General features: G+C 71.7%; 104 protein-coding genes, 8 tRNA genes, 1 other RNA gene and 2 pseudogenes (2 of these 115 only partly in view). 59 read left to right on the top strand and 56 right to left on the bottom strand.

The annotated features are described in order from the left end of the window. From IF09_RS0105775 to IF09_RS0105765, 3 genes are all read right to left on the bottom strand, one after another. Positions 1–365 carry the start of a membrane protein gene (locus tag IF09_RS0105775; RefSeq protein ID WP_030292552.1) on the bottom strand. Its footprint begins 457 nt before the window's first position, so the window shows 365 of its 822 coding nt (coding positions 1–365); its start codon is at positions 363–365; its stop codon lies off the left edge, out of view. 150 nt (positions 366–515) lie between these two features. Beyond that, positions 516–1,691 carry a metallophosphoesterase gene (locus IF09_RS0105770; protein ID WP_030292550.1) on the bottom strand — a complete coding sequence of 392 codons (1,176 nt, stop codon included), beginning with the start codon at positions 1,689–1,691 and terminating at the stop codon, positions 516–518. Between the two features lie 216 nt (positions 1,692–1,907). Next, entirely contained in the window at positions 1,908–3,023 is a 1,116-nt protein-coding gene (locus tag IF09_RS0105765; protein ID WP_030292548.1) for a LacI family DNA-binding transcriptional regulator, read from the bottom strand. A 361-nt stretch (positions 3,024–3,384) separates the two neighbouring features. On the opposite strand from IF09_RS0105765, the gene hisC reads away from it, so the two are divergent. Further along, positions 3,385–4,467 (top strand): histidinol-phosphate transaminase, encoded by a 1,083-nt coding sequence (gene hisC, locus IF09_RS0105760; RefSeq protein ID WP_030292545.1) that lies wholly within the window; start codon positions 3,385–3,387, stop codon positions 4,465–4,467. A 48-nt stretch (positions 4,468–4,515) separates the two neighbouring features. On the opposite strand, the gene IF09_RS0105755 is transcribed toward hisC, so the two are convergent. Beyond that, positions 4,516–4,884 (bottom strand): cyclophilin-like fold protein, encoded by a 369-nt coding sequence (locus IF09_RS0105755; RefSeq protein ID WP_037634071.1) that lies wholly within the window; start codon positions 4,882–4,884, stop codon positions 4,516–4,518. Positions 4,885–5,073: 189 nt separating this feature from the next. On the opposite strand from IF09_RS0105755, the gene IF09_RS0105750 reads away from it, so the two are divergent. Genes IF09_RS0105750 through IF09_RS0105735 form a run of 4 tightly spaced genes read left to right on the top strand, consistent with a single transcriptional unit; the run spans position 5,074 to position 12,958 of the window. Then, positions 5,074–6,579 (top strand): cytochrome ubiquinol oxidase subunit I, encoded by a 1,506-nt coding sequence (locus IF09_RS0105750; RefSeq protein WP_030292542.1) that lies wholly within the window; start codon positions 5,074–5,076, stop codon positions 6,577–6,579. Positions 6,580–6,597: 18 nt separating this feature from the next. Next, positions 6,598–7,599, top strand: a complete 1,002-nt coding sequence (gene cydB, locus IF09_RS0105745) for a cytochrome d ubiquinol oxidase subunit II (RefSeq protein ID WP_030292539.1) — start codon at positions 6,598–6,600, stop codon at positions 7,597–7,599. Positions 7,600–7,642: 43 nt separating this feature from the next. Further along, positions 7,643–11,197: a thiol reductant ABC exporter subunit CydD gene (cydD, locus tag IF09_RS0105740; protein ID WP_030292537.1), complete on the top strand. Its 3,555-nt coding sequence runs from the start codon at positions 7,643–7,645 to the stop codon at positions 11,195–11,197. Positions 11,198–11,221: 24 nt separating this feature from the next. Next, entirely contained in the window at positions 11,222–12,958 is a 1,737-nt protein-coding gene (locus IF09_RS0105735; protein WP_051832129.1) for a GAF domain-containing sensor histidine kinase, read from the top strand. A 51-nt stretch (positions 12,959–13,009) separates the two neighbouring features. Here the strand turns inward: IF09_RS0105735 and IF09_RS0105730 are convergent, their stop codons facing one another. Then, positions 13,010–13,894 carry a Cof-type HAD-IIB family hydrolase gene (locus tag IF09_RS0105730; RefSeq protein ID WP_030292533.1) on the bottom strand — a complete coding sequence of 295 codons (885 nt, stop codon included), beginning with the start codon at positions 13,892–13,894 and terminating at the stop codon, positions 13,010–13,012. 198 nt (positions 13,895–14,092) lie between these two features. Between IF09_RS0105730 and IF09_RS0105725 the strand changes: the two genes are divergently transcribed. Beyond that, positions 14,093–14,998, top strand: coding sequence for an LLM class flavin-dependent oxidoreductase (locus tag IF09_RS0105725; protein ID WP_030292531.1), 906 nt, complete (start codon positions 14,093–14,095; stop codon positions 14,996–14,998). Positions 14,999–15,044: 46 nt separating this feature from the next. Here IF09_RS0105725 and IF09_RS0105720 read toward each other — a convergent pair whose 3' ends face one another. The 3 genes from IF09_RS0105720 to IF09_RS0105710 all read right to left on the bottom strand — a co-directional run bounded on the left by IF09_RS0105720 (position 15,045) and on the right by IF09_RS0105710 (position 20,589). After that, positions 15,045–18,059 carry a hypothetical protein gene (locus IF09_RS0105720; RefSeq protein WP_051832128.1) on the bottom strand — a complete coding sequence of 1,005 codons (3,015 nt, stop codon included), beginning with the start codon at positions 18,057–18,059 and terminating at the stop codon, positions 15,045–15,047. Continuing rightward, positions 18,056–19,930, bottom strand: coding sequence for an HSP90 family protein (locus tag IF09_RS0105715; RefSeq protein WP_030292529.1), 1,875 nt, complete (start codon positions 19,928–19,930; stop codon positions 18,056–18,058). The genes IF09_RS0105720 and IF09_RS0105715 overlap by 4 nt, the downstream gene beginning before the upstream one ends. A gap of 119 nt (positions 19,931–20,049) precedes the next feature. Next, positions 20,050–20,589: an RNA 2'-phosphotransferase gene (locus IF09_RS0105710; protein ID WP_030292528.1), complete on the bottom strand. Its 540-nt coding sequence runs from the start codon at positions 20,587–20,589 to the stop codon at positions 20,050–20,052. Between the two features lie 132 nt (positions 20,590–20,721). Here IF09_RS0105710 and IF09_RS0105705 point away from each other — a divergent pair, with 132 nt between their 5' ends. Continuing rightward, the gene (locus IF09_RS0105705) at positions 20,722–21,552 is read left to right on the top strand and encodes an aquaporin (protein WP_078613066.1); all 831 of its coding nucleotides are present in this window, start codon (positions 20,722–20,724) and stop codon (positions 21,550–21,552) included. A gap of 180 nt (positions 21,553–21,732) precedes the next feature. On the opposite strand, the gene IF09_RS0105695 is transcribed toward IF09_RS0105705, so the two are convergent. The 4 genes and pseudogenes from IF09_RS0105695 to IF09_RS0105685 form a co-directional block, all read right to left on the bottom strand. Continuing rightward, positions 21,733–22,647 carry a MerR family transcriptional regulator gene (locus tag IF09_RS0105695; protein WP_030292525.1) on the bottom strand — a complete coding sequence of 305 codons (915 nt, stop codon included), beginning with the start codon at positions 22,645–22,647 and terminating at the stop codon, positions 21,733–21,735. A gap of 10 nt (positions 22,648–22,657) precedes the next feature. After that, positions 22,658–22,819 (bottom strand): annotated as a pseudogene (locus IF09_RS46760) (metal-dependent hydrolase); the annotation flags it as partial. Between the two features lie 29 nt (positions 22,820–22,848). Further along, complete coding sequence (locus IF09_RS0105690) at positions 22,849–24,687, bottom strand: SDR family oxidoreductase (protein WP_234320893.1); 1,839 nt, start codon at positions 24,685–24,687, stop codon at positions 22,849–22,851. Then, complete coding sequence (locus IF09_RS0105685) at positions 24,684–25,541, bottom strand: M24 family metallopeptidase (protein WP_030292522.1); 858 nt, start codon at positions 25,539–25,541, stop codon at positions 24,684–24,686. Before IF09_RS0105685 ends, IF09_RS0105690 begins: the two co-directional genes overlap by 4 nt. Before the next feature lie 214 nt (positions 25,542–25,755). Here IF09_RS0105685 and IF09_RS0105680 point away from each other — a divergent pair, with 214 nt between their 5' ends. From IF09_RS0105680 to IF09_RS0105660, 5 genes are all read left to right on the top strand, one after another. After that, complete coding sequence (locus tag IF09_RS0105680) at positions 25,756–26,739, top strand: ABC transporter ATP-binding protein (protein WP_078613064.1); 984 nt, start codon at positions 25,756–25,758, stop codon at positions 26,737–26,739. After that, positions 26,729–27,616: an ABC transporter permease subunit gene (locus IF09_RS0105675; RefSeq protein ID WP_030292519.1), complete on the top strand. Its 888-nt coding sequence runs from the start codon at positions 26,729–26,731 to the stop codon at positions 27,614–27,616. Before IF09_RS0105680 ends, IF09_RS0105675 begins: the two co-directional genes overlap by 11 nt. After that, positions 27,613–28,524: an ABC transporter ATP-binding protein gene (locus IF09_RS0105670; RefSeq protein ID WP_030292517.1), complete on the top strand. Its 912-nt coding sequence runs from the start codon at positions 27,613–27,615 to the stop codon at positions 28,522–28,524. Before IF09_RS0105675 ends, IF09_RS0105670 begins: the two co-directional genes overlap by 4 nt. 14 nt (positions 28,525–28,538) lie before the next feature. Continuing rightward, a complete protein-coding gene (locus IF09_RS0105665) occupies positions 28,539–29,258 on the top strand; it encodes an ABC transporter permease (RefSeq protein WP_030292515.1) in 720 nt (239 codons plus the stop codon). Positions 29,259–29,343: 85 nt separating this feature from the next. Next, positions 29,344–29,991, top strand: a complete 648-nt coding sequence (locus tag IF09_RS0105660; RefSeq protein WP_030292513.1) for a rhomboid-like protein — start codon at positions 29,344–29,346, stop codon at positions 29,989–29,991. Positions 29,992–30,154: 163 nt separating this feature from the next. On the opposite strand, the gene IF09_RS0105655 is transcribed toward IF09_RS0105660, so the two are convergent. The 9 genes from IF09_RS0105655 to IF09_RS0105615 form a co-directional block, all read right to left on the bottom strand. Continuing rightward, positions 30,155–30,967, bottom strand: a complete 813-nt coding sequence (locus IF09_RS0105655; RefSeq protein ID WP_030292511.1) for an HAD family hydrolase — start codon at positions 30,965–30,967, stop codon at positions 30,155–30,157. Further along, on the bottom strand, positions 30,964–32,241 hold the full coding sequence (gene serS / locus IF09_RS0105650) for a serine--tRNA ligase (RefSeq protein WP_030292509.1): 1,278 nt from the start codon (positions 32,239–32,241) through the stop codon (positions 30,964–30,966). Before serS ends, IF09_RS0105655 begins: the two co-directional genes overlap by 4 nt. A gap of 526 nt (positions 32,242–32,767) precedes the next feature. Next, the gene (pheA, locus tag IF09_RS0105645) at positions 32,768–33,703 is read right to left on the bottom strand and encodes a prephenate dehydratase (RefSeq protein ID WP_030292508.1); all 936 of its coding nucleotides are present in this window, start codon (positions 33,701–33,703) and stop codon (positions 32,768–32,770) included. Between the two features lie 42 nt (positions 33,704–33,745). Next, positions 33,746–35,101 (bottom strand): iron uptake transporter deferrochelatase/peroxidase subunit, encoded by a 1,356-nt coding sequence (gene efeB, locus IF09_RS0105640; RefSeq protein WP_078613089.1) that lies wholly within the window; start codon positions 35,099–35,101, stop codon positions 33,746–33,748. Continuing rightward, positions 35,026–36,996 carry a copper resistance CopC/CopD family protein gene (locus IF09_RS0105635; RefSeq protein WP_030292505.1) on the bottom strand — a complete coding sequence of 657 codons (1,971 nt, stop codon included), beginning with the start codon at positions 36,994–36,996 and terminating at the stop codon, positions 35,026–35,028. Before IF09_RS0105635 ends, efeB begins: the two co-directional genes overlap by 76 nt. Before the next feature lie 22 nt (positions 36,997–37,018). After that, positions 37,019–37,516 (bottom strand): copper chaperone PCu(A)C, encoded by a 498-nt coding sequence (locus tag IF09_RS0105630; protein ID WP_030292502.1) that lies wholly within the window; start codon positions 37,514–37,516, stop codon positions 37,019–37,021. After that, positions 37,513–38,163, bottom strand: coding sequence for an SCO family protein (locus IF09_RS0105625; RefSeq protein WP_030292500.1), 651 nt, complete (start codon positions 38,161–38,163; stop codon positions 37,513–37,515). The genes IF09_RS0105630 and IF09_RS0105625 overlap by 4 nt, the downstream gene beginning before the upstream one ends. A 117-nt stretch (positions 38,164–38,280) precedes the next feature. After that, positions 38,281–38,985: a YcnI family protein gene (locus tag IF09_RS0105620; protein ID WP_030292498.1), complete on the bottom strand. Its 705-nt coding sequence runs from the start codon at positions 38,983–38,985 to the stop codon at positions 38,281–38,283. Between the two features lie 109 nt (positions 38,986–39,094). Continuing rightward, positions 39,095–39,919 (bottom strand): hypothetical protein, encoded by an 825-nt coding sequence (locus tag IF09_RS0105615; protein ID WP_030292496.1) that lies wholly within the window; start codon positions 39,917–39,919, stop codon positions 39,095–39,097. Between the two features lie 218 nt (positions 39,920–40,137). Between IF09_RS0105615 and IF09_RS0105610 the strand changes: the two genes are divergently transcribed. After that, entirely contained in the window at positions 40,138–40,629 is a 492-nt protein-coding gene (locus IF09_RS0105610) for an ATP-binding protein (protein WP_030292494.1), read from the top strand. Positions 40,630–40,773: 144 nt separating this feature from the next. On the opposite strand, the gene IF09_RS0105605 is transcribed toward IF09_RS0105610, so the two are convergent. Then, complete coding sequence (locus IF09_RS0105605; RefSeq protein ID WP_030292492.1) at positions 40,774–42,240, bottom strand: aminopeptidase P family protein; 1,467 nt, start codon at positions 42,238–42,240, stop codon at positions 40,774–40,776. Between the two features lie 86 nt (positions 42,241–42,326). Further along, positions 42,327–43,931, bottom strand: coding sequence for a PP2C family protein-serine/threonine phosphatase (locus IF09_RS0105600; protein ID WP_078613063.1), 1,605 nt, complete (start codon positions 43,929–43,931; stop codon positions 42,327–42,329). A gap of 405 nt (positions 43,932–44,336) precedes the next feature. On the opposite strand from IF09_RS0105600, the gene IF09_RS0105595 reads away from it, so the two are divergent. Together IF09_RS0105595 and IF09_RS0105590 are read left to right on the top strand one after the other, a co-directional pair. Next, entirely contained in the window at positions 44,337–45,035 is a 699-nt protein-coding gene (locus IF09_RS0105595) for a bifunctional DNA primase/polymerase (protein ID WP_030292488.1), read from the top strand. A 90-nt stretch (positions 45,036–45,125) separates the two neighbouring features. Continuing rightward, positions 45,126–45,719: a hypothetical protein gene (locus IF09_RS0105590; protein ID WP_030292487.1), complete on the top strand. Its 594-nt coding sequence runs from the start codon at positions 45,126–45,128 to the stop codon at positions 45,717–45,719. A gap of 181 nt (positions 45,720–45,900) precedes the next feature. Here the strand turns inward: IF09_RS0105590 and IF09_RS0105585 are convergent, their stop codons facing one another. From IF09_RS0105585 to IF09_RS0105575, 3 genes are all read right to left on the bottom strand, one after another. Then, the gene (locus tag IF09_RS0105585) at positions 45,901–46,875 is read right to left on the bottom strand and encodes a DUF5926 family protein (RefSeq protein ID WP_030292485.1); all 975 of its coding nucleotides are present in this window, start codon (positions 46,873–46,875) and stop codon (positions 45,901–45,903) included. 190 nt (positions 46,876–47,065) lie between these two features. Next, positions 47,066–47,668, bottom strand: a complete 603-nt coding sequence (locus IF09_RS0105580) for an ATP-binding protein (protein WP_078613062.1) — start codon at positions 47,666–47,668, stop codon at positions 47,066–47,068. Positions 47,669–47,753: 85 nt separating this feature from the next. Continuing rightward, the gene (locus tag IF09_RS0105575) at positions 47,754–48,539 is read right to left on the bottom strand and encodes a glycerophosphodiester phosphodiesterase (RefSeq protein WP_199920407.1); all 786 of its coding nucleotides are present in this window, start codon (positions 48,537–48,539) and stop codon (positions 47,754–47,756) included. A gap of 236 nt (positions 48,540–48,775) precedes the next feature. On the opposite strand from IF09_RS0105575, the gene IF09_RS0105570 reads away from it, so the two are divergent. The 14 genes from IF09_RS0105570 to IF09_RS0105500 all read left to right on the top strand — a co-directional run bounded on the left by IF09_RS0105570 (position 48,776) and on the right by IF09_RS0105500 (position 62,881). Further along, positions 48,776–50,347 carry a S1C family serine protease gene (locus IF09_RS0105570; RefSeq protein ID WP_030292479.1) on the top strand — a complete coding sequence of 524 codons (1,572 nt, stop codon included), beginning with the start codon at positions 48,776–48,778 and terminating at the stop codon, positions 50,345–50,347. A gap of 120 nt (positions 50,348–50,467) precedes the next feature. Further along, entirely contained in the window at positions 50,468–51,373 is a 906-nt protein-coding gene (locus IF09_RS0105565) for a LysR family transcriptional regulator (RefSeq protein ID WP_030292477.1), read from the top strand. A 100-nt stretch (positions 51,374–51,473) separates the two neighbouring features. Continuing rightward, positions 51,474–52,028, top strand: a complete 555-nt coding sequence (locus IF09_RS0105560) for a cysteine dioxygenase family protein (protein ID WP_030292474.1) — start codon at positions 51,474–51,476, stop codon at positions 52,026–52,028. Beyond that, positions 52,028–53,086 carry a YeiH family protein gene (locus IF09_RS0105555; RefSeq protein WP_030292472.1) on the top strand — a complete coding sequence of 353 codons (1,059 nt, stop codon included), beginning with the start codon at positions 52,028–52,030 and terminating at the stop codon, positions 53,084–53,086. The genes IF09_RS0105560 and IF09_RS0105555 overlap by 1 nt, the downstream gene beginning before the upstream one ends. A gap of 181 nt (positions 53,087–53,267) precedes the next feature. Next, on the top strand, positions 53,268–54,239 hold the full coding sequence (locus tag IF09_RS0105550) for a trypsin-like serine peptidase (RefSeq protein ID WP_030292470.1): 972 nt from the start codon (positions 53,268–53,270) through the stop codon (positions 54,237–54,239). 39 nt (positions 54,240–54,278) lie between these two features. Continuing rightward, positions 54,279–54,365 (top strand) — tRNA-Ser (locus tag IF09_RS0105545). 265 nt (positions 54,366–54,630) lie between these two features. After that, the gene (locus tag IF09_RS0105540) at positions 54,631–54,993 is read left to right on the top strand and encodes a DUF6344 domain-containing protein (protein ID WP_199920404.1); all 363 of its coding nucleotides are present in this window, start codon (positions 54,631–54,633) and stop codon (positions 54,991–54,993) included. A 587-nt stretch (positions 54,994–55,580) separates the two neighbouring features. Next, complete coding sequence (locus tag IF09_RS0105530) at positions 55,581–56,732, top strand: acyl-CoA dehydrogenase family protein (RefSeq protein ID WP_030292465.1); 1,152 nt, start codon at positions 55,581–55,583, stop codon at positions 56,730–56,732. Next, a complete protein-coding gene (locus IF09_RS0105525) occupies positions 56,729–57,676 on the top strand; it encodes a bifunctional MaoC family dehydratase N-terminal/OB-fold nucleic acid binding domain-containing protein (protein ID WP_030292463.1) in 948 nt (315 codons plus the stop codon). Before IF09_RS0105530 ends, IF09_RS0105525 begins: the two co-directional genes overlap by 4 nt. Next, on the top strand, positions 57,676–58,725 hold the full coding sequence (locus IF09_RS0105520; protein WP_030292461.1) for an acyl-CoA dehydrogenase family protein: 1,050 nt from the start codon (positions 57,676–57,678) through the stop codon (positions 58,723–58,725). The genes IF09_RS0105525 and IF09_RS0105520 overlap by 1 nt, the downstream gene beginning before the upstream one ends. Further along, positions 58,722–59,105 (top strand): MaoC family dehydratase, encoded by a 384-nt coding sequence (locus tag IF09_RS0105515; protein ID WP_030292459.1) that lies wholly within the window; start codon positions 58,722–58,724, stop codon positions 59,103–59,105. The genes IF09_RS0105520 and IF09_RS0105515 overlap by 4 nt, the downstream gene beginning before the upstream one ends. Continuing rightward, positions 59,102–60,268, top strand: coding sequence for a lipid-transfer protein (locus IF09_RS0105510; protein ID WP_030292457.1), 1,167 nt, complete (start codon positions 59,102–59,104; stop codon positions 60,266–60,268). Before IF09_RS0105515 ends, IF09_RS0105510 begins: the two co-directional genes overlap by 4 nt. A gap of 170 nt (positions 60,269–60,438) precedes the next feature. Further along, a complete protein-coding gene (locus IF09_RS0105505) occupies positions 60,439–60,972 on the top strand; it encodes a SigE family RNA polymerase sigma factor (protein WP_030292456.1) in 534 nt (177 codons plus the stop codon). Positions 60,973–61,231: 259 nt separating this feature from the next. Next, entirely contained in the window at positions 61,232–62,881 is a 1,650-nt protein-coding gene (locus IF09_RS0105500; RefSeq protein ID WP_030292454.1) for a long-chain fatty acid--CoA ligase, read from the top strand. A 19-nt stretch (positions 62,882–62,900) separates the two neighbouring features. Here IF09_RS0105500 and IF09_RS0105495 read toward each other — a convergent pair whose 3' ends face one another. From IF09_RS0105495 to IF09_RS0105485, 3 genes are all read right to left on the bottom strand, one after another. Next, positions 62,901–63,485, bottom strand: a complete 585-nt coding sequence (locus IF09_RS0105495) for an antibiotic biosynthesis monooxygenase (protein WP_030292452.1) — start codon at positions 63,483–63,485, stop codon at positions 62,901–62,903. A gap of 13 nt (positions 63,486–63,498) precedes the next feature. Continuing rightward, positions 63,499–66,969, bottom strand: coding sequence for a PAS domain-containing protein (locus IF09_RS0105490; protein ID WP_030292450.1), 3,471 nt, complete (start codon positions 66,967–66,969; stop codon positions 63,499–63,501). Between the two features lie 119 nt (positions 66,970–67,088). Further along, positions 67,089–67,526 (bottom strand): SSI family serine proteinase inhibitor, encoded by a 438-nt coding sequence (locus IF09_RS0105485; RefSeq protein WP_030292449.1) that lies wholly within the window; start codon positions 67,524–67,526, stop codon positions 67,089–67,091. Positions 67,527–67,754: 228 nt separating this feature from the next. Between IF09_RS0105485 and IF09_RS0105480 the strand changes: the two genes are divergently transcribed. The 12 genes from IF09_RS0105480 (at position 67,755) to IF09_RS0105425 (ending at position 78,297) form a co-directional block, all read left to right on the top strand. Continuing rightward, positions 67,755–67,845, top strand: a tRNA-Ser gene (locus IF09_RS0105480). Between the two features lie 266 nt (positions 67,846–68,111). Beyond that, positions 68,112–68,184, top strand: a tRNA-Arg gene (locus IF09_RS0105475). 203 nt (positions 68,185–68,387) lie between these two features. Further along, positions 68,388–68,753 carry a PH domain-containing protein gene (locus IF09_RS0105470; RefSeq protein ID WP_030292447.1) on the top strand — a complete coding sequence of 122 codons (366 nt, stop codon included), beginning with the start codon at positions 68,388–68,390 and terminating at the stop codon, positions 68,751–68,753. A gap of 171 nt (positions 68,754–68,924) precedes the next feature. Beyond that, positions 68,925–69,359, top strand: coding sequence for an Lrp/AsnC family transcriptional regulator (locus IF09_RS0105465; protein WP_030292445.1), 435 nt, complete (start codon positions 68,925–68,927; stop codon positions 69,357–69,359). After that, positions 69,356–70,237 carry a DUF2797 domain-containing protein gene (locus tag IF09_RS0105460; protein WP_030292444.1) on the top strand — a complete coding sequence of 294 codons (882 nt, stop codon included), beginning with the start codon at positions 69,356–69,358 and terminating at the stop codon, positions 70,235–70,237. Before IF09_RS0105465 ends, IF09_RS0105460 begins: the two co-directional genes overlap by 4 nt. 117 nt (positions 70,238–70,354) lie before the next feature. Then, entirely contained in the window at positions 70,355–70,693 is a 339-nt protein-coding gene (locus IF09_RS0105455; RefSeq protein WP_030292442.1) for an antibiotic biosynthesis monooxygenase family protein, read from the top strand. Beyond that, positions 70,677–71,555 (top strand): amidohydrolase family protein, encoded by an 879-nt coding sequence (locus IF09_RS0105450; protein WP_030292440.1) that lies wholly within the window; start codon positions 70,677–70,679, stop codon positions 71,553–71,555. The genes IF09_RS0105455 and IF09_RS0105450 overlap by 17 nt, the downstream gene beginning before the upstream one ends. 110 nt (positions 71,556–71,665) lie before the next feature. Further along, positions 71,666–72,433: a response regulator transcription factor gene (locus IF09_RS0105445; protein ID WP_030292438.1), complete on the top strand. Its 768-nt coding sequence runs from the start codon at positions 71,666–71,668 to the stop codon at positions 72,431–72,433. A 143-nt stretch (positions 72,434–72,576) separates the two neighbouring features. Then, the gene (locus tag IF09_RS0105440) at positions 72,577–74,055 is read left to right on the top strand and encodes a sensor histidine kinase (RefSeq protein ID WP_418953021.1); all 1,479 of its coding nucleotides are present in this window, start codon (positions 72,577–72,579) and stop codon (positions 74,053–74,055) included. 25 nt (positions 74,056–74,080) lie between these two features. Then, on the top strand, positions 74,081–75,349 hold the full coding sequence (locus IF09_RS0105435; protein WP_030292435.1) for a bifunctional glycosyltransferase family 2/GtrA family protein: 1,269 nt from the start codon (positions 74,081–74,083) through the stop codon (positions 75,347–75,349). Beyond that, on the top strand, positions 75,346–77,571 hold the full coding sequence (locus IF09_RS0105430) for an ArnT family glycosyltransferase (protein WP_037634056.1): 2,226 nt from the start codon (positions 75,346–75,348) through the stop codon (positions 77,569–77,571). Before IF09_RS0105435 ends, IF09_RS0105430 begins: the two co-directional genes overlap by 4 nt. Positions 77,572–77,661: 90 nt before the next feature. Beyond that, positions 77,662–78,297: a TetR/AcrR family transcriptional regulator gene (locus tag IF09_RS0105425; RefSeq protein ID WP_030292428.1), complete on the top strand. Its 636-nt coding sequence runs from the start codon at positions 77,662–77,664 to the stop codon at positions 78,295–78,297. A gap of 83 nt (positions 78,298–78,380) precedes the next feature. Here IF09_RS0105425 and IF09_RS0105420 read toward each other — a convergent pair whose 3' ends face one another. Both IF09_RS0105420 and IF09_RS0105415 read right to left on the bottom strand, forming a co-directional pair. After that, positions 78,381–80,003 (bottom strand): MDR family MFS transporter, encoded by a 1,623-nt coding sequence (locus tag IF09_RS0105420; protein ID WP_234320892.1) that lies wholly within the window; start codon positions 80,001–80,003, stop codon positions 78,381–78,383. A gap of 13 nt (positions 80,004–80,016) precedes the next feature. Beyond that, on the bottom strand, positions 80,017–80,475 hold the full coding sequence (locus IF09_RS0105415) for a MarR family winged helix-turn-helix transcriptional regulator (RefSeq protein WP_051832126.1): 459 nt from the start codon (positions 80,473–80,475) through the stop codon (positions 80,017–80,019). Between the two features lie 121 nt (positions 80,476–80,596). Between IF09_RS0105415 and IF09_RS0105410 the strand changes: the two genes are divergently transcribed. Next, a complete protein-coding gene (locus IF09_RS0105410; RefSeq protein ID WP_030292421.1) occupies positions 80,597–80,842 on the top strand; it encodes a hypothetical protein in 246 nt (81 codons plus the stop codon). A gap of 285 nt (positions 80,843–81,127) precedes the next feature. Here IF09_RS0105410 and IF09_RS44445 read toward each other — a convergent pair whose 3' ends face one another. From IF09_RS44445 to IF09_RS0105355, 10 genes are all read right to left on the bottom strand, one after another. Continuing rightward, entirely contained in the window at positions 81,128–81,832 is a 705-nt protein-coding gene (locus tag IF09_RS44445) for a hypothetical protein (protein WP_234320891.1), read from the bottom strand. A 50-nt stretch (positions 81,833–81,882) separates the two neighbouring features. Beyond that, positions 81,883–82,749 carry an RNA polymerase sigma factor SigF gene (locus IF09_RS0105395; RefSeq protein ID WP_030292413.1) on the bottom strand — a complete coding sequence of 289 codons (867 nt, stop codon included), beginning with the start codon at positions 82,747–82,749 and terminating at the stop codon, positions 81,883–81,885. A gap of 218 nt (positions 82,750–82,967) precedes the next feature. Further along, positions 82,968–83,969: an RNA polymerase sigma factor SigF gene (locus IF09_RS0105390; protein WP_234320890.1), complete on the bottom strand. Its 1,002-nt coding sequence runs from the start codon at positions 83,967–83,969 to the stop codon at positions 82,968–82,970. A gap of 246 nt (positions 83,970–84,215) precedes the next feature. Next, a complete protein-coding gene (locus IF09_RS46240; RefSeq protein ID WP_166663145.1) occupies positions 84,216–84,377 on the bottom strand; it encodes a hypothetical protein in 162 nt (53 codons plus the stop codon). Positions 84,378–84,649: 272 nt separating this feature from the next. Then, positions 84,650–84,940 carry a hypothetical protein gene (locus IF09_RS0105380; RefSeq protein WP_030292410.1) on the bottom strand — a complete coding sequence of 97 codons (291 nt, stop codon included), beginning with the start codon at positions 84,938–84,940 and terminating at the stop codon, positions 84,650–84,652. 144 nt (positions 84,941–85,084) lie between these two features. Then, a tRNA-Ser gene (locus IF09_RS0105375) sits at positions 85,085–85,169 on the bottom strand. Positions 85,170–85,226: 57 nt separating this feature from the next. Beyond that, entirely contained in the window at positions 85,227–85,718 is a 492-nt protein-coding gene (gene tadA, locus IF09_RS0105370) for a tRNA adenosine(34) deaminase TadA (RefSeq protein WP_030292408.1), read from the bottom strand. After that, entirely contained in the window at positions 85,718–86,266 is a 549-nt protein-coding gene (locus IF09_RS0105365; RefSeq protein WP_030292407.1) for a hypothetical protein, read from the bottom strand. The genes tadA and IF09_RS0105365 overlap by 1 nt, the downstream gene beginning before the upstream one ends. A 350-nt stretch (positions 86,267–86,616) precedes the next feature. Next, a complete protein-coding gene (locus IF09_RS0105360; RefSeq protein ID WP_030292405.1) occupies positions 86,617–86,802 on the bottom strand; it encodes a hypothetical protein in 186 nt (61 codons plus the stop codon). A gap of 117 nt (positions 86,803–86,919) precedes the next feature. Then, positions 86,920–87,909, bottom strand: a complete 990-nt coding sequence (locus IF09_RS0105355) for a universal stress protein (RefSeq protein WP_030292404.1) — start codon at positions 87,907–87,909, stop codon at positions 86,920–86,922. A 194-nt stretch (positions 87,910–88,103) separates the two neighbouring features. Between IF09_RS0105355 and upp the strand changes: the two genes are divergently transcribed. After that, positions 88,104–88,739 (top strand): uracil phosphoribosyltransferase, encoded by a 636-nt coding sequence (upp, locus tag IF09_RS0105350; protein WP_030160225.1) that lies wholly within the window; start codon positions 88,104–88,106, stop codon positions 88,737–88,739. A 67-nt stretch (positions 88,740–88,806) separates the two neighbouring features. Here upp and IF09_RS0105345 read toward each other — a convergent pair whose 3' ends face one another. Both IF09_RS0105345 and IF09_RS0105340 read right to left on the bottom strand, forming a co-directional pair. Continuing rightward, positions 88,807–89,457, bottom strand: coding sequence for a LytR C-terminal domain-containing protein (locus tag IF09_RS0105345; RefSeq protein WP_078613060.1), 651 nt, complete (start codon positions 89,455–89,457; stop codon positions 88,807–88,809). 121 nt (positions 89,458–89,578) lie between these two features. Beyond that, positions 89,579–89,878, bottom strand: a complete 300-nt coding sequence (locus IF09_RS0105340) for a type II toxin-antitoxin system VapB family antitoxin (RefSeq protein WP_030160221.1) — start codon at positions 89,876–89,878, stop codon at positions 89,579–89,581. Between the two features lie 88 nt (positions 89,879–89,966). Between IF09_RS0105340 and IF09_RS0105335 the strand changes: the two genes are divergently transcribed. Further along, the gene (locus tag IF09_RS0105335) at positions 89,967–91,547 is read left to right on the top strand and encodes a helicase HerA-like domain-containing protein (RefSeq protein ID WP_030292400.1); all 1,581 of its coding nucleotides are present in this window, start codon (positions 89,967–89,969) and stop codon (positions 91,545–91,547) included. A gap of 127 nt (positions 91,548–91,674) precedes the next feature. Beyond that, entirely contained in the window at positions 91,675–92,607 is a 933-nt protein-coding gene (gene opcA / locus IF09_RS0105330) for a glucose-6-phosphate dehydrogenase assembly protein OpcA (protein WP_030292398.1), read from the top strand. Here opcA and IF09_RS0105325 read toward each other — a convergent pair. Continuing rightward, positions 92,556–93,047, bottom strand: a complete 492-nt coding sequence (locus IF09_RS0105325; RefSeq protein WP_037634043.1) for a cupin domain-containing protein — start codon at positions 93,045–93,047, stop codon at positions 92,556–92,558. The genes opcA and IF09_RS0105325 overlap by 52 nt on opposite strands. Before the next feature lie 71 nt (positions 93,048–93,118). Next, positions 93,119–93,718: an HhH-GPD-type base excision DNA repair protein gene (locus IF09_RS0105320; protein ID WP_030292395.1), complete on the bottom strand. Its 600-nt coding sequence runs from the start codon at positions 93,716–93,718 to the stop codon at positions 93,119–93,121. A gap of 143 nt (positions 93,719–93,861) precedes the next feature. Between IF09_RS0105320 and IF09_RS0105315 the strand changes: the two genes are divergently transcribed. Continuing rightward, positions 93,862–94,680 carry a VOC family protein gene (locus IF09_RS0105315; RefSeq protein WP_030292393.1) on the top strand — a complete coding sequence of 273 codons (819 nt, stop codon included), beginning with the start codon at positions 93,862–93,864 and terminating at the stop codon, positions 94,678–94,680. 55 nt (positions 94,681–94,735) lie between these two features. Here IF09_RS0105315 and IF09_RS0105310 read toward each other — a convergent pair whose 3' ends face one another. Then, on the bottom strand, positions 94,736–95,323 hold the full coding sequence (locus tag IF09_RS0105310) for a Uma2 family endonuclease (protein ID WP_030292392.1): 588 nt from the start codon (positions 95,321–95,323) through the stop codon (positions 94,736–94,738). A 55-nt stretch (positions 95,324–95,378) separates the two neighbouring features. After that, positions 95,379–96,401 (bottom strand): hypothetical protein, encoded by a 1,023-nt coding sequence (locus tag IF09_RS46235; RefSeq protein WP_030292390.1) that lies wholly within the window; start codon positions 96,399–96,401, stop codon positions 95,379–95,381. 357 nt (positions 96,402–96,758) lie between these two features. On the opposite strand from IF09_RS46235, the pseudogene IF09_RS0105300 reads away from it, so the two are divergent. Together IF09_RS0105300 and IF09_RS0105295 are read left to right on the top strand one after the other, a co-directional pair. Then, positions 96,759–97,091: pseudogene (locus tag IF09_RS0105300) on the top strand (DUF5753 domain-containing protein); the annotation flags it as partial. Continuing rightward, complete coding sequence (locus IF09_RS0105295; protein WP_030292388.1) at positions 97,088–97,339, top strand: DUF397 domain-containing protein; 252 nt, start codon at positions 97,088–97,090, stop codon at positions 97,337–97,339. The pseudogene IF09_RS0105300 and the gene IF09_RS0105295, both read left to right, overlap by 4 nt. On the opposite strand, the gene IF09_RS41585 is transcribed toward IF09_RS0105295, so the two are convergent. After that, positions 97,326–97,865 (bottom strand): hypothetical protein, encoded by a 540-nt coding sequence (locus IF09_RS41585; RefSeq protein ID WP_158709910.1) that lies wholly within the window; start codon positions 97,863–97,865, stop codon positions 97,326–97,328. The two genes, IF09_RS0105295 and IF09_RS41585, sit on opposite strands and share 14 nt — an antisense overlap. Before the next feature lie 137 nt (positions 97,866–98,002). Between IF09_RS41585 and IF09_RS0105285 the strand changes: the two genes are divergently transcribed. Further along, entirely contained in the window at positions 98,003–98,194 is a 192-nt protein-coding gene (locus tag IF09_RS0105285; protein WP_030292386.1) for a DUF1059 domain-containing protein, read from the top strand. A 159-nt stretch (positions 98,195–98,353) separates the two neighbouring features. Next, positions 98,354–98,773, top strand: a complete 420-nt coding sequence (locus tag IF09_RS0105280) for a TOBE domain-containing protein (protein WP_030292384.1) — start codon at positions 98,354–98,356, stop codon at positions 98,771–98,773. Positions 98,774–98,940: 167 nt separating this feature from the next. Here the strand turns inward: IF09_RS0105280 and IF09_RS0105275 are convergent, their stop codons facing one another. Next, positions 98,941–99,774 (bottom strand): DUF2182 domain-containing protein, encoded by an 834-nt coding sequence (locus tag IF09_RS0105275; RefSeq protein ID WP_037634038.1) that lies wholly within the window; start codon positions 99,772–99,774, stop codon positions 98,941–98,943. A gap of 185 nt (positions 99,775–99,959) precedes the next feature. Here IF09_RS0105275 and IF09_RS0105270 point away from each other — a divergent pair, with 185 nt between their 5' ends. Next, positions 99,960–100,613: a DUF1326 domain-containing protein gene (locus tag IF09_RS0105270; protein WP_030292381.1), complete on the top strand. Its 654-nt coding sequence runs from the start codon at positions 99,960–99,962 to the stop codon at positions 100,611–100,613. Between the two features lie 92 nt (positions 100,614–100,705). Here the strand turns inward: IF09_RS0105270 and IF09_RS0105265 are convergent. Then, positions 100,706–100,790, bottom strand: a tRNA-Ser gene (locus IF09_RS0105265). 131 nt (positions 100,791–100,921) lie between these two features. Between IF09_RS0105265 and ffs the strand changes: the two genes are divergently transcribed. From ffs to IF09_RS0105240, 6 genes are all read left to right on the top strand, one after another. Next, positions 100,922–101,020: signal recognition particle sRNA small type (ffs, locus tag IF09_RS42330), an RNA gene on the top strand. A 66-nt stretch (positions 101,021–101,086) separates the two neighbouring features. Next, positions 101,087–103,309 carry a DNA polymerase III subunit gamma and tau gene (locus tag IF09_RS0105260; protein WP_030292379.1) on the top strand — a complete coding sequence of 741 codons (2,223 nt, stop codon included), beginning with the start codon at positions 101,087–101,089 and terminating at the stop codon, positions 103,307–103,309. Positions 103,310–103,369: 60 nt separating this feature from the next. Continuing rightward, entirely contained in the window at positions 103,370–104,623 is a 1,254-nt protein-coding gene (gene purD / locus IF09_RS0105255; protein ID WP_030292377.1) for a phosphoribosylamine--glycine ligase, read from the top strand. A gap of 288 nt (positions 104,624–104,911) precedes the next feature. Beyond that, positions 104,912–106,513 (top strand): hypothetical protein, encoded by a 1,602-nt coding sequence (locus tag IF09_RS0105250; protein ID WP_030292376.1) that lies wholly within the window; start codon positions 104,912–104,914, stop codon positions 106,511–106,513. Between the two features lie 208 nt (positions 106,514–106,721). Then, a complete protein-coding gene (locus tag IF09_RS0105245; protein WP_030292375.1) occupies positions 106,722–108,200 on the top strand; it encodes a N,N-dimethylformamidase beta subunit family domain-containing protein in 1,479 nt (492 codons plus the stop codon). Positions 108,201–108,281: 81 nt separating this feature from the next. Next, the gene (locus IF09_RS0105240; protein WP_030292373.1) at positions 108,282–109,184 is read left to right on the top strand and encodes a phosphoribosylaminoimidazolesuccinocarboxamide synthase; all 903 of its coding nucleotides are present in this window, start codon (positions 108,282–108,284) and stop codon (positions 109,182–109,184) included. Positions 109,185–109,327: 143 nt separating this feature from the next. Here IF09_RS0105240 and IF09_RS0105235 read toward each other — a convergent pair. From IF09_RS0105235 to IF09_RS0105210, 6 genes are all read right to left on the bottom strand, one after another. Next, positions 109,328–109,403: transfer RNA gene (locus IF09_RS0105235), tRNA-Gly, on the bottom strand. A gap of 24 nt (positions 109,404–109,427) precedes the next feature. Next, positions 109,428–110,039: a response regulator transcription factor gene (locus IF09_RS0105230; protein ID WP_030292371.1), complete on the bottom strand. Its 612-nt coding sequence runs from the start codon at positions 110,037–110,039 to the stop codon at positions 109,428–109,430. Further along, entirely contained in the window at positions 110,036–111,265 is a 1,230-nt protein-coding gene (locus IF09_RS0105225; protein WP_037634030.1) for a sensor histidine kinase, read from the bottom strand. Before IF09_RS0105225 ends, IF09_RS0105230 begins: the two co-directional genes overlap by 4 nt. 182 nt (positions 111,266–111,447) lie before the next feature. After that, positions 111,448–111,520 (bottom strand) — tRNA-Gly (locus tag IF09_RS0105220). 79 nt (positions 111,521–111,599) lie between these two features. Beyond that, positions 111,600–111,671, bottom strand: a tRNA-Gly gene (locus IF09_RS0105215). Between the two features lie 151 nt (positions 111,672–111,822). Continuing rightward, positions 111,823–112,140, bottom strand: a complete 318-nt coding sequence (locus IF09_RS0105210) for a histone-like nucleoid-structuring protein Lsr2 (RefSeq protein ID WP_030292364.1) — start codon at positions 112,138–112,140, stop codon at positions 111,823–111,825. Between the two features lie 346 nt (positions 112,141–112,486). Here IF09_RS0105210 and purS point away from each other — a divergent pair, with 346 nt between their 5' ends. Next, a complete protein-coding gene (gene purS, locus IF09_RS0105205; protein WP_008740952.1) occupies positions 112,487–112,738 on the top strand; it encodes a phosphoribosylformylglycinamidine synthase subunit PurS in 252 nt (83 codons plus the stop codon). Between the two features lie 2 nt (positions 112,739–112,740). Beyond that, positions 112,741–113,023 carry the beginning of a phosphoribosylformylglycinamidine synthase subunit PurQ gene (gene purQ, locus IF09_RS0105200; protein ID WP_030292363.1) on the top strand. The gene runs 398 nt beyond the window's last position, so only the first 283 of its 681 coding nucleotides appear in the window; it begins with the start codon at positions 112,741–112,743; its stop codon lies off the right edge, out of view.

Genomic DNA, 113,023 nt, shown 5'->3' with positions numbered 1-113,023 from the left:
AAGATCAGCATCGCCGTGCCCGCCAGGACCGGCGCGAGCACCGCGACCACGGCGCTGACCCCGGCGCCGTCGTCGCCCTCGTCCTGCCCGGCGCTCCTGTCCGCACCCGCCGATCCGGGGGTGGACAGGGCCTCGTCGCGCCGTTCCCCGCGGAGTTTCACATAGTGGTCGTACTCGGCCGCGGCCGCGGCCGTCAGCAGCGCGCTGGCCCCGACGGCCATCGTGCGCAGTTGTTCGGCGTTCAGCCGTTCGCCGAGCGCGGCGAGCTCGGGCCGTTCGTGTGCGGTACGCAGCGCCTCGTCGAGGAGCCGATCGAACTCGGGCCGGTCTTCGGTCAGCAGGTGCGGAGCGCTGTTCATGTGCATCCCCCGATGCTCCGTGGGGACCGGTTTGCCCGCGTAGACCCGGGCGCCGGCACAAACGGAGGAGAGCCTGCTACGGATAGGGCGATGGTAGAGCGCCCATGCCGTGCCGTGACAGGGGCTTTCCTGAAATTACCCCCCTTCTGATAACCGTCAGTCGTTCAGAGGGAGTTGCACCACCAGCAGTTTGCCCGCCATCGTGACCCCGCCGTCCATGGCGATCGCGAGTCCGTCCGCGTACACGTGCGGTCCGGTCACGGCCTCCGGGCCGCGGGACTCGTCGCCGTCCTCGGTGCCCACCTCGCCCAGCAGGTACGGGATCGGGCTGTGCCCGTGCACGACCCGGCCGCCGCCATAGGTGTCGAGGAGTTCGCGTACGGCTTGGGGGCCGGTCTCCTCGTCGCGGAAGGCGAACCGCTTGGTGAACTTGCGGAAGAGATCCCAGGTGATGTCGGCGTCGTTGCGGTTGAGCAGCTCGTGGATGGTGTCGTTGACGTCCTCGATGGAGTCGCCGTAGTCGAGGTACGCGGTGGTGTCGGAGTGCAGCAGCAGGTGCCCGTCCTCCAGCACGGCCGCGTCCAGCCGTGACATCCACTGCAGGTGCACGTCCTCCAGGCGCTCCATGTCGGTGCGCTGGCCGCCGTTGAGGAGCCAGGCGGCCTGGAAGGTGGCGGTGCCGGCGCCCGAGGCGACGGGGGTGTCGCCGAACCGCTTGGCGCCGATGAGGAGCAGTTCGTGGTTGCCCATGAGCGCCTTGCAGTAGCCGCCGGATGCGGCGGCCTCCGCGGACAGGCGCATGACGAGGTCGATGACGCCGATCCCGTCGGGCCCGCGGTCGGTGAAGTCGCCGAGGAACCAGATGCGTGCGTTGCCGGCGGACCAGCGGCGCTCGGCGTCGATGAGGCCCTGCGCCTGGAGTTCGGTGACGAGCTCGTCCAGGTAGCCGTGGACGTCGCCGACGACGTACAGCGGGCCGGGGCCCGCGGCCGGGGACTCCTGGGGGACGTACACGACCTGGACGGTGTCACCCGGTCCGCCGCGGCCGATGATCGGCAGATCGCGGTGCGTGGGGGTGTAGCCCTCGTCGAGGTCGTCCTCGTCGGCCGGAACGCCCGTGGCGGGCGCCTGGCCCAAGGGCGGCGCCGGGGGCACGGGTGCGCCCTCCCCGTAGTACGCGGGGTACTCGCCGTACACGGGGGCTTCGTCGGGAAGCCCGCCGGGCACGCCGTACGGGGCGGGCTCGGTGACCGGAACTCGGAAGTCCCGCAGCGTCTCCGTCCGCATCGCGGGTCCCTGACCGGCCCCCTGAGTCATCGACCCCTCCACCACCGTCGCGCTGCCGTACACCTGCGGACCCTCCTGACCTCCGGGGCGGAGGGTCCGTGATGTCGTGCGCCCATCATAGGAATGCGGCTCGCGCTCTGTGACGCACCAGGGGTGGTGAATCCTGGGCGGAACCAATAGTTCCTGCCGCTTTCTCCCGAAATGGGTGTTGCGGAAATCCTCCGCGGGGCTGTCGGCCCCGCCGGTTTCGCGGTGTGGCAGTCAGTCCTTGGCCGGTGACCGGGGCGGACTGACGGTCGTACGGGGCTGCCTGCGCTGCGAGGAGGTACGGACGATCAGCTCGGTCGGGACGACCTGTTCGACCGGGCGTCCGGTGTCGACCCCCTCGATGGCGTCGATGAGCAGCTGCACGACGGCGGTGCCGATCCGGCGTGGTTTGAGGGAGAGGGTGGTGATGGGCGGTTCGGTGTTGGCGTACACCGTGGACTCGCTGCAGCACACGAGCAGCAGGTCCTCGGGGACGCGCAGTCCGTAGCGCCGGGCGGCGGCGAGCAGGTCGGTCCCGTTGGGGTCGAACAGCCCGTAGACGGCGTCGGGTCGGTCGGGCCGGGCGAGCAGCCGGTCCGCGGCGACGGCGCCTGCGCACGGATCGTGGGCGGGGTAGGACTCGTAGACGGGGTCCTGGCCGACGCGCTCGCACCACTTGAGGTAGGCGGTGGTGGAGAGCCGGGTGTAGGTGTCGGTGGTGGTGCCGGTCAGCAGCCCGATACGGCGGGCGCCGGCGGCGGCCAGGTGGTCGAGCAGGTTGAGTACGGCGGCTTCGTGGTCGTTGTCGACCCAGGCGGTGACGGGGAGGGAGCCGGCCGGGCGGCCGTCGGAGACGACGGGGAGACCTTGGCGGACCAGTTCGGTGACGACGGGGTCGTGGTCGGAGGGGTCGATGACGACGGTGCCGTCGAGAGCCACGTTGGACCACACGTCGTGTCGGGAGGTGGCGGGGAGGATGACGAGGGCGTAGCCGCGGGCGAGCGCGGCGGAAGTGGCGGCCCTGGCCATTTCGGCGAAGTAGGCGAATTCGGTGAAGGTGAAAGGTTCATCCCCGTACGTCGTCACGGTCAGACCGATGAGGCCCGACTTGCCGGTACGGAGGGTGCGGGCCGCGGCGGAGGGGCGGTACCCCAGCCGGTCGGCGACCTCGCGAACGTGGCGGCGGGTGGCGTCCGGCAGCCGCCCCTTGCCATTGAGCGCGTCGGAGACGGTTGTGATCGAGACGCCCGCTGCGGCGGCCACGTCCCTGATGCCGGCCCGGCCCTGTCGGCCGGCGGCCCGCCGGGTGGTCTCGGTCCGGCTCACCTGATGCTTCCCTGCTGCTGTCATGGCGAGCCGATAGTAGGGCTCGGCGGGGTGGGTGGTCCGGGTGCATATGCACGCGTTGACAGGCACGATTCTGCATGGTTCGCCACCCCCAATGACCTTGGAATTAAAGGGATTTGGGCGCATAGAGTGAGCGGGGCGTTTGTCGTCGGGTACGGGCATGCCAAAGCGGTGTGGTCTCGGGCCGGTCTCAACTCACCTGTACGAGGGATGCGCGCCACGGCGTGGGCCACCGGCGTGTGCATATATGCGTGCGCTCCCCCGCAATCCTGGCGCCGCCATTTTCGGAAGAGCGGAATCCTCATAAGGTGAGCAGTATTGAGTCGACGGCGACGTCGTACGGGACGGTCGAGGAGGACCTGCGGTGAGCGAGAAGAGCCCGAAGCTGCGCGCCGAGCTGGACGGCATTCCCACCTACAAGCCCGGGAAGCCCGCTGCCGCGGGCGGGCCCGTCGCGTACAAGCTGTCCTCGAACGAGAACCCGTACCCGCCGCTGTCCGGGGTGCTGGAGACCGCAGTCGCGGCGGCAGGACGGTTCAACCGCTACCCCGACCTGGCCTGCACGGCCCTGGTGAACGAGCTCGCCGAGCGGTTCGGGGTGCCGGTCGAGCACATCGCCACCGGCACGGGCTCGGTGGGCGTGGCCCAGCAGCTGGTCCAGTCGACGGCCGGCCCGGGCGACGAGGTCATCTACGCCTGGCGGTCCTTCGAGGCCTACCCGATCGTCACGCAGATCTCGGGTGCTACGGCCGTGCAGGTGCCGCTGACCGACGGGGACGTGCACGACCTCGAGGCGATGTTCGACGCGATCACCGAGCGGACCCGGCTGATCTTCGTCTGCAACCCCAACAACCCCACCGGCACCGCCGTGCGCCGTGACGAGCTGGTGCGGTTCCTGGACCGGGTGCCCTCGGACATCCTGGTGGTGCTGGACGAGGCGTACCACGAGTTCGTCCGCGACGTCGAGGTGCCGGACGGCATCGAGCTCTACCGGAGCCGCCCGAACGTCTGCGTGCTGCGTACGTTCTCCAAGGCGTACGGGCTCGCCGGCCTGCGCGTCGGCTTCGCGGTGGCGCACGAGCCGGTGGCGGCGGCGCTGCGCAAGACGGCGGTGCCCTTCGGCGTCAGCCAGCTCGCCCAGGACGCGGCGGTCGCCTCGCTGCGCGCCGAGGACGAGCTGATGGGCCGGGTCGGGGCGCTGGTGGGAGAGCGTGCGCGGGTCTACAAGACGCTGCTCGGCCAGGGCTGGACCGTGGTGCCGGAGACGCAGGCGAACTTCGTGTGGATGCGGCTGGGGGAGCGGACCGCCGAGTTCGCGACGGCCTGCGAGAAGGCCGGTGTGGTGGTCCGGCCCTTCGCGGGCGAGGGCCTGCGGGTCACGATCGGTGAGCCCGAGGCGAACGACATCTTCCTGCACACGGCGGAGGCGTTCTTCAAGGAGCTGTAGCCCTCAGGGGATACGCGGGTTCGCAGGCGCTACGCCGGTTCGCAGGGGCTACGCGAATTCCACGCGGATCGGGTCGCCGTCGCGGACGGTGGACAGCAGGCGGGGGTCGCCCTCGAACGAGCCGAGCACGTTGCACGGGCTCGCCAGGCGGCTCTCGCCTCCGCGCGAGATGGGCGTGGCGCCGTAGGGGAGGGCGAGGGCGTCGCCCTCGGTCCAGAACGCGACCGTGCCCGGGTCGACGACCTGCCGGGCGTCGTGCTCGAGCGCCACGGAGACGCCGGTGTCGAAGTAGACCTCCTCGCCCCAGGTGTGGGCGGACGCGGAGATCGGAAGGACCTCGGCCAGCGCCTTGCTGGTCGGGGTCTCGTCAAGGGTTGCCGTGAGCTGGCCTGCGGGCCAGGAGATACGAATCCTCATGAGCGGCATTCAACAATCTGTTGAAAGTGTTGGCTAGAGGGGACCCCCCTGAAAGGCGCCGGAAGCGGTACGACATAATGCTTGTGAATGTGAACGCGTTCACAAGCGTGCCCGGCTTCGTCCCGTATTGGGTAGGGCATGCCAGGCAAACTGCGGCAGTGACCACGGCGCACCGAAGGAGACGACGACGTGGACGTAGCTTTGGCGCCAGAGACGTTGGCGCGCTGGCAGTTCGGCATCACCACCGTCTACCACTTCCTCTTTGTCCCGCTGACGATCTCTCTCGCGGCGCTCACGGCAGGTCTCCAGACCGCCTGGGTGCGCTCGGGTAAAGAGAAGTACCTCAGAGCCACGAAGTTCTGGGGCAAGCTTTTCTTGATCAACATCGCCATGGGTGTCGTCACGGGCATCGTGCAGGAGTTCCAGTTCGGCATGAACTGGTCCGACTACTCGCGCTTCGTCGGTGACATCTTCGGGGCCCCGCTGGCCTTCGAGGCGCTCATCGCCTTCTTCTTCGAGTCGACCTTCATCGGTCTGTGGATCTTCGGTTGGGACAAACTCCCGAAGAAGATCCACCTGGCCTGCATCTGGATGGTCTCGATCGGCACCGTCCTCTCCGCGTACTTCATCCTCGCGGCCAATTCCTGGATGCAGCACCCGGTCGGCTACCGGATCAACGAAGAGCGGGGCCGGGCCGAACTCACCGACTTCTGGCTCGTCCTCACCCAGAACACCGCGCTGACCCAGTTCTTCCACACCATCACGGCGGCCTTCCTGGTCGGCGGCGCCTTCATGGTCGGCATCTCCGCCTTCCACCTGGCCCGCAAGAAGCACGTCTCCGTGATGCGGACCTCACTGCGGCTCGGCCTGGTCACCCTGATCATCGCCGGCATGGGCACCGCCATCAGCGGTGACCTGCTCGGCAAGGTGATGTTCAAGCAGCAGCCGATGAAGATGGCCGCCGCAGAGGCCCTCTGGGACGGCGAGGCGCCCGCGCCCTTCTCCGTCTTCGCCTACGGAGACGTCGAGAAAGGCCACAACAAGGTCGCCATAGAGATCCCGGGCCTGTTGTCCTTCCTGGCCAATGACGACTTCACCTCCTTCGTCCCCGGCATCAACGACGTCAACAAGGCCGAGCAGGAGAAGTTCGGGCCCGGCGACTACCGGCCCAACATCCCGGTCGCGTACTGGGGCTTCCGCTGGATGATCGGCTTCGGCATGGCCTCCCTCGGCATCGGAATGCTGGGGCTCTGGCTCACCCGGAAGAAGTTCATGCTGCCCCCGGGCCTGCGCACCGGCGAGGACGAGGTCCCGCACCTGGTCCTCTTCAAGAAGGCACTGAACCCCCGGTTCACCACCTGGTACTGGGTCGTCGCCCTCTGGACCATGGGCTTCCCGCTCATCGCGAACTCCTGGGGCTGGATCTTCACCGAGATGGGCCGCCAGCCGTGGGTGGTCTACGGAGTCCTGCGCACCCGCGATGCGGTCTCGCCCCACGTCTCCCAGGGCGAGGTGCTCACCTCGATGATCGGCTTCACGCTCCTGTACGCCGTGCTCGCGGTGATCGAGGTCAGGCTGCTGGTGAAGTACGTCAAGCTCGGGCCGCCCGAGCTCACGGAGGCCGACCTGAACCCGCCCACCAAGATCGGCGGGGACGACAAGAACCCCGACCGGCCGATGGCCTTCTCGTACTGAGGCTGAGGGGACCACACCATGCAACTCCATGACGTCTGGTTCGTGCTCATCGCCGTCCTGTGGACCGGCTACTTCTTCCTGGAGGGCTTCGACTTCGGGGTCGGCGTACTGACCAAGCTGCTCGCCCGCGACCGCAAGGAGAGGCGGGTCCTGATCAACACGATCGGGCCCGTGTGGGACGGCAACGAGGTCTGGCTGCTCACCGCCGGCGGGGCGACCTTCGCCGCCTTCCCCGAGTGGTACGCCACCCTCTTCTCGGGGTTCTACCTGCCGCTCCTGGTCATCCTGATCTGTCTGATCATCCGCGGGGTCGCATTCGAGTACCGGCACAAGCGGGACGAGGACCGGTGGCAGACCAACTGGGAACACGCGATCTTCTGGACCTCGCTGATCCCCGCGTTCCTGTGGGGCGTGGCCTTCGCCAACATCGTGCGCGGCGTGAAGATCGACGAGCACATGGAGTACGTCGGCAGTCTCTTCGACCTGCTCAACGTCTACTCCCTGCTCGGCGGCCTCGTCACCCTCACCCTCTTCACCTTCCACGGAACGGTCTTCACCTCGCTCAAGACGGTCGGGGACATACGGGAGCGCTCGCGTGCGCTGGCGACCCGGCTGGGTGCGGTCACCGCCGTGCTGGCACTCGTCTTCCTGATCTGGACCCAGGTCTCGCGCGGTGACGGCAAGAGCCTGATCGCCATGGCTGTCGCGGTCGTCGCACTGGTCGGGGCGCTCGCCTTCAACCTGGCGGGCCGTGAGGGCTGGTCGTTCGCCCTGTCCGGGATCACCATCGCGGCCGCGGTCGCGATGCTCTTCCTGACGCTCTTCCCGAACGTGATGCCCTCCTCGCTTAACGACGCTTGGAACCTCACGGTCACCAATGCCTCGTCCAGCCCCTACACCCTGAAGATCATGACCTGGTGTGCGGGAGTGGCCACTCCGCTCGTCCTGCTCTACCAGGGCTGGACCTACTGGGTGTTCCGCAAGCGGATCGGCACGCAGCACATCGTCGATGCGCACTGATCCCTGACCGTCCTGCCCGACCCTGCTCTGGGGGATGTTTCACGTGAAACCGATCGACCCGCGCCTGCTCCGGTACGCCCGCTCCACCCGCCTCTTCCTGGCGGCTGTGGTGGCCCTGGGACTTGCCGGGGCGGGGCTGGTCGTCGGTCAGGCGATGCTGATCGCCGAGATCGTGGTCGGCGCCTTCGAGCAGGGACTGGACGGCGAGGCGCTGCGAACGCCGCTGCTGCTGCTCGCGGCAGTGGCGCTGGGCCGCGGCCTGCTCGCCTGGCTCACGGAGCTCGCCGCCCACCGGGCCAGTGCGGCGGTCAAGTCGCAGCTGCGCGGCCGGCTGCTGGACCGGGCCGCGGATCTGGGGCCAGGCTGGCTGAGCGGACAGCAGACCGGGTCGCTGGTGGCGCTGGCCACCCGGGGCGTGGACGCCCTCGACGACTACTTCTCGCGCTACCTGCCCCAGCTGGGCCTCGCGGTGGTCGTCCCGGTGGCGGTCCTCGCCCGGATCGTGACCGAGGACTGGGTGTCGGCGGCCATCATCGTGGTCACCCTGCCGCTGATCCCGCTCTTCATGGTGCTGATCGGCATGGCCACCCAGTCCCGGATGGACCGCCAGTGGCGGCTGCTGTCCCGCCTGTCGGGGCATTTCCTGGACGTGGTGGCCGGGCTGCCGACGCTGAAGGTCTTCGGCCGGGCCAAGGCGCAGGCCGAGTCGATCCGCAAGATCACCGATGAGTACCGGCAGGCGACGGTACGGACCCTGCGCATCGCCTTCCTCTCCTCGTTCGCCCTGGAACTGCTGGCGACGCTCTCGGTGGCGCTGGTGGCCGTGACCATCGGCATGCGGCTGGTCCATGGGGACCTCGATCTGTACACCGGGCTGGTCATCCTGATCCTGGCGCCCGAGGCGTATCTGCCGCTGCGCCAGGTCGGGGCGCAGTACCACGCGGCCGCCGAGGGGCTGGCAGCCGCGGAAGAGATCTTCGAGGTGCTCCAGACGCCGGCCACTTCCCTGGGCGGCGCGGCCCCGGTGCCGACCGCAGGGCTGCGGATCGAGATGGACGGGGTCGCCGTCCGCTACGAGGGCCGGGGCGAGGACTCACCGGGGCCGGTCTCGATGGCGGTCGGACCCGGGGAGTGCGTCGCCCTGACCGGGCCCAGCGGGGCGGGCAAGTCCACGCTGCTCCAGGTGCTGCTGGGCTTCGTGAGGCCGACCGCGGGGCGGGTGCGGATCGCGGGCGTGGACCTTGCGTCGCTGTCGCTCGAGGAGTGGCGGGAGCGGATCGCGTGGGTGCCGCAGCGGCCGCACCTGTTCGCCGGGACCATCGCGCAGAACGTGCGGCTGGCGCGGCCGGGTGCGTCAGCGGACGCGGTGGCCGAGGCGCTGAAGGACGCCGGTGCGTGGGAGTTCGTGGCCGCGCTGCCGCGCGGTGCCGACACCGAGCTCGGGGAAGGCGGAGTCGGGCTGTCCGCCGGACAGCGTCAGCGGCTGGCGCTGGCGCGGGCGTTCCTCGCGGACCGGCCGGTGCTGCTGCTGGACGAGCCGACCGCGGCTCTCGACGGGGAGACCGAGGCGGCCGTGGTCGAGGCGGTACGACGCCTCGCGGTGGGGCGGACCGTGCTGCTGGTCGTGCACCGGCCGGCGCTGCTGGCCGTGGCCGACCGCGTGGTGCGAGTGGGTCCTGCGGAGCTCCTGTCCCCCGCCCCTCCGGCCCGACCCGCGGCCGCGCCAGGGACCTCCGGAGGGTCCGGCGGCGACCGCAACGGACCGTCCGGTCCCGGGGAGTGGATTCTCGGGGGCACCGCCCCCGAGCGGGCGGCCAAGGCCGGCGGCGCCGACTCGGGCGGGGGCGATCCGCTACGGCGGGTCCGCGCCGTGGCCAAGGCCTGGCAGGGGCGGTTCCGGCTCGGTCTGCTGCTCGGGGCGCTGGCCGTCGGGTGCAGTGTCGGGCTGATGGCCGTCTCCGGATGGCTGATCTCACGGGCCTCGGAACAACCACCGGTGCTCTACCTGATGGTGGCGGTCACAGCCACCCGTACCTTCGGGATCGGGCGGGCCGTCTTCCGGTACGCGGAGCGGCTCGTCTCCCACGACGCCGTGCTGCGGATGCTCGCCGACCTGCGGGTGTCAGTGTTCCGTCGGCTGGAACGCATTGCGCCCGCCGGGCTGCGGGAGCAGCGGCGCGGAGACTTGCTGGCCCGTCTGGTGGCCGACGCGGACGCCCTCCAGGACTACTGGCTGCGCTGGCTGCTGCCGGTCGGCACCGCGGTACTCGTCGGCACCGGCTCGGTCGCCTTCACCGCGTGGCTGTTGCCTGGGGCAGGGGCCGCGCTCTTCGTCGGGCTGCTGGCCGCCGGGGTCGGGGTGCCGCTGGTCAGCGGCGCCTGCGCCCGGCGGGCGGAGCGGCGGCTTGCACCGGCCCGGGGCGAACTTGCCACCCGGGTGGCCGATCTGCTGACGGGGACAGCCGAGCTGACCGTCGCCGGCGCGCTGGCCGGCCGCAAGGGCGCCGCGAAGGAGAGCGACCGGACGCTGACGTCCATTGCCGCACGGGGAGCCGTCGCCACCGGGCTGGGCAGCGGGCTCTCGGCCCTCGTGTGCGGCCTGACCGTGGTGGTCGCCGCTGCCGCGGCCGCGAACGCCGTCCACGACGGCCTGCTGTCCGGGGTGGCCATGGCGGTGGCCGTGCTGACCCCGCTCGCCGCCTTCGAGGCCGTCAACGGCCTTCCGCAGGCCGTCCAGTACCGCCAGCGGGTGCGCCGCAGCGCCGAGCGGATCCACGAGGTCATCGACGCTCCCGTCCCGGTCGCCGAGCCGGAGCTGCCGGCCGCGGTACCCGTTTCTCCGTTCCCGCTGCGACTGACCGGACTCGCCGTCCGGCATCCCGGGCAGGAGCAGGACGCGCTGCACGCGATGGACCTGACCCTGGAGGCCGGCCGGCGGATCGCGGTCGTCGGCTCCTCGGGTGCCGGCAAGACCTCGCTGGCCCAGGTCCTGCTGCGGTTCCTGGACCCGCACGAAGGCGCGTACACCCTGGGCGGGACCGATGCGCGCACGCTCGACAGCGACGAGGTCCGCCGGATCGTGGGCCTCTGCGCCCAGGACGCGCACCTCTTCGACAGCTCGGTACGGGAGAACCTGCGGCTGGCCAGGACCGGGGCGAGCGAGGAGGAGCTGCGACAGGCCCTGGCGGCGGCCCGGCTGCTGGAGTGGGCCGAAGGGCTTCCCGACGGGCTGGACACCCTGGTCGGCGAGCACGGCGAGCGGATCTCCGGCGGCCAGCGCCAGCGCCTGGCCCTGGCCAGGGCGCTGCTCGCCGACTTCCCCGTCCTCGTCCTCGACGAGCCGGCCGAGCACCTGGACCTGGCGACCGCGGATGCCCTGACGGCGGATCTGCTCGCCGCGACCGAGGGCCGCACCACCGTGCTGATCACGCACCGGCTGGCGGGCCTGGAGGCGGTTGACGAGGTGCTCGTACTGGACCGCGGATCGGTCGTGCAGCGCGGCACGTACGCGCAGCTGGCCGCAGCCGAGGGCCCGCTGCGGAACCTGCTGGAGCGGGAGCGGGCGGCGGACGGGATCCTCGCCGACTTTCCCCGGTAAAAGGGACTAACTAGGCTCAAGGGCATGTCAGTGCAGCAGTCGCAGGAACCGCCGGAGTCACCACCCGGAACGCCTGACCCGCTGGAGGTGGCCACCCGGGCGACCCGCAGTCTGCAGGGCCTCTCCACCGAGCTCACCGCCCGGGTGCCGCAACTGCTGGAGGCCATGCGCTCGGTCGGCACCGGCCTCGAACTGCACTCCACCCTCGACCGTATCTGCGAGACCGCGGCCGAGCTCGCCGACGCCCGGTACGCCGCGATCGGCGTCGTCGACACCGAGGGGCGCGGACTGTCGGACTTCGTCACCTTCGGCATCGACGCCGAGACGGCGAGGAGGATCGGGCACCGGCCCGACGGGAAGCGGGGTCTGCTCGGCGCGCTGATCTCGCACCCCGACACGGTGCAGCTCGCCGATCTGACGAAGGATCCGCGCTCGGCCGGATTCCCGCCGCACCACCCGCCCATGAAGACCTTCCTCGGCGTCCCGATCCGGGTGCAGGGAGAGATCTTCGGCAATCTGTACCTCGCCGAGAAGAACGGGGGCGGCCGGTTCAACGACTACGACGTCCACATGGTCCGGGTCCTGGCCACCGAGGCGGGGATCGCCATCGGCAACGCCAGGCTGTACGAGGCCGCCACCCAGCGGGAGCGGTGGATCGACGGTTCGGTGGCCGTCACGACCGCCCTGCTGTCGGGCGGGGACGCGGACGACGCCCTGGCGGTGGTGGCCGAACAGGCCCGCCATCTGGCCGACTCCGCCGCCGGAGTCGTGATGCTGCCGGCCGAGGAGGGCGGGATGGAGATCGTCGCCGTCTCCGCCGAGGATCCGGCCACCTCGCTCGGTCTGGTGATCCCGGCCGAGAGCCCGGTGGTGGCGAGGCTGCTCCAGGGCGAGCCGGTCTTCGTGGACGACGCCGCCTCCGATCCCCGCATGACCAGTCGGCTGACCAGTCAGTACGGGCCTTGCATGATGCTGCCGCTGCACAGTGGCGGACGGGTGCTGGGAGCGCTGGTGACCCCGCGGGCCCGCGGCAAGAGGCCTTTCAGCGAGTCCGAGCGGACCCTGGCCACCCAGTTCGCCTCCCAGGCGGCGCTCGCGCTGATGATGGCCGAGGCGCAGCGCGACCGGGAGCGGCTCGCGGTGTTCGAGGACCGCGACCGGATCGCCCGGGACCTGCACGATCTGGTCATCCAGCGGCTGTTCGCCACGGGGATGATGCTGGAGGGCGCTCAGCGGCGGTCCGTCGTCCCCGAGGTCGTCGACGGTGTCGGCAAGGCCGTGGACGAGCTGGACGTGACGATCCAGGAGATCCGCACCGCGATCTTCGCGCTCCAGCAGGGACCGGCCGAGGCTCCCTCGGGGCTGCGCACCCGGGTCCTGCGAGAGATCAACATGGCCGCGGTGCCGTTGGGTTTCAAGCCGGCGCACCGGTTCCTCGGCCCGATCGACGCGGTGGTCGGCGAGCTGGTGGGCAAAAACCTGATCGCGGCGCTGCGCGAGGCCCTGTCAAATGCCTTCAGGCACGCGGAGGCGTCCCGGATCGAGGTGGTCGTGGACTGCACCGGCGCGCTGGCCGACGGGAGGCCCGGGGTGCGGCTGGAGGTCGCCGACGACGGTGTGGGCATGCCCGAGGGCGGCCGGCGCAGTGGGCTGCGGAACCTGCGCAGGCGGGCCGAGTCGCTGGGCGGGTCGAGTTCGTACGGCCCCGGTATCGGAGAGGACGGCAGCGGGACCACCCTGGTGTGGGAGGCCCCGCTCTGAGGTGCCGGAGCCGGCTCGCGTCGGCTCCACGCCGGTGCCTACCGCTGGTGCCTACCGCTGGTACGCGGCGCGTTCCGCGAGGATGCGCTCGATGACGACGGCAACGCCGTCCTCGTTGTTGGCGACCGTACGGCCGGAGGCGGCCGCGATCACGGCCGGGTGGGCGTTGCCCATCGCATACGAGGTACCTGCCCAGCTGAGCATCTCCACGTCGTTCGGCATGTCCCCGAAGGCGACGACCTCAGTGTGGGAGATGCCGCGCTCGGCGCAGCACAGCTCCAGGGTGCTGGCCTTGGAGACTCCCAGCGCGCTGATCTCCAGCAGGGCGGTCGGGCTGGAGCGGGTGATCGACGCGTAGGTGCCGGCGGCCGAGCGGGCGAGCGCCAGGAACTCGTCCGGGGCGAGCTCGGAGTGGTGTGCGAGCAGCTTGAGGACGGGGGCGGAGGTGTCGTCCGCGTCCTCCTGCAGCAGCTTCTCGGCGGTGGCCACATGGGCGCCCGGGTCCTGGAAGAAGGGCGGGTACAGCGGCTCGTAGTTGATCCCGGTGGTCAACTCGACCGCGAAGGACGTGCCCGGGGCGGCGGCCCTCAGGGTCTCGACGACGGTCATCGCCGTGACCCGCGGCAATGCCCGGACCTGTACGAACTTCCGGCCCGCGTGGAGATCGACCACCGCGGCCCCGTTCGCGCAGATCGCCAGGCCATGGCCGTGGACATGGTCGCTGACCACGTCCATCCAGCGGGCCGGGCGGCCGGTGACGAAGAAGACCTCGATCCCGGCCTCCTCGGCGGCGGCGAGGGCGGCGACGGTGCGGAGCGAGACGGATTTGTCGTCGCGCAGCAGGGTGCCGTCGAGGTCGGTGGCGATGAGCCGGGGAGTGGGGATTGGCCCGTCCGGGCGCTGGGGAGCCGAGGTCACGCATCCATCTTCGCCCATGGCCCCGCGGTGACGGCCCGGGGCCGGCCCGGGGCGTGTACCGGATGGCGATGTTTCTCCCCCGGCTCCCTGCCCGCGGACTCCGTCCGGAGGGACCCCAGGTGCTCCCATGTGAAACAGGGACGGCTGATGTTTCACGTGAAACATGGACGGCCGGCGTTTCACGTGAAACATGGGCAGGGCCGTAGTCTCGAAGACATGAGTCTGCGTCTGAGCACTGTGATCCTTCCGGTACGCCCGTGGCGTGAGGGCGGTCGTGACCAGTGGGTGCGAGCCGAGAAGCTCGGGTTTCACACCGCATACACCTACGACCACCTGACCTGGCGGTCCTTCCGCGACCGGCCGTGGTTTGGCGCGATCCCGACGCTGACCGCGGCGGCGGCCGCCACTGAGCGGATGCGGCTGGGCACGCTCGTCACCTCGCCGAACTTCCGGCACCCGGTGACGCTGGCCAAGGAGCTCATGGCGCTGGACGACATCTCCGGCGGCCGTTTCACCCTCGGTATCGGCGCCGGCGGCAACGGCTTCGATGCGACCGCGCTGGGTCAGGACCCCTGGAGCCCGCGTGAGCGCGCGGACCGCTTCGCAGAGTTCGTGCCGCTGCTGGACCGGCTGCTCACCGAGGCCGCGGTGAGCGAGCGCGGCACCTTCTACTCCGCCGACGAGGCCCGCAACATCCCCGGCTGCGTGCAGCAGCCGCGCCTGCCCTTCGCCGTCGCCGCCAACGGCCCGCGGGGCCTCAAGCTGGCCGCTGCCCATGGCCAGGCCTGGGTGACCACCGGCGATCCGAAGCTCTTCGAGGAGGGCACGCCGGAGCAGTCGCTGGAGGCCATCCGCGGCCAGCTGGCCAAGCTCGACAAGGCCATGGCCGAGATCGGGCGCGCGCCGGAGCCGATGGAGAAGATCTTGCTCACCGGGTTCACCCCGGAGCGCAACACGATGCTGGACTCCGTCGATGCGTTCGTCGACTTCGCCGGCCGACACCAGGAGCTCGGCTTCACCGAGATCGTGATCCACGCACCGATCCCGGACTCCGAGTTCGCGGCGGACCAGAACGTCTTCGAGGAGATCGCCACCGAGGGTTTGGCCCAGTTGGACAGCTGACGGCTCGGGATGCCCCCGTCGCAGTCTGGCGACGGGGGCATCCCGGTCACGACCTCAGGCTGTCGAGGGAGGACTGGGCGCGCTCCAGCAGACCCTCCGGGACCTCCTCGGGCCGTGCCCGGAGTTCGTCGATCAGCGCCGAGAGCCGAGCGGCTCCCGCCTCCTCGCGACCTGTCTCCTGCTCGGTCCAGGCGGCGTACTGGACGCACTGGAGCCGGTCCCCCAGATGATCCGGACCCAGCTCCGCGTACAGGGCCGCGGCCCGCTCACTCAGCCCGATCTCCTCCAGCCTCAGCGCCTCGACCTCCGCGGCGCGGCCCACGACGGCGTGAGTGGACTCGTCGCCGTCTTCGTCGCCGTACTCCTCGTCGGCCTCCTCGAGTGAGTTGACGCGCCAGTCGAGGACCTGCGCCAGCTGCTGCCAGGTCTGGGCGAGCTCGGCCCGCAGCTGCGGGGCCGCGGGGGTCTCGCCGTGCTCGGCCAGTGCGGCCTCCACGACCCCGGCCGCTTCGTGCATCAGGTCCCGTGCCTGCGCCCATGCCGCCGCGGTGACGTTCTCCCGCGGTGCCAGCCAGGCCAGGGAGCGCAAGATCCGCACCTCGGCGATCGGGGCGTCCCCCGTCACCCGGTACAGCTCCAGGGAGCGCTCGTACGCGGCGACCGCCTCCTGGTGCAGGCGTGCGGCGGAGAGTTGTTCTGCGGCGGCCTGCGCGAGAGCCGCCTGCGGGCGGGTGTCCTCCCAGCCCTTGGCCACCTCTGCCGCCAGCAGGTACTGCTCGGCCGCCGCCCGTGAGTCGTTCAGCTGCCGCAGCAGATCGCCGAGGAACTCCCGTGCGGACACGGCCTGTCCCTCGCCGTGCTCCAGCAGATCGGGCAGCGTCGACTGCAGCACCTCCGCCGCGTCGGCGTTCCGGCCCTCCCGCGCATGCGCCCGGGCCAGCACGAGCCGGGCCTGAGCCCCTCCGTCGGCAGTCAGACCGGCCTGGTCGAACCAGTGCGCCGCAGTGAGGGCGTGCTCTGCCGCCTCCGCCGCAGCGTCGGCCCGGCGCAGCAGGATGTCCGCGAGGGTGAGCCGTACGACTCCGTGCGTCTCGGCCTCGGTCACCTCCGCCGAGTGATCCAGCGCGGCGCGCGCCGCCGCCTCCGCGTCCTCCCGCCGGTCCAGCGACATCAGCACACCGGCCTGCAGCACCAGCGGATCCACCGCCTGCCACGGCCGGTCCGCCGACACCGCGCGCGCCGCTGACGCGGCCAGCAGTGGCAGGGCCCGCTCGGGATCGCCCTGGGACAGGGCGACGCGGCCCAGCATCTCCTCGGCCTCCGCCGCCAGGTCGGGAAGATCCTCCCCATGGGCCGCGACGAAGGCGCCGAGTTCAGCCGCCAGCTCACCGTGCCCGTGGTCCTGCCCGGGGCCGTGGACGTGTTCGTGCTCCGGTCCGGCCTCCGCCGAGCGCAGGTACGACTCCACGCGGATCGAGGCCAGCTCCGCCAGTGCGATCCGGCGCCCGCGCAGCGGCTCGTCCGCATCCAGCGCCTCGGCGGCCCGCGCGGCCGTGTTCAGCAGTTCCCGGATCCGCTCCGGCTCGGCTCCGGACTGCGCGGCCGCGCTCGCCAGCCGCAGCTCCGCCAGTGCGGCGCGCTCCGCCTGCCCGAGGGCCCGGTAGCCGTCACGGACCGCCTCCAGCAGCTCCGCCGCGTTGGCGGCCCCGCCGCGGGCGGCCGTCAGGGCCCGGTGGTCCGCCACATCCGCGGCGACCAGCGGGTCCACCTGGCCTTCCAGGTGCGCGTCGGCCCGTGCGCCGACCTCGGCCCAGAGTCCGTCCGCGGCAGGGCGCCCCTGGGCACGGGCCTGCCGGGCCCGCTCCACCAGCTCGTCGAAGCCGGCTGCGGGCGGCACCGGCGCAGCCGCGGGGGCAGCTGCGGCCGCGGGCGCAGCGGTCTTCGGCAGGGCCGTGCTGCGCACCCCCAGCGGCAGAACGCCGACCAGCGGCTCCCGTCCGATCCGGGCGAGGAAGCGGTCCGAGACCCGGGTGGTGCCGTTGCGGGCGTCGAACCGCCGGGCGATCTCGAGCGAGCCCGTACGCAGTACCTCGTACAGCTCGGAGACCGTACGCGGGACGCCCTCGTAGGGGACGGCCGGACTCTGGCCGTGCCCCAGCTCCGTCAGCCGGCGCAGCAGGACCAGGATGCCGCCGTGGAAGGCCATCTGGTCATCGACATTGACGAGCGGGCCCACGTGGGCAGCATGCTCGGCGAGGATCTCCAAGCCGCGCGACTCGTTGCCGCTCAGGGCACAGAACTCGATGTGCTTGCCGACCGAGGGCAGCAGGCTCTCGTTGCCGCGGGCCATGCGGTAGCCGCGCAGGTGGTGCGAACGGGCCTCGTCGAAGCGGCCGAGGCGCAGTAGCGGCAGCAGCGAATGGGCGAGCAGCCGGTGGGGTTCCTCGGCGCAGGTCCGCTCGCCCGCCAGCACAGGCTGCCAGACCTCCATGGCCTGGGCGTCGTCCCCGCGGAGCACGGCGTACGAGCCCTGCCCGTTGAGCTCGCAGGCGTGGCAGTCGCTCATGCTGTCGCGGTCGGCCGCCAGCCAGGCGCGGTACGCCCGTTCGGCCCGGTCGTCCTCGCCGATCGCGTCGGCGAGCCACAGCTCGGCCTCGCGTACCGGCCGCTCGCTGTAGCCGGCGATCCGGTAGCGGCGCTCCATCTCGTCCAGCCACCCTGTGGCGGACTCCAGCGGGATCTCGGGGGAATCGCTGATGGCCGTGGCCACCCACTTGAACTGCCAGAACAGCGAGTGGGCGTCCCACCGGTCGAAGGCGCCGGGGTCCTTGTCGTACTCCTGGAGCAGCCGGGCGAACGGCACCAGCATCTTCGAGGACTCGGCGCTCCAGAGGTAGGCGTTGATCAGGTTGTCCAGGGCCTTGCGGAACAGCGCCGTGTCGCCGTTCGCCTCCGCCGCACCCACGAGCACCTCGGCGTGCGCGTTGCGCGCGGCTCCGTTCGGGGCCTCGCTGTTCTCCGCCAGGCCCCGCTCGATCTCCTCGCGCGTCAGCATGGTCACTTCTGTCCCTCCGGGGAGTCGGTGGAGTGGGTCGCCCATTCCAGAAGCCCGAGGAAGGCCCGGTTGAGCAGGGTGGAGTCGGCGGGGCGCAGCGGGCGCTGGGACATCAGCAGCGCCTGCCCGTACAGCGATTCGACGGCCGTGCCCGTCAGCGCCTCGTCGGGCAGCGCCGAGATCCGCCAGATCAGCGGGTTGTTGTGGTTGAGCACCAGACGGGCGCGCGGCGCGGAGCCGCGCAGGGCCCCGAGGATCCCGCTCCACAGCGAGTCGGCGCTGCTCAGGGCGGCCGTACGGTCGCGTTCCTGGCGGGCCTGGCGGTCGTCGAGGTAGAGCGCCGGGACGGACACGGGCTGGAAGGCGCGCAGCACCACGTCACAGCCCTGCGGTTCCAGCCGGGTGCGCGCCGTGGACAGGAAGGGTGCGAGGGCCAGTTCGGCGGAGGTCGGGACCGGGTCGAGCCGCTCGGTGACGGCTCCGGCGTCCAGCTCCCTGACCTTGAGATCCGGCCGTACGGACGGCAGCAGGGCGAGCAGGTCGGCGTCGTAGGTGTATCCGGCGTTGATGACGCCGAGGCCGTGGGCCGCCGCGATCGGGGCGATCTGGCGGAACTCCTCGACGGTGCGCGTGAAGTGGATCTCGGTGTGGGCGGCCGTGAACTCCTCCAGGCTCATCGAGCCGTCGCTGGTCTCGAACGGCAGCCAGGGCAGCATCAGGCCGAGCAGCTCGGCGTCGTGCCGGGCCAGGGACTTCACGCCGAGGTGGTGGACGCTCAGGAAGGCGGCCAGGCGCTCCGGTTCAGTCGCGGCGAGTTCCGCGAGCCAGGCCCGGACGCGGGCGCCGAGGGCCTCCCGTACGGCGGACAGGGTCTCGTCGTCGTACAGGTTCTCGCGGGAGGCGGTGGGCCGCAGCGTGTCGGTGTCGATGACCGCGCGGACGAAGAACGCCCAGTCCGGCAGCAGGTTCTCGGCGTGGTCGGTGAGCAGCATGCCCTTGAGGTGGACTCGGTGTCCGGCCCGGTGGGCGGGGCTGGTCGGCTCGGGGAGGACGTACGCCACTCCGCGCACCCCGGCGACGGGCAGGTCGAGGTCGATGCTGTCGAGCGGAGTGAAGCCGAAGAGCTGCGCACAGTGGCCGGCGAGCGCGACGCGCCGGGCGGCGGGGGTGGGGAAGGGACGGTCCCACACTGCGGGCCGGTCGGTGACGGCCCGCGGTTCGCCGCCTTCGCCGTCGTCGAAGGTGATGTCGTACGGGAGCAGCGAGCCGTAGTCGCGGGCCAGCTGCTCGACCTTGGACGGGACGGTCCACTCCTCGGCGCCCGGGCGGGCCTGGAGGATGACGGTGGTGCCGGGCTCCCTGCGTGCGTCGTCGGGCAGTTCGCGGACGGTGTACGAGCCGTCGTCCGTGGCCAGCCATTCGACGGGCGCGGCCTGGGGATCGCGGGCGGAACGCGTGATCACGCGGATCTGGCGGGCCACGACGAAGCAGGCGAGCAGGCCGATGCCGAACTGGCCGAGGAACTCCCGGCGGGTGGTTTCGAGGCCGTGGTCGCCGCCCCGCTTGGAGCTGCGGCCGATCGTGGCGAGGAGGGAGTGGGCCTCGGCGGCGGTCAGGCCGATGCCGCTGTCCTCGATGGTCACCCGGCCCGCGGACGCCGACAGGCGGATGCGGATCTCCGCCTCCGGGTCGAGTGCGTGGCGGGCGGTGACGGCGTCCACCGCGTTCTGCAGGAGCTCGCGGACGTAGACGCGCGGGCTGGAGTAGAGGTGGTGGGAGAGCAGGTCGACCAGACCGCGCAGATCGACTTGGAAGCTGTTGGCCGACGCGTCGGAGTGGTCTGCGGAGTGGGAAGGGGAAGGAGATGTGGACGTCACGGGGCGTCACCTCGCGTGCTCGCATGGATGGTTCGGCGATCGCGAGGTACCCCCCTCACAGATCGGAATGAGGAACAGAGTAGGGGGATGATCTGACAATCTCGTCCTGAATTCCTGCGCTACGAGAAGCGCAGGAACTGCGGCGGTACGGCGTCCACCAGCCAGACCCCGTTGGCGCTGATCCGGAAGACGTGCCCGGCCGCGCGCATCGACCCGGCGTCCACGCTGAGCACGACCGGCCGGCCGCGCCGCGCGCCGACACGGGTCGCGGTCTCCCGGTCGGGGGACAGGTGCACGTGGTGGCGGGCCATGGGGCGCAGGCCCTCGGAGCGGATCGCGTCCAGGGCGGCGGCGACGGTGCCGTGGTAGAGGTACGCGGGCGGTTCGGCCTCCGGCAGGTCCAGGTCCACGTGAACGGTGTGGCCCTGATTGGCCCGGATGCGGGTGCCGTCGACGGCGAACCGCTGTTTGTCGTTGGCCGCGACGACGTGGTCCAGCTCGGCGCGGCTGACGGGGAAGCCGTGGGCGGCGGCCGCGCGGAGAAGGTCGTCGATCTCCACCCAGCCCTGGGGATCGAGCACCAGTCCGATGCGTTCCGGCTGATGCCGCAGATGTTTCGAGACGTATTTGGACACCTTCACGGTGCGTCTGTCGTCCATGGCCCCAGCTTGCCGCGTCGGAGCGGGGTCGGGCAGGGATTTATCGCCCCTCCGCCGGACCCGGACACCTCTATCGCTCTTCCAAGATACGGAATACATTTTCCATTGAACTTCTGCTCAGGGGGAGAACCCATGACGATCCACGCTTCCCTGCCGCGCCGCGCGCTGGCCGAGCTCATCGGCACTGCCGGCCTTCTCATGGTGGTGATCGGTTCCGGTATCCAGGCCGCCGGCCTCAGCCGTGACACCGGTGTCGCCCTCGTCGCCAACTCGCTCGCCTCGGCCATCGGCCTCGGGCTGATCATCACCCTCTTCGGGCCGCTGTCCGGAGCCCACCTCAACCCGGTCGTCACCCTCACCTCCTGGTGGGCGAGGCGGACCGGTGGCGAGGGGCTCGGCGGCCGGGAGGCCCTGGTCTACACCGCGGCCCAGACCGCGGGGGCCATCGGCGGCGCCGTACTCGCCGAGTTGATGTTCGGCCACGCCCCCGGCACGTTCTCCACGCAGATCCGGGGCGGCGGCCACCTGCTCGTCGGCGAGATCGTCGCCACCGCGGGGCTCGTCCTCGTCATCCAGGGCCTGGAGCGCATCGGGCGCCCGAAGCTGATCCCGGCCGCGGTCGCCGCGTACGTCGCCGCCGCGATCTGGTTCACCTCGTCCGGCTCCTTCGCCAACCCGGCGGGCACCATCGGGCGTGCCTTCAGCGACTCCTTCACCGGCATCGCCCCGCAGTCGCTGCCCGGGTTCGTGGCGGCCCAGCTGATCGGCGGAGTCCTGGGCCTGGCCCTCGCCGCACTCCTCTACGGGGGCACCCCGCGCGGTACGCAGGGCGCACCGGCCGCCCCCGGGGCGGGTGCGGAGACCCTCGCGCCGGTGCCCGTCAGCGTGGCCGAGACGCCCGGAAGCGCCGGCGGCTTCGGCCCCGGCGGCCCCGTGAACGCCGCGTACGAGACCATCGGTTGAGTCGTCCGAGCAGCCGTCCACACCGCCGTCCACAGGGTTGCCCACAGGCGGCACCGACTTGTCCACAGCTGGTTGGGTCGGATTTGAGGGCAAACGAGTGATCCGCCCTGTGGACTACCGGCCGGACGTCACCGGTCCTCACCGGTCTTCAGCGGTCGCCGACGGACGCCGGCGGCACCGCTACCCGCCGCCCCGGCGCGCCAGCTCGTTCATCGTCCGGGCCTGCAGCTCCCGCTCCGTCGCGGCCCGGACGAACTCCCCGACGTGCTCGGCGCCGACCAGCTCCTGCACCGCCCGCACCGTCTCCGCCGGCAGCGGCACCGACGCGGGCCCCGACGGCTGCAGGGTCCCGGCCGCCCCCAGGTGGCGCTGCAGATGCCGGGTCGCGAACAGCCGCATCGCCCGCGCCAGCTCGGCGTCCACCGTCTGCTGGGCCAGGGGCCGCAGTCTCCGTACCATCGTCGCCGCCTCCGCCGCGTCCGCGTCCGTCGGCGGGACCTGCCCGAGGTAGCGGGCGAAGACGTGCTCCGTGGTGAACTCGAGGAACCGCGAGGCGATGTGCTCCACCTGCCCGCGCAGCTCCCGCAGATGCCCCGTGATCGCCGACAGCGGCACCCCGGCCGCATACAGCTCGGCAGCCACCGCCAGCTCCTGCGGGGACGGCACGAGGAAATCGTCCGGGCGCCCCGGGATCCGCTCCAGCACCCCCAGCTCGCACGCCTCGCCCACCGCGTCGTCGTCGGGCCGGCCGCCGAACCGCTCGTTCAGCTCGGCCCGGCTGATCCGGGCGGCCTCTTCGTCGGTCCAGGGGCCGTGCACCTCGGCGACGAGCCCCAGCACGCCGCCGAGCCCGCGCCCGGCGTCCCAGGCCTCCAGCAGCTCCTTGATGGAGGCCAGGGTGTAGCCGCGGTCCAGCAGGTCGGCGATCTGGCGCAGCCGCGCCAGATGCGTGTCCCGGTAGACGTTGGAGCGGCCCCGCCGCTCGGGCTTCGGCAGCAGCCCGCGGTCCTGGTACGCACGGATCGTGCGTACCGTCGCCCCGCTGTGGTGCGCGAGATCCTCGATCCGGTACTCGGCCACCGCCTGTTCTGACAATCCCGGCTCCCTACGACATGGCGGCTCGGCCGACCTTGGCCGCCGCCGCGGCCCGGGCGGCAGGCGAAGCCGCAAGGTACTCGACCGCCCTGCGCAGCGAGCCCTCCTGCGAGGGATGGTACGACCGCCGGAAGTAGCGGGATATGGCCGTGCCGGGCTCTCTCCACGCCGGCCGGGCCGGGGCCCGCCCCGGCCCGCAGTTCACAGCCGGGGTTCCAGTTTCGCGAGCCGCCGCAGGGCGCCCGGCGCGAACCGGGACATCCACAGGGCGCCCTTGGACTCGGGTGTCACCGGCACCACGGCCTCGTTGCGCACCACGGCCCGCAGGATCGCGTCGGCGACCTTCTCCGGCGGGAAGTTGCGCAGCCCGTACAGCCGCGAGGAGCGCTCCTGGCGGCGCTTCTCCTCCGCAGCGTCCACCCCGGCGAAGCGCGAGGTGGCGGTGATGTTGGTGTTGACGATCCCCGGGCATATCGCCGACACCCCGATCGACTGCGAGGCGAGCTCGGCGCGCAGGCACTCGCTCAGCATCAGCACCGCGGCCTTCGAGGTGCTGTACGCGGGCAGGGTCTTGGAGGGCAGGTACGCGGCGGCGGAGGCGGTGTTGACGATGTGTCCGCCCTGGCCGCGCTCGGCCATCTGGCGGCCGAAGATCCGGCAGCCGTGGATGACCCCCCACAGGTTGACGTCGAGGACCTTCTTCCAGTCCTCCGAGGTGGTCTCCAGGAAGGGCCCCGACAGGCCGATCCCCGCGTTGTTGACCAGGACGTCCACGATCCCGTACTCGGCGGCGGTCTTCGCCGCGAGCTTCTCCATCGCCTGCTCGTCGCTGACGTCGACGCACTCGCCCCAGGCCTCGGGGGCCCCGACGAGCCGCGCCATGTCCGCCGTGCGGGCCGCGCCCTCGGCATCCCGGTCCACGCACACCACCCGGGCCCCGGCCTCGGCGAACGCGAACGCGGTGGCCCGGCCGATGCCGCTGGCGGCGCCGGTGACGAGCACCAGCTGGCCGCCGAACCGGTCGGCGTACCGGCCCGGAGCCTTCTGTTCCGGCGCGCGGGCGGGCTCCTCCCGGGCGGTGACGAACTCGGTGATCCACGCGGCCAGCTGGTCGGGCCGGGTCCGCGGTACCCAGTGCTTGGCGGGCAGTGTGCGCCGCACCAGATCGGGGGCCCACAGTTCCAGGTCGTCGTACAGCCGCTCGGAGAGGAAGGCGTCCCCGGTCGGAGTGATCAGCTGGACCGGTACGTGTGCGTACGCGTCGGGGCGCGGCCGGCGCAGCCGGGGCCGGACGTTGTCCCGGTAGAGCCAGGCTCCGTGCGCGGCGTCCGAGGGCAGCGAGGCCGTCGGATAGGAGCCGGCCGGGACCTTCTCCACCCGCTCCAGCATCTTCGGCCACCGCTTGCCGAGCGGCCCGCGCCAGGCGAGCTCCGGCAGCACGGGGGTGTGCAGCATGTACACGTACCAGGACTTGGCGCCCTGGCCGAGGAGTTGCGCGGCCCGGCGCGGGGTGGGCCGGGCCAGCCGCTTCTTGATCCAGTGCCCGAAGTGGTCCAGGGAGGGACCCGACATCGAGGTGAAGGAGGCGATCCGGCCCTCGGTACGGGCGACCGTCGCGAACTCCCAGCCCTGTACGGAACCCCAGTCGTGGCCGACCAGGTGCACCGGGCGGTCCGGGCTGACCGCGTCCGCCACCGCCAGGAAGTCGTCGGTCAGCTTCTCCAGCGTGAAGCCGCCGCGCAGCGGCACAGGCGCCGTGGAGCGCCCGTGGCCGCGTACGTCGTAGAGGACCACATGAAAGCGGGCCGCCAGCCGCTCCGCGACCTCCGACCAGACTTCCTTGGTGTCCGGATAGCCGTGTACGAGCACCACGGTCGGCCGTTCGCTGTCGCCGAGCTCGACGACGCACAGCTCGATGCCGCCGGTGCTCACCCGGCGCTCGCGCGCCCCCGCGAGGCCCGTATCAGGAAGGCCCGCCCCCGCGGGGCCCGTCCCCTTGATGCCGCCCTTGCTGCCGTCCGCTCCGCTCATGCCGCTCATGCTGCCTTCTCCTCGGCCCAGCGCCGCACGTGCGGCAGATCGTCGTCCAGCCAGAACGCGCTCTCCTCGGGATCCCGCGCGTCGGTGACGACCAGGATCTCCTCGAACTTCGCACCGGTGCCCCGGAAGCCCAGGTGCGGTTCCACCGCCCACAGACCGGGCTGCGGCGGGTGGTCGGAGAAGTGGTACGGGCTCCACAGCGGGGACCAGCCCTCGCGGTGCCCGTGCAGGGCGTCGGAGGCCAGCCCCTTGAGGGACTGCGTCCCGAACCCGAACGCGGTCGGGGACCAGCGCCGCTCCTTGACCCGGTCTATTTTGTGGGCGATCACCCCGAAGGGGTAGGCGCGGTGCCGGTTGGCATACCCCTGGCGGATCATCAGCCGCTCGACGTTCTCGTAGATCTCGCGCAGCGGGCGGCGCTCGCGGACCTGCTCCAGGATCAGCTCGCGGTGCACCCGCAGATCGGACATCAGCCGGTCCTGTACGGGGTTCAGCCCGAGGCTGCCCGAGTATCCGATGTCGGCCGCGTACCCCTTGTACACGGGCGCCATGTCGAGGATGAACGGCATCCCCGGCTCCAGCTTCCGGTTGGTCGGGAAGAACTGCAGGGGGATCTTGAAATTCGCGAAGGCGGTGCGGTCCCCGAACCACGCGAACGGCAGGTGGAACCAGTCCCGCACGCCGCGCTCGCGCAGCCACTCGCGCTGCATCCGCGCCGCCTCGCGCTCGGTCACCCCCGGCCGCAGCTGCGCCGCCACCGTCTCCGCGCACTCGTACGAGAGGCGTTGCACTTCCCTGAACCCGCGCAGGTCCGCCGAGAGTTGCGCGGTGCGTTCCCTGGTGTCCCCAGCCATGACAGCCGTCCGTCCGTAGCCGTACCCGCCCGTACCTTGACACTGATGAATGTGACAATGACCGGAGATCACGTCAAGGCCCGTGCGCGGACCTGTGGACAAACTTGTCCGGTCCGCATCAGCCTTTCGTCAGGGTCCGTAGTCCTGAAGGCGGAGACGGAGTGACGCTCCAGGTCTGACGATCTGCACGGCCGGCGCCACTAACGTCGGAGCCGTGACTGTCATCGCGACCGAAAGCCTGAGCAAGCGGTACCCCCGAGTGACCGCAATCGACCGGCTCTCCCTGGACATCGGGCCGGGAGTGACCGGCCTCGTGGGTGCCAACGGAGCCGGCAAGTCCACGCTGATCAAGATCCTGCTTGGACTGTCCCCCGCCACCGAGGGCCGCGCCGCCGTGCTCGGACTCGATGTCGCCACCCATGGCAGCGCCATCCGTGAGCGCGTCGGCTACATGCCCGAGCACGACTGCCTGCCGCCCGACGTCTCGGCCACCGAGTTCGTCGTCCACATGGCGCGCATGTCCGGGCTCCCGCCGACCGCCGCCCGCGAGCGGACCGCCGACACCCTGCGCCACGTGGGCCTGTACGAGGAGCGCTACCGCCCCATCGGCGGGTACTCCACGGGCATGAAGCAGCGGGTCAAGCTGGCCCAGGCGCTCGTCCACGACCCCCAGCTGGTCCTCCTCGACGAGCCCACCAACGGCCTCGACCCCGTCGGCCGCGACGAGATGCTCGGCCTGATCCGCCGTGTCTACACCGACTTCGGCATCTCCGTCCTGGTCACCTCCCACCTCCTCGGCGAGCTGGAGCGGACCTGCGACCACGTCGTGGTCGTCGACGGCGGCAAGCTGCTGCGTTCCAGCTCCACCAGCGACTTCACGCAGATCACCACGACCCTCGCGGTCGAGGTCACCGACTCCGACGCCCACCCGGACGGCACCGCCGCCCTGCGCAAGGCGCTCGCCGAGGCGGGCATCACCCTGCACGCGGGTGAGGAGCAGGGGCTGCCCGGAGCCGGCCACATCCTGCTCGTCGAGGCCACGGGCGAGGACACCTACGACACCGTGCGCGACACCGTCGCCGACCTGGGCCTCGGCCTGGTCCGCATGGAACAGCGCCGCCACCACATCGCGGAGGTCTTCCGCGACAACGACCAGCAGCAGCTCGTCCGGAAGGGAGCCGGTTCCGATGGCGCCTGACACCTCGACCCAGATCCACAACATCGGCTACCGGTCCTACGAGGGAGCCCGGCTCGGCCGCGCCTACGCCCGCAAGTCGCTGTTCTCGCAGTCCCTGCGCGGCGCGTACGGGCTCGGCCGCTCGGCCAAGTCCAAGGCCCTCCCGATGCTCCTCTTCGCGGTGATGTGCGTGCCCGCGCTGATCATCGTCGCGATCGCCATTGCGGTGCCCGGCTCCACCAGTCTGCCGATCAAGTACACGACGTACGCCCTGACCACCCAGGTGATCATCGGCCTCTACCTCGCCTCGCAGGCACCCCAGTCGGTCTCCCGGGACCTGCGCTTCAAGACCGTGCCGCTCTACTTCTCGCGGCCCATCGAGCGCATCGACTACGTCCTCGCGAAGTTCGCGGCGATGGCCTCGGCGCTGTTCATCCTCACCGCCACACCGCTGCTGATCATGTGGATCGGCTCGCTGCTGGCCAAATTCGACTTCGCGGACCAGACCAAGGGGTTCGCCCAGGGACTGGTCTCCGTGCTGCTGCTCTCGGTGCTGTTCGCCGGCCTCGGCCTGATCATGGCCGCGCTCACCCCGCGCCGCGGCTTCGGCGTCGCCGCCATCATCGCCGTGCTCCTGATCCCCTACGGCGCGGTGACCGCCGTCCAGGGCATCGCGTACAGCACCGGCTCGAACGGTGCCATCGAGTGGATGGGCCTGTTCTCCCCCATCAGCCTGATCGACGGGGTCCAGGCAGCCTTCCTCGGCGGCACCTCCGCCTTCCCCGGCGGAGAAGGCCCCTCGGCCGGCGTCGGCTTCGTCTACCTGCTCGTCGTCCTCGCCCTCATCGCCGGCTCCTACGCCGCCCTGATGGCCCGCTACCGGAAGGCCGGGCTGTGACCACCATCGACATCGACCACACCTCCCGCTGGTTCGGGAACGTCGTCGCCGTCAACGACGTGACCATGCGCATCGGCCCCGGAGTCACCGGACTCCTGGGCCCCAACGGCGCCGGGAAGTCCACCCTCATCAACATGATGGGCGGCTTCCTCGCCCCCTCCACGGGCACCGTCACCCTCGACGACGCACCGATCTGGCAGAACGAGCAGGTCTACCAGCAGATCGGCGTCGTGCCCGAGCGCGAGGCCATGTACGACTTCCTCACCGGCCGGGAGTTCGTCGTCGCCAACGCCGAGCTGCACGGCCTCGACGACGCGGCTGCCCAGCGGGCGCTCGCCACCGTCGAGATGGAGTACGCCCAGGACCGCAAGATCTCCACGTACTCCAAGGGCATGCGGCAGCGCGTGAAGATGGCCTCGGCCCTTGTCCACGACCCGTCCGTGCTGCTCCTCGACGAGCCGTTCAACGGCATGGACCCGCGTCAGCGCATGCAGCTCATGGACCTGCTGCGGCGCATGGGCGACGACGGCCGCACCGTGCTGTTCTCCTCCCACATCCTGGAGGAGGTCGAACAGCTCGCCTCCCACATCGAGGTGGTCGTCGCCGGCCGGCACGCCGCCTCCGGCGACTTCCGCAAGATCCGCCGCCTGATGACGGACCGCCCGCACCGCTACGTCGTCCGCTCCTCCGACGACCGGGCCCTCGCCGCGGCCCTGATCGCCGACCCCTCCACCGCGGGCATCGAGATCGACCTCAAGGAAGGCGCGCTGCGCATCCAGGCCGTCGACTTCGGCCGCTTCACCGAGCTGCTGCCGCGGGTCGCCCGTGCGCACGGCATCCGGCTGCTGACGGTCTCGCCCTCCGACGAGTCCCTCGAGTCGGTCTTCTCCTACCTCGTCGCGGCCTGAAGGAGCTGGCACCCATGTACAACCCCACCGTCGCCCGGCTCACCTACCGCGCGCTGCTCGGCCGCCGCCGCGCGCTGATCCTCTTCGCGCTGCCCGCCCTGCTGATCGTCATCTCCCTCGCCGTCCGCGCCTTCACAGGCCTGGACGACAAGGTCGCGGCCGACCTGCTGGGCGGCTTCGCCCTCGCCACCATGGTTCCGCTGATCGGAGTCATCGCCGGCACCGGAGCCATCGGCCCCGAGATCGACGACGGCTCGATCGTCTACCTGCTCTCCAAGCCGGTGAAGCGCCCGACGATCATCATGACCAAGCTGATCGTCGCGATCGCCGTCACGATGGCCTTCTCCGCGATCCCGACCCTGATCGCCGGCCTCATCCTCAACGGCAACGGCCAGCAGATCGCCGTTGCCTACACCGTCGCCGCCCTCGTCGCCTCGATCGCCTACAGCGCCCTGTTCCTGCTGCTGGGCACCGTCAGTCGGCACGCGGTCGTCTTCGGTCTGGTCTACGCGCTGATCTGGGAGTCGCTCTTCGGCAGCCTGGTCTCCGGGGCGAAGACCCTGAGCGTCCAGCAGTGGGCCCTGGCCCTCGCCGAGAAGGTGGCCGGTGAAGGCTACGTCGACGCCACCGTCGGCCTGCCCACCGCGGTGACCCTGCTCGTGGCGGTCACCGTCGGCGCCACCGTCTACGCCGGCCAGAAGCTGCGCCGCCTCACCCTGGCGGGCGAGGAGTAGGCCCCCGCAACACCGGCTCCGCATCCAGTGCCCCGCCCGGCCCACCGGCCAGGCGGGGCACCGCCGTACGGGGCAAAATCAGTGCATGATCGAGCACGCCGAGCCCGAGCCGTCCAGGCCCGTCCGGTCCTGGATACGCTCCTCGCCCGGTACGCACATATGGCTGCTGATCATCGCCGTCACGAGCATCATCGTCGTGATCGCGCCCGACCACCTCGAGCACGTCCTGCTCCACCGCCACAGCAGCAATATTCACGAGCTCACCCGGCACCCCGTACGGGCCCTGATCTCCAGCGCCTTCTGGATAGCGAACCCGGCCTCGCTCGCCCTGTACGCCGTCCTCTTCGAGCTCTTCCACGCCCCCGTCGAACGCTGGCTCGGGACCCTGCGCTGGCTCGCCATCGTCGCGACGGCCCACATCACGGCCACCCTGATCAGCCAGAAGGTGGTCCTGATGGCCATTCAGGACCATCGCGCCCCGCAGAGCATGGTCCACGTCGTTGACGTCGGTGTCAGTTATGGACTCGCGGCCTCGATCGGGGTCCTCACCTACCGGCTTCCGAACCCCTTGCGCTGGATCTACCTCGCCTGTGTCGTCGCCTTCTTCGGGCTCCCTCTCCTCACGGGAGGCACTTTCACCGACCTCGGGCACGCCATCTCGCTCTCCGTCGGCCTGCTTGCCTGGCCGCTCACCCGCCACCCGCACCCCAGGAATGTTTCACGTGAAACATGAGCGTCGCCCTCGCCGGACCGATGCGCGGAAATTGACTGGTACGGGACCTGCGCCCCGGGCAGAGTGAGTCGTGCGGGGAGCAACAAAAAGGTCCGGAGCAGCCACTTCGAGCGCGCCTTGCGGCGCGGGCTGTTCCGGACCTTCCCGTTTGGCGGCCGAGCCGTCAGGCAGCGCCCAGCAGACGCTCCAGCACCACCGCGATGCCGTCCTCCTCGTTGGAGGCCGTCACCTCGTCGGCCACCGCCTTCAGCTCCGCATGGGCATTGGCCATCGCCACGCCGTGGGCCGCCCAGCCGAACATCGGGATGTCGTTGGGCATGTCGCCGAAGGCGATCGTCTCCGCCGCCTTCACACCCAGCCGGCGCGCGGCCAGCGAGAGGCCGGTGGCCTTCGTCAGCCCCAGCGGCAGGATCTCCACTATGCCCGGGCCGGCCATGACGATGTCCACCAAGGAGCCCACCGTCTCCCGGGCCACCTTCACCAGCGCGTCGTCGTCGAGCTCCGGGTGCTGGATGTACAGCTTGTTCAGCGGAGCCGTCCAGACCTGCGCCGTGTCCTCCAGGTAGAGCGCCGGCAGGCCCTCCTGCACCCGGTACCCGGGTCCGAACAGCACGTCGCCGTCCACCCCGTCCCGGCTGGCTGCGAGCGCCAGCGGACCCACCTCTGCCTCGAGCTTCGACAGCGCCAGACCGGCCAGCTGCCGGTCGAGGGTCACCGAGGTCAGCAGGCGGTGCGCCCCTGCGTCGTAGACCTGCGCGCCCTGCCCGCACACTGCGATCCCGTTGTAGCCGAGGTCGTCCAGCACGCTCCGGGTCCAGGGCACGGCCCGGCCGGTGACGATGATGTGTGCCGCGCCCGCCGCGGTGGCCGCGACGAGCGCTTCACGGGTGCGTTCCGAGACGGTGTCGTCGCCACGCAGCAGCGTGCCGTCGAGGTCGGTCGCGACGAGCTTGTACGGGAACGGGGCCGGGCTCACTTGGTGATCGGCTCCAGGAACTCGCGGCCGCCCAGGTAGGGACGGAGCGCTGCCGGCACCCGCACCGAACCGTCGGCCTGCTGGTGGTTCTCCAGGATGGCGACGATCGTGCGCGGTACGGCGCACAGCGTGCCGTTCAGCGTCGACAGCGGAGCGGTCTTCTTGCCGTCGCGGTAGCGGATCGACAGACGGCGGGCCTGGAAGCCGTTGCAGTTCGAGGCGGAGGTGAGCTCACGGTACTTGCCCTGAGTCGGGATCCACGCCTCGCAGTCGAACTTGCGCGAGGCGGAGGCGCCCAGGTCACCGGTGGCGACGTCGATCACCTGGAAGGGCAGTTCCAGGCTGGTCAGCCACTGCTTCTCCCATTCCAGGAGACGCTGGTGCTCGGCCTCGGCGTCCTCCGGCGCGACGTACGAGAACATCTCGACCTTGTCGAACTGGTGGACGCGGAAGATGCCGCGGGTGTCCTTGCCGTACGTACCGGCTTCGCGGCGGAAGCACGGCGAGAAGCCGGCGTACCGCAGTGGCAGCTTGTCGGCGTCGATGATCTCGTCCATGTGGTACGCGGCGAGCGGGACCTCGGAGGTGCCGACCAGGTAGTAGTCGTCCTTCTCGAGGTGGTACACGTTCTCCGCGGCCTGGCCGAGGAAGCCGGTGCCCTCCATGGCGCGCGGGCGGACCAGCGCCGGGGTCAGCATGGGGATGAAGCCGGCCTCGGTGGCCTGAGCGATCGCCGCGTTGACGAGGGCGAGCTCCAGCAGGGCGCCGACACCGGTCAGGTAGTAGAAGCGCGAGCCCGACACCTTGGCGCCGCGCTCGACGTCGATGGCCCCCAGCGACTCGCCGAGCTCGAGGTGGTCCTTGGGCTCGAAGCCCTCCGCGCCGAAGTCGCGGATCGTGCCGTGCGTCTCGAGGACGGTGAAGTCCTCCTCGCCGCCGACCGGGACGTCCTCGTGCACGATGTTGCCGAGCTGCAGCAGCAGACGCTTGGCGGCCTCGTCGGCCTCGTTCTGCTCGGCCTCGGCGGCCTTGACGTCCGTCTTGAGCTGTTCGGCCTTCTTGAGCAGCTCCGCCCGCTCCTCCGGGGAGGCCTTCGGGATGAGCTTGCCGAGCGACTTCTGCTCATTGCGCAGTTCGTCGAAACGCATGCCGGACGACCTGCGGCGCTCGTCGGCGGAGAGCAATGCGTCGACGAGTTCGACGTCCTCTCCACGGGCGCGCTGCGAGGCGCGGACACGGTCAGGGTCTTCACGGAGCAGCCGGAGGTCAATCACCCCTCCAGGCTACCGGGCTGGGCCTCCTGGGCTCGCACCGATATCACGCTGCGTGTCACTTTGTCCTAATTGCGGAGAATGAAAAACCCAGCCCGGCTGGCTGGAAGTGGCCCCCGCCGGGCGGTCAATAAATGCCCCCCATTCCCCGAAAAGGGGCACAACCAGGGTATCCGGGCACCCTCTGAGCAGGGCGGGAAGGCCTTCCTTGTCCACAGGAATTGTCCACCACGGAGACTTTTCCACAGGCTGTGCGCCGGATCTGTGGACACGGAATTAGATCAACCCCCACCGGCAGGCCGTCGGGACGAATCAAGGTTCAAACCGCCCTCACACACTCATTCGGGTGGGAATGGCTCGTCCCAAAGAGTTGATCGGCGATGCGGGGGTGACGCCGTTCACCTCCCGCTCCCCAGCGCGAAACCTGGGTCCGCCGACCGATTTGTCGACCTTGTCGCGCCGTGATGTCGACTAGTCCACAGGTCCCCATCTCGGCCTGTGGATAACTCTGTGGACAGTGGAGGAAGAGCTACGCCCGACCGTCGAGGCAGCGCGTCAGCCAGTCGGAAGCGGCCGTGAAGTCACCGTCCGACGTGCCGGGCCGCGGAGCGCGCACGTCACCCTGAGCGACACCGGCGCGCGGGTAGGAGCCGAGGAAGCGGACCTGGGGGCAGGTGCGCTTGAGCCCCATGAGCGCCTCGCTGACCCTGCGGTCGGAGATGTGGCCCTCCGCGTCGACGGCGAAGCAGTAGTTGCCGATGCCCGCGCCCGTCGGCCGCGACTGGATCAGCATCAGATTGACTCCGCGGACGGCGAACTCCTGGAGGAGCTCCAGCAGCGCACCGGGGTGGTCGTCGCCGAGCCACAGCACGACGGAGGTCTTGTCCGCGCCGGTCGGTGCGGCGGGCCGCGCGGGCCGCCCGACGAGCACGAACCGGGTCTCGGCGTTCTCCGCGTCGTGGATCTCGGTGACCAGCGGGACGAGCCCGTACGTGGCGGCCGCGAACTCGCCCGCGAAAGCGGCGTCGAAGCGGCCCTCCTGGACCAGCCGGGCGCCGTCGGCGTTGGAGGCGGCCGACTCCCACACCGCGTCGGGCAGGTTCGCCCGCAGCCAGTTGCGCACCTGGGGCTGGGCGACCGGGTGCCCGGTGACGGTCTTGACGTCCGACAGCTTGGTCCCCGGCCGCACGAGCAGCGCGAAGGTGATGGGCAGCAGTACCTCGCGGTAGATCATCAGCGGTTCGCCGGAGGCCAGCTCGTCCAGCGTGGCGGTGACCCCGCCCTCCACCGAGTTCTCGATCGGCACCAGGGCGGCCGCGGCCTCCCCGTTGCGTACGGCATCCAGGGCGGCCGGGACCGACACCATCGGGACGAGCTCCCGGGTCGCGGCTTCCGGCAGTGTGCGGAGGGCGGCTTCGGTGAAGGTGCCCTCGGGACCGAGATAGGTGAAGCGGGTGGCCGACATGTGATCAGCCTAATGCCGGGCCCCCGACCGCCGGGGTGCTGTTCATCCTTCGAGCAGCCGCTGCCCCACGTACTCACCGTCGCGGGGGGCGCGCGGTACCGCGTACAGCCCGCTGGACTCGTGCCGGATGAACTCCGACAGGGCGTCCCCGCGGTCGAGCTTGCGCTGGACGGGCACGAAACCGCGCAGCGGATCGGCCTGCCAGCAGATGAAGAGGAGCCCCGCGTCCGGGGTGCCGTCGGCGCCGATCCCGTCGTGGAAGGAGAAGGGACGCCGGAGCATGGCGGCCCCGCCGTTCTGCTCGGGGGCGGAGATCCGGGCGTGCGCGTTGGACGGGATGACCGGTTTGCCGTCGGGGCCGATCTTGTCGAGGGCCATCTCGGTGGTCTCGGTGCCGCCGGTGAGGGGGGCGCCGGTGGCCTTCGTGCGGCCTATGACCTGCTCCTGCTGGGCCAGGGACTGCTTGTCCCAGTCGTCGAGGAGCATCCGGATGCGGCGTACGACGGCGTACGAGCCCCCGCCCATCCAGGCGTGCTCGGCGGGCCCGGGGCCGGTGGCGGGGACGAAGATCCGCTTGTCGAAGTCCGGCTCAGCGGGCTTCGGGTTGCCGGTGCCGTCGATCTGGCCCATGAGGTTGCGGGCGGTCATCGGGGCGGCGGTGGCGCCGGGGGTCCGGTTGAAACCGTTCATCTGCCAGCGCACCCGGGCGGCGTCCCCCGCCTCCTTCTGCAGGGCACGCAGGGCGTGGAAGGCGACGAGCCCGTCGTCGGCGCCGATCTGGACCCAGAGGTCGCCGTTGCTGCGCTGGGCGTCGAGCCGGTCGGCGGAGAAGTCGGGCAGCGGGTCGAGGGCAGTGGGACGGCGGGCGGTGAGCCCGGTGCGCTCGAAGAAGGAGTACCCGAAGCCGAAGGTGACGGTGAGGGAGGACGGTCCGGCATCGAGGGCGATCCCGGTGTCCGCGGACGAAACCGCCTTGCCCGCCATCAGCAGGCGGGCGGTGTCGGACCAGCGGCGCATCAGGGCAGCGGCCTCCTTGCGCCCGGCGCCCGGGGCCAGGTCGAAGGCGACGACGTGGCCCTTGGCCTGCAGCGGCGTGGTGATGCCGGCCTGATGGTCGCCGTGGAACGCGACCTCGGTGGCGCCGAGGGAGGCAAGGCTCCCGGCCGCTCCGGGAGCACCGGCCGGGGAGCCGGCGAGTGCGGAGTGCACGAGTGCACCGCCGGTGGCGCCGAGCGCCAGCCCGGCGGCGCCTGCGGCGCCTACGGTGCCCAGCAGTCGGCGCCGGGAGATCTCGATGTCGGTGTTGCTCTCGGTCACGCTGGTCAGCCGATCTTCACGGTCTTCTGCACGGTCGTCTGGTCGATGTCGGAGGTACGGACGGTCACGTCGATCCGCCATTCCCCGGAGAGCGGCAGCTGGACGCCGGATGCGCTCCAGTGTCCGGGGGCCGCACGCTCCGGGATGAGCGGCAGGGGGCCGATGTCCTTGGCGGAGAGGGTGAAGGCGACCTTGATCTCGGGGATGTCGAGAGGCTTGCCCTCGGGGTCGTCGACCCAGACATGGAGCGAGTTGGCGCCGACCCGGCCCGGGTCGAGCTCCACCCGGACCGATCCCTTCCCGTTCTCGCCGCCGGAGTCGAACGGCAGCGTGATCTTGATGGCGCGGTTGGGGACGGCGGTGGCCGCGGAGTCGCGGCTGCTCGTCTGCTCGGCGGTCCGGCCGGGTTCGGTGCCGGTCAGGACAGTGGTCACGGCGAGCAGGACCACGGCGACTCCGGCCTCGGCGAGGACGGAGCGACGCAGCCCCGCCCGGTTCGGATCGGCGTCGCGGACCTGCTTTTCGCGTGCGTTCTCGCGGGCGGCACGCTGGCGGGCGAGCTGGGCGGCGCGCTTCGGGTCGTCGGGGACCGTGACGGCGGCCGGCTGTGTTTCACGTGAAACATCGCGCTGCCGACCGACCTTGGCCGGCTTCGCGGCGGGTGCGTCGGTGAGCCGTGCGGTCCACGAGCGGGAGACGTAGGCGATGCCGACCAGGGCGGCGACGAGCCCGACCTTCAGCAACAGAAGCTGTCCGTAACTGGTACCGGTGAGGGCCGACCAGCTGCCGACCTGGCGCCAGGACTGGTAGATGCCGGTAACCGTCAGCACCAGGACACTGACGAACGCGACCCGGGAGAACCGCTGGACCGCCTCGCGTTCGATCCCGGGGACCTTGTGGAGGGCGACGAGCAGTGCGGTGAGCCCGCCGAGCCAGGCGGCGACGGCCAGCAGGTGCAGGATGTCGGCGGGCATGGCGATCCCGGGCTGGACGCCGGTGGAGGCGTGCTCGGACAGCGCCCAGGTGGCGGCGATCCCGCCGGCGACGACGGCTCCGCCTGTGCCGAGGCCGAAGAGCAGGTCGTTGGCCTCCTTGTCCGCAGCCTGCCCCTTGTCTTTGTCCCCGTTCTTGCCCTTGCCGATGTCCCCGGTCTCGGCGGTCCTGCGCGCGAAGGCGCCGAACAGCACGGCGATGAACAGCGCGGCGGCACCGAGAAGCAGCAGCCGGGAGACCAGGGAGGCACCGGGCTTGGTTTCCAGAACGGCCTTGAGGCCGTCGAGGTCCAGCGCGTCGGCGAACTTCCCCGACCCCGTGTACGGGTTGCGGAGCACCAGCATCGCCAGGGTGGCGGCGGTGAGTGTGACCCAGGCGCGTACGACGAGCTTCTGCAGCGGGCGCTGCGCCGCGCCGCGGCGCCAGCACAGCAGGATGAAGGCGGCCCCGCCGACGAGGACCGTGAAGCCGGCGTAGGCGGCGTAGCGGGCGATGCCGTACACGATGCCGACGGGCCCGCCGCCCGCCTGCCCGGTGGGCAGGGCGACGCTGGTCGCCGAGGGGGCCCCGATGGAGAAGGTGAAGGCACCGGAGACGGGGTGGCTGTCGGCGGACACGGCCTGCCAGGCGACGGTGTACGTGCCGTCCGGCAGCCCGGAGTGCAGTGCGGTGCCGTAGCGGATGGTGGATCCGCTGCACATGTCGCGCAGTTCGCCGGTGTCCACCCGCCTGCCCTGCGGGTCCATGACGCGGATCGAGTCGTCGCCCATGGCGACCTGCTCCGAGAAGGAGAGGGTGACCTGGGCGGGTGCCGTGGCGACCACCGCCCCTTCCTTGGGGTCGCTCGCGGTGAGTGCGGCGTGTGCCGTGGCCGGGCCGGCCGCGGTGAACAGGGCTGCCAGCAGGACTGCGAGGACCAGCGCGAGCCGCGGCAGGAGTGCCGCGGCCCGGACGCGGGCCGGGGAGGGGGCGATGGCCGTCATGGCGTGTCAGTACCTCGGTCCGTCAGTGGGCGCTGGTGTTCTGGGCGTTGTACGTCCGTTCCTTGACCTCCAGCTCGACCTTGACCGGGTCGGCCTTCTCGAAGCGCAGCTCGACGGTGACCTTGTCACCGATCTTCGGCGTGTTCTTCAGCCCCATGAACATGACGTGGCTGCCGCCGCGCTCCAGCTTGAGCTCGCCGTTGGCCGGCACATCCATGGCCGCGACCTGCTGCATCTTCTGGTCCTTGGTCTCGTGGATCTGCAGATCGTCCGAGAGTGGGCTGGTGACGGCCGTGAGCTTGTCGGCGGTCTTCGAGCCGTTCTTGATGACCATGAACGCGCCGGCCATCTTGTCGTTCACGGGCTCCGGCATGAAGGCGCCGGTGACCGTCATCTCCGGCCTGTCCGCGCCGGCGTTGGCGGCGGCGCCGGAGTCGGAGAGCGATGAGCAGCCGGATATGGCGAGGGCTGCCGTCAGGGAGAGTGCGGCGGCGAGGGTGCGGGTGGTGCGGGCGGTCACGGGTTCTCTCCCTTGATGATCTTCGGCAGGTCCTTGGTGTAGTCGTCGACGGTGCTGCCTTCGCCGTAGAGGAGGTACCCCTCGTCGGTCTTGGGCGAGAACGCGATGACCTGGGCGCCGTGCATGGAGACGACGCTGCCGTCGGCCTCCTTCTTGGCGGCCTCGATACCGATGCCGAGCTTGCGCGCGGCGGCCTGGATGGTGGCGAAGTCCCCGGTCAGTCCGGTGAAGGACGGGTCCTGGGCCTTGAGCCACGCGCCGAGGGAGTCGGGAGTGTCCCGTTCGGGGTCGGTGGTGACGAACACGACCTGGAGCTGGTCCTGGTCGGCCTTGGGGAGTGCCTTCTTGGCGACGGCGATGTTGCTCATCGTCAGGGGGCACACGTCCGGGCAGTTGGTGTAGCCGAAGTAGATGAGCGTCGGCTTGCCCTTGGTCTGCTCGCGCAGGTTCCACGGCTTGCCGGTGGTGTCCGTCAGGACCAGCTCAGGCTTGTCGAAGGGGCGGTCGAGGACCGTGGCGGTCCCGGCCTTGGACTGGCCGGTGATCTGCGTGACCGCCTCGGTCTTGACGGGCTCACCGCCGCAGGCGGTGAGGGTGAGCGCGGCCGCTGCCGCGAGGGCGGCGACCGTCACACGTGTGGTGCGCATGGAGAAATGTCCCTGGGATCGGGTGTGTGGTGCGGGCGGCCCGGCCACGAGGGCGGGCCGGCTGCGCGCACGTTCTGGAGAGGGTGATACGGGGATACGGCCTGTGGCCACGTCAGGTCAGGAGGCGCGGCGACGCGAGGCGACACCGAAGGCGACGCCGCCGAGGCCGATGACGATGCCTGCGATGCCGAGGGCCCGTGCGGTCGTGTCGGAGGCGTGCGCGGCGGCCTCGTCGTGGCTCTTGTCGCCCTTTGTGGCTGCGGCGTTCTTGTCGTCGTGGTGGCCGTCGGCCGCCTTGGCCGCGGTCAGCTTCAGGACGGGCGCCGGGCTCTGCGGCTCCGCCGCGCCTTCCTTGGGCTCCTCGATCCAGCGGACGATCTCGTTGTTGTCGTACGTCTGGATCGCCTTGAAGACCATCTGGTCCGCGTTGTCGGGCAGCTTGCCGACGGAGACCGGGAACTGCTGGAACTTGCCGGGCTCGATCTTGCCGCCGCTCCAGGTCACCTTGGTGACGGCCTCGTTGACCTGCTTGCCGTGGACGGTGAGCGGCTTGTCGAGCTTGCTCTTCTCGACCGTGACGGTCCAGCCCGGGACGTCCTGCGGCATGACGGACGTCAGCGGCTGGTCCACGGGGAAGTTGACTTCCAGCTGCGTGGTCGAGGCGTTGTCGCGCTCGTTCGGAACCTTGAAGTTGATCGTCGCGTAGCCGCCCTTGGTGGCCTCTCCGGGCTGCACGCCGACGTGCGCGAAGGCGGTGCCGGACAGGACGAGGACGGTGCCGGCGGCAAGGGCGGCGGCGAAGGAGACGCGAGAGGTCTTCATGGCAGAAACACTCCACAGGGGCAGAGGTGACGGTGGTTCCGCGCACGGGCGCGCGCGGGGTCCGCGGCACCGGTGCTCCCGCCGGATGCTCCGGGGAGGGGGTGCCGCGTCAGGCTGCGAGGGCGAGCGCCGTGCAGGGCGGCCCGCGCCTGATCACCGTGTGATGGAGTGCCTCCCGGCCGGTGTGGGCGGCGGGTTCGGCGGCGGTCCGGGTGCCCTGCGGGGTACCGGCATGCGTGCCCGGGAGCCCGGTGCCGAGGGCGCGTACGAAGGCCAGTGCGGCGCGCAGCGGGCGTACCGGGTCGGCTTCGGCGGAGGCGCGTGACAGCTCGACGAGCCGGAAGAGGGCGGCGTCGCCGCGCCCGAGGAGCCAGCCCGCGGCGAGTGCGGCCAGCAGGTGGCCGACGAGCATGCCGGTGCTGAACAGGCCGGTGGCGGGCGCCGCGTAGGCCTGCGCCATGTGCGCGTGGCCGGCATGTGTCTGCGCCGCGGCCTGCCCTGCGGCCTGGGCCGTCATGGCGGCCGGGTCCAGGCCGGCGGTCTCCAGGATCTGCCGGGCGTCGGCCGGGCTGAGCGGGACGGAGTTGCCCCCGCAGACCAGCCGGGCGGCGAGCGCCGCGACCGAAGTGTCGGTGTCGGCGGGGGTCTGGGCCGCGGCATCGCCGTGCTGGGCGAGGCCGAACACGGCGTGCAGTCCGAGCTGCCCGAAGGCGAGTCCGGCGGCGATGCCGGGCAGTGAGCGGCGGCGTCCCGCGAGCGGGGCTGCGACCGCGAACACGGCGAGGAAGGCGATGACGAGGGCCCACCAGGGCACGGTGGCGCAGGACGCCAGCGCGTGCCCGGCCGCGGACAGCACGACGCAGACCGCGGTGAACACCGCGGCCCGGATGAGCCGGAGGCCGGCTCCGGCGGGCGTCGCGTGGGGGACAGTCATGGCCGGGCCATCATCGCACTGAGCTCACGCCGTCCATACGGCAGGTCCGGAAGGTCGTGAGTGCCCCTGTACGAGGACTTCACGTCGGTGTCCCCGCCGCGGCGGAAGCCCGTGAGCCGCCGCATACACCGCTGCCCGGGAGTGCCGCATCGGCCGAATGAGGGCTGTGGCGGCCGCCGGGCGCTTACGCACCCCCGCGGGCGGCAATAGGTACCCGTATGAGCATCTGGTGGTCTCTCCACTTGAGGCGCGACGCCGCGAGCGTGCCGCTCGCCAGGCGTTTGCTGCTGGGGACGATGGAGACCGCGGGGGTGGACCCGGACATCTCCTTCGATCTGTCGGTGGCGCTGAGCGAGGCCTGCGCGAACGCGGTGGAGCACGGCGGCCCGGCGGCCGAAGCCGGTATGGGCGCGGAACCGGATCCGGAGGCGTGCGCGGCGTACCGCGTCACGGCGTACCTGGACGGGGACTGCTGCCGCATCGAGGTGACCGATTCGGGCCCGGGATTCCCGGCGGCGACGGTCGCGGGGCGCAGACCTCCGCCGGCCGGCCCCTCCGAGCCTTCGGAGAGCGAGCACGGCCGGGGCCTTTGGCTGATCGCGGAGCTCGCCGACCACGTGAGGTTGCGCAACCGGCCGGGCCGGGGCGCGGTGGTCAGCTTCGACAAGATCCTGAAATGGCGTGAGGGAGCGCTGCTGAAGGCGTCGTAGCCGCGCAAGTCCTCCCGGACACGCCGATGGACGGGACTCGCGTACGAGATCCCGTCCACCGGAGGTCAGTCATCGCAGGTCAGCCGTCCGACGTCAGCCGTCGCAGGCCGGCCTTCGCAGGCCGGCCGTCGCGGCCGGCCGGAGTCAGCCCTTGAGGCGCGCCATCCAGGCCTCGACATCGGCCGAGGCGCGGGGCAGCCCGGCCGACAGGTTCCGGTTGCCGTCCTCGGTGACCAGGATGTCGTCCTCGATCCGGACGCCGATCCCGCGGTACTCCTCGGGCACGGTCAGGTCGTCGGCCTGGAAGTACAGACCGGGCTCGACGGTGAGGCACATGCCCGGCTCCAGCGTGCCGTCTACGTACGCCTCGGTGCGCGCGGCGGCGCAGTCGTGGACGTCCATGCCGAGCATGTGGCCGGTGCCGTGCAGGGTCCAGCGGCGCTGCAGGCCGAGCTCCAGGACGCGCTCGACCGGCCCCTCGAGCAGGCCCCATTCGACGAGCTTCTCGGCCAGGACGTGCTGCGAGGCGTCGTGGAAGTCGCGGAACTTCGCACCCGGCTTGACGGCGGCGATGCCGGCTTCCTGGGACGCGTACACCGCGTCGTAGATCTTGCGCTGGATGTCGGTGTACGTGCCGTTGATCGGCAGCGTGCGCGTGACGTCGGCGGTGTAGAGGGAGTGGGTCTCCACACCGGCGTCGAGCAGCAGCAGGTCGCCGGAGCGGACGTCGCCGTCGTTGCGGACCCAGTGCAGGGTGCAGGCGTGCGGGCCGGCGGCGCAGATGGAGCCGTAGCCGACGTCGTTGCCCTCGACGCGGGCGCGGAGGAAGAACGTGCCCTCGATGTAGCGCTCGGACGTGGCCTCGGCCTTGTCCAGGACCTTCACGACGTCCTCGAAGCCGCGGACGGTGGAGTCGACGGCCTTCTGCAGCTCGCCGATCTCGAAGTCGTCCTTCACGGCGCGGGCCTCGGAGAGGTAGACGCGCAGCTCCTCGTCGCGCTCCTTGGTGACCTTGTCGGTCAGAGCGGTCTCGATGAGGGAGTCGTGGCCACGGACGTTCCGGACCGGGCCCTCGGCCTCGGCCAGCTCCTCGGCCAGCTTGCGGACGTCCTTCGCGGGGATGCCCAGCAGTTGCTCGGCCTCGGCCAGGGAGTGGCGGCGGCCGACCCACAGCTCGCCCTGGCCCGACAGCCAGAACTCGCCGTTCTCGCGGTCCGAGCGGGGCAGCAGGTAGACGGTGGCGGTGTGGCCGGTCTCGCCCGTGGGCTCGAGGACCAGGACGCCGTTCTCGGTCTGGTCGCCGGTCAGGTACGCGTACTCGGTCGAGGCGCGGAAGGGGTACTCGGTGTCGTTCGAGCGGGTCTTGAGCCGACCTGCGGGCACGACCAGGCGCTCGCCGGGGAAGCGGGCGGACAGCGCCGCGCGGCGGGCGGCGGTGTGCGCGGCCTGCGCGATCGGCTCCAGCCCGTGCAGCTCGGTGTCGGCCCAGCCCGTGCGCATGTTCTCCGCGAGTTCGTCGCTGACGCCCGGGTACAGCCCGTTCTTGCGCTGCTTGTGCTTCTTCTGGGGCTGCTCTTCTTCCGGGGTCTCCGGGGTGAGCTCGTCAGCCACGTCTTCTCCTCAGCTACGACAGGACCGGGTATGGACCGCATCCATCGTATGTGCGAGGGGAAGACGCCCGGCGGTGGTGTGATAAATCAGTCAAAACGGGCGGCGAGCAGGACGATGTCCTCCACCCCGTCCTCCGTGGCGGCCATGGCGGCGGTGGTGCCGGAAGGGACCGCGGCGGCCTCGGATCCGGCGGGCGCGAGCGCCGGGTCGTCCTCGGGCAGCACCGTCCGCAGGATGTGGTCGCACACGGCCGCCGGATCGTCCCGGATGCCGCGGGGCACCCCCGCGGCCGCGGCGTGCAGGCGCGCGTAGGCCCGGTCCATCGGGTCGCCGGTCCGCCGCAGCAGCCCGTCGGTGTAGAGCAGCACCGTTTCTCCTGGCCCAGGTTCGATCTCCACGCTCGGCGCTTCCCAGCACGACAGCATCCCGAGCGGCGCGGAGAGCGAGGTCTCCACGTACTCCGTGCGGCGCTCGCCGACGAGCAGCGGCGGGGTGTGCCCCGCTCCGGCCAAGATGATCTTGCGCTGGGCGGGCTCGCAGTACGCGAACAGCGCGGTCGCGCAGCGCGCGGGCTCGGTCAGGCGCAGCAGCAGCTCCAGATCGGACAGGACCGCGACGGGGTCCTCCCCCTCCATGACGGCGTACGCGCGCAGCGACGCCCGCAGCCTGCCCATCGCGGCGACCGCGCTGGGCCCCGCTCCGGTGACGGAGCCGACGGCCAGCCCCAGGGCGCCCTCCGGCAGCGGCAGCGCGTCGTACCAGTCGCCGCCGCCGCGCGGCCCGGTGTGGTGGCGGGCGGCGAGCTGGACGCCGGGGATCCGGGGGAGCCGGCTCGGCAGCAGTTCCTCGGCGACCGTGGCCAGCCGGCTGCGGCAGCGTTCCACCTCGAGCATCCGGGCCAGGTGTTCGGCGGCGTGGCGGACGTAGAGCCCGGCGAGATCGCGCTGGCGGTCGCTCGGCTCGGCCTGCTCGTCGTAGAGCCAGACGGCCGCGCCGAGCCGGCCGGTGGCCTCGGCGGTGAGCGGCACGGCGTAGCTGGCGGCGTAGCCGAGCCGGGCGGCGACCTCACGGTGGCGGGGGTCGACCGGGGTGCCGTACCCGCCCGAGCCGGGGGCGGCGTCGGGTTCGGGGAGCACCTCGGAGCCGCCGTGGGCGTCGGGGAGCCCGTCGAGGATCCGGCCGTACGAGGTCGCGGCGCGCGGGACGGTCTCGATGTGCCCGAGGTCCGCGCGGCCGAGGCCGAGGCCGATCGTGGCGGTCGGGCCGAGCCCGTCGGAGGGCTCCAGGACGATCAGGCCGCGGCGGGCGCCGACGAGTGCGGCTCCGGCGCGCAGGAACTCCTGGAGGGAGGAGTCGAGGTCACGGGCGCGGGCGAGGCGTTCGGTGAGCTCGTGGAGGGTGGTCAGATCGGAGACCATCCCTGCCAGGCGGTCCTGGATCAGGGTGCTCGGTCCGGGAACCGGTGCCGGGGCCGGTGCGGGGGCTTTTCGGGCGGGCGTGGGCGCCGCAGTTTGCGGGACCGCGCTAACTGCTGGATCGATTCCAGCCACTTTCGGCAGATGCGGGGCGCTCATGGCGTCCGCCTTTCCACCTGGTGCGATTCGCCATATAGCATCGCAAACCCCCAGATCGTGCTGCGCCGCCATCAATGAATCCACATCTACACGCACACGAGGATCGATGTCCAGCATTGCCCAGGTGGGAATCCTGGTGTCCGTGGGACTGCAACTCACTGTCCAGCCAAGGCTAGAACTTGGCGAGAAAAAGCCGGAAGCGGACGGTTTTTGCGATCGACTGGTCGGGCGCCGGAGTGGCTCCGGGTACCTCATCGATGGTGTCCGGGAAGAGTTGGCGCAGCCCGGTGTTCGCCGGGAACCGCCCGGCACGGGTCGTCGTCCTTAGCGGCGGCAGCCGGTCTCGGCACCGGCGCGGGTCGCGTTCCGCCCCCGCCGAGTTTCATGGACCCGTAAGAAAACTGCACGAACCGTGTGAACCTGCTTCAGGCGGACAGTGACGCGAAACGTGTACGTGTGGTGAGACACCCGTTACATGGTGTGATGTGGCCCTCGGCGTTCAACGGAAAGGAACGAGCGCTCATGCGCGAGATCCTCGGAAGGCGTCTCCAGCGGCTCCGCAAGCGCCTGAAATCCCTTCGCCCCGCCCCCGGGCAGAGCGGTGACCAGGCTCTCTTCGACGCGGCGCTCACCTGCGCCACCGCCTGGCAGTGGCCGGTGCTGCCCGGCGTCGGCCGCTCCGGCGCCGACAGCACCCGGTGCGCCTGCCCCGATCCCGACTGCGTCGTCCCCGGCGCCCACCCCTTCGACCCGGGGCTGCTGGCGGCCACCACCGACCCCCGGATGGTGGCCTGGTGGTGGACCAACCGGCCCACCGCGCCCGTGCTGCTGGCCACCGGCGGGTCCGCGCCGTGCGCCGTGAGCCTGCCGGCCGCCGCGGCCGCGCGGGCCGTCGTACGGCTGGATGCGCAGGGGATGCGGCTGGGTCCGATCGTGGCCACCCCCACCCGGTGGTCGCTCCTGGTCGCGCCGTACTCGCTGGAGCGGCTCGGCGAACTCCTGTACGCCAAGGACCACGTGCCCTCCGCGCTGCGCTTCCACGGTGAGGGCGGCTACCTGTTGCTCCCGCCCTCCGCCGCGTCCGGCGGCGGGCAGGTGCGGTGGGAGCGCGAGCCGGCCGATGCCGGGGGCCTGTGGCTGCCGGAGGTCGAGGCCGTCGTGGACGCACTGGTCGAGGCGAGCACCGGGGCCTCCGGCGGCGGCAGCCGGCTCGCATACTGATCACTCGTACGGGTGTCAGCGCGACGAGTTTCCAAGGGAATTGGGCGCGGGGATCTCCGCGCCCCTTTCCCGCATCGCTATGTTCGCCGAATGAATCTCCGCTTGATCGGTATCAGCGCGGGTGTGCTGATCATCTTGTCGCTCCCGCTGGCAGGAGCGATCGCCGGACCGGATTTCGCCGGTCAGGACGACGGAAAAGGCGGCGGGTTGCTCTCCTCGCTCGGGCTGGCCGATCCGACGCGCGGATCCCGTACGCCGGCGCCCGGCGCTCCGTCCGCGCAGCAGGCCGCGCCGCCGCAGGCCGGGCCGCAGCAGCCGGGTCCGTCCGCGCAGCCCCGTACGGATTCCCGGTGCGGTCCCGAACTCTCCTCACCGCAGGGCGTGGAGGCGCAGACCTGCATCCTGGCGGGCGAGGGGCGGACCTGGGGCCGGAGCTACTACCGCAACACCAGCGGGCGCGCACTGGACGCCGTCCTGACGGTGATGGGGCCCGCGGGACGCACGGTGCAGATCCGGTGCGCGGTCGGGGCGGGCGACGAGCCGGGACTGTGCGAGACGCCGAGGGAGGACTCGGCGGGGGCGCCGGACGCCTACTCGGCCGTTGCGGAGTTTGCAGTTCCGGATGATGAAGGGCGGCTGCTGCTGCGGTCCGGGAGCAACTCACCGGCACCGGCCGACGGTTGAGCGACGGCGGAAATGGAAGGGCCCGGTCGCTGGCGACGGGGGATGCACCAGCGACCGGGCTACAAGAACGGTAACAAGAGATCGCCTGTTCGCAAATTCGATCTCTGATATTCAGACACCGATTTGCAGGCGATTAGCGGGAGTTGTGACCCCAGTCACCGGTCCTGCGGAGCCTCGGCGGTCAGCTGAGGGTGACCTGGCGGTTCGTGAGCCCGCCCCGGGCCCGGCGCTCCTCGGCGGTCAGCGGGGCGTCCGCGGCCAGGGCCGTGGCCAGCCGCTCCGCGAACTCAGCCGCAGGCTTCTCCACGTCGTCGGCGGTCACACCGGTGGGCAGGTCCCAGACGGGGACCATCAGGCCGTGCGCCCGGAAGGAACCGACCAGTCGGGTGCCTTCGCCGAGCGAGGAGGTGCCGGCGGCGTGCAGCCGCGCGAGGGCGTCGAGCAGCTTCTCCTCGGGGTGCGGCATGACCCAGCGCAGGTGGTTCTTCTCCGGGGTCTCGCACCAGTAGGCCGCGTCCACGCCGGCCAGCTTGACCGTCGGGATGGCGGCGGCGTTGGCGCGCTCGAGGGAGGCGGTGATCTCCGGGGAGGCGCTCTGGGCGCTCTCCGCATCCGGAATCCAGAATTCGAAGCCGCTGTGCACAACCGGCTCGAAAACGCCGTCCGTGTCCAGGAGATCCTGAAGTCGCGGCCCCTCGGCGGGAACGCGGCGAGCGGGAATGGGGGTACCCGGTTCCGCGACGAGTGCGCGCTCCAGCGTGTCGGCCATGTCCCGGGAGAGGTCCCCGGTGGTCGAGTCGTTCTGCAGGCCGAGCAGGACGGACCCGTCCTCGCGGCGCAGCGCCGGCCAGGCCATGGGCAGTACGGTCACCAGCGTGACGGAGGGGACGCCCTCGGGCAGACCGCCCTTGAGGGTCAGCGGGATGGTCGCCGCGGGCACGAGCTCGCGCAGCGCGACCCAGTCGCACTCGCCGGGCAGGCCCTCGAAGGGGCGTGCGACGTGCTCGGTGACGGCGTGCGCGGCGGCTGCTCCGTGGCAGGCCTTGTAGCGGCGCCCGGATCCGCAGGGGCAGGGCTCGCGTGCGCCCACCACCGGGATCTCCCCGTTCTTGAGCTGCGGCTTTGCAGTCTTGGCTGCGGGGCGCTTCTTGGCCATCGTGGGTGTCTCCCGGTTGCGGCGGTACGGCGTTGTGTCTGGGCGCGAGCCTAGCCGTTCGTACCGCTGCAACCGGGAGGATGCGGCCGGGAGCACGGTCGGCGTGCGCTCCCGGCGGCCGCTCGTTCGGATGGCCGGTGGTGCGGGTGCTGCTGTAGGGGATCCGGATCGGGTCCGCGCCGGGATCCGGTCACGGATGGAGATCGTCGAAGGCCGTGCTGAAGTCGATCGCCGGGGGCGCAACGCGCGTAGCGAAATCGTCGTGCCGGGGCCCACAGGCAACGGTCACCCATACGGTGACCTCGCCTGCCGCTCCGTCCCGGACACCCCAGTCCTGGGCGAGGGCGCTGATGATGTTCAGCCCCCGGCCGCCGCGCGCGGTGACCGAGGGCGTGGCCGGAACCGGGCGGGTGGGACCGCCCCCGTCCGTGACCTCGACCGTCAGCCGCCCCGCCTTGTCGAGGCGCCATGCGGCGCGTATCTCCCCGTCCCCGATCTCCCCGGCGCCCAGCGGTCTGCCGTGCCGGCAGGCGTTGCTGAGCAGTTCGGAAAGGATCAGTACGGCGTCGTCAATGACCGATTCGGACACCCCGCTCATACGCAATTGCTCACGCATGCGGCGTCTCGCCTCGCCCACGCCCGCAGGACCATGGCATACGTCCATGCACGACGACGTGGGCACTTCCTGTGCCACCACCAACGCCACCCCCGGAACCTCCTTAGCCCCACGCCATGGTCTGGATGCCCCAGTGGCCTGGACCGGAAACCGGTCAAGCAGAGCCCTCTGACGCATTCATGACCAGCGATTGCGGAGCGGATGCGCCGGAGCACACCCTGTCACGCGAGCGACGTGCGGGACGGGTGGGCAAATGAGGACGTCAGCGCCCGAGCTGTGACAGAACTTGTCGCGGCCTGTTCGTAATGATCGCTTCTACACCCAGATCAGCGCAGAGCTGAACGTCTTCCGGTTCGTTTACGGTCCATACGTGTACGGAGTGACCCGCGGCCTGGAGCTTGCGGATGAACCCGGGATGGCTGCGCACGATGCGCATCCCCGGACCGGCGATCCGCACCCCGGCCGGCAGCCGCCCGTCGCGCATCCGGGGCGAGATGAACTGCATCAGGTACACGGTCGGCACCGTCGGCGCGGCCGCCCGCACCCGGTGCAGGGAGCGCGCGGAGAAGCTCATGACGCGGACGGGGTGCGGGCCCTCGGCGGACGGCGCGTCCAGCCCGAACCGCTTGAGGAGGAAGAGGAGGCGCTCCTCCACCTGTCCGGCCCAGCGGGTCGGGTGCTTCGTCTCGATGGCGAGCTGCACCGGCCGGTGGGAATCGGAGATCAGCTCCAGCAGCCGCTCCAGGGTGAGCACGGAGGTGCGCTCGGGGTCGGCGTCCCAGTCGGGGGACTCCTCGCGGTCCTTCCAGGAGCCGAAGTCGAGGGCGGCGAGGTCGGCCAGCTCGAGGGCGGAGACGGCGCCGCGGCCGTTGGACGTGCGGTTGACCCGGCGGTCGTGGACCAGGACCAGATGGCCGTCGGCGGTGAGCCGGACGTCGCACTCGAGGGCGTCGGCGCCGTCTTCGATGGCCTTGCGGTAGGCGGCCAGGGTGTGCTCTGGGGCATCTTCCGAGGCGCCGCGGTGGGCGACGACCTGGATGGGCGGCATTGCGTGGGTCACCGGGTCATGGTGCCACCGCGAATGCGCCCGGTGTCGGGCTCCGCCCTCCGGATGCGACCGAAATGTCGGAGATAAAGGATGGGGGAGATACACAGGTCCGGCTTACAGTGCTCTGACGGGTCATGGGGAAGGCTTTTCCCAGGAACTTGTGCGGCACGTCGAACGTTCAGTCGGGCCGAACCGCCAGTTTGTCTGAAGCCGTGTGTGACGAGGAGAAGAGCGCTGTGAGCACCGAGAACGAGGGCACCGCGGCCCCGACGCCCCCCGCGGCCCCGTCGGCACCCCCGGTGGCAGCTCCCGCCCCCGAGACGTCTGCGCCCGCACCGGCTGCCGGGGCCCCGGCGGGCGCCCCGGCACCTGCCCCGACGGCACCTGCCCCGACGCCCGAGCAGGCCGCTGCTGCGCAGGCCCCCGCGCCGGCCGTGCCCGCCGCGGAGCCGGTGACCCAGCAGCTCCCGCCGACGCCCGCGCCGGGCGCGGAGCCGACCCAGCAGCTCCCGCCCACCCCCGCCCCGGCACCGGCCTACGCCCAGGCCCCCGCGCCGCAGGGCCCGGCCGCGCACGGCGCCGAGGGCTGGCCGCCCCCGCCGCCCAGCGTCCCGGCGTACGGCTCGGGCGGCCACGGCGGCGGCGCCTGGGGCGCGCCCCCCACCCCCGGCGGCATGCCGCCCGCCAAGCCGAAGGGCAAGGGCGGCCTGGTCGCCGCCGTGCTCGTGGCCGCCCTCCTCGCGGGCGGTGTCGGCGGCGGCATCGGCTACTGGGCCGCCGAGCGCAACGACAACGGCTTCGGCTCGACCACGATCACCGCGGGCAACACCCCCAAGGACCTCAAGCGGGAGTCCGGTTCCATCGCGGGCCTGGCCGCGGGCGCGCTGCCCAGCGTCGTCACCATCGAGGCCTCGGCCGGTGACGGCGAGGGCGGCACCGGCACCGGCTTCGTCTACGACCAGCAGGGCCACATCCTCACCAACAACCACGTCGTGGCCTCCGCCGCGAACGGCGGCAAGCTCGCCGCGACCTTCTCCGACGGCAAGAAGTACGAGGCGGAGGTCGTCGGCCGCGCCCAGGGCTACGACGTGGCCGTGCTCAAGCTGAAGAACCCGCCGGCCGGGCTCAAGCCGCTTCCGCTCGGCGACTCCGACAAGGTCGCGGTCGGCGACTCGACCATCGCGATCGGTGCCCCCTTCGGCCTGTCCAACACGGTCACCACCGGCATCGTCAGCGCCAAGAACCGACCCGTGGCCTCCGGCGACGGCTCCGGCAGCAAGAGCTCGTACATGAGCGCACTCCAGACGGACGCCTCGATCAACCCCGGCAACTCCGGCGGCCCGCTGCTCGACGGGCGTGGTGCGGTCATCGGCATCAACTCCGCCATCCAGTCGGCCGGCAACGGCGGCTTCGGCGGCGGCCAGGCCGGTTCGATCGGTCTCGGCTTCGCCATCCCGATCAACCAGGCGAAGAACGTCGCCGAGTCGCTGATCAAGACGGGCAAGCCGGTCTACCCGATCATCTCGGTCTCCGTGGACCTCCAGGCCAAGACCGACGGCGCCAAGATCTCCGAGCAGGGCGCGCCCGCCAACGAGCTGGTCGACCCCAACGGTCCGGCCGGCAAGGCCGGCCTCAAGCCCGGCGACATCATCACCCAGTTCGGCGACAAGCCGATCGACAGCGGCCCGACCCTCATCAGTGAGATCTGGACGCACAAGCCCGGCGACGTCGTGAAGCTGACCTACCTGCGCGACGGGAAGCCGAACACCGTCGACATCACCCTCGGCTCGAGGGTCGGAGACAAGTAACCACGGCTCCACGGCCGGTCCCGGCGAACGGGGAGCGGTCGGGACCGCTGGCCTGATGGCGAGGGGCCGGGGGCGCGAATACGCCTACGGCCCCTCCCAATGTCCGCTTATGCTTCCCACGTGTTCGATTCGCGGCACATACGTACTTTCCACGAAGTGGTCACCAACGGGTCCTACTCGGCGGCCGCTCGCGTCCTCGGGTACACCCAGCCTGCTGTCACCCAGCAGATGAAGGCGCTCGAACGTGCCGTCGGCACCCCGCTGTTCACCAGGGTCGGCCGCAAGATGCAGCTCACCGAGGCCGGGGAGTCCATGGCCCGGCACGCCGAGTCCATCCTCGGCAGTCTCTCCGCCGCAGAGGCCCAGCTCAAGGCGTACGCCCGCCTGCGCACCGGGCGGGTGCGGCTCTGCGGCTTCCCCAGCGCCAACGTCACCCTCGTGCCGGAGGCCCTGAGCGGCCTGGCCAAGGAGCATCCCGGCATCCAGGTCGAGCTTCTCGAGGGGGAGCCCCCCGAGTCGCTGCGCCGGCTGGAGCGCGGGGAGTGCGACATCACCCTCGCCTTCACCTATCCCGGGCTACACGAGGAGATTCCGGAGGAGGTCGCCGAGGTCAGACTCATGGAGGACCAGCTGACGGTGCTGCTCCCGACCGGGCATCCGCTGGCCCGGCGGCGGGCCGTACACCTGGCCGACCTCGCGGAGGAACGGTGGATCGCCGGCTGTCCGCGCTGCCGGGCGAACCTGCTGCACGAGTGCGCCGAGCTGGGCTTCGTGCCTGACATCCGGTTCGCCACGGACGACAACCTGGTGGTGCAGAGCATGGTCGGGCAGGGGCTCGGCGTGGCGATGATGCCCGCGCTGGTGCTGCCCTCCCTCTCCCTGAGCAAGGTGTGCGGCCGGCCGCTGCAGCCCGCCGCGCGCCGGCACATCGCCGCTCACGTCTACCGCGACCATCTGCGGATCCCGGCGACCTCCGTGGTCCTCGACGCGCTGAGGCAGGCTGCCTCGAACCGCGTCGGCTGCTGACCGCCCGGCTGCTCCTCCCCCGAACCCATAAGTGCTGCTTGGGATTTCAGGTGAGAACTGTCGTTGGACGTGATGGGACAGGCTGCTCGACGCTGCTCGTATGACCACCACTACGCCGGCCCGTACGACCGCGAGGATGGCCGCCCTCGTCAGTGAGATCCGTACGGTCGTGGACCTGGGGCTGGCCCCGGACGTGACCGCCTACCTCGTCGGCGAGCGCGTCGCCCCGCACCTGGGCACGGCCGACCTGCTCACTCCCGAGCAGCGGGAGGGATACCCCGACCGGTACCGGCAGCACGTGCTGCACGCGGAGCCGGACGGCAGCTTCTCGGTGGTCGCACTGGTGTGGCTGCCCGGTCAGGAGACCGCCATCCACGACCACGTCTCCTGGGGCGTGGCCGGGGTGCACGAGGGCGAGGAGAGCGAGCTCCGCTACCGGCTGGTCCCTGCCGCCGGAGAGTCCAGCGCCCGGCTGGTGGCGACCGAGCACGTGGTCAACGGTCCCGGTGAGGTCTGCGGATTCGCCCCGCCCGGCGATATCCACAAGGTCCGCAACTCCTGCGGGACCAAGGCGATATCCCTTCACGTCTACGGAGCCGATGTCATCCGGCTGGGCAGCAGCGTCCGCCGCGTCTATACGCTCCCCACCGACTGATGGCGCTGCTGAACCGCCCGGTACGGGGGGCGGAGACGGCACGCGCCGGGCGTGTTTCACGTGAAACATCACCGTCCTGGCCGGGGTTGGCGCTGGCGGCCGTGGGCGTACTGGTGGCGTGGTGCGTACACCGGCTGGTGCCCGACGTACCCATGCTGACCGCGTCGGTGGTGCTCGGCATCGCGGTGGCCCATGTCCCGGGCATACGCGAGGTCGTACGCGGAGCAGCCCGCCCAGGACTGTCGCTGGCCGGGCGGCGGCTGATGCGGATCGGCATCGTCCTGCTGGGTCTCGGCCTGGGCCTGGACCAGGTGCTCCGGCTGGGCTGGGCCACGGTGGCGATGGTGGCCGCGGTGGTTGCCGCCACCTTCTTCGGCACGCTCTGGCTGGGTCGCAAGCTCGGGCTCCCCGGCGACCAGCCGCTGCTGATCGCCACCGGGTACTCGATCTGCGGGGCCTCGGCGATCGGCGCGGTGAGTCAGGTATCAGGCAGCGACGAGGAGGACGTGGCCGCCTCGGTGGCGCTGGTGACCCTGTGCGGGACGCTGGCCATCGCGGTCCTCCCGCTCCTCCAGAGCCCGTTGGGGCTCTCGGACCCCGCCTTCGGGCGCTGGGTCGGCGCGAGCGTCCACGACGTCGGCCAAGTGGTCGCCACCGCCCAGTCGGCGGGCCCGGGAGCGCTCGGCGAGGCCGTCCTGGTCAAGCTGATGCGGGTGGCCCTGCTGGCCCCGCTGGTGGCCGCCGTGGCCTTCTCCGTACGGGCGCGCCGACAGGGTGTGCGCACGCCCTCGGGCCGCCGCCCGGCGCCAGTGCCGCTGTTCGTGGCCGGGTTCCTGGCAGCGGCCGCGCTGCGCGCCACCGGGTTGCTGCCCGACGCGGCGCTGGAGTGGGCGCACACCGCGCAGGAACTGCTGCTGGCGGCGGCCCTGTTCGGGCTGGGCAGCGCGGTGGACCTCCCCCGGCTGGCCAAGACCGGCGGACGGGCTGCGGTCCTGGGGCTCGGAGCCTGGGTCGTGGTGGCCGGTGTCTCGTACGCGGGAGTGCTGCTCACGGCATGACCCGCAGGAGATGTTCCATCGGCGGGAGTTGGCCAATTCCTGGCCGGAACCGACCGAACGTTCCGACTGTCTCCTGACTTCTCGTGCCGCGCGTGCGACTCTGCGGCCGATCCGCACCGACAGCTCTTCACCCCCACCCTGCCCGCTCCGACGGGACCGGGCACGGCAGAAGGAGTCCTGCGTGAATCGTCATCGCACGGCAGCATCGGTCCTCATGGCGGCGGGCGCCCTGATCGCGGGGGCGCTGACGGCGGCCACCCCCTCGGCCGCCGCCGACGCCCCTGCCTCGTTCAGGCAGCAGCACAGCCAGGGTTTCTGGACCGCCGAGCGGATGCGCAGCGCCACCCCGCTGGACGTGACGGCAGCGCCCGGCGCCGGGCGGGCGCCGGCCGCGGCCTCGGACCGGCCCACGGCGATCGCTCCGACGGCGCCGTCCTCCGTGACCTCCTCCGTGGCGGCCTCCCCGACGGCGTTCCCGCAGGCGGGCGGCGCGTGGACGGGTGGCGGTGCGGTGGTAAAGACCTCGGGCCGGGTCTTCTTCACCTTCGGAGACCGGACCGCATCCTGCTCCGGTGACTCGATCACCAGCGCCAACGGGAGCACGGTCATCACCGCCGGCCACTGCGTGAAGTACCAGGGCGCCTGGCACACCAACTGGATCTTCGTCCCCGCGTACAACAACGGGAACGCGCCCTACGGCCAGTGGTCGGCCACCAAGACCTTCGCCACCGACCAGTGGGCCGCCAGCGAGGACATGAACATGGACGTCGGCCTCGCCGTCGTCGCCCCGCTGAACGGCCAGAAGCTGAGCCAGGTCGTCGGTGCCCAGGGGATCCTGTTCAACGGCGGCTACAACAAGAAGATGTACTCGTTCGGGTTCCCGGCGGCGGCGCCCTACGACGGCACCAAGCTGGTCTATTGCAGCGGGAACTCCGGCAAGGACTTCCTGCTGACCAAGGACCACGGCCTGGGCTGCAACATGACCGGCGGCTCCAGCGGTGGCCCCTGGTTCCAGGACTTCGACGAGTCCACGGGCCTCGGCACCCAGGTCTCGGTGAACAGCTTCGGCTACACCTTCCTGCCCAACCGGATGTACGGCCCCTACTTCGGCAACGAAGCGAAGGCGGCCTACGACAAGGCCCAGAATTCCTGACCCAGCCGCCCCCCACCTGCCGGTACTCTGTACCGGCCAGGTGGGTTGCCCGAGCGGCCTAAGGGAACGGTCTTGAAAACCGTCGTGGCAGCGATGTCACCGTGGGTTCAAATCCCACACCCACCGCACCAGGCCTGCGTAGCCGCGGGCACGAAGGGGCGCTCCTCACGAGGAGCGCCCCTTCGTCATGGAGCCGGTCTTACCGTGCCGGCCTTCTGCCCAGGGGCGCGGGCCGTAAGGGGGGTCGTGCCGCCGCGGAAGGCGCTAGGCCCTTTGAGTGGTGTTTGTCGGAAGATCGGCGCGCGTGGTGGGAACGCTGCGGTTGCGCACACATCATGACGACTGTATGCAGATCCGCCCGTCGGAACATCGCGAAACGAAGGACCCCGTCATGGCTCAGCGCATCACCGTCACGTCGATCTGGACCGCAGTGGTCGCCGCTCTCGTGGCGCTCCTCGCCTCCCTCGGGTTCGGGGCCAAGGCCGCCCCGGCCGCGGTCTCCGACGGAACCGCAGCCCCCGCCCCTGCTCCCTCCCGCCGTGCGGCCGCCGCCGTACGCCGGCCGGCGCGGCCGATGGGGCGACGGAGCTGGCGGGCGATGATGCGGGGCGGATCGCTCCCGCCGACCATCAAGCAGCGGATCCGTGCCGAGGCGCACGGCAAGGCCCCGTCGGTCCGACGCTCGACCACCGCCGCGTCGCTCGTCGGAGGGACCTCAGGAGCCGGTCGCGAAGAGCTCGGGCTGGTCGCGTAGCGCCCGTACGGAGAAGGCGCCGCGCACGAAACGCGGCATGCAGTATCCGTACCCGACCGGCAAGATGCGCTGCGCAGTGAGCAGCACGGAGTCGGCAGCAGTAACGGCAGCAACACCAACACCAGCAGGCGCTGGAGCCCGGTCGCCAGGTCGCGACCGCGGATCGCGCCGGAGATGTGCCCCGGAGCGGGGCGCGGTGGGATGGCCCCGGCGGGTGCCGGGAGCGTGCAGGGGGCGTGAAGCTTGGCATTGCAGGGCCGCAGGCCCGGGAGACGGTGGGGTTCCCGGACGGCGCGGCCCTTTTCGGCTTTTCGGCATGTCCGGCGCACATGAGTTTGAGGGAACGTTTCGGCTCATACATGGCGGCGGTTTCAACCCGCTCCGAGGCGCTGACCTGGGGCTGCGGGGCGGTTCGCCGGGGATTCGGTGGGCAACTCTGGTCTCGCGACGTCGTCACCACACGGAAGACCGAGGCGGCCGGCCAACTGCCGTGGGGTTCCTTCCGGGCTCTCGCGACCTTGACATCGGCAGTGAATCTGACGGACAGTCAGGTTCACTCGATGATGTGATGCCGGGAGGCCAGCGCCGTGCACCTCGCCCCGACCGAAGGCCAGTTGCGGCTCCGCGCCGAACTGCGGGAGTACTTCCACGATCTGCTGCCGCAGGGGGCTCCCGAGGACCCCGCCGCCCAGCGTGCACTGCTGCGCCGCATCGGCGCCGACGGACTGCTCGGCCTCGGCTGGCCCGTCGAGTACGGCGGCCAAGGGTGCGGTCCCGACGAGCAGTTCGTCTTCTTCGACGAGGCCTACCGGGCCGGCGCCCCCGTCTCCATGGTCACGCTCAACACCGTCGGCCCGACCCTGATGAAGTACGGGACCCCGGAGCAGAAGGACTACTTCCTGCCCCGGATCCTCCGAGGCGAGACGGTCTTCGCCATCGGCTACTCGGAGCCCGGAGCCGGCACGGACCTCGCCTCGCTGCGGACCCGCGCCGTACGCGACGGAGCCGATTGGGTCGTCGACGGGCAGAAGATCTTCACCTCCAACGCCCAGAACGCGGACTGGATCTGGCTCGCCTGCCGCACCGATCCCGACGCCCCCAAGCACAAGGGCATCTCGATCATCCTGGTGCCCACCGACGCCCCGGGCTTCGCGTGGACTCCGATCGACACGGTCGGCGGTCTCACGACCACGTCCACGTACTACGACGCCCTCCGCGTGCCGGCCGGCAACCTCGTCGGCCCCGAGCACGGCGGCTGGGGGCTGATCACCAACCAGCTCAACCACGAGCGCGTGGCCCTCGCCGCCATCGGCATGCAGGCGGAGGACTTCTATGCGGGCGCGCTCCGCCACGCCCGCACCCCCGATCCGGTCACCGGCGAACGTCCTGCCGACCGGCCCTGGGTGCAGTTCCGGCTCGCCGAGGCACATGCCCGGCTGGCCGCCGTACGCCTCCTCAACTGGCGTCTCGTCCAGGACGTGGGCAGCGGCGCCCTGGCCCCCGGCGACGCCAGCGGCGTGAAGTTCCTCGGCACCGAGTCCACCGTCGAGGTGTACCGGATGTGCCAGGAGGTGGTGGGTGAGGAGGCGCTCGTACGGGGGCCTGAGGCCTTCGCCGGCGGCGAGCTCGAGCGGATGAACCGGGCCGCCCAGATCAACACGTTCGGCGGCGGGGTGAGCGAGGTACAGCGGGAGATCGTCGCCATGATGCGGCTCGGCATGAAGGGGAGGAAGCGATGACCGCCACGGCGGACCGGGCAGCGGATGCGGGGGCGGGCGCCGAGGAGGCCGCCCGGTTCCACACGTTGCTCAAGGCCTTCGAGGGGCAGCCCGCAGCCACCGCGGGCCAGGGCAAGGACCCGGTCAACCTGCCCATGATCCGGCACTGGTGCGAGGCGATGGGCGACACCGACCCCGCCTACACCGGCCCGCACGCCATCGCCCCGCCCACCATGCTCCAGGCCTGGACGATGGGCGGGCTCTCCGGCCACGGCGACCGCTCCTCCGCCTACGACGAGCTCCTCGGGCTGCTCGACGACGCGGGCTGCACCTCCGTGGTGGCCACCGACTGCGAGCAGGAGTACCTGCGTCCGCTGCGCCCCGGCGACACGATCACCTACGACGCCGTCATCGAGTCGGTGTCCCCGCGCAAGACGACCAAGCTGGGCACCGGCCACTTCGTGACCACCCGCATGGACGTGCGGGCGGACGGCGAACCCGCCGGGACCCACCGCTTCCGGATCCTCAAGTACGCGCCCGCCGCCCCCCGCGGGAAGAAGCCCGCGGCCCGGCGCCCCCGCCCCGTGGTCAACCGCGACAACCAGGGGTTCTGGGACGGCGTCGCGGACCACAAGCTGCTGATCCAGCGCTGCACCTCCTGCGCGACCCTCCGCTTCCCCTGGCTGCCCGGCTGCAACGCCTGCGCGAGCCTGGACTGGGACACCGTCGAGGCATCCGGCGCCGGCACGGTGTTCAGCTACGTCGTCATGCACCACCCGCCCTTCCCCGCGTTCGACCCTCCGTACGCGGTCGCCCTCGTCGAACTCGCCGAGGGCGTCCGGATGGTCAGCAACATCACCGGCGTCCCGTACGACAAGGTGCGCATCGGGCTGCCCGTGCAGCTGGAGTTCCTGCGCGTCGACGAGGACCTGGAACTGCCGGTCTTCCGAGGGAGCGAGGGCTGATGGACTTCCATCCCACCGAGGAGCAGGCAGCGGCGGCCGGACTCGCCGCCCGGATCTTCCGCGACCTCGCCACCCACGAACGCCTCGCCGCCGCCGGCACCGGCAGCGACGCCGAACTGTGGAAGGCGCTCACCGCCGCCGGGCTGACCGCCGCCGTGGAGGACGTCGGCCTGCTCGGCCTGGTGCTGCTGCTGGAGGAGCAGGGCCGCACCACCGCGCAGGTCCCGTACGCCGCCACCTGCGTGTACGGGATCCTGCCCGTCGCGGCGCACGGCAGCGCCGCACAGCGCGCCCGGCTGCTGCCGGCCCTGGGTTCGGGCGAGGCGGTCGCCACCGGCGCCTTCCCGGCCCGCGGCCGCATCACCGCCTCGCCGGACGGCCGGCTGACCGGTACCGCCCCCGTCGTGCCCTGGCTGCGCGATGCCACGCACGTGCTGGTCCCGGACGCCGACCGGGCGCTGTGGCTCGTACGGGCGGACGCGCCCGGCGTGGAGACCGCTGACGTGGAGACCACGGCCCCTTGGTCGTCGGGGCGGCTCACCCTGGCCCGGGCCGAGGCGGAACGGCTGGGGGACGGCGGGGCCTACGAGGAGGTCCTGGCCACGGCCCGCACCGCCTTCGCCGGGCTGCAGGCGGGTGTGTGCGCGGGTTCCCTGGCCCGCGCGGTCGAGTACACCTCCACCCGCGAGCAGTTCGGCCGGCCGCTCTCCACGAACCAGGGCGTGATGCTGCGCGCGGCCGATGCGTACATGGACACGGAGGCGATCCGGGTCACCGCGTACGAGGCCGCCTGGCGGGCCGACGAGGGGCTACCGGCCCGCGAGCACGCCCTGACCGCGGCCTGGTGGGCCTCGGAGGCGGGCAAGCGGGTCGTGCACGCGGGCCAGCACCTGCACGGCGGCATGGGCGCCGACCTGGACCATCCCGTCCACCGGCACTTCCTCTGGGGGCGCCAGCTGGACGCGTACCTGGGCTGCGGCAGCGAGCTGCTGGCCGAACTGGGCGCGCTCCTGTCCGACGACGCCGCACCCGACGGGGGCCACGCATGAACGTCGGCGACACACTGGCGCCGCTGGAGATCCCGGTGACCCGCACGCTGATCGTGGCGGGGGCGATCGCCTCCCGCGACTACCAGGACGTGCACCACGACGCCCCGCTCGCGCGCGAGAAGGGCTCCCCGGACATCTTCATGAACATCCTGACCACCAACGGCCTGGTCGGCCGGTACATCACCGACCGCCTCGGACCGGGCGCCGTCCTGCGCAAGGTGGCCATCCGCCTCGGCGCCCCCAACTACCCCGGCGACACCATGGTCCTGACCGGCACCGTGGCCGCCGTGGACGGGAACACCGTGGAGATCCGGGTCGTCGGGGCCAACGGCATCGGCCACCACGTCACCGGCACGGTCACCGCGGAGGTGGCGGCATGAGCGTCCGGCACCGTGACACTCTCGGCGGGCGCGCCGCCATCGCCGGCATCGGCGCGACCGAGTTCTCCAAGAACTCCGGCCGCAGTGAGCTGCGGCTCGCCGTGGAGGCCGTGCACGCCGCCCTGGACGACGCCGGGCTGACCCCCGCCGACGTCGACGGCATGGTCACCTTCACCATGGACACCAGCCCCGAGATCACCGTGGCCCAGGCCGCCGGCATCGGGGACCTCTCTTTCTTCTCCCGCATCCACTACGGCGGCGGCGCCGCCTGCGCCACTGTCCAGCAGGCCGCCCTCGCCGTCGCCACCGGGGTCGCGGAGGTCGTGGTCTGCTACCGCGCCTTCAACGAGCGCTCCGGCCGCCGCTTCGGCTCCGGCGTGCAGCAGCGCGAGCCCTCTGCGGAGGGCGCCGCGCTCGGCTGGTCGCTGCCCTGGGGGCTGCTCACTCCGGCCTCGTGGGTGGCCATGACCGCCCAGCGCTATCTCCACAGCTACAACCTGACCCCCGAGGCCTTCGGCCATGTCGCCGTCACCGACCGGCGGCACGCCGCGAACAACCCCGCCGCGTACTTCCACGGCAAGCCCATCACCCTCGCCGACCACGCGGCCTCGCGCTGGATCGTCGAGCCGCTGCGGCTGCTGGACTGCTGCCAGGAGACCGACGGCGGCCAGGCGGTGATCGTCACCAGCACCGAGCGGGCCCGGGACCTGCGGCATGCCCCCGCCGTGATCACCGCGGCCGCGCAGGGCGCCGGCCGCCGCCAGGAAGGCATGACCTCCTTCTACCGCGACGAGCTCACCGGGCTGCCGGAGATGGACGTGGTCGCCCGGCAGCTGTGGCGGACCAGCGGGCTGCGGCCCGCGGACATCGACGTCGGCATCCTCTACGACCACTTCACCCCCTTCGTCCTGATGCAGCTGGAGGAGTTCGGCTTCTGCAAGCCCGGCGAGGCCGCCGACTTCGTGGCTGCGGACGCCCTGCCGCTCAACACCCACGGCGGACAGCTCGGGGAGGCGTACCTGCACGGCATGAACGGCATCGCCGAGGCCGTCCGCCAGCTGCGCGGCACATCGGTCAACCAAGTGGCCGGAGCCGCCCGTGCCCTGGTCACGGCCGGTACGGGGGTCCCGACGTCCGGGCTGATCCTCGGCGCCGACGGCTGAGGCCGGACACTCGGGCCGGCCCCCGGGCCGGCGCCCGGGGCGCCCGGGGCGCACCCCGCCTCCTCCACCTTCAGGAGGTGGGGTGAGCCCCACCCCTACAACCTGAGATGGATCCGGCTTCGGCACTTGCGGCCGATCCCAGGCCGGGGCCGCGCTTCTAGCGTGGAGCCATGACCACGCCTGTGTGCACGCTCGCCTCGAACCCGACGCCGTACCCGTCGTTCTCGGCGTACGTCCGGACCCGCGGCACGGTCCTGATGCGCACCGCACGCTCGCTCACCGCCAACCCGTGCGATGCCGAGGACCTGCTGCAGACGGCCCTCGCCAAGACGTACGTCGCCTGGGACCGTATCGAGGACCACCGCGCCCTCGACGGATACGTCCGGCGGGCCCTGGTCAACACCCGTACCTCCCAGTGGCGCAAGCGCAAGGTCGACGAGTTCGCCTGCGACGAGCTCCCGGAGACCGAGGACACGCCGGCATCCGACCCCGCCGAGGCGCAGGCGCTGCGCGACGCGATGTGGCGCGCGGTGACCCGGCTGCCCGATCGGCAGCGCGCGATGGTCGTCCTGCGCTACTACGAGGACCTGAGCGAGGCACAGACCGCCGAGCTGCTCGGGGTGTCGATCGGCACGGTCAAGAGCGCCGTCTCGCGCGCGCTGGTCAAGCTCCGCGACGACCCGGAGCTCACTCCGGTCCGCTGAACCGGCCGACGTCTGAACCGGCCCACGTTTCACGTGAAACAGCCCTTGATGTTTCACGTGAAACGGTCATGGCGGCCCGCCCTGTGTGTGATGCACCGCGAGCCCGCCCCCAGCCTGTGCACGATGCCAACGCAAGGACCCGAACAGCGATTACTTGCTGCGTTCGTACCCCCGGGTAGTGACATGCCGACCGGTACGTGCGCAGAATCGACGGCATCCGTAGCCGCCGCAGCGCCGCAGCGCCCACCGGGAGGACGCTTTGCTGAGCACCATGCAGGACGTACCGCTCCTCGTCACCCGCATACTCCAGCACGGGATGACGATCCACGGTAAATCCCAGGTCACGACCTGGACCGGGGAGGCCGAGCCGCACCGCCGCAGCTTCGCCGAGATCGGTACCCGCGCCACCCGCCTCGCCAACGCCCTGCGCGACGAGCTGGGCGTCCAGCAGGACGACCGGGTGGCCACCCTGATGTGGAACAACGCGGAGCACGTCGAGGCGTACTTCGCGATCCCCTCCATGGGCGCCGTCCTCCACACCCTCAACCTGCGACTGCCTCCCGAGCAGCTGGTCTTCATCGTCAACCATGCGGCCGACCGGGTCGTCCTGGTCAACGGAACCCTGCTGCCGCTGCTCGCACCGCTGCTGCCGCACCTGCCCACCATCGAGCACGTCGTGGTCGCCGGCATCGGCGACCGCTCCGCGCTCGACGGGCTGGACGTACGCGTCCACGAGTACGAGGAGCTCCTCGCAGGCCGCCCCGACAGCTACGACTGGCCGGAGCTGGACGAGCGCCAGGCAGCCGCCATGTGCTACACCTCCGGCACCACCGGCGACCCCAAGGGCGTCATCTACTCCCACCGCTCGATCTACCTGCACTCCATGCAGGTCAACATGACCGAGTCGATGGGCCTGACCGACAAGGACACCAGCCTCGTCGTCGTCCCGCAGTTCCACGTGAACGCCTGGGGCCTGCCCCATGCCACCTTCATGACCGGCATCAACATGCTGATGCCGGACCGGTTCCTTCAGCCCGCCCCGCTCGCCGAGATGATCGAACGGGAGAAGCCCTCGCACGCTGCGGCCGTCCCCACCATCTGGCAGGGCCTGCTCGCCGAGGTCACCGCCAACCCGCGCGACCTCACCTCCATGAAGCAGGTCACCATCGGCGGCGCGGCCTGTCCGCCCTCCCTGATGGAGGCCTATGACAAGCTCGGCGTCCGCCTCTGCCACGCCTGGGGCATGACCGAGACCTCCCCGCTCGGCACCATGGCACACCCGCCGGCCGGGCTGAGCACCGAGGAGGAGTGGCCGTACCGGGTCACCCAGGGCCGCTTCCCGGCGGGCGTCGAGCCGCGCCTGGTGGGCCCCGGGGGCGACATTCTGCCCTGGGACGGCGAGTCGGCGGGCGAGCTCGAGGTGCGCGGCACCTGGATCGCGGGCGCCTACTACGGCGGCGCCTCCGGCGAACCGCTGCGCCCCGAGGACAAGTTCAGCGCGGACGGCTGGCTCAAGACCGGCGACGTCGGCGTGATCAGCCCCGACGGGTACCTCACGCTGACCGACCGCGCCAAGGACGTCATCAAGTCCGGCGGCGAGTGGATCTCCAGCGTCGAGCTCGAGAACGCGCTGATGGCGCACCCCGAGGTCGCCGAGGCGGCGGTCGTCGCCGTTCCGGACGACAAGTGGGGCGAGCGACCGCTGGCCACCGTCGTCCTCAAGGAGGGCGCGACCGTGGACTACGCGGGGCTGCGCGTCTTCCTCGGCCAGTCCATCGCCAAGTGGCAGCTGCCCGAGCGCTGGGCGATCGTCGCGGCCGTGCCGAAGACCAGCGTCGGCAAGTTCGACAAGAAGGTCATACGCAAGCAGTACGCGGACGGCGAGCTGGACGTCACCAAGCTCGACTGAACCGACCCGCGGTACCTGCTCAGCCCTGGCCGGCCTTCGTCAGCCAGGGCCGCAGCAGCCTGCTGACGGCCGGCATCGCCAGGTAGGTCATCAGCGTGCTGAAGACGACGGCGAAGGCGGCCGTCCGCAGGACGAAGTGCAGGTTCACCAGGTACGGACCCAGCACCGCGTTGCCGGCGAGCGAGATCGGGAAGATGGCCAGCCCCGAGCTGATCGCCATCTTCCACCGCGGCGGCGCGGGTCGGGTCGTACCCGGCTTCGCGAACCATGTCTCCATGCCGTGCAGTTCGCGCCGGGCTATCTCGGTGTGGTGGTGGCCCAGGCAGTTGGAGAACCACTGGGCCCGCTCGGCGGAGTCCTGCCACCGCTGGAAGGCCGCCTGGTCCCGGAAGCGGTGGACCAGGAACCACGGCCCGCCGTCCGTCGCCGGACGGAACAGCCCGTACCCCAGGTGCCCCGGGAAGGTCGCAGCCGTCTCCAGGATGCCGTGTGCCCAGGCCTCGAAAGTCTCCTCGTGGCCCGGCTCCACCTGGCGAGCGATGAGGAGGTTCACCTCCCCGTTGTCGGCGGGGACGGTGTGCTCGCTCGTGTCGATGATGGCCATCGGGCCAGGATGACTAGTTCGTTCCGATCTTGGCCAGCAGGTCCACGATGCGGCCCTGGACGTCCGCCGTGGTGGACCGCTCGGCGAGGAAGAGGACGCTCTCCCCGGAGGCCAGCCGCGGCAGTTCGGCCGGGTCGATCCCCGTGGTCGTGTAGACGACCAGCGGAGTCCGGTTGAGCTGCCCGTTGGCACGCAGCCAGTCCACGATCCCGGCCCGGCGGCGCCGGACCTGCATCAGGTCCATGACCACCAGGTTGGGCCGCATCCGCGTCGCCAGCTCCACCGCGTCGGTGTCCGCGCCCGCCCTGGCGACCTGGAGGCCGCGCCGTTCCAAGGCGGCCGTCAGCGCGGTCGCGATCTCGTCGTGCTCCTCGATCAGCAGCACCCGGGAGGGGTGCTGCTCGCTGTCGCGCGGTGCGAGCGCCTTGAGGAGGACGGCCGGGTCGGCCCCGTACGCGGCCTCGCGCGTGGCGTGCCCCAGCCCGGCCGTGACCAGTACGGGCACCTCGGCGGCCACCGCGGCCTGGCGCAGGGACTGCAGGGCGGTCCGGGTGATCGGCCCGGTCAGCGGATCCACGAACAGCGCGGCGGGGAACGCGGCGATCTGCGCGTCCACCTCCTCGCGGGAGTGCACGATCACCGGGCGGTAGCCGCGGTCGCTGAGCGCCTGCTGGGTCTGCACATCGGGCGCCGGCCACACCAGCAGGCGGCGCGGGTTGTCCAGGGGCTCGGGAGGGAGCTCGTCGTCCACCGGCAGCGGTACGGGCCGGTTGACCACCTCGACGGCGCCGCCGGGCCCGTCCAGCGGCTCGGGGCCCTCGTCGGCACCCGCCTCCGGGGCTCCTATCGCGAACGCCCGGCCCTGGGGCGCGGGCTCGGCGAGCCGGCGCCGGCGGCCGGAGCCGCCCGTGCCGCCTGCGCCGTTGGTGCTTCCGGGGTCGACCGAGATGCCCTGGCCGAGAGTGCCGAGGGCGCGCACGCTGATCGGCTGCGCGGCGTCCCCAGGGGAGTCCTGAGACTGCCGGGCGCCGGGCAGGGCAGCCTGGCCGGCGGCCTCTTCGTCCTCGGGTGCGGTCCGGGCCGCCGGAACCGGCCAGGCCGGAGTGGCGGGCAGCGCACGCCGCCGCCCGGTCGGGGTTACGGGTTCCTCCGCGGCCGCTGCTGCGGCCGGCTGCGCGGCGGGAGCCGCGGGCTCGGCACCGGGCGCGCCCAGTACCCGGCGCCCACGCCGCCCGGCCGGGGCTTCGCCCTCGGCCTCGGCGGGAGCAGGGGCCGGACCGGCCATGGCGTGGGTCTGCGCGGCGCCCGCAGCCGGTACCGCGCCCTGAGCCGGCGCGGGAGCCGGCGGCGGGGTCGGTCCGGCGGGCAGCGCGAAGCCGCCCTCGGGGGCGATGGGCCGGGCGGGGGCCTGCGGGGCGGCCTGAGCCGGCCCGAGTCCGGTCGCGGGCACGGGACCGCCGGGCTGCGGCGCCGCCACGGGACCCAGCGCCCGCCGTCGCCCGGCGGGATGCTCGGTCACCGGAACCGGTGGCACGGCAGGCCCCGGCGGTACGGGCGGCACCGGCGAGCCCGAACCCGGCGGCACCGGCGAGCCCGAACCCGGCGGCAGCGGGGGCACACCGGAACCGGGACCGGGCGAAACCTGAGGGACGGGCGGGAGCGCGGGCATGGCGACGCCCTGCGGGGGCACGGGCCGGCCGGGACCGCCCTCGCTGCCGGTTCCGCTTCCGTCGCCGTCCCGGCCGCGCCGGCGCCCGGTGCCCAGGCCCGCCGGGTTCACCGGGGACTGCGCGAGCTCGGGGCCCGCGGCGGGAGCGTCCGGAGCGCCGGCCTCGCCCGCCCGCCGCCGTCCGGACGGCAGTGCCAGCGCACTCCCGCCCTCGGCGGCGCCGTTCGCCTTCGCCTCGTCGGCCGCGTCCTCCAGGAACGCGTCCACCCCGCGCCGGGCCCGCCGCCCGGCGGGGCCCTTGCCCGCGGCCTCGGCCGACGGCTCCTTCGCGGGTTCCGGTTCCGGATCCGGCAGCGTCACCGTGCCGGCTCCCGCGCCCAGCGGCAGCTCCAGCACGTACGCACCGCCGGGCGCGCCCGGCACCTCCACCGTCTGCAGCACGCCCCCGTGCGCGGTCACGATGCCCCGCACGATCGGCTCGTGCACCGGGTTGCCGCCCTGGTACGGCCCGCGCACCTCGATCCGTACGACCTCGCCCCGCTGAGCGGCGGCCACCACGATCGTCGAGTCGCTGTACCCGCTGCCCTGGCGGGTCTTGCCGGTGGCGTCGACCCCGGCGACGTCCGCGACCAGGTGCGCGAGGGCGCCGGCGATCCGCTCGGCGTCCACCTCGGCCTCGATGGTCGGGGCGTGCACGGCGAACTGCACGCGGCCCGGGCCGATCAGCTCGACCGCACCGTCGATGCCGGCCGCGACGACCCCGTCGATCAGGACCTTCTTCTTCCTGAGCTTCTCGGTGCCTGCGTCGAGGCGCTGGAAGCCGAGCACGTTGTCTACCAGCGCGGTCATCCGGGAGTACCCGGCTGCCAGGTGGTGCAGCAACTGGTTGGCCTCGGGCCAAAGCTGCCCGGCGTCGTCGGCGGCCAGCGTGGCCAGCTCCCCGCGCAGCTCCTCCAGCGGCCCGCGCAGGGACTCGCCGAGGACCGCCAGCAACTGTGCGTGCCGCGCGGCCAGGGCGTCGTACGGCCGCCGGTCCGTGAAGGTCATGACGGCGCCGACGAGCAGCTCCCCGTCCCGTACGGGCGAGGTGGTCAGGTCGACGGAGACCGGCTGCCCGGCCTTGTTCCACAGCACCTGGCCGCGGACCCGGTGCTTGCGCCCGCTGCGCAGGGTGTCGGCGAGCGGGGACTCCTCGAACGGGAACGGCGAGCCGTCGGCGCGCGAGTGCTGGATCAGCCTGTGCAGCTCGCGGTTGCCGAGATCGGTGGCGCGGTACCCGAGGATCTGCGCGGCGGCCGGGTTGACGAGCACGACCCGCCCGTCGGTGTCCGTGCCGACGACGCCCTCGGCGGCGGCCCGCAGGATCATCTCGGTCTGCCGCTGGGAGCGGGCCAGCTCGGCCTCGGTGTCCACGGTCTCGGAGAGGTCGCGTACGACGAGCATCAGCAGCTCGTCACCCGTGTAGGGCTGCGGCTCGCGGTAGGCGTCGCGGCCGTCGAGATGGGCGGCGGTCACTTCGACGGGGAATTCGGTGCCGTCGGTGCGGCGCGCGATCATCCGCTTGGGCTTGGCCCGGCCGCCCTCGTCCTCGCCGGGCCGGCGCATCGAGCCGGGGATCAGCTTGGAGTCGAACTCGGGGAGGAGGTCCAGCACGCCGCGGCCGACGAGCCCGGTGCCGGGGCTCTCCATGACCTCGAGGGCGATCGAATTCGCGTTGACGACCGTGCCGTTGGCGTTGACGAGCAACAGCGCGTCCGGAAGAGCGTCGAGTATTGCTGCGAGGCGAGCAGCGCCTCGGGATGGCCTGCTGCTCACGACGAGCTTCCTCCCTGACCACAACTACCGGCATGTCACGGGAGGAGTCTAAGGGCACGGCCCCGGCCTGAGGTGGCGGATGTTCGGCGGATACCGTGCATCCTTCGCATCCTCCCAGGTCAGGAGCGCCCACCCGGAAGCACAGGTTCCAGGTCGCTCCACCGGGCGATCTCGCATCCGTTGGTCCGCCGGAACGTGGCGTCCACCTTCTGGCCTTGCCATGTTCCGGTGACGCGCGCGGTGGCCGGACCGCCGTCCTGCATGGTGCAGATCTGCCGCTGAGCCTGAGGCGCGAAGGGGTCTTTGCCCTGCTTCGCGAGGCTGTCGAGGCGGACGCAGGCCCGCTCGGCCTCGGGGTGGTTCCCGCCGACGGGGTTGCACTCGAGCAGGTACTCGCCGTCCGCCCGGGGGTTGCCGGTGGCGGACACGGCGATGGTGAGGCGGTCGGGCGCCGCCAGGAGCCGGCCCAGGGGCGGCAGCGGGGGCAGTGGCCCGGCGGCCGTGGCCGCCGTGGCGGCCAGGGCGGAGGTGACGGCGAAGGCGGCGAGACGCAGCATGGGGCACTCCAGGTCGTCCGTACGTCGTACGCCTGACCAACGACGCGCGCCCGCCGACGTTGCGTGCGGGCGCCGGCGCGTCCATGCGGGCATGCGTGCGGGCGGCGCGTGCCGGGTGCTTAAGGCTTTGCTCTGGTGGCGGCTGTCCTTGTACCGTGGGAGCGGATTGGTGAGCGGCCCTGTGGCTGTGTCATCATCTGCACGCACCCTCGTACGCGGGGGTGTGCTGGAGGCGTCGCCTAGTCCGGTCTATGGCGCCGCACTGCTAATGCGGTTTGGGTCTTAAAGCCCATCGAGGGTTCAAATCCCTCCGCCTCCGCACCTGCCGAAGCCCCGGTCCTGATGGACCGGGGCTTCGGTGCGTTCGCGGTGGGTGCGTCCGGGGGATTGCGTCGGCGCCATCCGGCCAGGACCGTCGGCGCCCCAACCCCCTCCCGACGTCTGCGCGAACCCTTCCGGATGATCTCCGTCCGGAGCGTTTTCGCAGGTCAGGACTGGTTTGGTTAATGGATTTCGCGTCCCGCCGAGGTCCATGTATTGTTGTTCTCGCAAGGCCAACGGGGCGCAAAACCCCGAGAAGCCCAAGCACTCGTAGCTTAACGGATAGAGCATCTGACTACGGATCAGAAGGTTGCAGGTTCGAATCCTGCCGAGTGCACAGCCGAAAAGGCCCCCCGGTTCGCCGGGGGGCCTTTTGCGTTGTCCGGGGGGTCGCTGCGGGGTCCTCCTTGGTGGGGAGGCGGACCCGGGGGTTCTCCGGGTCGGGGATCGGTCCCGTGGGGGACGACCGGCGGGCGGGGCCTGGATACGGTCCTCGGAAGGGTTCGGAAGGGTTCGGAACCGCAAAGAGGGGGGACTCCCATGGGGCTGTTCGGGAACGCGCACACGGTCGATCCATCGTCGGCGCAGCGGGACTACGCGCGGCTGCTCGGGCAGGGGGAGCAGGTGCACGCCGCCTACCTGTTGATCCGGGACACGATCCTGTTCACCGACCGGCGGCTCGTGCTCGTCGACAAGCAGGGGCTCACCGGAAAGAAGGTGGAGTACCACTCCATCCCCTACCGGAGCATCACGCACTTCTCCGTGGAGACCGCCGGCCACTTCGACCTCGACGCCGAGCTCAAGATCTGGCTCTCCGGCAGCGCGGCGCCGATCGAGAAGACGTTCACCAAGGGCGTGGACATCTACGAGGTGCAGGCGATCCTGACGCAGTTCGTCGCACGATAGCCCCGCCGGGCCCCGGGCGGCGGCGCTCGCTGGAGGGCGGGGGCGCGGATGTGGTCGATCCGGGTGCCGCACGGCCTTGCCGGTGCCGAATTCCGTTCGGTCTCGTACGGGGATTGCAGAATCCTGTACCTTCGGCGCCAGGATTCCTGGGGGATGTGGGAGGAAGATCGCGTGGACGACATCGACCGGGCGCTCGTCCTGCGCCTGCAGCAGGACGCGGGCCAGTCCTACGCCGCCCTCGGCGCCGCCGTCGGGCTCTCGGCCGGGGCCACGCACGAGCGCGTACGCAAGCTGCGCGAGCGCGGGGTCATCCGGCGCACGACGGTCGAGGTGGACCCCGCGGCCGTCGGGAGCGGGGTGCTCGCCTACGTGATGGTCGACTCCCACGCCTGGATGGGGGACTCGAAGGCGGCCTTCGAGGCGATCGCCGAGATCCAGGAGGCGCACATCATCGCGGGGAGCGCCTCCGTCCTGGTGAAGGTGCGCACCGCCACGACCGGGCAGCTGCAGGACGTCCTGCGCCGCCTCTACGCCATCGACGGCGTCAGCGGTACGCACGCCACCGTCGTGCTCGAGACCTTCTTCGAGCGGCCGCTCCCGCTGTGACCTGGCGGTGCACCGGGATCCGGTGGAACGACGGCCGCCCCGCCATCGGGTGGTGCGCCGAGGGGCGCGGTGAGCGCAGCAGCCTGCTCACGTACGGGCAGCGGCTGGCCTTCGCGGCCCGCGGGGAGCGGCGCTGCCTGGGCGTGCGGCGGGCCGGGAAGCGGACCCCGTGCCCCACGGCCGCCACGGTGCCCGGCCGGGCCGGCAACGCCCAGTGCCCCGAATGCGCCCGCCTGGACCGGTCGTTCTCGGTGGCCGCCGACACCAACGCCGCCGATCCGCGCACGTATCGCGTCTACCTGGCCTGGTTCGGGCCCGGCCTGGTCAAGGTCGGCATCACAGCCGAGGAGCGCGGACCGGCCCGGCTACTGGAGCAGGGGGCGGTGACCTGGACCTGGCTGGGCCGGGGCCCGCTGATGGCCACCCGACGCACCGAGGAGCTGCTGCGGGCCGCCCTGGGGGTGCCGGACCGGATCGCGTACGCCCGTAAGCGCGCCGTACGGGGCCACCTGCCGACGGCTGCCGACCGGGCCGGAGAGGTCGCCGAGCTGCATGCGCGGGCCGCGGCCCTGCCGGGCCGGCCGGAGTCGCTGGAGCAGCTGGCGTGCGAAACCGTCGACCACGCCGGGCCGTTCGGGCTGGACGGGCTGCCCGCTCCCACACGGGTGATCACCGGGATGGTCCCCGGTGGGGCCGTCGTGGGCCGGCTCGTCGCCGCGGCCGGTCCCGATCTGCACCTCGCGGACGGGCTCGTCGTGGACACCCGGCTGCTCGCCGGCTGGGAGCTCGTCGCCCCGGCCGAAGACGGCACGACTGCGGTGCCGGTCGCCGAGCTGCCGCCGCTCGCCGCTCCCGGCGGGCAGGACGGGCTGTTCTGACCACCGGGCCCGTCCCGGGCACCGCTGCCACACCCAAGGTCAAAACTTGGATCCCTTTGGGCTGCCGGGCCTCTTTCCGGTGGACATGCCAGGGGGCTGCCGCGGAGGGTGGTGGGCATGAGCATCCAGCCCGTACCCGCCTTCGAACCGCCGTACGTGATGGCGGTCTTCAGCAATGTCCGCACCCCTGACGACACCGGCTACCCGGAAACCAGCGAGCGGATGGACGAGATCGTGGCCGAGAACCCGGGCTTCCTCGGCTACGAGTCAGCCCGCACTCCCGGCGGCCTCGGCATCACCGTCGCCTACTTCCGCGACCACGAGTCCCTCGCCGAGTGGCGGCAGGACCTGGAGCACCAGGCGGCCATGAAGAGGGGCCGCGCCGACTGGTACGAGAGCTACACCCTGCACGTCGCGACCGTCGAGCGGAGCCACGGCTTTGCCCGCAACGGCTGACGCGGTCCGCACCTTCCGGGAGCGGCTCGGGCTGCCCGGACTGGTCGACGTCCACACGCACTTCATGCCCGGGCGGGTCCTGGACAAGGTGTGGGACTACTTCGACGCGGTCGGACCGCTGACCGGCGTCGAATGGCCCATCACCTACCGGCACGAGGAGGAGCAGCGGGTCGCGCTGCTGCGGGAGTTCGGGGTCCGGGCGTTCACCTCCATGCTCTACCCGCACAAGCCGGCGATGGCCGCATGGCTCAACTCCTGGTCCGCTGACTTCGCCGCCCGGACCCCCGACTGCCTGCACACCGCGACCTTCTTCCCGGAGGAGGGAGCCGAGGCGTACGTGCGGCAGGCCGTCGAGGCCGGGGCCCGGGTCTTCAAGGCGCACCTCCAGGTCGGTGGGTACGACCCGAACGACGACCGGCTCGATCCGGTCTGGGGGCTGCTCGCCGAGGCGGACATCCCGACCGTGATCCACTGCGGGTCGGGGCCCGTCCCGGCCAAGTACACCGGGCCCGAGCCGATCGCCCGGCTGCTGGCCCGGCACCCCCGGCTGCCGCTGATCGTCGCGCACATGGGCATGCCCGAGTACGCCGACTTCCTGGACCTCGCCGACCGGTACGCCGCGGTGCGCCTGGACACCACCATGGCCTTCACCGACTTCTCCGAGCGGTTGCACGGGTTCCCGCAGGGACAGCTCGGGCGGCTCGCGGACCTCGGCGACCGGATCCTGCTCGGCACGGACTTCCCGAACATCCCCTACCCGTACGAGCACCAGCTCGAGGCCCTGGAACGGCTCGGCCTCGGCGACGACTGGCTGCGCGCGGTCTGCCACGACAACGGCGCCCGGCTGTTCCGGCTGGTCTGAGCGGGCCTCCGAGAGCTTCTCGGGCAGTGCGGCTCCCAGGCAGTGCAGTTCTCAGGAAATTCACAGGTAGGGACAAGAACGCTCTCAGAGGCGGCGGTCAGCGTGGTCGCATGACTGCGACGACCACCTCCCCCGCGTCCACGTCCACCAGCAACCCCACGGCCCTCGTCCGGCCCGACGGCGGCCCCTGCCGGGTGCTCGTCGTCGACGACGAGGCCTCGCTCTCCGAGCTGCTCTCCATGGCCCTGCGCTACGAGGGCTGCGAGGTCCGCAGCGCGGGCGACGGGGCCGGCGCGGTGCGGGCCGCGCGGGAGTTCCGGCCGGACGTCGTCGTCCTCGACATCATGCTGCCCGACATGGACGGACTCGCCGTCCTCGGACAGCTGCGCCGGGAGATCCCACAGCTCCCGGTGCTGTTCCTGACGGCCAAGGACTCCGTAGAGGACCGGATCGCGGGCCTCACGGCAGGTGGCGACGACTACGTCACCAAGCCGTTCAGCCTGGAGGAGGTCGTGGCCAGGCTCCGCGGCCTGGTCCGCCGCTCGGGCGCGGCGCAGGCCGCGCGCGGCGGCTCCGTCCTGGCCGTCGGCGATCTGCAGCTGGACGAGGACAGCCACGAGGTGTCCCGCGGCGGCCGGGAGATCCACCTGACCGCCACCGAGTTCGAGCTGCTGCGCTACCTGATGCGCAACCCCCGGCGGGTGCTCAGCAAGGCGCAGATCCTGGACCGTGTGTGGTCCTACGACTTCGGCGGCCAGGCCAACGTGGTCGAGCTGTACATCTCCTACCTGCGGCGGAAGCTGGAGAGCGGCCCGGGCTACCCCCCGATGATCCACACCCGGCGCGGCGCCGGCTATCTGATCAAGCCGGCGGAGTAGTGGCACTCCGCCTGCCGCGGCGCTCTCGCGCGGTCCGCTCCCGGCCCGCCCGCCCCCGTGCCGTCCGCCGGCCCGGGCACACGCGGCTCCGGCTCCGACCCGTCCGTGCCTGGTCCCTGCGGGCCCGGCTCGTCGTTTCGGCGGTGGCGCTGATCGCCGTGGTCGGTGCGGCCATCGGCGCCGTCACCACCCTCGCGCTGCGCTCGTACCTCGTCGACAAGCTCGACCAGCAGCTCCACATCGCCGTCGACATGGCCACACCCCGGAACCCTTCGCCGGCGAAGGCCGGGCGCGAGGGCCTCTGGTTCGTCAGCGCCCCGGGCACCCCGCTGGGCTCCGTGGGGATCCGGTCCGAGCCGGGCGGCACGACCGAGGGCGCCCGGCTCGCCGCCATCGGCGGGCCCGGCCTGGAGACCCGCCAGCCGCTCACCCCGGCCCAGTCCCGCCTGCTGGAGCAGGTCGCCGCCAAGGCCGCCGCCGACCGCGGCCGGCCCGCCCCCGTGGACCTCGACCTGCCCGGCCTCGGCAGCTACCGGGTACAGGCCTCCGCCGAAGGGAACCTGGCCCTGGCCTACCCGCTCGCCGAGGTCGACTCCACCGTGAGCACGCTCATCGCCGTGGAGGTATTCGTCACCGTGGCCGGGCTGATCGCGGCCTCCCTCGCTGGGCAGGCCCTGGTCGGGGTCGCCCTGCGCCCGCTGCGCCGGGTGGCCGCCACCGCCACCCGGGTCTCCGAACTCCCTCTGCACAGCGGCGAACCTGCCCTCCACGAGCGGGTTCCCGACGCCGAAGCCGACCCCCGTACCGAGGTGGGCCAGGTCGGCGCCGCCCTCAACCGGATGCTGGGGCACGTCTCCTCCGCGCTCACGGCCCGCCAGCAGAGCGAGACCCGGGTCCGACAGTTCGTCGCGGACGCCAGCCACGAACTGCGCACGCCCCTGGCCTCCATCCGCGGGTACGCCGAACTCACCCGCCGGGGAAGGGAAGAACCCGGACCCGACACCCGGCACGCCTTGGGCCGCATCGAATCCGAGGCGACCCGGATGACCGGCCTCGTCGAGGACCTGCTGCTCCTCGCCCGGCTCGACGCCGGCCGCCCGCTCTCCTCGGCCGACACCGACCTCGCCCCGCTCGTCGTCGACGCCGTCAGCGACGCACGGGCCGCGGGCCCCGAGCACCACTGGCGCCTCGAGCTCCCCGACGAGCCCGCGCCGATCCTCGCCGACCCGGCCCGGATCCAGCAGGTGCTGGTCAACCTGCTCGCCAACGCCCGCACGCACACCCCGCCCGGCACCACCGTCATCGCCCATGTTTCACGTGAAACATCCGCCGTCCGGCTGCGGATCGAGGACAACGGGCCCGGTATCCCGCCCGCCCTGCTCCCCCACGTCTTCGAACGCTTCGCCCGCGGGGACGCCTCACGCTCCCGGGCGGCAGGCTCCACCGGCCTCGGGCTCGCCATCGTCCAGGCCGTCGTGGCGGCGCACGGCGGACAGGTGGACGTACGGAGCGAGCCGGGGCGCACCCGCTTCGAGGTCCTGCTCCCCCTCGCCCCGGACCGGACGACGGTGCGCACGAAGACGGACTCACAGACGGGGCACAGGCTCACCACACAGCGGTGACAGCCCGCCCGGCGAGGGTGGGTGCATGCCAACCGACACCTCCTCCGGCGCCCTTCCGGTACGGGCGCACCTCGCGCCCGTGCCCGGTGAGCCCGTACTCGACGTGGTGATCCCGGTCTTCAACGAGGAGCAGGACCTCGGCCCGTGTGTGCGCCGGCTCCACGACCACCTCACCCGTACCTTCCCGTACCCGTTCCGCATCACGATCGCGGACAACGCGAGCACCGACCGCACCCCCGAGGTAGCGGCCGGCCTCGCCGCCACCGTCGAAGGCGTACGCAGCACCCGGCTGGAGGAGAAGGGCCGCGGCCGCGCCCTGCGCACCGTCTGGTCCCACTCCGAGGCACCCGTCCTCGCGTACATGGACGTGGACCTGTCCACCGACCTCAACGCGCTGCTGCCGCTGGTCGCCCCGCTCATCTCCGGGCACTCCGACCTCGCCATCGGCACCCGCCTTGCACGCTCCTCGCGCGTGGTGCGCGGCGCCAAGCGGGAGTTCGTGTCCCGCGCCTACAACCTGCTCCTGCGCTCCTCCCTCGCCGCCCGCTTCAGCGACGCGCAGTGCGGGTTCAAGGCCATTCGGCGGGAGGTCGCGGAGCGGCTGCTGCCGCTGGTGGAGGACTCGGGCTGGTTCTTCGACACCGAGATGCTGGTGCTCGCCGAGCGGGCCGGGCTGCGGATCCACGAGGTGCCGGTGGACTGGGTGGACGACCCGGATTCCACGGTGCACATCGTGAGCACCGCGACCGAGGACCTCAAGGGGATGTGGCGGGTGGGCCGGGCCCTGGCCGTCGGCGCGCTGCCGCTCGACCGGCTCGCCCGCCCCTTCGGCGACGACCCGCGCGACCGCAGCGCCCTGCCCGGGGTGCCCCGCGGGCTGGCCCGCCAGCTCCTCGGCTTCTGCGTCATCGGGGTGCTCTCCACGCTCGCCGACCTCGCCCTGTACTCCCTCTTCCGGTTCGGCGCCGGACCGCAGCTCGCCAACGCCGGCGCCCTGCTGCTCTCCGCCGTCGCCAACACCGCGGCCAACCGCCGGCTCACCTTCGGGGTCCGCGGCCGCGACCGGGCCGTCCGGCACCAGGCCCAGGGCCTCGTCGTGTTCGGCGTCGGGCTGGCCCTGACCAGCGGGTCGCTCGCCGCCCTCGGCGCCGCCACGGCCGACCCCTCCCACAGCACCGAACTGGCCGTGCTGATCACGGCCAACCTCGCCGCGACCGTGCTGAGGTTCCTGCTCTTCCGCGCCTGGGTCTTCCCCGAGCGGCGCGCCACTCCCGCGAAGGACGACATCCGATGACCACGGCCGTACCACCCATGGACTCCCCGTTCCCCGAGCGGGCCCCGACCGCCCCGGCCTCCTCGGGCGCGCCGGGCGCCACGACCGGTGCCGCGGCCGCGCGGCGCCCCGGCTGGGAGCGCCCAGCGTACGTGGCGCTCCTGCTGGCCACCGCCGTCCTGCTGCTCTGGAACCTGGGAGCCTCCGGCTACGCCAACTCCTTCTACTCCGCTGCCGTCCAGGCGGGCAGCGAGAGCTGGAAGGCCTTCTTCTTCGGCTCCTCCGACGCCGGGAACTCGATCACCGTGGACAAGCCCCCGGCCGCCCTGTGGCCGATGGCGCTGTCCGTCCGGCTGTTCGGGCTCGGCGGCTGGCAGATCCTCGTCCCGCAGGCCCTGATGGGCGTCGGCACCACCGCGGTGCTCTACGCCGCCGTGCGCCGTCACTTCGGGCCCTCGGCCGCACTGCTCAGCGGCACGGTCTTCGCACTCACCCCGGTCGCCGCGCTGATGTTCCGCTTCAACAACCCGGACGCGCTGCTGACCCTGCTGCTGACCGTCACCGTCTACTGCGTCCTGCGCGCCCTCGACGGCGCCCACACCAAGTGGCTGGTCTGGGCCGGCGTCGCGGTCGGCTTCGCCTTCCTGACCAAGACCCTGCAGGCCTTCGTCATCCTGCCGCCGCTCGCCCTCGTGTACGCCGTCTGCGCGCCGACCCGGCTTCGCCGCCGGCTGGGCCAGCTGCTGCTCGCCGGTGCCGCCATGGTGGTGGCCGGCGGCTGGTGGGTCGCGATCGTGGAACTCTGGCCCGCGTCCTCCCGCCCGTACATCGGCGGCTCGCAGACCAACTCCTTTCTGGAGCTGACCCTCGGCTACAACGGCCTCGGCCGGATCAACGGCAACGAGACCGGCAGCGTGGGCGGCGACGCCCGCCCGGGTGGTGGCGGTGGCGGCGGGGGCTGGGGAGAGACCGGCATCGACCGGCTCTTCTCGGCCAACATCGGCGGGCAGATCTCCTGGCTGCTCCCGGCGGCCCTCGTCATGCTCGTCACCGGCCTGGTGATCACCTGGCGCGCCCGGCGGACCACCGACTCCCTGGAGGGCATGGCCCGCGCGGCCTTCCTGGTGTGGGGCGGCGCCCTGCTGATCACGGCGCTCGTCTTCAGCCACATGCAGGGCATCTTCCACGAGTACTACACCGTGGCGCTGGCGCCGTTCGTGGCCGCGCTGGTGGGCATGGGCGTGGCCATGCTGTGGGAGGAGCGGGGCAGCAAGGCCGCCGCGCTCACCCTGTCCGGCACTCTCGCGCTGACCGCGTGGTGGTCGTACCTCCTGCTCGGCCGCTCGACCGGATACCTGCCGTGGCTGCGCTGGACGGTCCTCGCGGCCGGCCTGGCGGCGGCCGCCGGGCTGGTCCTCGGCACGCGGTTCGGCCGGCGGTTCGTGCTGGGGGCGGCGGCGCTCGGGCTGGGCGCGGCGCTGGCCGGTCCCCTCGCGTACTGCCTGACCACGGTGGACTCCACGCGAGGCGGGTCGATCGTGACCGCAGGGCCCGCGGTCTCGGGCGGCCGGGGCGGCATGGGCATGCGGTTCTTCGGTGCCGGTGAACTCCCGCCCGGCGCGGCTCCGCAGGGCGGCATGCCACAGCAGAGCCAGCAGGGCCAGCAGGGCCAGCCAGGGCAGCAAGGGCAGGGCCTGCAGGGCGGGATCCGGGGCGGCGGTCCTCAGGGGAACCCCCAGGGCGGGCCCCGGCAGTTCCCGGGCGGCCAGGCGGCCGGCGGACGCGGTGTGCGCGGCCCGCAGAACACCGGCGGCGGCCCCGGCGGCGGCCCCGGTGGCGGCCTGCTGAACGGCACCAAGGCCGGCAAGGAGGCCACGGCGGCCCTGCGCAAGGACGCGGAGAAGTACACCTGGGCGGCAGCCGCCGTCGGTGCGCAGAACGCGGCGAGCTACCAGCTGGCCTCCGGCCGGCCGGTGATGCCGATCGGCGGGTTCAACGGCAGCGATCCGTCCCCGACGCTCGCCAAGTTCCAGGAGTACGTGCGCACCGGGAAAGTCCACTACTTCATCGGCGGCAACGACAGCGCCGGTGGCGAGGGGCAGGCCATGCGCGGCGGCCCGGGCGGTGGCACCAGCAGTGCCATCTCGACCTGGGTCAAGGCGAACTTCAGGTCCACGACGGTCGGCGGAGCCACGTTCTACGACCTGACCGCCCCCTTGAACGGCACGTCCGCCCCGTCCTGATCCTGCCGAAACGCGAGGGGCACCCTCTAGCATCAAGTGGGCGGACCGGGCATTCCGGGCTGATCCAGCTGTCGTGAGGAGGGTGCCTCCATGGTGACCGCGGCCGATCCCGGCAAGGCCCGGACCAGCGTCTGGCTGGCCGGCGGGCACACCGCACCCGCCAGACGCCGCAGCGAGGCGCCCTCCGGCCTCGACCGGGAGCGGATCATCAGGGCCACCGTACGGCTGCTCGATGCCGAGGGGCTGGCCCGGTTTTCGATGCGGCGGCTCGCGGCCGGGCTCGGGGTCACCGCGATGTCCCTGTACTGGTACGTCGACACCAAGCACGATCTGCTCGAACTCGCCCTGGACCGCGCCCTGGGCGAGCTCCCGTTGCCCCGGACCACACCGGCCGGGCCGGTCCAGGAGGGCTGGCCCGGCCGGCTGCGGTCGCTGGCCTGCGGCTACCGGCGGCTGCTGGCGGAGCACCCGTGGGTGGCTCCGCTGACCGCCGCGTACCCGAACATCGGCCCGCACGCCCGGGCCTTCGACTCCGCACTGCAGCGGCTGCTCGATGCCACCGGCCTGGCGGGTGCCTGCCGGACCGGTGCGCACCTGGCCGTCTCGCAGTTCCTGCACGGCTGCGGGGGCGCCGCCCGGCGGGTGTCCGACGGGGACTTCGTCCTCGCGCTCGACGTGCTGATCGCGGGCATCGAGGCGAAGGCCGCCGCCCGGCCGGGCGCGTAGAAGACCCCCGCCGGGTTCCTGCCCCGCCCTGTTGAACAGGGGAGGGGCAGCCCGACGGGGGTCTGTCGGTGTCGCGGGTGTGGCTACTCCGCCGAGGCCGCCGCTGCCGAGGCCGTCGGGGCGTGGGCCGCCGGCTTGGACTTCAGCGCGACCTCCTTGATGAACAGCACCAGGACGAACGCGAGCAGCGCGGTGGGCGCGGCGTAGAGGAAGACGTCGCCGACGCCGTGCCCGTACGCGGACTCGATGACCGTGCGGAACGGCGCGGGCAGCTTGTCGAGGTCGGGGATCCCGCCGCCGGCGGTGCCGCCGTGGCCCATCGCCGCGGCCTTCGGGCCGAGCTCGGCCAGCCCGTCCTTGACGTAGTGGGTGACCCGGTTGGCCATCACCGCGCCGAGCGCTGAGACGCCCATGGCGCCGCCGAGCGAGCGGAAGAAGGTGACGACCGAGCTGGCCGCTCCCAGGTCCTCGGGGGCCACCTGATTCTGGGTGGCGAGGACGAGGTTCTGCATCATCATGCCGAGGCCGAGTCCGGTCAGCGCCATGTAGATCGCGATGTGCCAGTACGGGGTGTCGTACCGCAGGGTGCCCAGCAGTCCGAGGCCGGCCGTCAGCAGGACGCCGCCGGAGACGAGCCAGGCCTTCCACTTGCCGGTCTTGGTGATCACCTGACCGGAAACCGTGGAGGACACGAAGAGCCCACCGATCATCGGAATCGTGAGGATTCCGGACATCGTGGGGGACTCGTTGCGGGCCAACTGGAAGAACTGGCTGAAAAAGACCGTGCCCGAGAACATCGCGATGCCGACGAACAGCGAGGCGGCCGAGGCGAGGGTGATGGTCTTGTTGCGGAACAGGCGCAGCGGGATGATCGGGTCGCTCGCCCTGGACTCGACGAGGAGGAAGAGCAGGCCGAGGACGACGGCGCCGCCGGTCATCGCCGCGGTGGTCCAGGAGATCCAGTCGTACGAGTCGCCGGCCTGCGTGACCCAGATCAGGAGCAGGGACACGGCCCCGCTGATCAGGAAGGCGCCGAGCCAGTCGACCTTGACGTCGCGGCGGACGACCGGGAGGTGCAGGGTCCGCTGGAGGACGATCAGGGCGATGACCGCGAACGGCACGCCGACGTAGAAGCACCAGCGCCAGCCGAGCCACGAGGTGTCGGTGATGACACCGCCGAGCAACGGGCCGCCGACGGTCGCGACGGCGAAGACGGCGCCGAGGTAGCCGCTGTACCGGCCGCGCTCGCGCGGGGAGATCATCGCGGCCATCACGATCTGGGCGAGGGCCGACAGGCCGCCGACGCCGATGCCCTGGACGACGCGGCAGGCGATGAGCATGCCGGTGTTCTGGGACATGCCCGCGACCACGGAGCCGAGGACGTAGACCACCAGGGATATCTGGACCAGCAGCTTCTTGCTGAAGAGGTCGGACAGCTTGCCCCAGAGCGGGGTCGCGGCCGTCATCGACAGCAGGGCGGCGGTGACGACCCAGGTGTAGGAGGACTGCGTGCCGCCGAGGTCGCTGATGATCTGCGGCAGGGCGTTGGAGACGATCGTGGACGACAGGATCGCCACGAACATGCCGAGCATCAGCCCGGACAGCGCCTTCATGATCTGGGGGTGGGTCATGGGGGCGGGCGTGGGGTGGGGAGTGGTCTGCGACCGGCTGCCTTCCTGCACGCCGGCGGGTGCGGTCGTCGCCATGTGGTTCCTTTCTCTAGAAGCTCGATCGGAGCCGGGTCAGCAGGGTGTTCAGTACGTCGATGTCGTGGGCGGACCAGTCGGCCAGGGCCTTCTCCAGCGCGCCGGTGTAGCGGGCGCCGAGCTCTGCCAGGAGCGCGTGGCCCGCCGGGGTGAGCCGCAGGATGCGGCAGCGGCCGTCGCCGGGGTCGATGTCGCGGGTGATCCACCCGCGGTCGGCGACGTGGGCGACGTGGCGGCTGGTCACCGAGATGTCGATGGCCATGAGGTCGGCGAGGCGGCCGAGCCGCATTTCGCCGTGGCGGTCGAGCAGGGTGAGGACGGCGGCGGAGCCCGGCGGGCAGTCCGGGGGGAGCATGCGGGCGAGGTCGCGCTTGACCGCGCCGATGCCGGTGAGCTGGCGGGCCAGTTCCTCGTAGCGGGTGGGGTGGGGTGCGGGGGGTGGTTGTGGTGTCTGCGGCGCCTGGGTGGTCATCGGGCCTCCTCTCCTCATGTTGTTGCTTAGGGCAACCATAGAATCGATTGGTTGCTACAGGCAAATGAATCGAGGGGGTGGAGCGGTAAAGGAATCGGAAAACCCGCTAGGGTCCTGAGGCATGGCTGCGAACCACAACTCACAGGGCCCCGAGGGTAACTACGACCCCGCGGGCAGCACTCAGATGTTCCGGGCGTTCGTCGAGGAGGCCGCGCCGGCCGGGCCGGGATCGGGGCAGGGGCCTGCGGTGCCGGGGGCTCGGCGGCGGCAGGCCGCGCAGGGCTCGGGGTCGAAGGCCGGGCTGTGGCTGGGGGTGGGGGTCGTCGCGCTGGTGCTGATCGGGGTGGTGGCCTGGCTGGCGCTGTAGTCGCCGGGGAGGGCTGGGTGGGCCCGCTGCGCGGGCTTTCTCTCCCCGACCCGCCCTTTCTCCGTTTCCCGGGCTGCGCCCGGACCCCGGTCGGGTGCGGCGCCGTGCCCGGGGGCTCTGCCCCTGGACCCCCGCGCCTCAAACGCCGACGGGGCTGGAGATGGGGGTTCTGCCCGGACCGCCGTTGCTCAACGCCGGCGGGGCTGGGGATGGGGCTCCGCTCCGGACTGCCGGGGCTCAACGCCCGCGGGGCTGGGGAGGGGCCCGGCAGGCGGCTGGAGGGGGTCAGGTCCAGGTGGCTGTCGTTGTGCGGGTTTCCGTGTGCATGCCCAGCGGGACTCGCCAGGGTTCGACGCAGACCGTGTAGGTCTGCGTCTTTGTCGTGCCGCCGGGGATGGGCGCGGGGAGGGGCTGGGTCGTGGTGATCGTGGCCCAGTCGATGCCCAGAGCGCCGATGATGTGCGTCGCGAAGGACACCGTGCCTGAACGGATCGGTGTCGTACCGGTGTTGGTGAACCCCACGGTGACGTTCTCGCACCAGCGTTCCGCCGCCGGGGTGCGCGTCGGCGGGCTCAGGGTCAGTTTCGCCGGGGTGGCCGGGGGCGTCGTCCCCGGTTTCGGTGTCGGGGTTCCCGGCGCGGGGGCGGGCGGGGCCGTCTCGGGTGGGGGCTGGGGCGGTTCGGCCGTCCCGGGCGGCGTCGTCCCGGGCGGGGTGGTCGTGGCTCCGCTCCGGGCGGAGGCGGCCGGACCCTGCGGACCCGGGGCACTGGCCGACGTACTCGTCGTGGAGGACGGGGCTCCGGCCAGCTGCTGGAACTCCACCGGCGTCCGGGGCGCGACGTTGTCGCCCGCGCGGCGCTCCGGGCCCGGGGCGACGGCGCCCGCGGCGGCGTAGCCGTCACGTGCCGGGCCGCCGCACCCGGTGAGGCATGCGGCGGCCAGTACGAGCAGCGTGAGCGGGGTGAGGACTCGGCGTTCCCTTCGCAGCATCGCGGCAGTTTGGCTGACTGCGCGTCAGATGGGAAGCCCCCCTTCGGCGGCTATTCGCCGATCAGGCCCACCCGGAGCTGCGCCAGCGTGCGCGTGAGCAGCCGGGAGACGTGCATCTGGGAGATGCCGACCTCCTCGCCGATCTGCGACTGCGTCATGTTCGCGAAGAACCGCAGCATGATGATCTGCCGTTCCCGGGGCGGGAGTTTGGCGAGCAGCGGCTTCAGCGACTCGCGGTACTCGACGCCCTCGAGCGCGGTGTCCTCGTAGCCGAGGCGGTCCGCGAGCGAGCCCTCGCCGCCCTCGTCCTCGGGAGAGGGCGAGTCGAGCGAGGAGGCGGTGTACGCGTTGCCCACGGCGAGGCCGTCGACGACGTCCTCCTCCGACACCCCGAGCACCGCGGCCAGTTCCGGCACGGTCGGCGAACGGTCGAGCTTCTGGGCGAGCTCGTCGCTGGCCTTGGTGAGGGCGAGGCGCAGCTCCTGGAGCCGGCGCGGGACGCGCACGGACCAGGAGGTGTCCCTAAAGAATCGTTTGATCTCGCCCACGACGGTCGGCATCGCGAACGTCGGGAACTCCACGCCGCGTTCGCAGTCGAACCGGTCGATCGCCTTGATCAGGCCGATCGTGCCGACCTGGACGATGTCCTCCATCGGCTCGTTCCGGCTGCGGAAGCGAGCGGCGGCGTACCGCACCAGGGGCAGGTTCAGCTCGATCAGGGTGTCGCGTACGTACGCCCGTTCGGGGCTGTCCGCGTCCAGGGCGGCAAGTCGCTGGAAGAGGGAGCGGGAGAGGGTGCGGGTGTCGATGGCTTCCGAGCGGACAGGCGCTGCAGGCACTGCCGGCACTGCAGGTGCTGTCGGCGCAGCGCTCTTGACGAGCGTGAGCACCTTGGAGCTGCCCTGGTCTACGGACATGCCACCCCCTTGAGGTCGCGGACGGTCGCGTACGGCGCGCCCGTCGGAGGAACGCAGCCTCCACCTGAATACCGGAGGCGGGGCTGCGGCAAACGCGGTTCCAGCAGAATGTCACATGTCGGCAACGCGCTGTAGCGCCAAGTCGACATATATCTCCAGCGACAGAGCGGAATGAGCCCATTCCATGGGAAACGGAGGAACGATCTCACCCGTTTCAGCTACGCCTCGATCCTGTTTGCGGATCTGAGCCGGGCGAAGCTGCGGGCGAGCAGCCGGGACACGTGCATTTGCGACACCCCGAGCTCGGCGCTGATCTGCGACTGCGTCAGGTTGTTGTAGTACCGCAGCAGCAGGATCCTTTGTTCACGTTCGGGCAGCTGTACGAGCAGGTGCCGTACGAGGTCACGGTGCTCGACCCCGGCCAGCTCGGGGTCCTCGTAGCCGAGGCGGTCCAGCAGGCCCGGCAGCCCGTCGCCCTCCTGGGCGGCCTCGAGCGAGGTGGCGTGGTAGCTGCGCCCCGCCTCGATGCAGGACAGCACTTCGTCCTCGGTGATCCGCAGCCGCTCGGCGATCTCGGCGGTGGTCGGCGTGCGTCCGTGCAGGGTGGTGAGGTCCTCGGTGGCGGCGTTCACCTGGACCCACAGCTCGTGGAGCCGGCGCGGCACGTGGACGGTGCGGACGTTGTCGCGGAAGTACCGTTTGATCTCCCCCACGACGGTCGGCATGGCGAAGGTCGGGAACTGCACCCCGCGGTCGGGGTCGAACCGGTCGATCGCGTTGATGAGGCCGATCGTGCCGACCTGGACCACGTCCTCCATCGGCTCGTTGCGGCTGCGGAAGCGGGCGGCCGCGTACCGGACGAGCGGAAGGTTCGCTTCGATGAGGGCCCCGCGCACCCGGTGGTGTTCGCTCGTGCCCGGCTGAAGGCCCTTCAGCTGCCCGAACAGGACCTGGGTGAGGGCCCGGGTGTCCGCGCCCCGGCTCTGCGGTCTCGGGGCCGCCGGAGGCTCCTCCGGGGGGTCCTGCTGGGGCGGAACCTGGGAGTCCGGCTGGGCGTCGCGGGGGAGGTCGCGCGGGGTCTCGTGCCGGGCGGTGCGGGGCGGGGCGCCGTGAGGGGCGTGCGGCTCATCCTTGGGGGCGTGCTGGGCGTGCTGGGCGTCCTGCGGGCCGTGCGTCGCTTCGCGCTCCGGGCCGTGCTGGGGGTCCTGCTGGGGTGGCACCTGAGGCGCAGTACTGGCCGGCACGGTCACGCCACCCCTTCATGTATCAACTCATCCGTCAAAAGCGGTCATAGCATCACAAGACATGTGCACTGTGTGCAAGCACCGTATATCGCCGTGTTGAGGGCAAGTTGGGCATAATGGGGTATTTTGGGCGGCGCCATCACGGGGCTGCAGGAATACAAAAGCCCCCCACCCGTCGGAGTGGGGGGCCGGTCAGTCCGGAAGCCGCGTCAGCGTACGGGTTCAGCGCACCAATTCGGTCATGAACGCGCCGATGCCGTGGGCCGCGTCCGAAATGCCTTGGAAGCCTATTTTCACGATGTCGGCCGCCTTCACCGGCTGGGTGATGATCACGAAGAGCACGAATACGACGAGCCCACCCGTGATCATCTTCTTGGTGTCCATGAGCGGTGTCGGCCTCCCCAACCGGTCCTGCGCAGTCGGGTGAGTCTATCCGGACGGGTTCGGACACTGACCAGGTCTTTATGGACCAATGGCCCGGTGGTCCGGGTCCTTTGCCGCCCGGCGGGCGGCTGCGGGTGGCCCGGCATTGAAGACGAGCCCACCGGTTCCGGCAGGAAACCGGCGGGTGAGGGACAGGACCGCGTGGCGGGGTCCGAGCCGCAGGCTTCCCCCTGACTGCGGCCCGGACCGTCCCGTACCGGCTGCCGTTCCGGCTATTGGATGCCGCCGAGCAGGCCCAGGACGGGCTCCGCAGGGGCGACCACGGGCCACAGCTGGTCCGGCAGGTTCATCAGCTGACCGAGCTGGTTGACCCCCGGGACGACCTGATTGCCGATCTCCTGTACGGAACCCGGCATCGCCCCTTCCGGCATGCCCGGGGCCGCCTGCGGCAGGTCCGGGAGGGCGATCGGGGCTGCGGGGGCGGCGGAGGCGGCCGGAGCGGCGAGGCCCGCGGCGGCCCCCGCGAGAGCGAAGGCGGCGAGCATGCGCTGGGTCTTGGTCATGCCGTGACAACGGCCGAATGGGCGCCCGGTCACGCGGCCGTCATCCGTAAAGACGCGTCGGGGCGCCGAACGCACCGAGACGCACCGACATCCCCGGACACGCCGGAAGCCCCGTCCCTTGCGGGGCGGGGCTTCCGGTCGAAGCGGTAGTGGAGGGATTTGAACCCCCGATGGGTTGCCCCATACTCGCTTTCGAGGCGAGCTCCTTCGGCCACTCGGACACACTACCGAGATGGATCCTAGCCTACGGATCCGCATCAAATGAAATCGGTGTCCCCGGGCCGCTTCAGAGGTCGCGGAAGAAGTCCGTGAGCTGCCGCGCGCATTCCTCGGCGAGCACGCCGCGGACCACTTCGGGACGGTGGTTGAGCCTGCGGTCCCGTACGAGGTCCCAGAGGGACCCCGCGGCTCCCGCCTTCTCGTCGTCGGCGCCGTAGACGACCCGGGCCACCCGCGACTGCACGAGCGCGCCCGCGCACATCACGCACGGCTCCAGGGTCACCACCAGGGTGCACCCCGGAAGCCGCCATTCCCCGAGCCGGGCGGCCGCCCGGCGCAGCGCCAGCACTTCGGCGTGCGCCGTGGGGTCGCCGGTGGCCTCGCGCTCGTTGTACCCGGTGGCGAGGAGCTGCCCGGCCGGGCCCAGCACGACGGCGCCGACCGGCACGTCGCCGGCCGGCACCGCCCGGGCGGCCTCCTGGAGCGCCAGGCGCATGGAGTCCCGCCACGGGTCCCGTACGGGATCGGGGCCGTGCAGGGGGTGGTGCGTGGTGATCACTAGCGGACGGCCTCCAGCACCTCGGTGGCGCCGAGGGAATCGGCGATCTCCGAGAGGGCGTCCCCGTCGAGGGTCATCAGTTGTTTGTGGCTGACGCCGAGGTCGTCGAGCAGCCGCGGGTCGCCGAGCGGACCGGCCGGTACCGGTTCCGCGCCGGGCGAGTCCTCCTCGTCCCCGTCGTCGTCGGCGTCGGTGAACGCGGCGATCGTGTCCTCCTCGCCGTCCTCGGTGCCGTCCAGGTCCAGTTCGTCGAGTTCGTCGTCCTCCTCGTCGCTGCCCAGCAGCTCGTCGGTCAGCATCGAGCCGTAGGAGCTGCGGGAGGCCGCGGAGGCGTTCGACACGAAGTACCGCGGGTCCTCCTCGCCGTCCACGCGGACGACGCCGAACCAGGCGTCCTCCTGCTCGATGAGGGCGACCACCGTGTCGTCGTCGACAGCGGCGGCACGGGCGAGATCGATCAGATCACTGAGGGACTCGACGTCGTCGAGTTCCATGTCGCTCGCTTCCCACCCGTCTTCGGTGCGCGCGAGCAGTGCGGCGAAATACACCGTGACTCTCCCACTGGTCATAGGCGTGCCGGTTGGAGGTCCCCCCGGCCGGAGGTGGGAAGGGTTGGAACGGCTGTCCTGCTCACCGTTTCGTGCCCCGCCCAATCGGCATCGTGGCAGAAACAGCGGCTTTGCGAGAGGTCTTCCGCGCTTGCGTCGTGCCGTGCCGCTTGCCGCGGGGGGTGTACGGGGGCTGCGGGGCGGGCTTGCAGGGCCGCCCGGGATCCCGTCGGGCCCCTCGGCGCGGCGTCGTTGCCGGGGGCTCTGACCCCGGGCTCCCGCGCCTCAAACGCCGGCGGGGCTGGATCTGCTGGATTTTTCCCGGCGGGGGCCGGGTTTACCGGCCGGGTTCACCAGCGGAAGGTGCGCATGCGCATCTGTTGGCGCATGCGGGCTGCGCGGGCGCGGCGGGGCTGTACGCGGTCGCGGAGGGCACGCGCTTCCATCAGGTCGCGCAGGAACTGCGCGCGGCGTGCTCTGCGCTGTGCCGCCGTCTCCGGCGCGTCGTTCTCCCGGCTCGGCTGCGTGTCGGGCATCGGCCACCACCCCAGGCTGGTCCGGTCGTCCTCCTCCGCCGGCGCGAAGCAGACCCCCCGCCCCCCACCTTCCCCCGGACGGGCCGATTGATGCCACCCCTTCGCAGCTCAGAAGGGTTACGAGTCGTCCGACAGGGTGGGTACGACCGCGACCGGGCCGTGCGCGTGGTGGAGCACCGCGTGGGCCACCGAGCCGATCATCAGGTGTCCGACGCTGCGCCGCGGGTGGTGGCGGCCGACCACCACCAGGGCCGCCGACCGGGAGGCCGTCACCAGGCGCTCCGCCGGGTCGCCCGGGACCGCCGCCTGCTCCACCCGTACCTGCGGCCACCGGGCCCGGAACGGCACCAGCCGCTCCGTCTGGGAGCGCAGCATCTCCCGCTCCGCCGGCACGGCGTCCCCGTCGTCGGCCAGGCCCTCCGGCGGGATCACCTGGAAGGGGCTGTCCATCACCAGCGTCGGGGCCGGCGGGATCGCGTACGCCGAGACCACCTGGACGGTGGTCCCCCGTGCGGCCGCCTCCGCGAAGGCGAAGGCCAGTACGTCGTCCGCGGTCTCGGCGGCGTGCAGGCCGAGCACCACCCGCCCGGCGGAACCGGCGGAACCGTCGGAACCGTCGGAACCGTCGGAACCGGCCGCCCCGTCGGACGGCTCGGCAGCCGGCGCCCTCCGCGCCGCGTGCGCGATCACCACGACCGGGCACGCCGCCGTCGAGGCCAGGGCGCGGCTGTTCGAGCCGAGCAGCAGGGCCGCGAAGCCGCCGCGGCCCCGGGAGCCCATCACCAGCATCAGCGCGCCCTCCCCGGTCACCCGCAGGGCCTCGGGCACGGAGCCCTCCAGGGCGTCGTACCGCACTTCCTCCGGCAGTTCGGGGGCCTCGGCCAGGATGCCGCGTACCCGTTCGCCGACGGGGTCGGCGAACTCCTCCGGCTGCGAGGGGTCGGCGAGGGAGGAGCGGCGCGCCGCGTACAGCTGGGCGGTGTCGGGCAGCACGTGCGCGACGACGAGGCCGGTGCGGTGGTGGAGCGCCGCGGTCCGGGCCCATTCGAGTGCCTGGAGGCTGTGATCGGACCCGTCGACCGCCGCGACCACCGGTGCGTTGCTCATCAGTCCAGCGTGCTCGGCGACCGGGCGGGCCGCATCCGCAGGCATGCCCGCAGGCGTGCCCGCATGCGCCTGTGCCGGTCAGGACGCACAGGGGTGCGCACACCGCGTAGCCTTTTGACCGTGGGTCGCGAAAAAGTGCGGCCGTTTTTGCAGGTCGCAGGTCGAAACCCGGCAGCTGAGCCTTGGAGGATGTTGTGCGTTTGCAGGTCGTCGATCACCCCTTGGTGGCGCACAAACTGACCACCCTGCGCGACAAGCGCACCGACTCCCCCACCTTCCGTCGGCTCGCCGACGAGCTGGTGACCCTCCTCGCGTACGAGGCCACCCGGGACGTGCGCACCGAGCAGGCCGACATCGTCACGCCGGTCGGCCCGACCACCGGCGTGAAGCTCTCGCACCCGCGCCCGCTGGTCGTACCGATCCTGCGGGCCGGTCTCGGCATGCTGGACGGCATGATGCGGCTGCTGCCGACCGCCGAGGTGGGCTTCATGGGCATGGTCCGCAACGAGGAGACCCTCGAGGCCTCCACGTACGCGACGCGCATGCCGGAGGACCTCTCCGGGCGGCAGGTCTACGTCGTCGACCCGATGCTCGCCACCGGCGGCACGCTCGTCGCGGCGATCCAGGAACTGATCAAGCGCGGCGCCGACGACGTCACCGCCGTGGTGCTGCTGGCCGCGCCCGAGGGTGTCGAGGTCATGGAGCGCGACCTGGCGGGCACGCCGGTGACGGTCGTGACGGCCGCGGTGGACGAGCGGCTCAACGAGCACGGCTACATCGTGCCGGGCCTGGGCGACGCGGGCGACCGCATGTACGGCTCGGCCGAGTAGGACCCGTACCCGTACCGCGAACAGCCGGCCGCCTTCTCGGCGGCCGGCTGTTCGCGTCAGGTGGGGGTCAGCAGGTCTTGGCGGGCGCGGGCTGGGGGTTGGCCAGCAGGTACAGCTCCTTGTCCGCCGTCTCCTTCGGGCTGAGCTCCTTGAAGGCGTCGCCGAGGATCAGGTCGATGTCCGCGCCCTCGCGGGCATCGGTCTGCTGCGTATCGCCCTCGAGCTGGGTGCCCAGTACGGAGAAGGCCGCCTTGTCGGTCTTGGGCGAGCCGAGCAGTATCCCCGTCCCGGGGACCTTCTTGTCGAAGTCGGCGGGGGCGTTGCCGACGTTGGCGACGGTGAAGCCGCGCTTCTTCAGCTCGTCGGCGACCGCCTTGGCGAGGCCCGCGCGCGGGGTCGCGTTGTAGACGTTGACCGTGATCTGGCCGGGCTGGGGCAGCGCCACGGCAGGCTTGGCGGCGGGGCTGGCCGCTGCCGCGGCGCCCGCCCTGGGCTTCGGCGTCGCGCAGTCCTTGCCCGCCGCGACGGGCTTGCCGCTCCCGCCGCGGAACACGTTCATGAGCTGCAGGGTTCCGTAGCCCAGCAGGGCGAGACCGAGGACTGCTCCGAGCACGGTGAGGACGATCCGCCGGCGCCGCCGGGGTCGGCTCATGCGGGGGTAAGCCGCTCCCGTGACGCGGTACTTTCCGCCCATGCCGGGGGGAGTGAGCATGCTCATGGGCGCAGCGTAATACCGCCTGCTGCCGATGCCCACCAAATGATCTGTTGATAGGGCAAGACCGACCCGAAAGGCGCAATTCTCCCGAAGCGGAACCCTGAACCGGGGCGCTTCCCGCGGCTCAGTAGTCCATCTCGAGGACGCGCGCGTGCAGCACCTGGCGCTGCTGCAGGGCCGCGCGCACGGCGCGGTGCAGGCCGTCCTCCAGGTACAGGTCGCCCTGCCACTTCACGACGTGGGCGAAGAGGTCCCCGTAGAACGTCGAGTCCTCCGCCAGCAGCGTTTCGAGGTCCAGCTGCCCCTTGGTCGTCACCAACTGGTCGAGCCGGACCGGGCGCGGGGCGACATCCGCCCACTGCCGGGTGGTTTCCCTGCCGTGGTCGGGGTACGGCCGCCCGTTTCCGATGCGCTTGAAGATCACACGGAAAGCCTACCGGGCCGGTGCCTGCGGGCGCAGCCTCGCTATGACGGTGCAAAAGTGCCAGACAGGGCTATTTCGGGAGTGATGTATGAGCGAGAGCACCGCCCCCGCGTCCCCGGCCGACCAGATCGCCGCCGGGTACGCCTTCACCGGACCCGCGCTCGAACTGGGTGCCCTGCTCTGGGACGGCACCTGCCTGCCGGACCGGCAGATCCGCATCCCGCTGTCGATGCTCAACCGCCACGGCCTGGTCGCGGGCGCCACGGGCACCGGCAAGACGAAGACCCTGCAGCTCATCGCCGAGCAGCTGTCGGCGGGCGGCGTCCCGGTGTTCCTCGCCGACATCAAGGGGGACGTCTCCGGGATCTCGGCCCCGGGCACGCCCCACGAGAAGACCACGCAGCGGGCGGAGGAAGTCGCCCAGGAGTGGGAGGCCACCGGATTCCCCGCCGAGTTCTATGCGCTGGGCGGGATCGGGCCCGGCATTCCGCTCCGGGCCACAGTGACGAGTTTCGGCCCGGTGCTGATGTCGAAGGTGCTCCAGCTGAACCAGACGCAGGAGCAGTCGCTCGGCCTGATCTTCCACTACGCCGACGCCAAGGGCCTGGAGCTGATCGACCTCAAGGACCTGCGGGCCGTCGTCGCCTTCCTCGTCTCCGACCAGGGGAAAGCCGAGCTCAAGGGCATCGGCGGGCTGTCCACGGCGACGGCCGGGGTGATCCTGCGCGCCCTGACCGCGTTCGAGCAGCCGGGCGCCGCGGAGTTCTTCGGCGAGCCGGAGTTCGACACCGGCGAATTCCTGCGGACGGCTGCCGACGGGCGCGGGCTGGTCTCCGTACTGGAACTCCCGGCGGTCCAGGACAAACCGCAGCTCTTCTCCACGTTCCTGATGTGGCTGCTGGCCGACCTCTACACCGGCCTGCCGGAAGTCGGCGACCTGGAACGGCCCAAGCTCGTCTTCTTCTTCGACGAGGCGCACCTGCTGTTCAACGGCGCCTCCAAGGCCTTCCTCGAGTCCATCACCCGGACCGTGCGGCTGATCCGCTCTAAGGGCATCGGCGTCTTCTTCGTGACGCAGACCCCCAAGGACGTGCCGGGGGACGTCCTCGCGCAGCTCGGCAACCGGGTGCAGCACGCGCTGCGCGCCTTCACCCCGGACGACGCGAAGGCGCTGAAGGCCACCGTGAAGACCTTCCCCAACTCCCCGTACCACCTGGAGGAACTGCTGACCGGGCTCGGGACGGGCGAGGCGGTGATCACCGTACTCAGCGAGAAGGGCGCCCCGACCCCGGTGGCGGCGACCCGGCTGCGCGCCCCGCAGTCGCTGATGGGCCCGATCGATGCGGCGGCCCTGGACGCGGCCGTGAAGTCCTCGCTGCTCCACTCGCGGTACGCGGAGGCGGTCGACCGCGAGTCGGCGTACGAGAAGATCAGCGCCGAGCAGGCTGCGGCCGAGGCGGCGGCGGAGGCGGCCGCGTCCGAGGCGGCGGCCGAGAGGCAGGCCGAGCATGCCGCGAAGGCGGGGCGCAGCGCACCGGAGGCGGAGCCGTCGCTGGCCCGGCAGGTGGTGGGGAGCGGGCTGTTCCGCTCGCTGGCCCGGTCGGTCGGGACCCAGCTGGGGCGGGAGATCTCCCGGTCGATCTTCGGGACGGCGAAGCGGCGGAGGTGACGGCGGAGAACCGGAAGTGGCCGCGGGAGGAACGGAACTGACGGCGCAGCGGTCCATGTGACGCATCAGGTGCCCGGATCACTCGCCGGGGTGCCGTCGGACCCGCCGTCGCTGACAGACTTCGGTCATGCGGACCGAACTCACCGACACCACGTCCAGCAAGATCGACCGGGCCCTGCTCGCGGCCCGCCGGGCCATCGGCAGCCCCACGATGGGCCTGGTGCTGACGCTCGTCATAGCGACCGACGAGGAGAACGCGTACGACGCCGTCCGCGCGGCCTCGGAGGCCTCGCGCGAACACCCCTGCCGCATCATCGCGGTGATCAAGCGCACCTCGCGCGGCCCGCAGAAGCTGCGCCAGACCAGGCTGGACGCCGAGCTGCGGGTGGGCTCGGACGCCGGCACCGGGGAGATCGTGCTGCTGCGCCTGCACGGGGCGCTCACCGAGCAGGCCGGCTCGGTGGTCCTCCCGCTGCTGGTGCCGGACGCGCCGGTGGTGGCGTGGTGGCCGGGCGACGCACCCGCCGACCCGGCGCGGGACCCGCTCGGCGCGCTGGCCCAGCGCCGGATCACCGACGCGGAGGCCGCCGCCGACCCGGTCGCGGTACTGGACGCGCGGGGTGTCTCGTACGCCCCGGGGGACACGGATCTCGCGTGGACCCGGCTGACGCCGTGGCGGGCGCTGCTGGCCGCCGCGATGGACCAGAAGCCGCTGCCGGTGACGGGCGGGGCGGTGGAGAGCGAGGCCGACAACCCGAGCGCCGAGCTGCTGGCCCGCTGGCTCGAGGACCGGCTGGGGGTGCCGGTGGAGCGGGTCACCACGGACGGGCCGGTGATCACGCGGGTCCGGCTGGACAGCCCGGCGGGGGAGATCACGGTGAACCGCCCGGACGGGGCGCTGGCCACGCTGATCCTGCCGGGCAGCCCCGACCGCAAGGTGGCCCTGAAGATCCGCAGCAAGGCCGAGCTGATCGCGGAGGAGCTGAGGCGCCTCGACGCGGACGAGGTCTACGCGTCGGCGCTGCGCAGGCGGCCGGCCCAGGCGTCGCTCTCCGCGTAGTGGTTGTCGTACGTGGGCTGGCTGTCGATGATGTCCTGGACGGTGGCCTCGCCCGCGCGGACCCGGCCGAGGAGCCGGTAGTAGTCGAATCGGCCCATGCCGGGCGTGAAGCCGACGAAGACGCTCGCCGTGTGGCCGGGGGAGGGTGCGAAGGCGTGCTTGACGCCCGCCGGGACGGACAGGAAGTCCCCGGCGGTGAGGGTCTTGACCTCGTCGCCGACGAGTACGTCGAGCCGGCCGGCGGTGACGTGGAAGAACTCGGTCGCCTTGGTGTGGAAGTGGACGGGGGCGCCGGCCGCGCCCTCGTCGAAGGTGGCGGTGTTGCAGGTGAGCTCGGCGGTGTCGGTGAGCAGGGTGATGACGCTGCCGGGGCCGTCGGTGATGGTCTCGGCGGTGGCGGCGCGGGTCAGGATCTCGTTCTTCTCGTTCGTCATGACCATGAATCTACGCGGCAGTTTGACCGGTGGCAGGGGCCAATCAAGGACAGAGATTCCCGGTCAATCTCTGGCGGTCAATCGATGCTCTTCTCCGCTTTGGCGGCTTTGGCGGCTGCCTTCATCTCCTGCTTGTGCGCCCGCACCTTCGCGAGGGACTCCGGGCCGGTGATGTCGGCCGCCGAGCGGTAGACGTTCGCCTCGCCGTAGGCGCCTGCCGCCTCGCGCCAGCCCTCGGGGCGCACGCCCAGCCGTTTGCCGAGCAGGGCCAGGAAGATCCGGGCCTTCTGCTCGCCGAACCCGGGCAGTTCCTTGAGCCGCTTCAGCAGCTCGTCCCCGGTGCCCACGCCGCGCCAGACCGCCTCCGCGTCCCCGTCGTAGTGCTCCACGAGGTACGCGCACAGCTGTTGCACCCGCTTCGCCATCGACCCCGGGTAGCGGTGCACGGCCGGCTTCTCGGAGAGGAGCGCGGCGAAGGCCTCGGGGTCGTGGGCGGCGATGGCATGGGCGTCCAGATCGTCCGCCCCCATGCGCGTGGCGATGGTGTACGGCCCGGAGAACGCCCACTCCATCGGCACCTGCTGGTCCAGCAGCATGCCGACGAGCGCGGCGAGCGGGCTGCGGCCGAGGAGCGCGTCGGCCTCCGGCTGCTGGGCCAGCCGCATCGTGATGTCCATGGATCCAGCCTCCCGCGTGGCCGCGTTCCCCGCGCGGGCGGCGCACCGTGGCCCTAGCGTGAGAACCGCGCAAAACGCGACCCACGACACAAACCACGACACAAACCACGACACACGTACGACGACACAGGAGTCGATCGATCATGGCTGAGTTCCCGGAAGGCGCTCCGTGCTGGGTGGACGCGATGTTCAAGGACGTGGAGGGCGCCAAGACCTTCTACTCCGACGTGCTCGGGTGGACCTTCGGTGAAGCCTCCAGCGAGTACGGCAACTACACGCAGGCGTACTCCGGCGGCAAGGCCGTAGCGGCCGTCGTCCCGCCGATGCCGGGCGGCGAGGCGCCGTCGCAGTGGTGTCTTTACTTCGCCTCGCCCGACGCGGCGGCCACCGCCGAGAAGATCAAGTCGGCCGGCGGCGAACTGATGATGGAGCCGATGCAGGTCGGCGCGTTCGGCACGATGGCGATCGCGAAGGAGCCGAGCGGCGCGGTCTTCGGCGTCTGGCAGCCGGGCGAGCACAAGGGCTTCGAGAAGACCGGGGAGCCGGGCGCGTACGCCTGGGCGGAGGTCTTCACCCGTGACCCGGGCAAGGTGGACGGGTTCCTCCCGAAGGTCTTCCCGCTCGGCGCCCAGAAGATGGAGCCGGGCGACGACCCCGAGATGGCGGGGATGGACTTCAAGATCTTCAGCGTCGGCGGCAAGGAGAACCCGGTCCTCGGCCGGATGAAGATGGGCGACGACTTCCCGGCGCACATGCCCCCGTACATCCAGGTCTACTTCGGGGTCCCGGACTGCGACGAGGCGGTGGCGAAGGCGAAGAAGCACGGCGGCAAGCTCCACTTCGGCCCGATGGACAGCCCGTTCGGCCGCTTCGCCGCCCTGACGGACCAGCAGGGCGCGGCGTTCGCGGTGATCGACATGTCGAAGACGACGGGCGAAATGCCGAAGATGTCGGACGCGTAGCCGTCCCCGCCTCCGGAGCGGATGGGGCGGGGCCCCCGGGCGGCGGGCCCCGCCCCTACGCGTAGAGCGGCAGGCCCTCGGTGGAGACGGTCCATTCGCCGATGGTGACGTCCTCGCCGTACACGAAGTCCTTGCGCGTCGCATAGCGCGGCCCTGCGGGCGTCTGGTGGATGTCCGACAGGACGGCGCCGGTCCCGGTACGCGGGTCGAAGACCGCGTACACGGGGATTCCGAGCAGAGGGTAGTCCCGCAGCTTGCCGACCCAGTCGTTCTCCGGGTTGGAGCGGGAGACGATCTCGACGGCTGCGATGAGGGTGTGCGGGTCGAAGGAGCCCTGACCCTCCATGTCCGCTTCGGCGATCAGCATGATGTCCGGGACCCGCAGGATGCCCTGGGGCTCGTCCTCCACGTCCGGGGCCCCGGTGTGTGCCACGAGTTCCTCCGGCATCACCTTCTCCAGACGCTTCCGCAGGCGCAGCGCGGTGAGCTCGTGAGGGCTGCTGGGCGCCGTCATGTCGTGGACGATGCCTTCCTTGGTGATCTCGAACTTGCCGGGAACGGTGTCGTCCAGCGCATGAACGGCTTCCCGCATCGCCTGGTACCAACGGACTGCAGGTTGTACGTCGTCCGGGGCGATGGTCATGGAACGCGCTCCTCGTCTGTGCCCTGTGGTCCGGGTCCGAGTCATCGCTTTCATGCTAGGCCGCCTCTGCGCGGTGCGTCCGGCAGCCTTTGCAGGTGCCGGGAGTCGGAGCGCGGAAGGCGCGGTCGCAGGTTTCGCACGTCTGGAAGGGGTCCGGCGCGGCGAAGGGCTCTCTGTGGGGCGGTGGCGCCAGGAGGGGCGGGAGCTGGGTCGTCAGGCGGTGCGCGATCAGGCCCGCCGGGTTGCGGGGGCGGTCCGGGAGGTTCGCCGTGAGGGCGCTGGTCACCGCCTGGTGGGTGGCCCCGCGTTCCAGCCAGGCCTCGACGCCGCCTGCGAGGCGTTGGACGTCCCGCGCGCCGAGGAGCAGGCGGGGGTCGGCCCGGCGGAGTTCGGCCAGGAGCTCCTCGGCCAGCTGCCGGCGGGCCGGGTTGTCCGCGTTGCGGGGCGCCGGGAGGGCCACCGCCCGGGGCTTCGGGGGAGGGGCGGGCTGCTGGGGCCGGGGCGGTGGGCCGGGATCGGGCTCCGGGGCGGGGCGGGGCGCCCGTCCAGCCCCTGGCTCCGGCTCGGGTCGGGGTGCTGGGTCAGGCTTCGGCTCGGGCTCGGGCTCGGACTCCGGCTCGGGCTCGGACTCGGACTCCGGCTCGGACTCGGACTCCGGCTCGGACTCGGATTCGGGCTCCGGCTCGGGCTCGAGTTCGGGCTTCGGGGCCGTGGGGGCCGGGGCGGGCTCGGGGGTGACGGCCTTCGGGGCGTTGCAGAACACCGTACGGGTGACGATCCGCCCGTCCGGGAGCTTCTCCTGGAGCCGCCGCAGGTACCCGTGCGCCTCCAGCTCGCCCAGCGCCTTGCCGATCGCCTTCTCCCCCAGGGGCAGCTGCGTGGCCAGGGCTTTGATGCCGACCGGGGTGCCGCGGGGCACGGACTGGATGTACGAGGCGAGGGCCCGCGCGTTCATCGACAAGTGGGGATGCCGGATCAGGTCGTTGCTGACGACCGTGAAATTGCGGGTCTGCCGGATGTTGGTGTGTTGAACGCCGTACGCGGTCCGGGACGGCGCGTTAGAGTGCTGGAAAGCCATCGGGAAGTTGGATCCTTCTCGTGGTCAGGCCCTCGTCGGGATTGCGAGTCCCGGCGGGGGCCGTCCTGTTGTCTGGGGTGTCGCGGCGAGCATATGCCAGGCAACCGCCATGAAATCCAGCCGAGTTGGGACCTTTCACCCGTGTGAGTGAGTGCCGCTCCGGGGAGGCTGGAGGGGTTGGGTGGGAGTTTCTTTCTCTCGGTTCTTTCAAAGACAAAGCGTCGTGCCGCACCGGGTCGCGCCCGGGCACGACCCGCCTGTGCGAGCGGCCCGTACGCATGTCCACGACTTTGTCCAAGGCTGTCGAGACAGCCTCAACGCGAGTGACGGGTAAGGCGCGTTGAGGAGGTGGGTGCGCAGGAGAGCACGCTGCGCCGACGTATCGGGGGCGCAATGGTGTGGCGTCGGCAGCTCGAACATCTGCTTGAGGTACTCCAGTTGCGCAACATCTCCTTCCAGGTCATGCCGCTTGACTGTGAGGTCCATGCAGGAATGGACGGCGGAATCGAGGTGCTGAAGTTCGATGACGGATCGGCGGTTGGCCGCTCGGACGGAGCGTTCAACGGACGTCCGGTCTCGGATGCGAAGCGGCTTCGGATCCTTGAGCTGCGGTATGGGATCAGCCGGGCCCAGGCTCTCTCGCCACGGGAGTCCCGGGCGTTTATCGAGCACCTGCTGGGAGACACATGATGCACGAGTTGGCCTGGTTCAAGAGCAGCTACAGCGATGGCAGCGAAGGTGACTCCTGCGTCGAGGTGGCGTGGTTCAAGAGCAGCTACAGCAGTGGGTCCGAGGGCGACTCCTGCGTCGAGGTGGCGGCCTGTCCCGAAGCCGTCCGCGTGCGGGATTCCAAGGTGCTCGACGGGCCCCAGCTGGCGCTGACGCCGCACGCCTGGGCTGGTTTCGTCTCGTACGCGCGCGACGTCAGCCCTCGTTGACGGCGGCGTGGGAGGCCGCGCGGTAGCAGCGGGAGCTGACGGAGAAGTCGAGCGTCGGCTCCGGCGTCGCGGTGTGGGAGATGACCTCCACGAAGAAGTGTTCGGTCTCGTTCGTGGCCCGGATCTCGTCGGGGCTGACCTTGCTGATCTTCCAGCCGTTCTCGCCCAGCGCCTTCCGCAGGTTTTGCATGCCGGCCTCGTACTGGTCACTGGTCATGCCGCCCACCGACCAGCGGTGGTGTAGGGCGTACAGGTCTTGGCCGTACTCGTCGCAGACCACGAAGTTCATGCCTGTGCGGGGCTCGGTGACCTTGCCCTTGACCCCGGCCATCTCCAGCAGGCGGCCGGAGACCTCCCTCGTCTTCGCGCGCGCCGGGTCGGGATCCATCCGCTCCGGCGTGTAGGGGAGCTCCATGATGTTCGAACACCCCACGGACAGCGCCAGCAGCGACGCGAAGACGGCCGTGACGAGACGCCCCGTACGACCCGCCCGTGTCGCGTGCTTTCTTTCCGCGATTCGTCGCATCCGGCCCGTCCCCCTGGTGGTCCCTGTCCCCGGCCCCTGACCGTACCTGGCGGCTTGATCCCCTCCCCCTCCCCGTGGGCCCGGCTTTCGCTCCCGCGGCCCGCGGAGGATCGTGGGGAGTGGAAGGGAGACGCATCATGCGCAAGGTCATGGACTGCAGGGAGTACCCCAGCGAGATCGGGTGCACCCTGATGATCACGGGTGAGGAAGACGAAGTCATGGGCGCGGCCGTCCAGCACGCGGTCGCCGTGCACGGTGAAGAGGACACTCAGGAGTTCCGCGACGCGCTGCGCGGCATGCTGAAGCCCGAGGTGCCTCAGCACGCCTGACACCTGGCACGTTCGACAAACGCAGGGGCGAGCCGCCCGGGTGGTTCCGGCCGGTGAATGCGCTGGGGTGAACGCGCCCCAGGGCCGGGGTGCTTACGGTCGATCTTGTGCGGTTCCTCCGGACCGTGCGAGGTCACCAGCCAAGAGGTCGAGCACCCCATGAGCCTGAGCATCCGCAACCAGTTCGCCGGTACCGTCACCGCCGTCACGACCGGCGAGGCCATGGCCACGGTCAAGGTCCGTCTGGAAGGCGGCCAGGACATCACCGCCGCCATCACCGCCGACGCCGTCAAGGACCTCGGCATCGCCGAGGGCTCCGCGGTCAAGGCGCTGGTCAAGGCCACCGAGGTGGCGCTGGCCACCGGCGCCGTCGACGGCATCAGCATCCGCAACCAGCTGGCCGGCACCGTCTCCGACGTCGCCACCGGGGGTGCCATGGCCTCCGTCAAGGTGGACGTGGGCGGGGGCGGGCTGACCGCTGCCATCACCAAGGACGCCGTCGCGGCGCTCGGCCTGTCCGCCGGTTCCTCCGTGGTCGCGCTGATCAAGTCCACCGAGATCTCGCTCGCGACCGCCTGACGGCTCCGTCAGAGCCCCAGGCTCGGCGGCGACAGTGCGCCGAACCACACGGCGGTCCACGGCAGGATCGCCTTGGAGTACGGCCTGCGGTTCGTCGCCATGCGCCGCGAGTGGGCCGACGTGGGCGGCCGCCCAGATCCGGTGCCGACGACGCGCTGCGGCACCGGTCACCCGGAGAAGGGCCGGAGCATGTGCGTCATCGGCGACTGCGGCGGCTCCAGGCCCGGGAGCAGCCAGGGCTGGAAGGGGGCCAGTACCGCAAGGACGAGAAAGGTGATCCCGATGGCGGCCGAGAAGACGGGGCCCAGCCGCCACAGCTTCTCCACGAAGATCACCAGGGCCACCGCGGCCATGGCCAGGACGTTCATGACGCCGAGCGGGATGAGGACGATCATCAGTCCCCAGCAGCAGCCGACGCAGTACGCCCCGTGGTGGGCCCCGACCCGAAGGTCGCGGGCCATGGGCCGGAAGCCGGCGTAGCGCACGAGCTGGCCCATGGGGCTGCGGCAGTGCCGCAGGCAGAGGTTCTTCAGCGGGCTGAACTGGTACAGCCCGGCGATGAGGAAGGCTCCTGCCCCGATCCACCGCCCGGCGCCGGGGTGCTCGTCCACCAGGGCCCCGGTCGCGGCGAGGAGCCCGTACGCGATCAGGCCGAAGACCGTCCAGGCCAGGAGGTAACCGGCCACGAACTGGGCGGTGCGGGCCGCGCGGACGGCTCCGGCCGACTGGCGGCCGATGGCCCGGGCCCAGGTGATCGCCACGGGGGCCACGGACGGGAACATCATGGCGATCATCATGACCAGCCACAGCAGCAGGAACAGCGGGATGCCCATGCCCATGGTTCCCGGCCGGACTCCCATGTCACGGGCCTGATCGACGACCAGGGCCCAGGCGAGCAGGGCGATCGAGCCCATCACGCACCAGGCGAGCGCCAGCTGCCGGGCCGACAGCAGGTTCGCCGGACGCAGGGGCGGTGACAGGGCACTCCGGTCGAGCCGCACGCTTCCAGCACATCACGGCAGAGGTGTTCGTGCGCGGGCGGAACCAGGCCCCTCCGGGCGGCCGTGGCGGGGGGATAATCGACGTGGAGAGACCTGTACGACCCGGGCGTGGCCGGTGAGTCTTCAGGGGGGCATCGCCGTCCTCCCGGGACGAGGGCCGGTGCAAGTCACGAGGAGGCAGGGAGATGTCCGAGACGACGGCGACCGTTCCGAGATGGCACGCGGCGGGCGACTGGTTCGACACCTGTAAGTGCAACGTGCCCTGCCCCTGCTCGTTCGCGCAGCTGCCCACCTACGGCGATTGCGACGGCATCCTGGCGTGGCACATCCGCGAGGGACGGTACGGCGACGTACCTCTGGACGGCCTCAACGTGCTGATGCTGGGCTCCTTCGTCGGCAACATATGGGCCGAACACTCCGACACGTACGCGGCGGTGTTCGTCGACGAGCGCGCCGACGACGCGCAGCGCGAAGCGCTCCAGATGATCTTCGGTGGCCAGGCGGGCAGCTGGCCGGCAGAGATGGTGCGCATGATGGGTGCGGAGATGCGCGGCATGGAGTTCGCCCCCATCGAGGTGGAGGTCGCCGACGACCTCTCGAGCTGGCGGGCCGTGGTGCCCGGCCGGGTCGAGGCGGGCGCGCAGGCACTCACCGGACCCACCACTCCGGAGGGCGCTCGCGTGCAGTCGACCAACCTGCCGGGCGCCGAGACCGGACCGGGCCAGGTCGCGACCTGGGGCCGCTCGACAGCGGACCGCGCCGATGCCCATGGCTTCCGGTGGAGCAGGGAAGGCCAGTCGAGCAAGCACATCACCTTCGACTGGACCGGGCCCGACTAGGCTCGCCCCGCCCAACAGGGCCACCGACAGCAGAATGACGAAGGACCCGGCCGCTGTGCGGTCGGGTCCTTCGTTGCCCTGGTGGGCGAGTGCGGAGGATACGAGATTCGAACTCGTGAGGGGTTGCCCCCAACACGCTTTCCAAGCGTGCGCCCTAGGCCACTAGGCGAATCCTCCGCCGCAAACAATACAAGACGTTGAGGGGTGCTCGCGAACGTGATCGTCTGCGGGGGATCCGGGCGGGGAACAGGTCGGGGTCCGGGGTGGGGGCGGGTCGATTCCGGGGGCTCACATCCGCTAGGGTGGGGCCCAGCCCCTCACGTGGCGCTATCTCACCCAACTCCCCCAGGGCCGGAAGGCAGCAAGGGTAAGTGGGCTCTGGCGGGTGCGTGAGGGGCGCTTTGCGTTCCGGGGCGGCCGGCGGGACCGTCGGCGGGGAGTCTTTGTCGGTGGGCCCGGATAACCTCGTAGACGTGTCGTCCCTTGCGCTGTACCGCCGCTACCGCCCCGAGTCGTTCGCCGAGGTCATCGGACAGGAGCATGTCACTGTCCCCCTGATGCAGGCCCTGCGGAACAACCGGGTCAATCACGCGTACCTGTTCAGCGGGCCCCGAGGCTGTGGCAAGACCACCAGCGCGCGGATCCTGGCACGGTGCCTGAACTGTGAGCAGGGCCCCACTCCCGAGCCCTGCGGCGCATGCCAGTCCTGCAAGGACCTGGCGCGCAACGGGCCGGGGTCGATCGACGTCATCGAGATCGACGCGGCCTCGCACGGTGGTGTGGACGACGCCCGTGACCTGCGGGAGAAGGCCTTCTTCGGGCCCGCCTCCAGCCGCTACAAGATCTACATCATCGACGAGGCCCACATGGTCACCTCGGCGGGCTTCAACGCCCTGCTGAAGGTGGTCGAGGAGCCGCCGGAGCACCTCAAGTTCATCTTCGCCACCACGGAGCCGGAGAAGGTCATCGGGACCATCCGGTCCCGGACGCACCACTATCCGTTCCGGCTCGTGCCGCCCGGCACGCTGCGGGACTACCTCGGCGAGGTCTGCGGACGCGAGGGGGCCAAGGTCGAGGACGGCGTGTTGCCGCTCGTCGTGCGGGCCGGCGCCGGGTCCGTGCGTGACTCCATGTCCGTCATGGACCAGCTCCTCGCCGGTGCCGCCGAGGACGGTGTGACGTATGCCATGGCCACCTCCCTGCTCGGGTACACCGACGGGTCGCTGCTCGACTCCGTCGTCGACGCCTTCGCCTCCGGGGACGGGGCGGCCGCCTTCGAGGTCGTCGACCGGGTGGTCGAGGGCGGCAACGACCCCCGCCGCTTCGTCGCCGACCTGCTGGAGCGGCTGCGGGACCTGGTGATCCTGGCCGCCGTGCCCGACGCCGGGGAGAAGGGGCTCATCGACGCCCCCGCCGATGTCGTCGAGCGGATGCAGGCCCAGGCGTCCGTGTTCGGCGCCGCCGAGCTGAGCCGCGCCGCCGATCTGGTCAACACCGGGCTCACCGAGATGCGCGGTGCGACCTCGCCGCGGCTCCAGCTCGAGCTGATCTGCGCCCGGGTGCTGCTGCCCGCCGCCTTCGACGACGAGCGGTCGTTCCAGGCCAGGCTCGACCGTCTGGAGCGGAGCGGGTTCGCGCCCGGCGCCACCGGTGCCGTCGGCATGGCCGCCGCCCCGGCCGGCGGGCCCGCCATGGGGTACGTGCCCGGGCCCGAGGCGCATGCCATGGCCCCGGCCGGGCCCGGCGGCGCGGTCGCCGCCGCACGGGCCGCCGCTGCGGCCGTACGGGCTCCCGAGCCGGAGGCCCCGGCCGAGCCGGCTCCGGCACCGGTCCGGGCTCCCGTCCAGCCCCCGGCTCCCGCTCCCGCTCCTGTGCAGGCCCCTGGTGCGCCCGCCCCCGGTGCGTGGCCCGGGGCCGCGCAGCCTGGTGGCGGTGCCCCCGGTGCCTGGCCCGGAGCCGCCGCTTCCGCCCCGGCTCCCGCCGCGTCCGCCCCCGCCGCCGGTGCCTGGCCCAGCGCCGCCGCGCCCGGCTCGGGCCAGCCCGCGGCCGCTGCCCCGGCTCCGGCTCCGGCCGCCCCCGCTCCGGCCGCCGCCCCGTCGCCCGGCATGGCCGCCGGCGCCGGGCAGGTCCAGGCGATGTGGCCCGGCGTCCTCGAGGCCGTCAAGAACCGCCGCCGCTTCACCTGGATCCTGCTCAGCCAGAACGCCCAGGTCACCGGCTTCGACGGGACGACCCTGCAGCTCGGCTTCCCCAACGCCGGAGCCCGCGACAACTTCGCGAGCAGCGGCAGTGAGGACGTGCTCAAGGCCGTTCTGGCCGAGCAGTTCCAGGTCAACTGGAAGATCGACGCCGTGGTGGGAGGGGGCGGAGGCCAGCCGGCCCCGGCTCCGTCCGCGTACTCCGCCCCGGCCGGGCCCGCCTACAGCCCGCCGTCGGCCGCCCAGGCTCCTACGACCCCGGCGCAGCACGCTCCCGCCCCGTCGCAGCCGTACCAGCCGCCGCAGCAGCCGCAGCCGCCCCAGCAGGGCGCCTCCGCGCCGCAGCCCCCCGTACAGCAGGCGCCCCCGCCGGTCGCGCCCGAGGACGACGTACCGGAAGAGGATGATCCCGACCTCGTCGAGAGCGCCCTGACCGGACACGACCTCATCGTGCGCGAGCTCGGAGCCACGGTTGTGGAGGAATACACGAACGAGTAGGGCCGTCTCATTGGGTGGCCGCACGAAAGGCATCGCGCCACGCGGGCTAGGCTGCATGGCGTGAAGGTCCTCGTCATCGGCGGCGGCGCCCGCGAACATGCCCTGTGCCGCTCTCTGTCCCTCGACCCCGACGTCAACGCGCTGTACTGCGCTCCCGGCAATGCCGGCATCGCCGAGGTGGCGGAGCTGCGCCCGGTCGACGCCCTCGACGGCGCGGCCGTGGCCCGCCTCGCCACCGAGCTCGGCGCCGGCCTGGTCGTCGTCGGCCCGGAGGCCCCCCTGGTCGCCGGCGTCTCCGACGCCGTCCGCGCCGCGGGCATCCCCGTCTTCGGCCCGTCCGCGGAAGCGGCGCAGCTGGAGGGCTCCAAGGCGTTCGCCAAGGACGTGATGGCCGCGGCCGGCGTCCCGACCGCGCGCAGCTACGTCTGCACCACCCCCGAAGAGGTGGACGCGGCCCTCGACGCCTTCGGCGCCCCGTACGTCGTCAAGGACGACGGCCTCGCCGCCGGCAAGGGCGTCGTGGTCACCGAAGACCTGGCCGCCGCCCGCGCGCACGCGCTCGGCTGCGACCGCGTCGTCATCGAGGAGTACCTCGACGGCCCCGAGGTCTCCCTCTTCGCCATCACCGACGGCGTCACCGTGCTGCCGCTCCAGCCCGCGCAGGACTTCAAGCGCGCGCTCGACGGCGACGAGGGCCCCAACACCGGCGGCATGGGCGCGTACTCGCCACTGCCCTGGGCCGACCCGAAGCTGGTCGACGAGGTCATGGAGACCGTCCTCCAGCCGACCGTGGACGAGCTGCGCCACCGCGGCACCCCGTTCTCCGGGCTGCTGTACGCAGGCCTCGCGATCACCTCGCGCGGCGTCCGCGTCATCGAGTTCAACGCCCGCTTCGGCGACCCCGAGACCCAGGTGGTCCTGGCCCGGCTGCGCACCCCGCTCGCGAGCGTGCTGCTGAACGCGGCCAACGGCACGCTGGACGCGCAGCCGCCGCTGTGCTGGCGCGAGGACGCGGCCGTCACCGTGGTCATCGCCTCCCACAACTACCCGGAGACCCCGCGCACCGGGGACCCGATCGAGGGCCTGGCCGAGGTGGCCGCGCAGGACGGTCCCGACGCGTACGTGCTGCACGCCGGGACCCGGCGCGAGGGCGACGCCGTCGTCAGCGCGGGCGGCCGCGTGCTCTCGGTGACGGCGACCGGTTCCGATCTGGCACAGGCCCGCGAGAAGGCGTATAAGGCCGTCGCGCGGATCCGGCTGGACGGCTCCCAGCACCGTACGGACATCGCCGCCAGGGCGGCCGAAGGCCGCTGAGCAGCGGGGCGGTCGCGACGCGGGCCCGGTGCGCACCTCTGTGCGCCCGGGCCCGCGCGCGTGTTCGCGTGCGAGTGCATCCGGCCGCGTTCGAACGCAGCCACCTTTACCCAAAGCCATTCCATCGGGTGATGGTCGCCCGGTCCTGCTGACTGCCGAACGGTCCCCAACTAGGGTGCGGCGCAAGCATTCCGGCACTTGGCCCACCGGCATTGCGATGTCAGTGGCGGGTGTCACAGTGGGGGAGTGAGCAAAACCGCCGCAGGGCAGAGGGGGTGAGGTCCGGCCGTGTCCGGAACCGGTTCGATCGTGGAAGTGGGCGCGCCGTCCGCGCGCTCCCGGGCCTTGGCCGTGCTGCGCGTGCGCAGCCGGGCGACGGCCCTCGGGGTGCTGCCCGCCGCCCTCGCGGTGGTGCTGCTGAGCGCCCGTATGACGGGCCGGCTGGCCGGGGATCCCTGGCCCGTGGTGACCCTCGTCGTGTGTGTGGTCGCGGTGCTGGTGCTCCTCGCCGGCGGGGCGTTCGCCGCCGTGGTGCTGCGGGCGAGCCCGGCCGTGACGCCGACGGTGCCGCTGCCGGAGACCGCCGCGCCCGACCTCTACCGGCTGGTGCGGGATCTGGCCGACCGGATGGACGTGCCCGTGCCCTCCGCCATAGCCCTGACCCCGGACTGCGACAGCTGGCTCGAGGACCGTACGCATGCGGCGCACCGCCGCGGCGGCATATCCGGCGGCCGCGAGTCGGAGCCGGGCGCGGCTCCCGTGCTGGTGATCGGCTCGCCGTTCCTGTGGTGGATGCGGGTCGCCGAGCTGCGGGCGGTCCTGGCGCCGGTCGTCGCCGGTACGGGCCCTTCCGCGCATCCGGACATAGCCGATGCCCGGGGCTTCGTCCGCGGGCTCGATGCCGCGGTGGACGTGGGCAGCCGGCCCGGCCTCGGCTGGATCGGCCGGCCGGCCCGGCTGCTGCTGCGGTTGTGCCAGGCGGATGCCGCCGAGATGGAGCGCGGGGTGGCCGCCGCCGCCTCGGACCGTGCACAGGGTGTGGATTACGGGCTGCGCATCGTCGCCCAGGAACAGGTCGGCCTCGCCTATGCGGGCTGGGACCGGCTGCTGACCCGGGTCGCGCTGCCCGCGTGGCGGATGGGCCGCTGGCCGGCGCACCTCGACGCAGGGGTCGTCTCCGCGCTGACCGAGCTGTCCCGGCGGGACCGGCTGGCCGAGGGGTTCACCTCGCGGCTGGGCGAGCGGCCCGCGTGCGATCTGCTGGAGCGGCCCGGAGCGGTCGACGAGGCGGCTTCGCTGCTGGCCGCGCGGCTCTTCCACGGCGGGCCGGCCGAGGCCGGTCCGGACTGGTCGCCGGTGGACTGGGCGGCGTATCCGGAGGAGGTCGTGGACCGCAAATGGCGCGCCGAGGCCGCCCGGCTGCATGCGGCGCTGGACGCCCTCGCCGTGCCTGCCGGCCAAGGTCCCACGCTGGACCGGGTGCTGGGCTATCTCGCGGATGCGGTCGGCGAGGGCGCCGCCGGGGAGGCGCTGGCCGGACTGCTCAGCGGTGACGTGGCCAGGGAGGAACGTTCCGCAGGCGCCACGGGAGCCGGGGTGGCGCGGGGGGCGGACGCCGTGCCGCTGTTCCCGCTCCAGCCGCCCCGCAGCGGGCGGGACCTGCTCGCCGACCACGTGACGGCGATGGTGTGCGCCGCGGCCGTGGACTCGGCCGATGCCGCGCCCGGCCTGGACTGGCTGGACGGCCCGGTCCTCCTGATCGGCGGCGAACGCCGCGCGGACCTGGCCCCCCGGGTGCTGAGCCTGGTGGAGGAGGGCGACGCAGCACCCCTGCGCGACTGGCTCGCCGCCCTCGGGGTCCGCCCGGAGAAGCCCGTCCGACTGGTGTGACCGCGCCCGCCCCGGCCCGCGTGCCCCGGCCGCCCGGCACTCCGCGGCTCCGGATGTGGGCTCGCGATGTGGCTCCGGATATGGCGAACGGTGACGGAATGAGTGCGTTATGTGATGTGCTGGGACCGGTCACGGTTCGATGTCCTGGAACCGGGCCGCATCGGCATGAAACAGAGACCGTTCGGGGGAGCGAGGGAGGGGAGAGGGTATGGGTGCGGACCAGATCCGGCGATGGGAGTCAGGGGCGCTCGCGCACGCGGTGACCGACCCCTTCGGCCAGGGACCGCTGCCGTGGTTCCGGGGCAGCGAGCTCTACTTCGACGACACCGGACAGGTCGTGCCCTGGTACGTGGACCCGGCCCTGGCCCCCGGCCAGAACCCGCGCGCCCGCAGCAACGGCGGCCCGCGCACCGCCGACGACGTGCACCGGCAGATCAAGGGGTTCGCCTCCACCGGCGCCGTCGCCCCCGGCGAGGCCATCGACTTCCACATCACCGTGGACCCGCCCCAGCAGTTCTCCGTCGACGTCTACCGCATCGGCCACTACGGCGGCGACGGCGCCTCCAAGATCACCACCAGCCCCCGGCTCTCCGGCATCGTCCAGCCGGCCCCGCTCACCGCCGACCGCACCGTCTCCTGCCACCACTGGTGGCTCTCCTGGCGGCTCCAGGTCCCCTCCTACTGGAGCGTCGGCGCCTACGTCGCCGTCCTCACCACCGCCGACGGGTACCGGTCCCACATCCCGTTCACCGTCCGCGACGACCACCCCGCGGACCTCCTCCTGCTGCTGCCCGACATCACCTGGCAGGCCTACAACCTCTATCCCGAGGACGGGCGGACCGGTGCGAGCCTCTACCACGCCTGGGACGACGAGGGCCGGCTGCTCGGCGAGCGGGACGCGGCCGTCACGGTCTCCTTCGACCGGCCCTACGCCGGCGCCGGACTGCCCCTGCACGTGGGCCACGCCTACGACTTCATCCGCTGGGCGGAGCGCTACGGCTACGACCTCGCCTACGCGGACACCCGCGATCTGCACGCCGGCCGCGTCGACCCCACCCGCTACCGGGGCCTGGTCTTCCCCGGCCACGACGAGTACTGGTCGGCCCCCATGCGCCGCACCGCCGAGCGCGCCCGCGGCCACGGCACCTCGCTCGTCTTCCTCTCCGCCAACACCATGTACTGGCAGGTCGAGCTGGGCCCCTCCCCCTCCGGGGTCGAAGACCGGCTGCTCACCTGCCGAAAACGCCGCGGCCCCGGCCGCCCCGGCCTCTGGCGCGAGATCGACCGCCCGGAGCAGCAGCTGCTCGGCATCCAGTACGCAGGGCGGGTCCCCGAGCCCGCGCCCCTGATCGTGCGCAATGCCACGCACTGGCTCTGGGACTCCACCGGCGCCGCCGAGAACGACGAGCTCCCCGGTCTGGTCGCCGGCGAGGCCGACCGGTACTTCCCGCGCACCCAGCTCCCCGAGCACCAGGACCGGATCCTGCTCGCGCACTCCCCGTACCTCGACAGCGAGGGCGCGAAGCGCCACCAGGAGACCTCCCTGTACCGGGCCCCGAGCGGGGCGCTGGTCTTCGCGTCCGGCACGTTCGCCTGGTCCCCGGCCCTCGACCGCCCCGGCCATGTCGACGAACGGATCCAGCGGGCCACCGCCAACCTCCTCGACCGGATCTGCAAGCGGGACTGACCGACCCGGACCTGTTGTCCCCGATCGCGAACCGGTACGGGAGAATGGGGCTGCGCTCGTACAGAACCACAGGGAGACCCCGTGTCCGGATTCGTCGAAAAGCCCGAGCCGGTTCAGGTGCCCGGCCTCATCCACCTCCACACCGGCAAGGTGCGCGACCTCTACCGCGACGGCGACGGCAACCTCGTCATGGTCGCCAGCGACCGGATGTCCGCGTACGACTGGGTGCTCCCCACCGAGATCCCGGACAAGGGCCGCGTCCTGACCCAGCTCTCCCTGTGGTGGTTCGACCAGCTCGCGGACCTCGTCCCGAACCACGTGATCGGCACCGAGCTGCCCGAGGGCGCCCCCGCCGACTGGGCCGGGCGCACCCTGATCTGCAAGAGCCTCGAGATGGTCCCGGTCGAGTGCGTGGCCCGCGGCTACCTCACCGGCTCCGGCCTCGCCGAGTACGAGCAGACCCGTACGGTCTGCGGACTCGCCCTCCCCGAGGGGCTCGTGGACGGTTCCGAGCTGCCCGCCCCGATCTTCACCCCGGCCGCCAAGGCCGAGGTCGGCGAGCACGACGAGAACGTCTCGTACGAGGAGGTCGCGCGCACCACCGGCGCCGAGACGGCCGCGCTGCTGCGCCAGACCACCCTCGCCGTGTACGGCCGGGCCCGGGACATCGCCCGCGAGCGCGGGATCATCCTGGCCGACACCAAGTTCGAGTTCGGCTTCGACAGGGACGGCACCCTCGTCGCCGGCGACGAGGTGCTGACCCCGGACTCCTCCCGCTTCTGGCCGGCCGACCAGTGGGAGCCGGGCCGCACGCAGCCCTCGTACGACAAGCAGTTCGTCCGCAACTGGCTCTCCTCCCCGGCCTCCGGCTGGGACCGCAAGGGCGAACTCCCGCCGCCGGCCCTCCCGCAGGAGGTCGTCGAGCAGACCAGCGCCAAGTACATCGAGGCGTACGAGCGGCTCACCGGCCTCACCTGGGTCTGAGGCCGGCGGTTCCAGGCCCGGGACGCCGGGCCTGGAATCCGGACCCGGCCCTGCGCTCGGGCCTGGAATCCGGACCACCCCGCCCCGCGCTCGGGCCTGGAACACGAAGAAGCCCCCGGTCAGATGACCGGGGGCTTCCTCGATGGAGCGGACAACGCGACTCGAACGCGCGACATCCACCTTGGCAAGGTGGTGCTCTACCAACTGAGCTATGTCCGCAGGTGCGCCGTAACGCGAGACCTACTATACCCAACCTCGCTCGCGTGCGAGACGCACTGCCGTGTGCCGGTTCTCGGCGCCGAGCTTCGAGGCCGCCGAGGACAGGTAGTTCCGTACGGTCCCCTGCGACAGCGAGGCCCGCTCCGCGATCTCCGCGACCGGCGCGCCGTCCCCCGCGAGTTCGAGCACCTCGGCCTCGCGCGCGGTCAGCGGGGAGTCCCCCGCGCTGATCGCGTCGGCCGCCAACTCGGGGTCCACATAACGCCCTCCGGAGTGCACGGTCCGGATCAGCTCGGCCAGCCGCTGCGCCGACACCGTCTTCGGCGCGAAGGCCCGCACCCCTGCTGCGAGGGCCCGCTTCAGGTGCCCGGGACGCCCGTGGCTCGTCACGATCATGGTCTTGCAGCCGGGGAGTTCGGCCCGCAGCGATGTGGCCACACTCACACCGTCCGCCCCCGGCATCTGCAGGTCGAGCACCGCCACGTCCGGCCGGTGGGCGCGCGCCATCGCCAGGGCCTCCGGCCCCGAGGCCGCCTCCGCGACGACCAGCAGATCGTCCTCCAGGGCCAGCAGTGCGGCGAGCGCGCCACGGATCAGGTGCTCGTCGTCGGCCAGCAGTACGCGTACGGGGCTCACGCCCGCACCTCCAGTCCTCGCAGTTGTCCGCCCGGGATCCGGGCCCGCAGCCGGAAGCGGCCGCCGTCGACCGGGCCCGCCTCCAAGGTGCCGTCCAGCACCGCGAGCCGCTCCCGCAGCCCCGCGAGCCCGGAGCCCGGCGGTCCGGCCGGCGCCTCGGGGGCCCCGTCGTTCTCCACCACCAGCGTCAGGGCGCCCTCGTCGGGCGCCGTCAGCCGGATCACGCAATTGCGGGCGTCCCCGTGCCGCAGGACGTTCGTGGTCGCCTCCCGGACCACCCAGCCCAGCGCCGACTGCACCTCGGGGCGCAGTGCACGCCCGGCCTCGACCTCGACGCGGCAGTCCATTCCGGCCGCGCTGAGCACCCCGCGGGCGCCCTCCAGCTCCGCCGTGAGATCCGCCTCGCGGTAGCCGCGTACGACGTCCCGTACCTCGCGCTGCGACTCCCGGGCGATGCGCTGGACCTCGATCATCTGGTCCACGGCCTCCGGGCGTTCGCGGCGGGCCAGCTGGACCGCGAGCTCGCTCTTGAGCGCGATCACCGCCAGATTGCGGCCCATCACGTCGTGCAGGTCGCGCCCGAAGCGCAGCCGCTCCTCGGCGACGGCCAGCTGCGCCTGGAGCTCCCGGGCGCGGTCCAGCTCGTGGACGGCGTTCAGCAGCCACCCGGAGAACCCGTAGGCCACGCTCATGAACAGGCCGGTCAGCAGCGCCCCGATCGTGTACCCGAGGGCCTCGGCCGCGCCCACGCCCATCGCCAGCACCGCCAGGCCCGCACCGAGGGCCCAGGCGGGGGCCATCCAGCACTTGTGCCGGATCCGCCGCATGCACAGCACCAAGGCGCCGGTGGTGAAGCTGGTCATGCCCAGGACGAGCGGCGTGGCCACGCCGATGATCCTCGGCATGACCAGGGTCAGCAGGGCCAGGCAGGCCGCGGCCGTCAGGGCCGCCACCGTCACGGCGAGCCGCACCGGCTGCTTCCGTCGGCCCGCGATCCAGTCCAGCGCCCGCGAGGAGAGGAACCCGACCAGCACGGAGTGCACGCTCATCATCAGGAGCACCGCCAGCGAGACCGGCAGTGCGGTCGTGTTGGCCGGGGAGGCCACCGCGGGCAGCCCGAACGACAGGACCTCAAGGGGCACGAAGAAGTGGAAGGACCAGCGGATGTACAGCTCGACCTTCCCCGCACTGCTGCGGTTCTTCCACCACCCGGTCAGCTTCGACACGGTCCCAGTCCCCCGATCACCCACCGGCGGTCGCCGCCGTGCACGACTCCAGCCTCGCGGCGGCCCGCGGGCGGCATCAGTGCGCGCCGTCATCTCCCCCGATGACATTTGTCAGCACAAGCCGATTGCCTGCACGGCATACGACAAAGGCCCTGATCAATGATCAGGGCCTTTGCACTCTGAGCGGACGACGCGACTCGAACGCGCGACATCCACCTTGGCAAGGTGGTGCTCTACCAACTGAGCTACGTCCGCATGCTTGCCTCGACACGAATGTCGGGCGATGCGTGCATCACTCTACCCGATCCACCGGAGTGGCCGGTAAAGCGTGCAGAGCGGGTGACAGGGATCGCACACTGCGCCTTCCCCCTGGAAGGGGGATGTTCTGCTACTGAACTACACCCGCACGACCTTCGGGGCTTTGACCTGCGGTCTGGCCCCTCGGCGTGATCCACACACTAGCGGATCGGAGGGGGTGGATGGCAAATCGGCCCCCTCCACGCCCCGTTAGCGGGCCCTGCGGGGCCCCGCAGGGCCCGGAAGGCCCCCGGTCGGACTCAGTGCGCCTCGTTGTACGCCGCGTAGACCCGCTTCGGGATCCGGCCGCGCGGCGGCACGTCGAGGTCGTTGGACCGGGCCCAGGCGCGTACGACCGCCGGGTCCGGGGCCAGCGAGGTGTGCTTGTACGTCTTCCCGGAGCGGGCCTGGCGGCGGCCGGCGGCCACGAAGGGCGCGAGGCTCTTCCGCAGTTTCTTTGCGTTGGCCAGATTGAGGTCGATCTCGTACGACTTACCGTCCAGGCCGAACGTGACCGTTTCCGCCGCTTCTCCGCCGTCGATGTCGTCGGAGATCGTGACTACTACGCGCTGCGCCACGGATATCGGTCCCTTCGTGCGATGTCACCTACGCGTTGGACGTGCGGTGATGTCGCCTGTGTGGATGTTTCGGAGCAATGCAACTTTCCGACCCGAGTCGAGAGGCGGCAAATGTCGCCGACCCGGTGGAATCCTTTGTACCGCGATTCCCATTGCATTGCGAAGCCCAGTTAATTGTCTCCGCGTGTCCTGCCGCAATCCCGGGCGCGTGGTTTTCCGGTGGATTTTGCGAAGCGTTGGTGAAGCCGAAACGGGCGGACGATCACGGCCGAAGGATATCTACCCGCGTAGAAATTTCGGACGGGTACGCTGAGGGAACCGCCTTCGCACCAACCACCCATCGGGAGTGCCAGTGGCACGCGTCGTAGTCGACGTCATGCTCAAGCCGGAGATCCTCGACCCCCAGGGCCAGGCGGTGCAGCGTGCACTGCCGCGCCTGGGATTCGAGGGCATCGCCGACGTCCGCCAGGGGAAGCGCTTCGAGCTCGAGGTGGAGGGACCGGTCGACCAGGCCGCCCTCGACCGCATCCACAAGATGGCCGAAACGTTCCTCGCCAACACCGTCATCGAAGACTTCACCGTGAAGGTCGAGGCCTGACGGTGACCACTCGCATCGGAGTCGTCACGTTCCCCGGAACGCTTGACGACCGTGACTCGCTGCGCGCCGTCCGCCTCGCGGGGGCCGAACCCGTCTCGCTGTGGCACCGCGACAAGGACCTGCACCAGGTCGACGCGGTCGTCCTCGCGGGCGGCTTCTCCTACGGGGACTACCTGCGCGCCGGAGCCATCTCCCGGTTCTCGCCGGTGATGGAGACCATCATCGAGCAGGCCAAGGGCGGCATGCCCGTCCTCGGCATCTGCAACGGCTTCCAGATCCTCACCG

The organism is Streptomyces katrae (genome assembly GCF_000717655.1).
GTDB classification, from domain to species: Bacteria; Actinomycetota; Actinomycetes; order Streptomycetales; family Streptomycetaceae; genus Streptomyces; species Streptomyces katrae_B.
Note: the sequence above shows the minus strand (reverse complement) of the source record. Positions and strands in the feature narration are given on the sequence as shown.

Excerpts from the sequence above, each read along its gene's own strand:
- IF09_RS0105765 (WP_030292548.1), bottom strand. The coding sequence starts at position 3,023 with ATGACAGCAGCAGGGAAGCATCAGGTGAGCCGGACCGAGACCACCCGG.
- IF09_RS0105755 (WP_037634071.1), bottom strand. The coding sequence starts at position 4,884 with ATGAGGATTCGTATCTCCTGGCCCGCAGGCCAGCTCACGGCAACCCTT.
- cydB (WP_030292539.1), top strand. The coding sequence starts at position 6,598 with ATGCAACTCCATGACGTCTGGTTCGTGCTCATCGCCGTCCTGTGGACC.
- IF09_RS0105735 (WP_051832129.1), top strand. The coding sequence starts at position 11,222 with ATGTCAGTGCAGCAGTCGCAGGAACCGCCGGAGTCACCACCCGGAACG.
- IF09_RS0105730 (WP_030292533.1), bottom strand. The coding sequence starts at position 13,894 with ATGGGCGAAGATGGATGCGTGACCTCGGCTCCCCAGCGCCCGGACGGG.
- IF09_RS0105725 (WP_030292531.1), top strand. The coding sequence starts at position 14,093 with ATGAGTCTGCGTCTGAGCACTGTGATCCTTCCGGTACGCCCGTGGCGT.
- IF09_RS0105710 (WP_030292528.1), bottom strand. The coding sequence starts at position 20,589 with ATGGACGACAGACGCACCGTGAAGGTGTCCAAATACGTCTCGAAACAT.
- IF09_RS0105705 (WP_078613066.1), top strand. The coding sequence starts at position 20,722 with ATGACGATCCACGCTTCCCTGCCGCGCCGCGCGCTGGCCGAGCTCATC.
- IF09_RS0105690 (WP_234320893.1), bottom strand. The coding sequence starts at position 24,687 with ATGAGCGGCATGAGCGGAGCGGACGGCAGCAAGGGCGGCATCAAGGGG.
- IF09_RS0105685 (WP_030292522.1), bottom strand. The coding sequence starts at position 25,541 with ATGGCTGGGGACACCAGGGAACGCACCGCGCAACTCTCGGCGGACCTG.
- IF09_RS0105675 (WP_030292519.1), top strand. The coding sequence starts at position 26,729 with ATGGCGCCTGACACCTCGACCCAGATCCACAACATCGGCTACCGGTCC.
- IF09_RS0105665 (WP_030292515.1), top strand. The coding sequence starts at position 28,539 with ATGTACAACCCCACCGTCGCCCGGCTCACCTACCGCGCGCTGCTCGGC.
- IF09_RS0105660 (WP_030292513.1), top strand. The coding sequence starts at position 29,344 with ATGATCGAGCACGCCGAGCCCGAGCCGTCCAGGCCCGTCCGGTCCTGG.
- pheA (WP_030292508.1), bottom strand. The coding sequence starts at position 33,703 with ATGTCGGCCACCCGCTTCACCTATCTCGGTCCCGAGGGCACCTTCACC.
- efeB (WP_078613089.1), bottom strand. The coding sequence starts at position 35,101 with ATGGCGGATCGACGTGACCGTCCGTACCTCCGACATCGACCAGACGAC.
- IF09_RS0105635 (WP_030292505.1), bottom strand. The coding sequence starts at position 36,996 with ATGACGGCCATCGCCCCCTCCCCGGCCCGCGTCCGGGCCGCGGCACTC.
- IF09_RS0105625 (WP_030292500.1), bottom strand. The coding sequence starts at position 38,163 with ATGCGCACCACACGTGTGACGGTCGCCGCCCTCGCGGCAGCGGCCGCG.
- IF09_RS0105620 (WP_030292498.1), bottom strand. The coding sequence starts at position 38,985 with ATGAAGACCTCTCGCGTCTCCTTCGCCGCCGCCCTTGCCGCCGGCACC.
- IF09_RS0105615 (WP_030292496.1), bottom strand. The coding sequence starts at position 39,919 with ATGACTGTCCCCCACGCGACGCCCGCCGGAGCCGGCCTCCGGCTCATC.
- IF09_RS0105610 (WP_030292494.1), top strand. The coding sequence starts at position 40,138 with ATGAGCATCTGGTGGTCTCTCCACTTGAGGCGCGACGCCGCGAGCGTG.
- IF09_RS0105600 (WP_078613063.1), bottom strand. The coding sequence starts at position 43,931 with ATGCTGGACATCGATCCTCGTGTGCGTGTAGATGTGGATTCATTGATG.
- IF09_RS0105595 (WP_030292488.1), top strand. The coding sequence starts at position 44,337 with ATGCGCGAGATCCTCGGAAGGCGTCTCCAGCGGCTCCGCAAGCGCCTG.
- IF09_RS0105590 (WP_030292487.1), top strand. The coding sequence starts at position 45,126 with ATGAATCTCCGCTTGATCGGTATCAGCGCGGGTGTGCTGATCATCTTG.
- IF09_RS0105585 (WP_030292485.1), bottom strand. The coding sequence starts at position 46,875 with ATGGCCAAGAAGCGCCCCGCAGCCAAGACTGCAAAGCCGCAGCTCAAG.
- IF09_RS0105580 (WP_078613062.1), bottom strand. The coding sequence starts at position 47,668 with ATGCGTCAGAGGGCTCTGCTTGACCGGTTTCCGGTCCAGGCCACTGGG.
- IF09_RS0105575 (WP_199920407.1), bottom strand. The coding sequence starts at position 48,539 with ATGCCGCCCATCCAGGTCGTCGCCCACCGCGGCGCCTCGGAAGATGCC.
- IF09_RS0105560 (WP_030292474.1), top strand. The coding sequence starts at position 51,474 with ATGACCACCACTACGCCGGCCCGTACGACCGCGAGGATGGCCGCCCTC.
- IF09_RS0105555 (WP_030292472.1), top strand. The coding sequence starts at position 52,028 with ATGGCGCTGCTGAACCGCCCGGTACGGGGGGCGGAGACGGCACGCGCC.
- IF09_RS0105540 (WP_199920404.1), top strand. The coding sequence starts at position 54,631 with ATGGCTCAGCGCATCACCGTCACGTCGATCTGGACCGCAGTGGTCGCC.
- IF09_RS0105525 (WP_030292463.1), top strand. The coding sequence starts at position 56,729 with ATGACCGCCACGGCGGACCGGGCAGCGGATGCGGGGGCGGGCGCCGAG.
- IF09_RS0105520 (WP_030292461.1), top strand. The coding sequence starts at position 57,676 with ATGGACTTCCATCCCACCGAGGAGCAGGCAGCGGCGGCCGGACTCGCC.
- IF09_RS0105515 (WP_030292459.1), top strand. The coding sequence starts at position 58,722 with ATGAACGTCGGCGACACACTGGCGCCGCTGGAGATCCCGGTGACCCGC.
- IF09_RS0105510 (WP_030292457.1), top strand. The coding sequence starts at position 59,102 with ATGAGCGTCCGGCACCGTGACACTCTCGGCGGGCGCGCCGCCATCGCC.
- IF09_RS0105505 (WP_030292456.1), top strand. The coding sequence starts at position 60,439 with ATGACCACGCCTGTGTGCACGCTCGCCTCGAACCCGACGCCGTACCCG.
- IF09_RS0105495 (WP_030292452.1), bottom strand. The coding sequence starts at position 63,485 with ATGGCCATCATCGACACGAGCGAGCACACCGTCCCCGCCGACAACGGG.
- IF09_RS0105485 (WP_030292449.1), bottom strand. The coding sequence starts at position 67,526 with ATGCTGCGTCTCGCCGCCTTCGCCGTCACCTCCGCCCTGGCCGCCACG.
- IF09_RS0105470 (WP_030292447.1), top strand. The coding sequence starts at position 68,388 with ATGGGGCTGTTCGGGAACGCGCACACGGTCGATCCATCGTCGGCGCAG.
- IF09_RS0105455 (WP_030292442.1), top strand. The coding sequence starts at position 70,355 with ATGAGCATCCAGCCCGTACCCGCCTTCGAACCGCCGTACGTGATGGCG.
- IF09_RS0105445 (WP_030292438.1), top strand. The coding sequence starts at position 71,666 with ATGACTGCGACGACCACCTCCCCCGCGTCCACGTCCACCAGCAACCCC.
- IF09_RS0105435 (WP_030292435.1), top strand. The coding sequence starts at position 74,081 with ATGCCAACCGACACCTCCTCCGGCGCCCTTCCGGTACGGGCGCACCTC.
- IF09_RS0105430 (WP_037634056.1), top strand. The coding sequence starts at position 75,346 with ATGACCACGGCCGTACCACCCATGGACTCCCCGTTCCCCGAGCGGGCC.
- IF09_RS0105425 (WP_030292428.1), top strand. The coding sequence starts at position 77,662 with ATGGTGACCGCGGCCGATCCCGGCAAGGCCCGGACCAGCGTCTGGCTG.
- IF09_RS0105420 (WP_234320892.1), bottom strand. The coding sequence starts at position 80,003 with ATGGCGACGACCGCACCCGCCGGCGTGCAGGAAGGCAGCCGGTCGCAG.
- IF09_RS0105415 (WP_051832126.1), bottom strand. The coding sequence starts at position 80,475 with ATGACCACCCAGGCGCCGCAGACACCACAACCACCCCCCGCACCCCAC.
- IF09_RS0105410 (WP_030292421.1), top strand. The coding sequence starts at position 80,597 with ATGGCTGCGAACCACAACTCACAGGGCCCCGAGGGTAACTACGACCCC.
- IF09_RS44445 (WP_234320891.1), bottom strand. The coding sequence starts at position 81,832 with ATGCTGCGAAGGGAACGCCGAGTCCTCACCCCGCTCACGCTGCTCGTA.
- IF09_RS0105395 (WP_030292413.1), bottom strand. The coding sequence starts at position 82,749 with ATGTCCGTAGACCAGGGCAGCTCCAAGGTGCTCACGCTCGTCAAGAGC.
- IF09_RS46240 (WP_166663145.1), bottom strand. The coding sequence starts at position 84,377 with ATGGACACCAAGAAGATGATCACGGGTGGGCTCGTCGTATTCGTGCTC.
- IF09_RS0105380 (WP_030292410.1), bottom strand. The coding sequence starts at position 84,940 with ATGACCAAGACCCAGCGCATGCTCGCCGCCTTCGCTCTCGCGGGGGCC.
- IF09_RS0105360 (WP_030292405.1), bottom strand. The coding sequence starts at position 86,802 with ATGCCCGACACGCAGCCGAGCCGGGAGAACGACGCGCCGGAGACGGCG.
- IF09_RS0105355 (WP_030292404.1), bottom strand. The coding sequence starts at position 87,909 with ATGAGCAACGCACCGGTGGTCGCGGCGGTCGACGGGTCCGATCACAGC.
- IF09_RS0105345 (WP_078613060.1), bottom strand. The coding sequence starts at position 89,457 with ATGAGCATGCTCACTCCCCCCGGCATGGGCGGAAAGTACCGCGTCACG.
- IF09_RS0105335 (WP_030292400.1), top strand. The coding sequence starts at position 89,967 with ATGAGCGAGAGCACCGCCCCCGCGTCCCCGGCCGACCAGATCGCCGCC.
- opcA (WP_030292398.1), top strand. The coding sequence starts at position 91,675 with ATGCGGACCGAACTCACCGACACCACGTCCAGCAAGATCGACCGGGCC.
- IF09_RS0105325 (WP_037634043.1), bottom strand. The coding sequence starts at position 93,047 with ATGGTCATGACGAACGAGAAGAACGAGATCCTGACCCGCGCCGCCACC.
- IF09_RS0105320 (WP_030292395.1), bottom strand. The coding sequence starts at position 93,718 with ATGGACATCACGATGCGGCTGGCCCAGCAGCCGGAGGCCGACGCGCTC.
- IF09_RS0105315 (WP_030292393.1), top strand. The coding sequence starts at position 93,862 with ATGGCTGAGTTCCCGGAAGGCGCTCCGTGCTGGGTGGACGCGATGTTC.
- IF09_RS0105310 (WP_030292392.1), bottom strand. The coding sequence starts at position 95,323 with ATGACCATCGCCCCGGACGACGTACAACCTGCAGTCCGTTGGTACCAG.
- IF09_RS46235 (WP_030292390.1), bottom strand. The coding sequence starts at position 96,401 with ATGGCTTTCCAGCACTCTAACGCGCCGTCCCGGACCGCGTACGGCGTT.
- IF09_RS0105295 (WP_030292388.1), top strand. The coding sequence starts at position 97,088 with ATGATGCACGAGTTGGCCTGGTTCAAGAGCAGCTACAGCGATGGCAGC.
- IF09_RS41585 (WP_158709910.1), bottom strand. The coding sequence starts at position 97,865 with ATGCGACGAATCGCGGAAAGAAAGCACGCGACACGGGCGGGTCGTACG.
- IF09_RS0105285 (WP_030292386.1), top strand. The coding sequence starts at position 98,003 with ATGCGCAAGGTCATGGACTGCAGGGAGTACCCCAGCGAGATCGGGTGC.
- IF09_RS0105280 (WP_030292384.1), top strand. The coding sequence starts at position 98,354 with ATGAGCCTGAGCATCCGCAACCAGTTCGCCGGTACCGTCACCGCCGTC.
- IF09_RS0105270 (WP_030292381.1), top strand. The coding sequence starts at position 99,960 with ATGTCCGAGACGACGGCGACCGTTCCGAGATGGCACGCGGCGGGCGAC.
- IF09_RS0105245 (WP_030292375.1), top strand. The coding sequence starts at position 106,722 with ATGGGTGCGGACCAGATCCGGCGATGGGAGTCAGGGGCGCTCGCGCAC.